Below are 114,138 nucleotides of genomic sequence, written 5' to 3' on the forward strand. Positions count from 1 at the left end.
CTTCTCGTCGACGGGGACGGTCACGGGCGCCCACCGCATCCTGTCGGACACCCGGCAGAACTGCGCGGGCGGGCGGACCCCGTGGAACACCTGGCTGTCCTGCGAGGAGGTCAGCCGGGGCTACGTCTACGAAGCCGATCCCTGGGGGAAGAACCCGGCCGTACGGCGGGACGCGATGGGCCGGTTCAAACACGAGGCCGCCGCTGCCGACCCGGTGCGCAAGGCGGTCTACCTGACCGAGGACGAGTCGAACGGCTGCCTGTACCGGTTCACCCCCACCACCTGGGGTGACCTGTCCTTGGGCAGGCTCCAGGTGCTCACCGCCCCCACCGCCACCTCCGGCCGCTTCGGCTGGGCGGACGTCCCCGACCCGGCCGGCTCGTCGAAGGCGACCCGCAGCCAGGTGCCGGGTGCGAAGAAGTTCGACGGGGGAGAGGGCTGCCACTACGCCGACGACAAGGTGTGGTTCACCACCAAGGGCGACAACCGGGTCTGGCAGCTGAACCTCACCAACGACACGTACGAACTGGCCTACGACGACTCCCTGGTCGACGGGGACGCCCCGCTGACCGGGGTCGACAACATCACCGGCTCCTCCTCCGGTGACCTGTTCGTCGCCGAGGACGGCGGCACCATGGACATCTGCGTGATCACACCGGACGGCGTGGTTGCGCCCTTCCTCCGGATCAAGGGCCAGTCGTCGTCGGAGATCACCGGACCGGCCTTCTCCCCGGACGGTTCCCGGCTGTACTTCTCCAGCCAGCGCGGCACGAGCGGTTCGTCGTCCGGCGGGATCACCTACGAGGTGACCGGTCCCTTCCGCACCTGACCCCGGGGCCGGTCCGCCCACGCGGGGCGTACGGGAGCTACAGGGCGTACGAGAACTACGGGGCGTACGGGAGCTACGGGAACGGTGACCACGCAGCGCCTCCCCGCTCCCGTACGCCTCACGGCCCTTCCCGCGTCACGGCCCTTCCCGGGTCACGGCCCTCGGCGCGGCGGAACCTTCGGCACGGCGGTGGAACCGGACACCCGCTAACGACCCGGGGGCGGGACCACCGGGACCAGTGTGGCCGCCGCCGCTTCATGGGCCAGGGCGGCGGCCTCGTCGCCCCCGGCACGGGCGAGCTTCGCGAGTTCGCCGTACGCCTGGGCCTCACCCGCCGGGTTGTTGACCGCGCGGTGCAGCACCAGCGCGTCGCCGAGGTGGACGGCGGCCTCCTCGGGCCTGCCCGACTCCCGGGCGATCCCGCCCAGCGCGGTCAGCGCGTACGCCTGCCCGAAGCGGTTGCCGGCGCGCTGGTGCAACCCCATGGCCTCACGGAAGTGACGGTCCGCCGCGTCGAGGTCCCCCGCGGCCCGCTCCACGTGGCCGAGGCCCCGCAGCGCGTAGGCCAGGCCGATGCCGTCGTCGGCGCGCCGCTGGACTTCCACCGCGCGGCCGAAATCCCGCCCGGCCGAGGTCAGGTCGCCGCGCACCCGGGCCACGTGGGCCAGGCCGGTCAGCGCGTAGCCCTGCCCGGCCGGGTCGTCCGCGTCACCGGCGCGCGCCAGGGCGGCCCCGAAGTGGGCGACCGCCTCGTCCAGGTCGCCGCGCGCCCGCGCCGTCTCCCCGAGACCGCGCCACGCGTCGGCCTCCGCGGCCGGCTCCCCGAGGCCGGCCAGGACGCGGACGGCCTCCTCGAAGAGGGGGACGGCCGCCTCGAACCGGCGGGCGCTCCGCTCGATGTCACCCAGCGCGGTGAGGGCCAGCGCGCGGGCGCGTTCGTCGCCGGCCCGCCCGGCCGCCGCGAGGACCTCCTCGTACAGGGCCCCGGCCCGTTCGTCGTGCCCTTCCACGTACAGCAGCTTGGCCGTGCGCGCGGCGAGGCCGCCGCCCAGCTCCCAGCTCTCGGTGAGCGCGGCACGGGCCGCCCCGGCCAGTTCCCCGGCGGCGGCCCCCATCCACAGGCGGGCGTGGTCGGGGTTGTCGAAGGGGCCGGTGCCGATGGTGGGCTCGCCCGCCCCGTACACCAGGGCGTGCGCGGTGCCGATGACCCGGTCGAGGTGCCGGTAGAGGCTGGAGCGTCCCGCCGCCACGGTCTCGCGCGGGTCCTGCGCGGCGAGCTGCATGCGCGCGTAGGCGAGGAACAGGTCGTGGAAGACGTACCGGTGCTGGGGCAGCCGGGTCAGCATGCTGCGCTGGAGCAGCCGGACCAACTGCACGGTGGCGAGTTCCGGCGCCATCCCGCCGAGCGCCCCTATGGAGTCGGCGTCGAAGTCCGGGCCGGGATGCCAGACGCACGTGCGCAGCACCCGCTGGAGGTCGGCGCTGAGCGCCTCGTAGGAGACGGCGAACGCTGCCGCCGCCTCGCGGTCGGCGTCGTCGAGCTGCTCCAGGGGCCGGGTCGCGGACCGCATCACGCGCAGCAGGACCCGCGGGTCCAGGTCGGCGAGGAGGGCGCCGACCGGCCGCAGCGCGAGGGGCAGGTACCCGCACAGCCGGGCCAGGTCCGCCAGCTCCCGTTCCCGTCCGGCCGGCTCGCCGGGGCCGTGTCCGGCGACGCGCAGGAGGAGTTCCACCGCGGCCTCGGGCGGGAGCGGGCCGACGCCGACGTGGACGGCGGCGTCCAGGCCGTCGAGCCGGTTGCGGCTGGTCACCAGGACCAGACAGCGCCCGTCGGTCGACGGGGCGGGCAGCAGCGGCTCGACCTGGGCCCGCTCGCGCGCGTTGTCCAGGAGGAGCAGCACCCTCTTGCCGGCCGTCCAGGCCCGCCAGAGCTGCCCCTTGGCGGCCGTGCCGGTGGGGATGTCGGACCCGGTGAACCCGGCGAGCCGCAGGAGTTCGGCGAGGACCTCGCCCGGATCGCGCGGGGCGGTCCCGGGGGTGAAGCCGGCCAGGTCCACTTCGAGCCGGGCGTCGGTGAACTCCCCGGCCAGCCCCGCGGCCAGCGCGCGGGCCAGCGCCGACTTGCCGCAGCCGCCCGGTCCGCGGAACAGGGCGAGCGCGGTGGAGCCGCCCGCGGTGAGCAGGGAGCGGCAGCGCGCCGTCAGCGAGGCGAGGCGCCCGGCGTGGCCGACCAGGATGGACGGGGGCGGCACCAGCGTGCTGAGGACCACACCCGGCCGGGCCGCGCCGGAGGCTCCGTAGAAGTAGTTGTGCTGGACGCCCTGGCCGATCACGGCCTGCTGCGCGTGGCCGTGCGCCTCGGTGTGCAGGGGACCGGCGCCGGTGGGTTCGGTGGGGCTGGTGGGTTGGGTCGGTCCGGTGGGTTGGGTGCCGGTCGGTCCGGTCGGTCCGGTGCCGGGGGGTCCGGGGGCCGGTTCCGTCACCGTGCGGGCCCCGGACCGAAGGTGTTGTACTGCGTCCCCTGCCCCTGCACGGCCTGCTGGGCCTGTTCCGACGCGGTCGCGTGCACGGTGACCGTGCCGATGACGGTGTTCGCCGCGGCGCCCTGCTCGCGGAGGAAGCCGAGCAGTTCGCGCAGGGGCTGCTCGTGGTCCGGGGCGTCCTCCAACAGGTCCTCGAAACGGGTCCCCCACGCCGCCGCCTGCCGGGCCACGGCCCGCTCGCCCTCGTCGCCGCCGCCCGCGACCGCCCCGGTCAGCTCCTCGCGGGCCCGCTCCAGCCGTCCTTCCTGACGTGCCTCCTCCAGCGGGTCCCCCCGGCCGAGCAGCCGCGCCACCCGGTCCCGGCACTGCTGCCACGCGTCCGTCACCATGGCCTGGACCAGCCCGGTCCCGGCCGCCGCGGCCAGGACGACGAGTTCTTCCGCCAGCATGGATGCTCCCCCTGCTCGTCCTGCTCGTCCTGTTCGTTCGGTCCGCTCAACTGGGCGCTGCGGCCCGCCTGTTCGCGCTCCCGAAAAGTTCTCGGACGCTCTCGGACGCTCTCGGAACGCTTTGTGAACCTCTCGGAGGAGATGGTGACACAGCCACCGCCCCGATCCCGAGGGGTGCGAAGGGACCGAGCGCCCGTTGCCGTCAGGTGCGGCCGACGGCCAGGAGGAGAGCGCGGTGCGGCGGCCGGCCGGTCAGCGCAGGCCGGCCGCCACGCCGAGGACGATGGCCGCCTTGGCCAGCCGCCCCACCGCCCCGGTGAACACCGTCGGCCGCATCGAGTCGTCGCCGTGGACGAGCTGCAACAGGCCGTCCCGGCGCCCGAGGCTCAGGCACTGCGCCGTGTAGGTGAAGGCGAACGGCCCCGACTCCTTGCCGCCGAGCCGCCTGCCCACGTAGCCGCCCATCGGTATGGCGGTCGCGCAGCCCGGCCGCAGCGTCCCGGTGCCCGGCACGGTGACGGCGGCGGCGTCGCCGATCACGTACACCTGCGGGTGCGAGACCGAGCGCAGGTACGGGTCCACCACCGCCCGGCCGTCCGGGGCCACGGTCAGCCCGGCTTCGGCGGCCAGCTCGTTCGGCTCCACCGAGGCGGCCCAGGCGACCACCCCGGCCTCGATCGGCCCCTGCGCGGTGTGCAGTCCGTCCGCGTCGACGGCGGTGACCCGGGTGTGCTCGTGCACCCGGACACCGAGCCGTTCCAGTACCCGCAGCACGTGGGCCCGTCCCCGCACGGAGAGCCAGCCACCGACCTCGTCGGCCGCGACCAGCCGGACCTGCCACCGCGGGTACGCCTCGGCGAGCTCGGCCGCCGTCTCGATACCGGTCGCGCCCCCGCCGACCACGGCCAGCGTGCCCGGCCGGGCCGCGTCCGTCAGCCGCCGGCGCAGCTCGGCGGCCCGCTCCGCCGGGTAGGCGTGCTCGGCGGCGCCCGGCACCCCGTGCCAGGCGGTACGGCTGCCCAGGGCGTACACCAGGGTGTCGTAGGCGACGGCCGGACCGCGGTCCACGACGAGCTTGCGGGCCACCGGGTCCAGCCCGGTCACCCGGGCCTGGAGGTGCGTCGCGCGACGGCCTCGCAACAGGTGCGCGAGGGAGGGCCGGTGCTCGGGGTGCCCGGCGGCGGTCTCGTGCTGGCGGATCCTCTGCAGGAACCGGGACTCCGGAGCGATCAGGGTCACCCGGTGGTGGCGGCTCGCGCGGGTGGCCGCGGTCAGGCCCGCGTAGCCCGCGCCGATGACCACGACGTGCTGCTCGTCCCTCTCCGGCCCCGTGCCCATACCCGTACCCGTAGCTGTACCTGTATCCGTACCCATGTCCGTACCCATGCCCATGCCCTCGTCTCCGTGTCGCCCTGCTCCGACGCGATGTCTCGCGGGTTCTCGCGGGTTCTCGCGGTTTCGGGAAGGAGACGGAGCGGACGGCCGGACTGTGACAGTGAGCCGCGTCACACCAGGTGGGAGAGCTTCTCCGGGTTGACCACGATGTGCGCCTCGGTGATCCGGCCGTCCAGGACGGTGAAGGCGAGGACACCGCCGACCCGGTCCGGGGACTCGTACCAGACCATGCCCGGCTCGCCGTTGACCTGGGCGAAGCGCACCGAGGTACGGGCCTGCGTGGTCAGCCACCTGGCGGCCAGACCGGCCACCAGCCGGGCCACCTTCCCGGCACCGTGGACCGGCCGCACCGCGGCGGTGACGATGCCGCCGCCGTCCGAGTGCCAGACCACATCGGGATCGAGCACCGCGAGCAGGCCCGTGAGATCCCCCTGCGTCGCGGCGGTCGCGAAGGCGCTGACGGCCCGGCGGTGCTCGGCCGGGTCGACCGCGCCGCGACGGCCGCCGTCCCGGACCCGGCGACGGGCGCGGGAGGCCAGCTGGCGGGCGGCGTCGGGGGTCCGGCCGAGCGCCGCGGCGATCTCGTCGAAGCCGACCGCGAACAGGTCGTGCAGGACGAAGGCGGTCCGCTCGGCCGGGGTGAGCTGCTCCATCACCGTCAGCACGGCCAGCGACACCGACTCCCCGGTCTCGGCCCGCCCGGCGGGGGAGTCCTCCTCGGAGACCAGCGGCTCGGGCAGCCACTCACCGTAGTACGACTCCCGGCGGGCCCGTGCGGAGCCGAGCAGGTCGTAACAGAGCCGGGTGACCACGGTGGTGAGGTACGGACGGACCTCCGCCACCCGCGACCGGTCGACGGCCTGCCAGCGCAGCCAGGCGTCCTGCATCACGTCCTCGGCGTCGGTGACCGAACCGAGCAGCCGGTACGCGACCGAGCCCAGGTAGCGCCGCTGGGCTTCGAACGCGTCCGCGGAGGGTGAGCCGACATCGATCACCCGGCCCACTGTAGTGGGGGCACGCACGGGGCTTGACCTCAAGCCCGGTCGAGGTCGGAGTATCGCTCCATGGCCACCGACATCGACACCGACATCGACACCGACGGCAACGGCAACGGCAATGACAACGCCGTCCTGCTCTTCCACAACACCATGCGGATCACCGACAACCACCTGGAGGGCTTCCGCGACGCCATCGCCAGGGCGGTGCGGTTCGCCGGGGAGCACGGGCCCCAACTCATGGTCGAGGTCTTCATCGACGAGCCGCGGATGACGGCGCACAGCTTCCAGCTCTTCCGGGACTCGGACGCGGTCCGTACCCACTGGCAGCTCGCGGACCCGTACATCCAGGAGGTGGTGGAACACTGCCGGGTGGAGCGCTTCGAGGTGTTCGGCGAGCCGGACGCCGACGTGACGGCGGGCATCCGGGACGCGATCGGCGAGGCCGCACTCACCTTCTCCCCCCGCACCGCAGGCTTCATCCGCTTCACCACACCGTCACCCCCCACCACCCCCTGACCCCACCTGGCCTCCCCGTGGATGTCCAACGACGGCAACCGGCAACCGACAACCGGCAACTGGTCACGGTGTTTCCGGTGGCCAGACCGGACGGCGGGACCCCGCGCAGTTCAGCGGGGTGCCGGGCCATGGAGGGGCGAGGGGCGAGGGTTCAGTAGGTGACGACGATCCGGCGTGCCGGGCCGTCCACCCGGATGCGTCCTCCGACGGGGACCACGAGTTGTGGGTCGGTGTGACCGAGGTCGACGTCGAACACCACCAGGGTCTCGGGGGCGTACTGCCCAAGAGCCCGGAGGACGGCCTCCCGCTGTTCCCGCCGGAAGCGCGCCTTCTCCCGGGCGTCGAACCGGTTCTGGAACGACCAGCTCTTCGCCCGGCCCATCAGCAGCGCGGGGAACTGCCGCAGCAGTCCGCGTTCGCCCATGTTCCGGAAGATCCGGTAGACCTCTTCGGCGCGCGGCATGTCCTCGGAGGTTTCCAGGAAGAGCACGTTGCCGGTGTAGGCGTCGACCGGTCGCACCGCCCGGTCGGCCATCAGCAGCCAGGAGATGATCTCCAGGTTGCCGCCCCAGCTGATCCCTTCGACCACCCGGTCGGCGTTGTGCCAGGACCAGCCGTCGGCGGGTTCCATCTCCGGTTCGGACGCGAAGGTGTGCGGGTCCTCCCAGGGGCGGTCGACATCGCCGTAGGCACTGGGAGCAGTGAGTTCGTACTCGCCCGAGGTGAACATCGCCGCCCGCAGGGAGTCCGCGGTCAGCGGATGCATCGCACCGGGCCGTCCGAGCTCGACCATGACCGAGCCGCCGTGGTAACTGACGATGCCCAGCTCTCGGAGGAACAGCAGCAGGTTGGTGTTGTCGCTGTAGCCGAAGAACGGCTTGGGGTTGGCACGCAGAAGAGCCCGGTCGAGGTGGGGGAGAACGGTGATCTGGTCGTCGCCGCCGATGCTGGCGATCACCGCCTTGACGTCCGGGTCCGTGAAGGCCGTGTGGATGTCCGCGGCCCGTTCCTCGGGTGTCGCACCCATCTTCCGGGTCGTCGGATACTCCACCGTCTTCAGCCCGAGGTCGTTCTGGAGCCGCCGTATCCCCCACTCGTAGGGCAGCGGGAAGAGACCGGGCAGACCGGACGAGGGGGACAGCACCGCGATCAGGTCTCCGGGGCGGGGCTTGGCGGGATAGAGGGGGTTCGTCATCCGCCGATCGTAGGAGCCGGCGGTTCTGATGGCGCGCGGATTTTCCGGTCACCGATCCAGCGGGACCCGCCACCGCCGGGCGCCGGCCTGCCGGGCCGGGAGCGTCGGTCCTTGTACGATCCGTCGCGTCCATCCCGTCTGTCGCGTCCATCCCGTCTGTCTTGTCCGTCTCGTTCGTCTCGTTCGTCCAGCGGGACCGTTACCGGTGGCGCGGCGGCGGTGGGCGCGGGCAGGCGGATCGAGGCGGGTGGCCGGGAACAGGTGGCCGGGAACAGGTGGTGAGGGCATGGCTGAGGAAGAGTGCGCGGAGCCGGACAGCACGGCGGTACGGGTGGCCCTGTGGCGGGCCCTGCACGTCCAGGCCGATCCGCCGCCCCACGTGTTCGAGGACGAGGTCGGCCTGCGGCTGGCCGACCCGGGTGAAGGCTGGCGCCTGCGCGGGGACATGGACCCGCGCGCGACCAGGTGGTTCCGGGCGGCGGTCGTGGCGCGGGCCCGCTTCATCGAGGACCTGGTCGTCGAACAGGCCGGCCGTGGCGTCGGCCAGTACGTCGTCCTGGGAGCCGGCCTGGACACCTTCGCCCAGCGCAGACCGGAGATCGCCTCCCGCCTGCGGGTGTTCGAGGTCGACCGGCCCGGCCCCCAGGCATGGAAGCGCCGCCGCCTGACCGGGCTCGGCTTCGGCGTCCCGGACTGGCTGCACCTGGTGCCGGTCGATTTCGAGGCGGGCGGGTCGTGGTGGGACCGACTGGCGGCTGCCGGGTTCGACGCGGACCGGCCCGCGGTGGTGGCCTCCGCCGGTGTCGCCATGTACCTCACCAAGGACGCGAACGCGGCCACACTGCGCCGGCTCGCCGCACTCGCCCCGGGCTCCACCCTGGCCATGACGTTCCAGCTGCCGCCGGAGCTCCTCGGAGAGGAGAACCGCGCCGGGCTCCGGGCCGCGGAGCGGGGCGCCCGCGCGGCCGGGACGCCGTTCATCAGTTTCTTCACCCCGCCACAGATGCTGGCACTGGCCCGTGACGCCGGATTCGAGGACGTCCGGCACGTGTCGGCGGCCATGCTCGACCGACGCTACTTCGCGGGCAGGACGGACGGCCTCGGCACATCGAGCGGGGAAGAGCTGCTGGTGGCGACCACCCGGCACAGGACCGGACCGCCGGACACCCGGTGACCGACCCGGTGACCGACCCGGTGACCAGGACGCCCGGGACGACGACCGACCCGTGACCGGGGCTGTGGCCGACCCCGTGACCGGGCAGATCACCGGTCGTTTGATCAGCCTGTGAGTCAGACCTGCTTGTTCCGCCACGACGTGGCACTGGAGCCCGATCCGTATCTGGGCTCCCTGCGACGGGACGAACCCGTCGCGCGGGTCGAGATGCCCTACGGCACCGGCCCGTGCCGGCTGGTGACCCGCTACGCCGACGTACAGCTGGTCACCGCCGACCGCCGGTTCAGCCGGGCCGCGCTGGTCGGCAGGGACTTGCCCCGCATCACCCCGGCCCCGATCGCCCAGAGCGAGGCGATCAACCTGATGGACCCGCCGGTGCTGGGCCGTATCCGCCGCGTGGTCACCCACGCCTTCGGCCCCCGCCAGCTGGACCGGCTGGGCCCCTGGGTGCAGTCCATGGTGGACGCGTCGGTGGCGGCGATGGAGGCCGAGGGGCCGGGGCCTCCTCCGTCACCGGAGGGGGGTGAACTCCTTGCCCAGGGAGCGGAGTTCGCCCTCAGGTTCGTCCGCACGTTCGCCCTCGCGGTCGCCCCCGTGTCCGCTCTCGCGTCCCATCAGGGCCAGCTGGGCCCGGTGGGCGGTCAGCGCGTCGCGCAGCAGTTCCGTCCGTCCGGGCTCCAGTGCGAGCATCCGGCGCGCGGCGGCCACACCCTCGGCCAGCAGGGCCAGCGCGATCTCGGGGCGATGGGCGAACTCCACCCGGCCGTAACTCTCCAGAGCCACCGTCAGCAACGGCAGGTAGGCCAGCGGGCTCACGTCGACGAGGACACGGTAGGCGGCGACCCGCTCCCGGACGGGCAGCGTGCCCGATCCGAGGAGGGCCACCCGGGCTCGCAGGACGGCGTGGTGATTGATGTGCGCTGTGTGCGTCATGAGGGTGATTCTGAAAGCCCCACAGGGTGGCGAACAAGGGCATACCGCTGTGCTGTTCGTCCTACGAAAACGCCCTCTGAGCTGTCATGATGGACACGTGTTCACCCTTGCGCGGTGACGAGAGCCCGCCGGAGCCCCGACCGCCCGCTCCCGGACGCGCTCCCCAGCAGCCGCCTCACCCGCGACGGGACGGCCCTGGCCGCGATCGTCGCCGCCGCCGGTGACGCCGCCGGAGAGGTGGTGCGGACACCGGCGCGGGTGCGCGTCCGTGCCGTCGGTGGTGTCCGTGGCGTCCGTGGGCGCAGGAGTGTTCCGGGGCGGGGGAGTTCGCCGGGGTTTCGACAGGGGTATGTCTTGCTGCTGTCGGATCAGCGAACTGTCCGGGGGGACATGTGTACGAGAGTTCAGGCCAGGCGCCTCGTTCAGCCCGAGGACCGGCTCCGAGTTCCGCGCAGAAGGGGCATCCGTACGGGACCTCTCCCCGTGGCGGCTGGGCGGATGTGCTGTGGGACTGGTCGAAGTCCGGCACACGGCACATGGCCGTCGCGCGCCTGCTGCGCCGCCTGCCCGGCGTCAGCAGGGACGCCGCCTACCGGTTCGGGCTGGTCGAACGGCCCCACTACGCCTACGGCGTCCGCCGTGCCACGGAGTCAGCCGCCCGCCTCGGCCTGCCGGGGGTCACCCTCGTGGAGTTCGGCGTCGCCGGTGGCAGCGGACTGCTCGCACTGGCGGAGCACGCCGGCTACTACGCGAAAGCCACCGGCGTCGAGGTGAGGATCGTGGGCTTCGACGCGGGAGACGGGCTGCCGCCCGGCAGGAGCGTACGGGACCTTCCGTACCTGTTCGGCGCGGGTTTCTACCCGATGGACAAGGCCCGCCTGGTCTCCCGGCTCGGTGGCGCGGCGGACGTGGTGATCGGCGACGTCACCGAGACCGTTCCCCGGTACCTGGAGACGAACGCGCACACCCTGCGTACGCACCCCGTCGGGTTCGTCTCCTTCGACCTGGACTACTACTCGTCCACGGTGTCCGCCCTGAACCTCTTCCGGGGCGGCGACCCCGGCCGGCTGCTGCCCAGGGTGACGTGTTACCTCGACGACCTGCCCGGCACGATCGCGGAGATCGGCGAGGCGGCGGCGATGGCCGAGTTCAACGCCGAACACGACGACCGTGCCATCAGCCGGGTGCTGGGCCTGCGCCCCTTCATCCCGTTCGACCCGCCGTGGGCGGACCAGATCTACGTCCACCACTACTTCAGCCATCCCCACTACCCGGCCCTGGAAGCGGGCGCCACCGGCGACCGGCTCCCCCTGACCGACTGAGCCCGTCGCACGGCTTCCACTGGTGGTGGGTGGTTGGGGACTGGTGGCTGGTGGTGGGTCACCGGTCACCGGTCGCTGGTCGCTGGTCGCTGGTGCCCGAGGTTGCGTCCGGAGTTATAGATGAGATCAATGGCAGATATCGATTCTGCGCCTTGGACACTATAGGTACAGGTCATGCATGGTGGAACACGTCAGGCCCCACGGGGCGGATCTCAGCAGAGGGAGTGACCATGCACGATCTCTCCGACGGTGTCGCGCGTTTCCAGCACGACGTCTTCCCCGGCAAGGCGGGTCTCTTCGCCCACCTGGCCGCGACCCACCGGCCCGCGACGCTGTTCATCGGCTGCTCCGACGCCCGGGTGGTACCGGAACTGATCACCCAGAGCGAGCCGGGCGAGCTGTTCGTGATCCGCACCGCGGGCAACCTCGTCCCCGCCTACACACCCGGCCCGGACGGGGTGACGGCCAGCATCGAGTACGCCGTCGCCGTCCTGGGCGTCACCTCCGTCGTGGTCTGCGGCCACTCCGCCTGCGGCGCGATGACGGCCCTGGCCGAGGGCACCGACCTGCGCACCACCACGGCCGTCGCCGGCTGGCTCCGTCACGCCGACGCCTCACTGGCCCGCCTCCCCGAGACCGGCCCGGACCGGGTCGACACCCTGGTCCGCGAGAACGTCCGCGCCCAGCTCACCAGCCTCGCCACCCACCCCTCGGTCGCCCGCGCCCTGGCCCGGGACACCCTCACCCTCCACGGCTGGGTCTACGACATCGCCTCCGGAACCGTCACCGACATCACCCCCGAAGCACGGACACGCCCCGAGGCGGGCCCTGTGGGGGACCGCCCGGCCGCCGCCCTCACCCACTGACCCCTCCCCACCTCCCTACCTCCCCACGCACGCTCCCTCCCCCCGGCCGCTGTCCGTACGGCGGCACCCCGAAAGGAAACCCTTCCCATGATCCACGCGCAGTTCGACCCCACCGCCCGCCAGAACCTCGCCATCGCCGCCGTCGACGCCAAGACGCGCAAGGACCTGTCCTGGCAGCAGATCGCCGACGTGACCGGCCTGTCCGTGGCCTTCGTCACCGCCGCCGTCCTCGGCCAGCACCCGCTGCCCCGGCCCGCGGCCGAGGCCGTCTCCACGCTCCTGGGCCTGGACGACGACGCGGCGCTCCTCCTGCAGACCATTCCGACCCGTGGCTCGATCCCGGGCACCGTCCCGACCGACCCGACCATCTACCGCTTCCACGAGATGCTCCAGGTCTACGGCACCACCCTCAAGGCCCTGGTCCACGAACAGTTCGGCGACGGCATCATCAGCGCCATCAACTTCACCCTGGACGTCAAGAAGGTCGCCGACCCCGACGGCGGCGAGCGCGCCGTCATCACCCTCAACGGCAAGTACCTCCCCACCAAGCCCTTCTGAACCAGCCCTTCTGACCCGACTCCTGCGACACACCGCGCCCCGGCCGGGCCGGGACCGGCCCGGCCGCTCGGGCCTGCCCGGCCCCTTCGCCGTACCGAGCACGGCATGCCCGGCGCGGACGGGGGAGCGGCCGGGGGTGGACGGGGGGCGTGGCCTCGCGCAGTTCCTCGCGTCCCGGCCGTGGCCGCCCGGCGGCCCCGACCACTGGTCACCGTCCCGAAGCAGTGGTGACCGGATCGGTCCGCTGCCGGACCCGATGCGGCCTGTCGTCGGCCCGCCCGTACGGTCAGGATTGAGGACATGACCCGAGCACTGATCGTCATTGATGTCCAGGAGTCCTTCCGCGCCCGTCCGCTGTGGGAGACCACTTCCGACCTGAAGATCGCCCACCAGGTGAACCGCCTGGTCCAGCTCTCCCGGCAGGCCGGGGAGCTGGTGGTGTGGGTACTGCATTCCGAGCCCGGCAGCGGCGATGTCTTCGACCCGGCCCTGGGGCATGTCCGGCTGATGGAGGAGCTGGAGCGGGCGGACGGGGAGCCGCTGATCCACAAGACCTCGCACAACGCCTTCACCACCACCAACCTGGAGCAACTCCTCACCGCGCGCGGTATCCGCGAACTCACCGTCTGCGGCATCCGCACCGAACAGTGCGTGGAGACGACCGCCCGCGTCGCCAGTGACCTCGGCTACCAGGTCACCTTCGTCATCGACGCGACCGCGACCAATCCCATCCCCCACCGGGACGCTCCCGCCGGCCAGAGCGTCGCCGAGCTGCTGGCCGACCCGCGCACCCTGCCCGCCGAAGAGGTCATCAGGCGCACCGAGTACGCCCTCGCCGGACGCTTCGCGACCATCGCGACGGTCGACCGGCTGGAGGCCGGGGCGGGACATCGGGCATGATGACCGGATCGTGAGCCACATCGTCTTCTTCCTGGTGCCCGGAGTCCACCTGCTGGACCTGGCCGGCCCCGCACAGGTCTTCTCCACGGCCGCCGACTTCGGGCACCCCTACACGCTCTCCTACGTCGCCGAGCAGCCACAGGTCCCCACGGCCCAGGGGCTGCCGCTGGTGGCCGGGTCCGACTGGCCCGAGCTGGGGCCCGAGGACCTGATCGTGGTGCCCGGCTGGCGGACGGGCCCCACGGCCGCCGGACCCGCCATCGGCGCCGCCTCCCTCCAGGTCCTGCGCGACCACCACGCCAGGGGCGGGACGGTGGCCAGCGTCTGCGCCGGGGCCGAGGCACTGGGCCGGGCCGGCCTGCTCGACGGCCGCCGCTGCACCACCCACCACGAGGTGCAGGACGAACTGGCCGAGCGCCACCCCGGGGCGGTGGTCGTCCGCGACGTCCTGTTCACCGCCGACGACCGGGTGATCACCTCGGCCGGCATAGCCAGCGGCATCGATCTGGCCCTGCACCTGGTCGCGTCCCGGCACGGCCCGGCCGTCGCCGCCCGGGTCGCCCGGGAGATGGTCGTCTACGCCCGCCGCAACGGCCACGAACCGCAGTCCAGCGCGATGTTCCGGCACCGCTCCCACCTCGACGACACCGTGCACCGCGCCCAGGACCTCATCGACACCCGCTTCGACCGGCCGCTTCCCCTGCCCGCCCTGTCCTCGGCCGTCGGGGTGAGCGAACGTACCCTCACCCGTCTCTTCAGCCGCGCCACCGGGCTCACCCCCCTGCGCTACCAGCAGACGCTCCGCCTCGAACGCGCCCAGCACCTCATCAGCCACGGCGCGACGATCGACGCCGCCGCCCGCTCGGTCGGTTTCGAGGACCCGCGCATGCTGCGCCGCCTCCGCGCCCGCACGGCCTGACGCGGTCCCCGGGGGTGGGGTCGGGGCCCGGCCACACCCCCGACCGCACCCGTCAGCCGGTTCCGGCCGCGTCCCGCAGGGTAGTCGTGGGGGTGTTCGCCGAGGGGGGCGAGGGGGGCGGGTTCTCACCGGCTGCCGTGCCGCAGAACTCCGCCTCCATGACCTCCGCCATGCCCGCGGAGCTCCAGTCACCGTTGAGGTTGAAGGCGAAGGCGTGGCCGCCGTCCTCGGTGGTCACCGCGTAGGAGAGCGAGCCGATCCAGCCGCCGCCGTGTCCCCACACCTTGGCGCCGCAGCTCGCCGTGAGCTGTTCTATGCCGAGGCCGTAGTTCGAGCCGGGGGCGAGCGTCTTCATCGCCTTGAGCTGCTGGGGAGGGAGCAGTTTCCCGCGCATCAGGGCGCTGTAGAACCGGGTCAGGTCGCCCGCGCTGGAGATCATGTCGCCCTCGGCCCAGGTCTGGGAGGCGTTCTGGGTGGTGACGTCGTGCGTCCTGCCGGCGGGATCGGCCAGCTTCGAGTAGGCCTTGGTGCTCCGCTTCGGCATGAGCGAACTGTTCCCGGGCATGACGGTGGAGCGCAGCCCGAGCGGCTTGATGACGCGCTCGCGGACCTCGTGCTCGTAGCTCCGGCCCGTGACCTTCTCCAGGATCAGTGCGGCCAGGACGTAGTTGGTGTTCGAGTACGCGTGCGCGGTGCCGGGCGCGGAGGTCGGCGGATGTGCCATCGCGGCGTCGATCGCCACCTGCGGCGGCCGGGTGTCGTAGCGGTGTTCGAGGAATCCCGCGTGGAGGTAAGTCCGCTCGTACGCCGGGTCGTTGATGAAGTCGAAGACCCCGCTGGTGTGGTTGAGCAACTGCCGTACGGTGATCGCCCGGCCGTCGTGGCCATGGCCCCGCACCACCCCCGGGAGCCACTTCTCCACCGTGTCGTCGAGCCCGAGCCGCCGCTCGGACTCCAGCTGGAGCATGACGGTCGCCACGAAGGTCTTGGTGATGCTGGCGACGCGGAACCGGTCGTCGGCCCGGCGCGGGGCCCCGGTCGCGAGGTCACCGACGCCCGACGCCGCCTTCCAGACCTCGTCCCCGGTGCGCGCGTGGCCCGAGACGCCGGGGATTCCACCCCGCACGATGGCGTCCATCGCCCGCTGGGTCCCCTCGTGCCCGGTACGGCCGGCGGGGTGTCCGGTACTGCCCGCCGATGCTGATGCTGATGCTGATGCTGATGCTGATGCTGATGCTGATGCCTGGGCCGGCGCCGTGAACGCGGTCGCGGCGACCGCCGCCACCGCGAGTCCCACCACACCCGTGCGCGCGGTACCTCGTCGTGCTGCCATGTGTGCGCTCCCTGTCCTTGCTGTTGCTGTTGCCGTGCCGTTGCTGCGGGCCGTGCGGGACGTGCGGACGTGCGGGGTCACGAGGCCACGGCCCCGGCGGCCCTGGGGGCGGCCGGAAACCGTCGGTCGCAGTCAAGGACCGCGAACAGGGGCCGAAGGTTGACCGTCTGATCGCGGTACCCGGGAGACCGGCCCACCACCCCGGCCGGCGCTGCCCGGCCCGTACCTGCGCACTCCCGCCGGGCACCTGCTTCCCCGGTGTGCGGTTGCCATGCATATGGTCAAAACCTGTGACGGGGAGGCATGACATGTCAGGGGAACTCGGCCAGGTGGGCCTGCGGTTGAACAGTGGACCGGCAGGCCCTTCGGCCCCGGGCGGGTCCGAGGACTTCGGTTCGACACCGGCGGAGAGGAAGGCGGCGGCGGGAACGATCGAGACCGAGCTGGAGCCGAACACCAAGAAGGCCGCCGCCACGAAGACCGACGGGTGGGTCGCGGACGGCAAGTCCTCGGCCACCGGGCCCGGTGCGGGAGCTGTCGTCACCGGCCCCAAGTACGGCAAGGAGGGTACGGCCCGGGCCTTCGCGGACCTCGGCCACGTGACCGCGGAAGGATCGCTGACCAACGGGTCGATGAAGCTGTCCGGTATCGCCGATGCCTACGCGGGGGCCAGAGCCACCGCGAACGTCGGATTCACCGAAAGCGGCCTCAGCGGCAAGGCCGAGGCCTCCGTGGGAGGGCGGTCACTGGCCGAGGGCTGGGCCGGTGCCGGCGCGGAGGCCAATGTGACCTTCGGCAAGGGTGACGACGGGAAGTTCCGCATCGGCGGCGAAGTCGGGCTCGCCCTCGGCCTCGGAGGGAAGGTGGGCGCGGAGTTCACGGTGGACCCGGGCAAGGTCACCGCCGCCGCGGGCGACGCGGCCAACGCGGTAGGAGATGCCGTCGGCTCGGCCAAGGACACCGTCGACGGCTGGTTCGACGGATGTACGTTTCGCTGGAAGGAAGGCGCGAGATGCCCACGACACTGCCACTGCCGATCGAATTCCGCCTGCCGGAGGGCTGGTTCCCGGCCCCGCCGGACGAGGTCGGGGCTCCGGGCGTGGCCTTCGTCGCGCTGCATCCCCGGCCGGATGCCGGATTCACCGCCAACATCACCATCGCCGGTGAGTACCGGCCCGACGGGGCGACGCTGGAGAACATCGCCGACGCTTCGGTGGAGCGCCTGCGCGAGGCCACCGGGTCCGTGGTGGTGGCTCACCGCCGCGAGATCGGCTCCAGGACTTCCTGCGCACGGTCCGCCCCGACACGGCGGCAGGGCCAGGAGCTGGGGCGTAGCGCGTTACACGTCCGCGTTACACGTCCGCGTCCGCGTCCGCAGAAGATCCTGTGCCGGGCAGTACGACTTCCCTAGGCTGACTCGATGGGACTCTTCGACAAGCTGACCGGCACCAGGCACCCCGGCCGCGGTGTCGCGCCACGATCCGCCGGGGAGGTCCGGGCCGCGCTGCTGGCGGTCAACGGGCCGGACGTGCCGTACGTCGTACGCGACGCGACCCCTTCCGAGCAGGCCGACCTGGTGGCGGAGTGGCGCGTCCAGGAGCCCGCCTGGCACACCTTCTTCGTCCGCACCCGGCTGACCCGGACCCTCAAGATCCGGATGCGTCTGGCCCCGGCGGACCACGAAGTACGGAGCGTCGACGAGCAGCGGGAGGTCACCTGGGTCGGGGGCACACCCCGGCTGGCGCTGCCGGCCGAGTCCTCCCGTGGGCAGGCGAGGACGGTCTCCTGGCGCTCGAAGGCCGAACGGGACACCGACGGCAGCGTGCGGAAGGCGGAGGTGTTCCGCTTCGACAGCACGGAGTTGAAGACCCCCTTGCGGGAAGCCGTCCTCGCCGCAGGATGGACCTGGCGCGGCGCACTGTTCAGGCTGTGACCCACGCCGCCGGCGACCCTCCGCACTGTCCTTGGCCCGGCCCCACCCGCTGAGTGGTCTTCTGCTCACCGAATCAGATGTCCCGGTCGCCTCCGCGCCGCAGGATTTCAGCCGCCAGATCGTCGGGCGGCCCCGGGAAGGCCGGGTAGCGGCTCGCGGGGGAGCGTGCCGGGCGGGCGGACCCGGCGGCGTCCGTACGGTCGTCCGGGGGGTCCGGTATCACCGCGCCCAGCAGGGCCATCACCCCGACGGTCGCCGCGATCTTCCCGCTCCTCGGGAGGTGCGGTGGGGTGCGGCGAGGCGCGGTGCGGTGGAGTGCGGCGTGCGGGCGGGCCCCACACGTACGGGTGTGCCCCGCCCCGGCGGGGCGGGGCACACCCGGGAACTCCGGCGGCCGGGACCACCGGGCCGGGTGCCCGGCGGCGGTCAGGTGCTCAAGCGGCCGGGCGGTGAGGTGGCCGAGGTGGCCGAGGTGGTCACGTCGCCCGGGCGGCCAGGGGCCCAGGTCAGGCCAGGGTGTACCCGAGGACACCGCCGTGGATCTGGCCCTCGCAGTTGGCCTGGATGGAGTCGAAGATCTGGCGGTTCTCGTTCCGCAGGCAGCGGAGCAGCTGAACGGTGCCCACCCCGGCCTGCGGGGTGGTGTGGAGCCAGCCGAGACGGGTCACGTACTGCTGGCCCTCGCAGTTGACGTCCGTGCTGGTGAAGTGGTCGCCCCTGACCTGGCAGAGGTACAACGGCGTGGTGCCCGGGGCCGCGTAGGTGTACAGCCCGCCGAGCGGCCCCTGCAACTGGTAACCGTTGGGGTGGTACCAGCTGTTGCTCTGGGTGTCGGAGCTCTTGTGGTAGCGGTTGAGCATGAAGGTCGGACCGGGGGCGTACGGCTCCCCCGAGCAGAGGTACTCGACAGCGACCTGCACGTATCCGTTCGGAAGCTGGTTGACGATGGTGGGGCCCTTGACCAGGGTGCACTGGGAGGGGTCGAAGCCCTTGGCCACGGCGCTGTCCGCCGCGGTGGCGACGGCCGACTGCACGGCGACGTTGTACGGGCCGCTCCCCAGGCCGCCGATGTACAGCTTCACCGGACCGGCCGACGTGACGGCCCGCTCGGCGGGCGCGGCAGGGGCGGGCGCGGCGGAGACCGGGGTGACGAGGGCCAGGGTGAGCGCGGCGACGGCCGCGGCCAATCCGGTGAGACGACTGGCTAAGCGCATGAACAACCTCTTCCTCGGGTCGGTGGAATCCCGCAGGTGATAACGGGGCGATCCATGGGACACAGGGTGAAGAGCGTGATCCGTGGGGATCGCGTTCCACAGCTAACCATGCCCATGCCATGTCGACCAGAGGGGCGGCGTACCGGCCACTGGCCGAGACGCCCCTCCACCGCACGGATGATGCCCGACCCAGGGACATAGGACCGCAGTACCGAAGAGAACTTGGCGCTTCTGGGTGATTCGCTCAACTCCACGACCGGCAAAGGTTGTTCCTGTCCGAGCATCATCGACGGAAGGAACCCGCCGTGCGGGGACGACGCTACGCACCACTGATCGCGGCAACCATCCTGGCGGCCCTGGCTCCCGGCCTCGCGACGGCCGCACCGGCCGCCGCTTCGGCCCAGGCCCCGTCCGCGGCGGAGGCCGGGTCCCTGGACTCCTCCGCGCAGCAGAAACTGAGCTGGAAGCGCTGCGACATCAAACTGTCCGCCTCGCTCCAGTGCGCGACGGTCAAGGTCCCGATGGACTACGGCAACCCCCGGGGCAGGACGCTCGACGTGGAGGTGTCCCGGATCAGGACCAGCCTCCCCGGCGAGCGCCGGGGCGTGCTCCTCTTCAACCCCGGCGGCCCCGGCGGACCGGGCGTGGAAACACCGCTGGAGATGCGCAAGAACCTGCCCGTCTCCGTCCAGGCCACGTACGACCTGATCGGCTTCGACCCCCGGGGCGTCGGCCGCAGCTCCCCGGTCGAGTGCGGGGTGAATCCGGCGGAGAGGGCGTGGCCGCGCCAGTACAAGGACGAGACCTTCGCCGGGGACGTCGCCTGGGCGAAGAGCGTCGCCGACAAGTGCCGGGCCAACGGCGGGGAGAAGCTCGCGCACCTCACCACCCGCAACACCGCCCGGGACATGGACGTGATCCGCGCGGCGCTGGGCGAGAAGAAGATCTCCTACCTCGGGGTCTCCTACGGCACCTACCTCGGCGCCGTCTACACCCAGATGTTCCCGCAGCGCTCCGACCGGTTCGTGCTGGACAGCGCGGTCGACCCGGACCGGGCCTGGCGGGGCATGATGCAGACGTGGGCGGAGGAGGCCGGGCCGGCCTTCGAGCGCTGGACGCGGTGGACGGCGCAGCGCGACGCGACCTACCGGCTCGGCGCCACCCCGGACGAGGTGGGCAGGACGTTCTGGGACATCGTCCGCCAGGCTGACGCCGAGCCCGTCACGATCGGCGACACGCAGTTCACGGGCGCGCAGATCCGGGGCATGGCACGCGCTTCCTTCTTCACCGTCAAGGACGGCGCGGAGCTGGTCGCCATGCTGAGGGAGGCCGCCGCCGGGAAGCCGACCCCGAAGCTTCCGTCCTACGAGGACACCGACAACGGTGCCTCCTCGCTCTGGTCCGTCGTCTGCGGTGACACCCGCTCCTGGCCGAAGGACCCGCAGACCTACCGCGAGGACGCGATCCGTGACGCGGCGAAGCACCCGCTCTACGGTGGCTTCACGTCCAACATCAAGCCCTGTGCCTTCTGGGACGAGGCCGTCGAGCCCGCGACGGTGGTGGACAACAAGGTCCCGGCGCTCATAGTCCAGAACGAATGGGACTCCCAGACCCCGCTGGTCACCGCACAGGCCCTGCACCGCGACCTGAAGGGCTCCCGCCTGGTGACGGTCGACGAGGGCGAGGGGCACGGCGTCTACGGCCTCAACGAGTGCGCGGACAACGTGACCAACACCTACCTCCTGACCGGGAAACTCCCGTCGCGGGACGTGACCTGCCAGGTGACCACGGCCGACGGCAACGCCCGGCAGGACTCCGGCCGCACGACCACGCGGCCCACGGTCCCGCAGCCCACGCCCCACCGTTTCTGATCCATGCATCCCCGGCACCGGGTCCATGACGACCCGCCGGCCGCTCCTCCCGTCCCCGTCCGACGGGAGGAGCGGCCGCCCGGCCCGCGGGCCGGGGAGGTGGCCGCCGGCCGGTGGTGTCAACGGGCCCGGCCGTGGGGTGCGGGCAGGTCGCGGGCCAGGTCGCACAGGTCGGCGGCGGCGCGGTGGGCGGCGTACGGGCGGAGCCGGGCGACCATCGTGCGGACATGCCGCCGGGCACGGGAGCTGTCGATGTCGGGGCAGCCCGCGACGAAGGTCCGCCACGTGTGGCAGGCCAGGTCCAGGTGGCCCAGATCGAGCTGGGCCTCGGCCAGCAGCGCCGTCGCCACGGCGAGCGAGCGCTTCTCGTGGCGCGGGCGGTACCGCAACGACAGGTGCAGCTGCCCGGCCTCCTGCCGGTGGTCGGACCGGGCCCGCGCCACCGAAGCCCGCTGCAACGCGAGGGACCCCTCGTGGAAGGAGCCGATGGGGGTGTCCCCGTCCGTCGCACGCTCCAGGAGCCGCTCCGCCGCGCGCAGGTGACGCGCCGCCGACGACTGGTCCGCACGGTGGGCCTGGGCCACCGCGAGCTGCCCGAGGAGGAACGCGCGCTGGTGCGCCGGAGCGTACGGGAGACCGATACGGACCGCGGCGCCCGCCAGACCGGCCGCCTGCTCGTGGTGTCCGAGCGAGTGCGCCTGGACACTCAGCCCCCGCGCGCACAGCGCGTAGCCCACGCGGTCGCCCGCCTCGCGCAGCAGCGCCGCGCCGATGAGGTAGTACCGCTGGGCGATCCCGTGCAGGCTGGTGTCGTAGTGGGCGAAGGCGCAGAGGTAGCACAGCTGCCCCGCGACGACGAGCAGGCGGCGGCGGGCGGCCGGTGAGGTCCGCTGACGGAGCCAGGCCACGACGCTCGTGGCCAGGTAGGCCCGCAGGACGTCGTGCACCCGGCCGCCGCCGAAAGTGGCGTCGGCCCGCGAGAACAGGTCCAGCAGCTTCTGCGCCGCGAGGACGTCCGGCGGGCCGCAGCCCACGCCCTGGAGCCGCGCCCCCACGCCCTGCGCCGGTGCCGGTGGCTGTGCCTGCGTGTCCCGCGCCCCGGTGGCCGGGGCGCGGGCCCCCTCCCAGCCCGGCAACTCCAGCGCGGACAGCGAGAAGACGACGGTCCGGCCCAGCGCCCGGTTCCCGGCGACCATGCCCAGCCGCTCCAACTGGTCGACGACATCACGGGGGAGCGGCGCGGCCACGACTCCGGAGTACGGCGAACCGGACCGTATGAGGTCCGCCTCCACCGCCGTCACCTCACGGCCCAGGCGGCGCGAGAGGACCTCCGCCACGAGCTGCGGGACGGGCGGCCTCGGCACGGTGCCTTCGAGCCAGTGACCCACCGTGCTGCGGTCGCAGCGCGTCACCAACTGCTGCTCTGCCGCCAGCGCGTTCACCTCGCGCGCGAGCTGGGCCCCGCTCCACCGGGCCTGACCGATCAGGTCCCGCAGCGCCTGGTTGGGGGTACGTGGTGTTCGCACGGGTTCTCCTTCGAGGTGGTGGGTTCCCGGCTGCCCCGGCCCGGTCCCGGCGGCTGCGGCTCACCCGGCCTACGCGGCGGCCACGGTGGTCACGCGGTGGTCACGCGGCGGCCACGACGGACCGGGTTTCGACATCCGCGTTTTTTCGACGTAAGCACCGAGCCGGACGACGGACAGGTGCGCGACCGGACGCGCATTCTTCACAGTGAGGCCGACGCCCTGGCGTACGGCAGGGCTCACAGGCGCAGGCGTGACCGCACCCGGAGAGGAAGAGGCCATGTCGTACACGGTCCATCTGTTCCCCGGACAGGGCGACTTCGCCGTGAGCGCCCTGCTGCGCGCCACGGCGGTGAGCGGCCCGCTGCGCCGGGCCGTCGCCGAGGTGTTCGAAGAGGTCGACGAGGTGGCGCACGAGCGCGGCCTGCGCCCGCTCGGCCCGTGGCTGCTCGGCGACTCCCCGCCCACCACCCGGGCGCTGGCACAGGCGGAGACCGGCACCCAGCAACTGGCCCTGTTCGGAACCTCGGTCGCCGTCCACCGGGCCCTGAGCCGCCGCCGCGGCGCCCCGCCCGACGCGGTCCTGGGCGTGAGCTTCGGCGAGATCGCCGCGCTCACCGCCGCCGGAGCGTTCACCGTGGCCGACGGAGCGGCCGTCGCCCACGACCTCGCCGTCGTACTGACCTCGTGCCCCGGCGGTCTGACCGTCCTGGCCTGCGACGAACCCCGGGCACGCTCGCTCCTGCGGGCCGCGTCCGCCGACGCGGTCGCCGTCGCCTGCGTCAACGACGACACCGAGACCGTCGTCAGCGGCCCGCTCGGCCCACTGGAGGACGTCGAGGAACAGGCCCGCGACGCCGGGATCGGCTGCGCCCGGCTGCGGCTGCCGTTCAGCTCGCACCATCCCGCGCTCACCGTCCAGGCCGGACGGTTCGCGCGCCGCGTACGGGCCTACCCGGTCCGCGCCACGACCTGCCCGGTCCACTCGGCCGTCGCGGGACGGGCCTACGAGGCCCACGACGACCTGGCGCTGGGGCTGGCCGACTGCCTCGTCCGCCCCGCCCGCCTCCCGGACGTCCTGCACCGCCTCGACCTTCCGCACGGCCCGGACGGCCTCGACCTTCCGCACGGCCCGGACGGCGCGGGCGAGGCGCGGTTCTACGAGGCGGGCACCGGCAGGGCCCTCTCGCTCAGCGTCGCCCGCGTGCTCGCCGCGCGGGAACCCACCGTCATCTCCCCCCTCGCCGAAACCGGACACGATCCCGCCCTCCTCACCACCCTCCTCTGAGGCACACCCGTCATACCCGTCACACCCATCACGCCCGTCATCCCGTCATCCCGCCCCGTCACGCCCGCCCGCCATCCCGCCCCGTCCCCCGCGCAGGAGCTGCCCGATGTCCCCCGAACCCGCCGTACCCCCCGACGCGCCCGGCGCGGGCCCGTTGCACCGGCTCGTCCACGGCTCGTGCGCCCCCGACTACCTCCGCTCCCTCCACCACACGCTCGCCCGCCCCGCCCCGCCCCCCGGAACCGGCGCGCCGCCGGACCCCGAACAGGCCGTCACCCGGCGGCTGCGCGCCCTCAGCCGGGCCCTGCCCCCCGCGCGGCGGATACTGCGCGACCCCGACCGGCTCGCCGCGCTCCTGGCCTGGACGGCCGTCGCCGACCCCGCCCTGACCATGGCGATCGTCACCCACACGGTGCTGGGCCTGGGCTCCATGACGCACCTCTCGCCCGACCACGAGGAACTCAAGAGCGAGTTCGACGCCCTGGAGGCGGGCGACACCAGGGGCGGCTACCTGATCACGGAGGCCGGACAGGCCAACAGCCACCTCGACACGCGCACCCGCGCCACCTTCGACCCCGGGCCCAGGGAGTTCGTACTGACCACCCCCGACCCGGCCGCCGCCAAGTTCTGCGGCCTCTCGGTGGACGACGGCCCGCGCACCGTCGTCGTCCTCGCCCGCGCCGTCGTCGGCGGACAGGACCGGGGCGTCTTCCCCTTCCTCGTCGACATCACCCGCGGCCGGGGACCGCTGCCCGGTGTCGCCGTCTCCTCCCGCCTGGAGATCGGCGCCCTCCCGCTCGGCTACGCGCAAGTGGCCTTCGAGGGCGTACGCGTCCCGTACGCGCGCTGGCTGCGCGACAGCGCCTCGATCGACGGGGCGGGCGCCTTCCACGACCCCCTCGGGGCGCCCGGCGCACGCCTCCAGCGGAGCCTGTGCGTCGGGCAGGGGCTGTGGGGAACGCTCCCCTCCGCGGCGGCGGCCGTGTCACGGGTCTCCGCCGTGTCCGCGGTGCGTTACGCGCGGGGCCGCCGGACCCAGGCCCGGGTGGCGCCCGGCCTGCCCCTGCTCGCCTACCGCACCCAGCAGCGCGCCGTCCTGGGCGCGCTCGCCGACTCCTTCGCGCTGACCTGCGCGGCGGCCCGCGCCCGCGCCCTGCTGGCCACGGCCCTCGCACCGGGCCCCAGGAACGGCGCGAACGCCAACGGAACGGACACCGGACGAGCGGAAGACGCCGGAACGGGCGCCGCCGCAACGGACACCGCCGGAACGGGCGCCTCCGGTGTGGAGGCGGGTTTCGCGCCCTGGTCCGTCGTGAGCCGGCCCCTGTCCGCGTACAAGGCCCACGCCGTGCGCGCCGCGCTGCGGATCATCGCCGAGTGCCGGCGCGGCTGCGGCTTCTCGGGGCACCTCGACGTCAACCGGCTGGCCGCCTACCACGGTTTCCACCAGGCGTTCGAACCGGCGGGCGGCGACAGCCAGCTCATCTTCTACGACCTCGGGCGCGCCCTGGCCGCCGATGCCCCCGACCCGGACGCGCACCCGGACGCGCACCCTGGTCCGGGCCCGGACCCGCGTCCGGACGCGCATCCGTACCCGGCGGACCTCGCCCCCGCCGACCCGCGCTGGTGGCCCCGTACGGCCCGCGCCCACCAGAGCGTCCTCACCGCCCGTCTGCGCGCGGCCCGTGACCGGCGCGCGGCCGGTGGCCCCGCGGAGTTCGACCTGTGGAACCCCCTGCTGGCCGCGGCCGGGGAACTCGGCGAGCTCTACGGGGAGGCACTCGCCGCCGAGGACGTCCCCCGGGCCCTGGCCGGCCTCGGCCCGCACGCCGACACCGGCGGCCCGTACCTCGACACCGGCCTGCGCGACGCCCTGGAGGCACTGGCCGCGCTCAGCGGCGTACGGGCCGCGGAACGCTGGTCCGGCTCCCTGCTCACCGCGGGCACCCTGGACGCGGCGGTGTCCGCGTCCCTCCCGGAGACCGCCGATCTGCTGTGCGACCGGATCATGCCGCAACTCCCCCTGCTGGAAGCGGCCTTCGCCTTCCCCCCGGACGTCATGGACACCCCGCTCGCCGACCACGACTACACCCGCTCCCTCGCTTCCCGCCTCACCTGGCGGCACGGAGGTACACCATGAACCCGGCCACGGACGAGCCCCGCCGGCCCATCGGCATCCGCTCCATGGGCACCTACCTGCCCAGCCGTGTCCGAGGGAACCGGGAGGTCGCCCGGGACACCGGGGTGACGCAGGAGTGGATCGTCGAGCGGACCGGGGTCCGTACCCGCCACGCCGCCGCACCGCACGAGGCCGCCTCCGACATGGCGGCGTCCGCGGTGCGGGCCGCGCTCGCCGCGGGCGGCCTGGACGCGGCGGACCTCGGCCTCCTCGTCTGCGCCACCTCGACACCGGACGAGCTCGGCCCCTCCACCGCCTGCCGCGTCCAGCACCTGCTCGGCGCGGACCACGCCGTCGCCCTGGACGTCGGCGCGGCCTGCTCGGGCTGGCTGTTCGCCGTCAAGGTGGCGCACGACTGGCTGGCCGCCGGAGGCCGCGCCCGGTACGCGGCGGTGGTCGGCGTGGAGGCGTACTCCAAGTTCCTCGACCCGCACGACCGGGGCACCTCGGTGCTCTTCGCGGACGGCGCCGCCGCCGCCGTCCTCGCCCCCGTAGGCCCGCACCAGGGCTTCACCGACTTCGAGTTCGGCTCCGACGGCTCCCTCGCGGACAGCGTCCTGATCCCGGGCGGCGGCAGCAGGCACCCGGCCAGCGCCCGGACCCTCGCCGACGGCAGCCACCACATCCGCATGGACGGCCGCACGGTGAGCCGCTTCATCCGCGACGTCTTCCCCCGCCTCGTGCGCGACGCCCTGGCCCGCAACCGGCTGACCCTCGACGACATCGCCTGCGTCATCGCCCACCAGCCCAACCCGGTCCTGCTGCGCCGCCTCAGCCGGCAGCTCGGCATCCCCGACGAACGGTTCGTCGTCGTGGGGGACACGGTGGGCAACATCGGCGCCGCCAGCGCCCCGTACGCCCTGGCCACCGCCGCCGCCCGGCACGCGCTCACCCCCGGGGACCGCGTCCTGATCAGCGTGTTCGGCGCCGGAATGACCTGGGGCAGCGCCCTCCTCACCTGGACCGGAGCACCCGCCGTCCGCATCCGCCCCACATCCCTCCCCGACGAGGCCGACCCACCCGCCTCCCCCTCGCCCACCGCACCCGCATCCACCGCACCCGCACCCCGGACGGAGCAGTACACCCCATGACCACGGACACCCCCACCGGCACTGCCCGCCCCACCGGCACCGGCACCGGCACCGGCACCGGGCCACACCCCACCCTTCCCGCCCCCTACCGTCTCGACGGTTCCCGCGCCCTGGTGACCGGTGCCTCCCGGGGCATCGGCCGGGCCTGCGCCGAGGCCCTCGCCGACGCCGGATGCGACCTGGTGATCAGCGCCCGCTCGACCGCGGCGCTCATCGCGACCCGCACGGCGGTCGAGGCCCGTGGCCGCAAGGCCGTCGCCCTCGCCGCCGACCTCGCCGACCCCACGGCCGCGCCCCGCCTCGTCGCCCAGGCGGTGGCGGCGCTCGGCGGCCTCGACGTGGTCGTCCACAACGCGGGCATCCTGCCCGTCGCCACGGACCACGCCCCCGCCATGGCCCCGTTCCAGGCGTCCGACCACACCCAGTGGGAGACCGTACTGTCCGTCAACCTCAACGCCACCGCCCAGCTGTGCCGCTCCGCCCACCCCCACCTCCTCGCCTCCGGCCGCGCCAGCCTGGTCATCATGTCGTCCGTCGCCGCCCTGATCGGCGCACCGATGATGGAGGCGTACGCCGCGTCCAAGGCCGCGCAGGTCTCGCTCGCCCGCAGCCTCGCCGTGTCCTGGGCGCGCCAGGGCATCCGGGTCAACGCCCTGTGCCCCGGATGGATCAGGACCGGGATGACGGAGTTCGCCAGCGAGACCGCGCCCGTCTCGGACTGGCTCATGAGCCACGTACCGATGGGACGCTGGGGCGAACCGGAGGAAGTCGCCCGCGCCGCGCTCTTCCTCGCCTCTCCCGCCTCCTCCTTCCTGACCGGCCACGCCCTCGTCCTCGACGGAGGCGTCAGCGTGCCGGACGGGGGCCTGGCGGGCATCCCGAAGCCGCCCTCGCCGTTCGCCGCCCCGTGACCGCCCCGCCCCGCCCCGTGGCCGCACGGCCCGCCGTCGGGGCCGCGGGTGCCCTGGGCGTCACAGGCGTCACGGGTGCCACGGGTGCCGTGGGTGCCGTGGGTGTCATCGCCGGCATCGGCGGCTGCCTGCCCGGCCGCAGCCTCGACAACGAGGACGTCATCCGCACCGGCGCCCTGGACACCACCGACGACTGGATTCGCACCCGTACCGGCATCGCCCGCCGACGGCGCGTCACCGCCGGCACCAGCACGGGCGACCTCGCCACCGCCGCCGGGCGCGCGGCCGTCGCGTCCGCCGGTGAACGCCCCGACTTCGTCCTGCTCGCCACCACCACCCCCGACCACCCCTGCCCGGCGACCGCCCCGGCCGTCGCCCACCGGCTGGGCCTCGGCGAGGTCCCGGCCTTCGACCTCGCCGCCGTCTGCTCGGGATTCCTCTACGCACTGATCACCGCGGACGCCCTGCTCCGGTCCGGGCTGTGCCACACCCCGCTGGTGATCGGCGCCGACACCTACTCCACCATCGTCGACCCGCACGACCGGGACACCGCCGCGCTCTTCGGGGACGGCGCGGGCGCCGTGGTCCTGCGTACGGGACACCCCGGCGACCCCGGCGCGATCCTCGCCGCCGACCAGGGATCGGACGGCGCCGGACACGACCTGATCACCGTGCCCGGCGGCGGCTCACGCCACCCCCCGCACCACCCGGACACCGCCCCGGAGGCCCGTTTCTTCCGGATGCGGGGCCGCGCCGTCTACGCCCAGGCCGTGCGCCGCATGACCGGCTCGGCCAGGACCGCGATCGACCGCGCGGGCTGGACCACCCACGACGTGCGGGCCTTCATCGGCCACCAGGCCAACCAGCGCATCCTCGACGCGGTCGCCGACCGCCTCGACATCGCCCCGCACCGCCGCTTCGGCAACATCCGGGAGATCGGCAACACCGCGGCGGCGTCCATCCCCCTCGTCCTCGCGGACCCCACCGTCCACACCTCCCTCACACCCGGGGCACCCACCGTCCTCACCGCCTTCGGCGGCGGCCTCACCTGGGCGTCCGTCGCCCTCACCTGGCCCGAGGCCCCACCACACCACGAGCCCGCCCCCGCCCGGCCCTCCTGACACGGCACACCCCTGCTCCGCACCTCCGCACCTCCGTACCTCCGTACCTCCGTACCTCCGTACCTCCGTACCTCCGTACCTCTGCACCCTCCGTACCGACGACCTGGCGAGGAGCCGGACATGGACGTCCACACCCACACCGTCCACACCCACATCGTGGCCACCTTGACCGAGAAGTTCGAGATCCCCGCCGACCGGCTCGGCCCCACCACCACCCTGGAGGAACTGGGGATGGACTCCCTCGCCGTCGTCGAGCTCTACGTCACCCTCCAGGACCACTGGAACATCCCGCTCGACGACGGCCAGGCGTCCTCCGAGGTGACCGTCGACGAACTGGTGCACACCGTCGTCACGCTCCTCGTGCCCCAGCCCGGCGAACCGGGCCCCGGAGCGGTGTAGTGCCCACCACCGCCACCGCCACCGCCACCACCGCCACCGCCACCACCGTCCCCTCCGCCTCCTCCACCGCCTCCGCCATCTCCGTCACCGGTACCGGACTGGTCACCCCCGGCGGCATCGGCACGGCGGCCACCTGGCAGTACGTGTGCGACGGCCGTTCCGCCGCCCGCCACGACCCCGAACTCGACGGCCTGCCCGCCCCCTTCTCCTGCCGGGTCCCCGGCTTCGGCGCCCACACCTCCGGGATTCCCCAGCCCTGGCGCTACGACCGCAGCACCCACCTGCTGGTCGTGGCCGCCGGGGAGGCGCTGCTCCACGCGGGCCTGGACCCCGGTGACTGGGACCCGGCCCGGGTCGCCGTGGTCGTCGGCTCGGCCACCGGCGGCATCGCCACCCTGGAGGCCGCCCACCGCAGGCTCCTCACGACCGGCCCCGCCTCGCTCTCCCCCCTCGCCCTCACCGGCTACCTGCCCAACCTGTCCGCCGCCGGACACCTCGCCCTCCTGCTCGGTGTGACCGGCCCTTCCCTCCACACCTCCACCGCCTGCGCCTCCGGGGCCACCGCCCTGATCCTCGCCTGCCTGCTCCTCGACTCCGGAGCCTGCGACATCGCCCTCGCCGGAGGCACCGACGCCATGGTCACCCCCCTGTGCTCGGCCGCGTTCGCGAAGATGGGCGCGCTGTCGCGCCGTGCCGGTGAACCCGCCGCCGCCTCCCGCCCCTTCGACCGGGACCGCGACGGATTCGTCCTCGCCGAAGGCGCCGGCCTGCTCGTCCTCGAACGCACCGCCCACGCCCACGCCCGCGGCGCCCGCCCGCTCGCCACCCTCGCGGGCCACGCGACGACCAGCGACGCCCACCACCCCGTGGCACCCGACCCGCGGGGCACGGGACTGCGTACGGCGATCCGGCGCGCGCTGCACCTCGCGGGCGCGGGCGTCGAGGACGTCGGACACATCAACGCCCACGGCACCGGCACCCTCCTCAACGACCGCGCCGAGGCCACCGTCATCCGCGACCTGTTCGGCGCCCGCCCGCCGACCGTCACCTCGGCCAAGGGCGCGCTGGGCCACACCATGGGAGCGGCCGGGGCCGTCGAAGCAGCCCTGACCGTCGCGAGCATCACCCACGGCCAGGCACCCCCGACCGCCAACTTCCTCACCCCGGACCGCGCCACGGAAGCGATCGACGTCGTCCACGGGGCGCCCCGCCGCCAGCGGATACGTCTCGCCCTCAGCCACTCCCTCGGCTTCGGCGGCCACAACACGGTCCTCGCCTTCACCGAACCCGCCCCACCGCCGCTGCCCGCCCCCGGCCCCTGAGGCCCCGGCCCGGCGCCGAACGGGGCCGGCCGGGCTGGTGAGAGTGGCCGCCATGAGCGATCTTCCCGGGCCCCGGGCCGTGTCACCGGTGCTGCTAGTGCTGTGACCGGAAAGGTTCACCGGCCCGCGACGCCCGGCACGGCACCTCGCGATGTTGTCGGGTCGCCCAAGTACGTCCAGTACTACGGGCGCCCCTCCGCCTTGCGATGTACCGCACCGGACGCCGCGGGCTCACCGGCAAACCTTTCCGGTCACAGCACTAGGCGCGGGTGGTGGCGACGGCGACTGGCTGCCCGTCACCACGGGCGAGTCGGACGCCGCCGTCTTCCGCAGCGCGGACGGCGCCCGGTACGCCAAGTGCGTGAGCGCCGCGGACGCCACCGGCCTGAGGGCCGAGCGCGACCGGGTCGCGTTGCTGGGCGAGCAGGGCGTTCCGGGGCCACGGGTGCTCGACTGGCACTCCGGCGATGCGGGCACCTGCCTGGTGACCAGCGCCGTCCGCGGCGTACCGGCCGACCAGGTGTCCGCCGCGGACCTGCGGGCCCGCCTCGTCCCGCAGGTCGCGCGGCGGCGGGACCAGGAGGCCGCCGACACGGTCGTCTGCCACGGAGACCTGTGCCTGCCCAACATCGTCCTCGACCCGCAGACCCTGAAGGTGTCGGGCTTCATCGACCTGGGCCGCCTCGGCCTGGCCGGCCGCCACGCCGACCTGTCACTGCTGCTCACCAATGCCCGCGAGACATGGCCGGACGAGCACCGGGCGCGGTCCGCGGACGCGGCGTTCGCCGAACGGTACGGCCTCACCCTCGACCACGACCGCCTGCGCTTCTCCCTCCACCTCGACCCGCTGACCTGGGGGTAGGCCGTCTCTTTTCGGATCTTGTCTCGCCCGCAAGATCCGAAAAGGGGTTCGGAAGCAGGCACCAAGTGACCGATTCGGATGAATATCCGACAAGTAATCAGTAGGGGGCAACTTCCTGCACGTCACCTGTGTACCGCAGACATGATGCGCTGTCATATTCCTGCCAGATTGCCCCGTTCATCTCGTTGCACCCATCAGGGGAAGGCAGGAAAATGGGCAGGTTCAGGTACGGAACCACGGCGTCGGCCATCGCGCTGGCCGCCTTGGGATCGCTCGCGGTCGCGGGAGGCACGGCTCACGCGGAGGCGGGCCAGGACAGCATCACCATGCTGAAGCAGGAGAAGACCCAGTGGTGCTGGGTCGCCTCCGGGCTGACCATCGCCAAGTTCCACGGCTTCGGCTCCACACAGACGGACTTCTGCGACCGGGCGCAGCCCTACTACGGCTGCAACAACCAGCCCGCCACGCTCGACGACATGGCCAAGGGCTGGAGCAGCCTCGGCATGACCCACACCGGCTCGGGGCTGAGCAGCGCGGCCACGTTCAACCAGGTGTACACCGACGTCAAGGCGGCCCGGCCGATCGGTGCCCGCATCGGGTGGACGTCCGGTGGCGGCCACATGAACGTGGTCTACGGCTTCGACACGACGAAGAACACGATCGCCGTGGCCGACCCGTGGCCGGACACCACCACGTACACGTGGTGGAACTACAACGACTACGTGAGCAACAGCTCGTCCAAGTGGACCCACTCCCGCATCGGTATCTCCCGCTAAGGCAGGCGACATGCGCGACACCAGCAGCACCAACGTCACCAGCGGCACCAGCGGCACCACAACGTCCAGCAAGCGGACGGCCTCTCGCTCCTCCCGTCTGTCCCTCGTCATCGCCATGAGCGCGTCCGCGCTGCTGTGCGTCGTCGCTCCGACGCACGCGGCCCCGGCCAAGGACCCTCTCCCGGTCGACATCCCCGACTACCAGGCCGCCCTCAACGCGGTGAAGTCCATCGACGTCCGCAACACCGTCTGTCGCTTCCTGCGCACCCCGGTGCCCACCGGCGACACCGGCGGGCCGGTCCAGACGATCCCCGAAACGGCCGAGCCCTGCCAGGGCCTCCCGACCTTCACGATCAAGGACCCGGTGGCGCGGAACGAGATCACCCCCGGGTTCGTCGCGGGCACCACCAAGCCACTGCCCACCGAGGCGATCAAGCTGACACAGCTGGTCTCCTCGCTGAGCGCCACCGTCAACGGCCGCACCGCCACCGTCATGCTCGCCCCCAGCCAGGGCGGCGGCTGGCACCTGGCGGCCGTGCGCGACGGCGACAGCGACGCCACATACGCAGGCAAGGCCACCACGGGCACGCTGGTCTTCACCGAGCCGCAGATCCGCGGCTGGTACCAGCTCAAACTCCTCACCGTCGAGCCGCTCAACGACCAGGCCCGGCAAGGACTGGGCGGCCAGGCGTCGGTGTCGCTCGGCGACTACCAGAAACTGGTCAAGGCCCGCTACGCCGACAAGCTGCCCGGCACCGAGTACGCCACCAAGGGCTACTCCAGCGGCTACAGCCTCCCGCGCACGGAGGACGGCGCCCCGTCCTCCACCCTGCTCCTCGCCGGTGGTTCCGGCACGGCACTCGCCCTCGTGGGCGGAGCCGCCGTACTCCGACGGCGCCGGCGCGCAAGCACCCGCTGAACCCCACCCCGTAGACCCCCTCGCTCCGCCCCGGCAGCCGGCCGGGACGGAGCCGACCCCTGCCCCTGGCAGTGCACGGCCGCGCCGCGAACCGGCCCGGCCGTGCGCCAGGGGCACCCTCACGCCCTCCCGGCCGGTGTCGGGGACGGTGTCGGTGGGTGTGAGCCCTGGGCCTCCCGCAGTTCGGTGGCGGCCTGGTCCTGGAGGGGGCTCTTCAGGCGGACGAGTCCCTCGTGGGCGGCGCGCAGGGTCGCGCGGGCCTCGTCGTCGCGTCGCAGACGGCGGAGCAGGACCCCGAGGTCGAGGCGGGCCGACTCGCGCCACGCCGGCATCCTGGACGCCTCGAAGCAGGCGAGCGCCTCGCGCAGCGGCGCTTCGGCCTCCGCCCAGCGGCCCATCGCCGAGAGGTCCTTGCCGATCTCCTGCCGCGCGACCGCGTGGTACTGCGCCACCAGGTCCGGGGGCTGGCCCGCCATACCGGTCCGGCAGAGCTCCGCGCTGCGCCGGTGGAGCGTCAGGGCCTCCTCGACGTCGCCGACGGCGCGCAGCTTCCGGCCGAGGAGGTTCACGACGGACAGTTCGGCCAGGCGGGCCTGGGGCGAGGTGAGCGGGGTCAGGCAGGCGAGCGACTCGCGCAGGTGGGCGATCGAGTCGGCCGCCCGGCCGAGCCGGTGGAGGGCGCCGGCCCGGTAGCCCAGGGCCCACGCCTCCTGCAGCCGGTCCGCGCTGTCACGGGCGGCCTCCAGGGCGCGGCCCGCGGTGGCGAGGGCGGCAGCGTGGTCGTGGATGCCGTAACTGTAGGACCAGGCAAGGTAGTTGAGGTGGACAGCCTCCTCCCGGCGGCTGCCCAGGGCGCGGGCCGCGTCGGCGGAGAGGGTGAAGACCTCGGCCCACTGTTCCCAGTGCTGGTTCAGGTCGGAGAACCAGTGCATGGCCTGCGCCGTGTCGAGGACCTGCCGGTGGCGTCCGGTGCCGTGCGCGTGGCGCAGGGCGGCCATCCACTCGGCGCGTTCGGCCTCCAGCCAGGCGCGGGCCTGCGCCTGGTCGGCCGGCCCGTGGAGCGGGTCGGGGTCGTCGGCGGGCGCGTCCTGGGAGTGGTCGGCGTCGAAGCGCAGGGCGGCCGCGGTGGCCCGGCGCAGCATCCAGTCGGCGGTGCGCGCGCGTGCGGCGAGCAGGTCCGGGGGGCTGTCCTGCTCGGCGGCCCGCTCGGTGGCGAAGAGCCTGAGCAGATCGTGGAAGCGGTAGCGCGCGACGGCGGGGTCGGGCCGCAGGAGTCCGGCATCGGCGAGTTCCTCGGCGTGCCGGGCGGCCTCGCGCAGGGGGACGCCGGCCAGTTGCGCGGCGGTCTCGGGGCTGAAGTCGGGGCCCGCGGCGAGGGAGGCCCGGCGGAACAGGTTCTGGGCGGGCGGGGTCAGCCGCCGGTAGGACAGGGTGAAGGCGGCCCGTATCCGCAGGCCGCCCGCCTGGAGCGTGTCCAGGCGGGTCTCCTCCCGGGCCAGGAGGCCGACCAGTTTGCCCAGTTGCTCGGCGGGTCGGGCCGCGAGGCGCTGGCCGACGATGCGGACCGCCAGGGGAAGGTGGCCGCACAGGTCGGTGAGGTCGCGGGCGGCCTGGGCCTCGCGCTGGACGCGGGGGACCCCGACGATGCGGGTCAGGAGCGTGATGCTCTCCTGGTGCCTCAGTGTGCCCAGGGGCGCGTGGTGGACCGCTTCGAGACCTGCGAGGGCGTGACGGCTGGTGACGATCACCATCGAGGGGCCGCTGCCGGGAAGGAGCGGGCGTATCTGGGACTCGTCGGCGGCATTGTCCAGGACGAGCAGGAGCCGGCGCTCGCGCACTTCGGCGCGGTACAGCAGGGCCCGCTCGGACTCGGTCGCGGGGATCGCGTCCGGGGCGAGGCCCAGGGCCCGGAGCAGGGTGGCCAGGGCGTCGCGGGCGCTGAGCGGCTCGGGGTCCATGCCGCGCAGGTCGAGGACGAACCGGCCGTCGGGGTAGTGCTCCGCCAGCCGGTGGGCCGCGTGCACGGCGAACGCCGTCTTGCCCAGGCCCGGTTGACCGCTGACCACGACGACCGGGGGATGGTCGGCGGTGGCGGTCCGCGCCAGGGTGCGCAGACGGGCGAGGCCCGCCTCGCGGGCGGTGAAGTCCCCGAGGTCGCGGGGCAGGGCGAGCAGGGCCGGTCCGGGCGGGGCGGGCGGGGCGGTGTGCTCACGTGGACGGGGGCGGGGGCGGCCGGCCCGGGCGGCCTGTTCGAGGGACCGTGCCTCGGCGGGGTCCAGCCCCAGCCCCCGGGCGATCGCGCGCACCGTGCGGCGCTGCGGGCCCGTGGACCGTCCGCGTTCGAGGTCCGCGAGCGTACGGACGCCGACCTGGGCGGCCTGGGCCAGACCTTCCTGGCTCAGACCGGCACGCGTGCGCAGAGCGAGCAGCAGTGCCCCGAAGCCGGCCGGCGCCGATGGACCGCTCTCCATGATGGATCTCCCTGAGGGGCGCCGCCCCACCCGATCGGTCGTGACGTACCGGCAGAACTATGGCAGACCGTTACTTCTGCCGGTGGAACCACCTGGTCCGGACCGCTGTCGCAGTGGTGCAATCGGAGTTCTCGGACCCCTCGGGACGGCTTCGTCATGAGCATGAGCCGTCCCCCCGGCCCCCGATCCCCGATCCACCGCCCTACCGACCCGGTTGTCCGGGCCCATCCCTCACGGCGCCGCGTGCCCGACACCCACAGAGAGGTTTCCGTGACAGGTACTCAACAGACTTGTCGGCTCTGGGGCTACGGGGCGCACCTCCCGGGGCGGCGGCCCAATCCCTTCCCCGCCGCCCGCACCGACGTGAGGGCCGCCCGACCCGGACACGGTCCCGCCGCCGCACCACGGCAGCCGGACCCCGCACCGCGCTGTGCCCGTACGGCCACCGCCACGGACGAGCGGCACACCGTCTGAGCGATGCCGGCCGACCGACGGCAGCACACGACGGCAGCACGGCGGCAGTACGACGGGAGACGACGACCACGGCCCCACCGGGCCCGTGCGCGGCTCCCGGGGGAGGGCGCGGGAGAAGAGGGTACGGGGGCGGCCCCGGGGGTGCCGGCCGGCTCGGCCGGGACCCCGTACGGCAGCGGCAGCCCCCCTGAACCGGTCCGTACGGCCGCGCCCCGCCCCGCGTCCCGCCGACCCGCTCCGCCCCCCTTCGTACCGGCCGTCCCCGCCCCGCCCTTCCGGCCGCACCACGCGGCCGGTGGCGACGGGCCGTCCGGGCCGACCGGGCCGACCGGGCCATGAACCCAGCACATCCGCACCACTACAGGAAGTACAGGAACACCCCACATGTCAGACCACGTCCCCCCTCCCCACCAGCACGATCCACCCCCGGCGGCGGCGGCGCCGCGCCCGCGCACGGCGTCACGCACCCGGTGGTACCGGCGCCTCGTGGTCCAGTGCGTCCTGGCGGTCCTCGCCGGCCTCCTCGGCGTCATCAGCCTGCCGTCCACGGCCGAGGCCCTGCCCCCCGGTGACAAGCGGCTGGCCACCTGGAACATGCAGAACAAGCGGGAGAACTTCGACGCGCTCAGGAACCTGGCCCGGGACAACCACGTGGTCGCGCTGCAGGAGTTCCCCTACCAGGGGGCGGCGGGCAACAGGACGCCGTACGTCCCGGGTGGCGCCAGCCTCATACCGCCCGACCCGGGGGCGCCGGCGGAGATCAACGAGTACCTGTGGAACATCGGGACCGACCTCCGCCCGGAGTACCGCTACCTGTACCTGATGCGGCAGAACAGCCGCCAGATCGGGATGGTCACCTCGGAGCCGCTCGAACCCATCGTGGTCGCCGGTAACTACCGTGACGCCCTGGCCCTCTACGACCTGGGCAGCGACACGCTGTACGCCTCGATCCACGCCTCGGCCGACGGCGGCAGCGACGCGGCCAGCCTGGTCCGCAGGGTCCGGGCCGAAGCGGAGGCGAGAGGGACCGACTGGGCCGTCCTCGGTGACTTCAACCGTGACCCGGCGAACCTCCAGAACCAGTTGACGGGCCCCGAGAACATCATCAGCAGCGGCCAGGTCACGCATCCCAACGGGAGGTCCGAACTGGACTACCTGGTCACCAACCTCGCCGTCGCGACATGGCCGGCCGCGGTCATGACCGGCACCGGCACGAGCGACCACTGGCCGGTCGCCTTCGGAGTCCTGGGGGCCGGGGGTCAGAAGGACCAGACCTACCGGTTCCGCTGGTACCTCCACAACCAGGGCATCGGCGTGGCCAACGACCGGACGGACAACGACGCCCTCATCGAGCACACGGAACTGCGCCACAGCCGCAGCCAGGTGTGGAAGGTGCTGGGACTGAACCACTTCGAGGGCACCACCTACACACAGCTCCAGAACCTGGCCTCGGGCAAGTGTCTGGACATGACCGGGAACCCCTCCAGCCCTCGCCTGCGGCAGATCGAGTGCGCCTCCCCCGCCAACCTCGGCCAGCTGTGGTCGTGGGACCCGCAGTTGAGGAACCTGTTCAACGCCGCCGGCGGGCAGCTCCGGCACGCACCCGAGTACGGGCCCAACGCGCTCGGTGTGCACTACGGGCCGCTGCGCGAGACCTCCCACTGGCTGATGGAGCCGGTGAACATGGGGAACTGGGACACCGCCGGTTTCCGCAACACGCCCGGCTACAACACGATCATCACCGACTCGGTCACGAGACACCCCCTGTACCCCCACGGCACCGGAGTCTACGAAGGGTTCCGGCCCGAGAACCCGTTCGCGCCGCTGGAGGAGCAGTGGTACTTCCAGCCCTCAGGTGTGCCGGGAGGCATGCACATCAGGAACGCGTCCACCCATAACTGTATGGACGTGTGGTCGGCCCATGGGCGGGCACAGACGCAGCCGTGCGTCTACGGCGACCGGTCCCAGGCGTGGGAGTACAACAACGGGATGATCCGCAACCTCGAAAGCTATGTGCTGGGGTACGACGAGAGCATCCAGACCGTCGACGCCCTCCTGGGCAACACCGACATCTTCAACCTGGATCTCGCCTTCGGGCATTTCCCCGACTGGGGGGCGACCGTGCCCCGGCTGGCCGTGATGCCGCTGGGCGACTCGATCACCCTGGGCGTCGGCAGCAACACGCGCACCGGATACCGTCCCGCCCTGGCGAGAAGCCTTGCCACCGACGTGCGGACCGTGGAGTTCGTCGGCTCCCAGCAGGACGCCGACGGCACCCGTCACGAGGGCCATTCGGGCTGGCGCATCGACCAGATCCAGGCCAACATCGAGCCCTGGCTGGCCGAGGCGAAACCCAATGTCGTGCTGCTGCACATCGGCACCAACGACATGAACCGCAACTACCAGGTCGCCACCGCCCCGCAGCGGCTCGGCGGGCTCCTCGACCAGATCCACGCCGCTTCCCCCGACACCACCGTCGTGGTCGCCTCCCTGGTGCCCGCCGTCGATCGCGCGGTCCAGGAGCGCGTCGACGCCTACAACAGGGCGATACCGGGGATCGTCGCGGACCGGGCCCAGCGCGGCTACAAGATCTCCCAGGTCAGCATGAGCGCGCTCACCACCAGCGACCTCAACGACCGACTGCACCCCAACAACAGCGGCTACGTGAAGATGGGCAACGCCTTCCGCGGCGGCATCGTCGGAGTCGCCCAGAAGGGCTGGGTCAAGGAGACCGTCGTCGTCAAGCCCGCCCCGCCCCGCCGGGCGACCGGCAACGGTGACTACGACGTCGACATCAACGGCGACGGCCGCGCCGACTACCTCGTCGTGGACGACAACGGCGGGGTCCGCGCCTGGCTCAACACCGGCCCCGGCCAGTGGAGCGACCAGGGGTACATCGCCTCGGGCTCCGCCGACTTCACGGGCAGCCAGATCCGCTTCGCCGACATCGGCGGCGACGCCCGCGCCGACTACCTCATCGTGAACCCCAACGGCGCGGTCCGCGCCTTCGTCAACACCGGCGGCAACGGCCGCGGCGGCTGGCAGGACAAGGGCGTGATCGCCTCCGGTTCCTCGGCCTGGACCGGTGACCAGGTCCGGTTCGCCGACATCGGCGGCGACGCCCGCGCCGACTACGTGGTCGTGTCCGCCAACGGCGCCACCCGCGCCCTGCTGAACACCACCGACGCCACCACCGGCGTCATCAAGTGGGCCGACCAGGGCGTCATCGCCTCCGGTTCCGCCGCTTGGACCGGTGACCAGGTCCGGTTCGCCGACATCGGCGGTGACGCCCGCGCCGACTACCTCGTCGTCGAGGACAACGGCGCCACCCACGGCTTCGTCAACACCGGCGGCAACGGCCGTGGCGGCTGGCAGGACCAGGACTACATCGCCTCCGGTTCCAGCTCTTGGCAGGGCAGCCAGGTCCGGTTCGCCGACATCAACGGTGACGCCCGCGCCGACTACCTCGTCGTCGACGACAACGGCGCCGTCCACGCCTACGCCCACACCGCCGACGCCACGACCGGCGTCATCAAGTGGGCCGACCAGGGCGTCATCGCCAGCGGCGTCGGGGTACCCGGCTACCGCGTCCGTATCTAGGCGCCGCCCACTGGCGGGGCGCCATCCGGACGTCCGTCCACCCGGCCCCGCCCCGGTCCCGTGTCCGCAACCGGCGGACCCGGGACCGGAGCCCCCCCGCACGACCGGATTCCCCGACAGCCTGCGCGCCGTCGGGGAATCCGTCTTTTCGTCCCGGTCCGGTCCGCCCTGGTCCGGACCGTGGGCGCAACCGTGACCGGGGTGCCGTCAGCTCGGCACGGCGCATACCAGCTGCGCGGTGAAGGAGCCGTAGGAGTACTGCCTCAGAAGGAAGATCCTCACCGCCCGTACGGCCTGTACAGGATGCGCGTCCCCGTCTTTCCGTCCGCATGAAAGGGGAATGTCAAGGCCCGCGATCTGGCCACGGGGTGCGGTTTCCTGCCATCCGGTCAGCGGCCTGTTCATCCGAGCCTCGCAATGGTAGGTATGGGCCCTCACTGCACCGCCACCGAGGGAGAGCTGTGAAACCACGTAAGGGGAAAACTGCGGCACTGGCCGCAGGAATCGTCATGGTCATAGGCGCTGCCGCCGCGCCTGCGTCCGCATCCATTTCCGTCGACTCCGCGAACTCCGGACCTTACACCTGGGTGAACAGGAACTCGGGTAAGTGTCTGGAGATCCGGGGTGACTCCACTGCGAATGGCGCTGCTGCCAACCAGTGGGACTGTAATGGCTCCGCCACCCAGAAATGGTACAGCAGCAACCTGACCGGTTGGGGCACACTCACCAACGCGAACTCGGGCAAGTGTCTGGAAATTCGAGGTGATTCCACGGCGAACGGTGCCCGGGCGAATCAGTGGGACTGCAATGGCTCCGCCACCCAGCAATGGTATTGGGCGGCTGACGGAAGTCTCGTGAATATGAATTCGGGTAAGTGTCTGGAGATCCGGGGTGACTCCACCGCGAATGGCGCCGATGCCAACCAGTGGCAATGCAATGGCTCTGCCACCCAACTCTGGCGCTGAGCCGCTGAGCCGCTGAGCCGTCGCAGACAACGCGGCACCGGCCGGTGCGGTCGTCCCGCCCGCCGGAGGTGTGGCAGGCGGGACGGGGGCAGAACGGCGGGGCGGGATCGACGGGTGGTGCCTGCTCTTGGTGGTACCCGTTCCGGCCCGGGCTGTCAGCTCACGCGGTCAGCGGCGAGGCGGGGTGTTGGGCTGGTGCGGGGCGTAGGGGGCGACGAAGGGGCGAACCACGGGCGCGTGTCGGTGGCGGCCTTGTTGAGGAAGGCGAGCGCACGGCCCTTGATCACGTTGGCGGTGCAGCCGGTGAGCGTACGGACCGTGCCCCGGTCGTTGTAGCGGGCGTCCGTGCAGCCGGGCGACCAGCCAGTCGTCGAAGCCGCTGAGCGCCAGCGAGTCCAGTAGGGCCTGCTTCGACGTGACCCGGCCCGGACGCCCGAGGTGCTCGAAGCGGCCCTCGACGCCCCCCCGTCGTCCGTCACGCGTCCGCCACCTGTCCGTCATCCGTCCGAGCAGACAGGATGATGCCTGCCGGCGGCAGTGTCACGGCCGGGGTTTGTCCGCGAACACCCACCGGTTGCCCGCCAGGGCGTCGTTCGGCTCGGGCAGTGGGCCGCGTCCGTGGTGGCGGGTGAAGTCGAAGGGGGTGCGCACCGATGTGGACCAGCCCTTGCCCGCCAGGTCACCGGCGGAGTCGGGCCGCGGCTCCCTGGCGAACAGGTTGAGCAGGTCGATGCCGATCTGGTGCGCCGTCGCGGTGTAGAGCGGGCTGTCGCGGTACTCCAGCAGGTCCTTGTCGAGCTTGACCTCGAACGCCAGCGCGCTTCCTCCCGCGCTCAGCCGGTCCACCGTGTCCATGAGGTGGGTCTCGGCGGCGCTGGGCAGGTAGAACAGCAACCCCTCGGCCAGCCAGACGCTCGGTACGGCCGGGTCGAAGCCGGCGTCGGCCAGCGCGGTGACCCAGTCGGCGCGCAGATCGACCGGGACGGGGACGCGCGCCGCCTTCGGGGCGGCCGACAGCCCGTCGAGCACCTCGTGCTTGAACGCCAGCACGCCTGCCCTGTCGATCTCGAAGACCACACAGCCGGGAGGCCAGTCGAGCCGGAACGCCCGTGAATCCAACCCCGCCCCGAGCAGGACCACCTGACGGGCACCCCCCGTGCGCACCGACCGGAGGAGGAAGTCGTCGAGGACCCTCGTGCGCAGACCGAAGTACCGCGCGAACCGCCCCCACAGCGGGTTCGCGTCCCCGTCCGGAACCTGCTGTATGCGGACCGGCCAGCCGGCGGACGCCGGTGCGGCGAGCACGAAGTGCTCCGCGTAGAGGTCCCGTGCCAGGGCGTCGTGGCGGTGGGCCTCGATCGCCCGTGCCGCGGCGACCAGGAGCGCGGTCACACCCACACCCCCTTCCACACCCTCCACACCCTCCGCACTCTCCATGCCGTCCACACCGGTGCTCCGAGGCGTTGTACCGGCCACGTGTACTCCCTTGGGTGAGTTGAGACCACGAACAGCTTCGAACCCCTCGTTCACCGGTTTACCGGTTGCTTTCCCCCGGAAGCAGGACGGGTTTGACCACGCGCCCCGCCTCGCAGTCGCGTTCGGCCTCGTCGATGTCGGCGAGCGGGTACGTACGGATCAGCTCGTCGAAGGGGAAGCGTCCGGCCCGCCACAGGCCGGTCAGCCGTGGGATCAGCAGCCCGGGTACCGCGTCCCCCTCACAGATGTGGGAGATCCTCCGGCCCCGGTCCAGTGTCCCCGGTTCGAGCGGCAGCGCGGTGTGGAGCCGGGCCACCAGACCGAGGTGGCCCGTCGGGCGCAGGGCCCGGAGCGCGTCGTTGATCAGCCGGGCGGAGGCCGTGGTGTCCAGTGCGTACCGCGCGCCGCCGTCCGTCAGTCGCCGGATGCGGCCGGGCAGGTCGGCCGACGCGGCGTGCAGCGGGATCGCGCCGAACCGCTCGGCGAGGGCCAGCCGTCCGGGGTGCCGGTCGACGGCCACGGTCACCGCCCCGCAGGCGGTGGCCGCCATCACCGCGGCCAGGCCCACCGCCCCCGCGCCGAAGACCGCGACGGTGTCCCCGGGCCCGGCCGCGAAGGAGTGGAAGACGGCTCCGGCGCCGGTGAGGAAGCCGCAGCCGAGCGGCCCGAGCAGTTCGACGGGCAGTGAGGGATCGACCCGGACGGCGTTGCGCGCCGCGACCACCGCGTACTCGGCGAACGAGGACTGGCCGAACCACCGGGGCGCCAGCGCGCCCCCGGCCGCGTCCGTGAAGCGGGCGGCGTTCTCCTCGCGCCCCCCGAAGAGGTTCAGCGAGGCGAAGGAGTCGCAGTAGGCGGGGGCGGCGCCCAGGCAGTTCCGGCAGTGTCCGCAGGAGTCGAAGCTCAGCACGACGTGGTCGCCGTCGCGCAGGCCGGTGTGCGGGCCGCCCGTCGCCACCACGACCCCGGCCCCCTCGTGGCCGAGGACCGCCGGCAGTGGTGAGCGGCCCGCCGAACGCCGGACCGCGAGATCGGTCCGGCACATCCCGCACCCCGCGATCTTGACCAGGACCTCGCCGTCGGCCGGCCCCGCGTGCAGGACCACCTCCTCGACGGAGAACCGGCCCCCGGGCGAGCGCAGCACCGCCGCGCCGAACCTCATCGTCACGACTCCTCCGGGCGGTGCACGACGAACGGCCTGAGGTTCCCGTAGAACCCCCACGGTCCGCCCGCGACGCCGACCCCGCTCTCCTTGGCGCCCGCGAAGGGCTGGGCGAGGGACAGTTCGGCGTGGTGGTTGATCCACGCCGTCCCGCACTCCAGCCGGTCGGCCACCGCCCCGGCCCGGTCGAGGTCGCTCCCCCATACCGAGCCGCCCAGCCCGAAGCCGGTCCCGTTGGCCGCCGCGACGGCCTCGTCGAGGCTCCCGTACGGCAGTACCGGCAGGACGGGGCCGAACTGCTCCCGCGTCACCACCGGGCTGCCGGGCGGGACGTCGGCCAGGATCGTCGGGGCGTGGAAGTACCCCGGCCGGTCCAGCCGGTGGCCACCGGCCGCGGCTCGGGCGCCGTCCGCCAGGGCCCGGGCCGTGCAGTGCTCGACCCGGGCCAGCTGGGGGGCGTTGTTGACCGGGCCCAGCTCCGTGCCCGGATCGAGACCGGCTCCGACGACGACGGTCTTCGCGCGCTGCGCGAGGGCCTCGACGACATCGGCGTAGAGCCGGGCCGGGGCGTAGACGCGTTTGACCGCCATGCAGACCTGCCCGCAGTTGCGGAACGCCGCCCAGAACAGCCGGTCCGCGATCCGCTCCACGTCCACGTCCTCCAGCAGGATCGCGGCGTCGTTGCCCCCCAGCTCCAGGGTGACCCGGGCGAGCGAGGCCGCCGCGCCCCGCGCGACGGCCCGTCCGGTGGGGACCGAACCGGTGAAGGTCACGTGGCGGATGCCCGGATGGGAGGCCAGGCGGGCGCCGAGGGGTTCGTGACCGGTGACGATCGTCAGCACGCCCTCGGGGAGCGCGGTGGACAGGACGGTTCCCAGCAGCCGTGTGGCGAGGGGGGTGAAGGGGGAGGGCTTGAGGACCACGGTGTTGCCCGCCGCGAGCGCGGGCGCGAACTTCGCCGAGGCGAGCTGGAGGGGAAAGTTCCACGGGACGATCGCGGCGACGGGCCCGAGCGGGCGCCAGCGGAGCTCGCTGCGCACCGGCCGGCCGTCCGGGGGGAGCCGGGTCCCGGGGCCGATTCCGGTGTGTCCGGCGGTTTCGGCGTGCTCGGCGAGTCCGGCGAAGTAGCGCAGGCGGGCCGCCGTGCGGGCGGTCTCCGCGTACGACTCGGCCAGGGGTTTGCCCTGCTCGCGGCTGAGCAGCGGCGCGAGGTCCGCCCCGGCGGCCTCCACGGCGTCGGCCGCCGCGCGCAACGCGGTGGCGCGGGCGACGGGGTCGGCCCGCCAGCCGCGCCAGGCCTCGTGGGCCCGGCCGACGACGGCGTCCAACGTGTCCGGCCGCTGGTCGGGGGCCTCCGCGAAGGCCTCGCCCGTCGCCGGATCGAGGACGGTGAAACGCTCGCCGAGGGCTCCGGGCGCGCGCCGGGGCCGATGTGCCGCCATGCCGGCGCTCACCTCGTGGCGGTGACGGCAGCCGCGTGTTCCCGGGCGTGCCGGTCCATCTCCGCCCGGAAGGCGGCCACCAGCCTCGGCTGAATCCTTCCTGCGGTACGGTCGCCCCCCTCGCAGACCGCCCCGCGCACCCCCACGATGTCCGTGCCCATGCGGGTCAGCGCCCCGAGGTCCTCCACCTTCACGCTGCCCGCGAGAGCGGCGAGCAGACCGCCCTCGTGGGCCCGCCGGACGAACTCCGCGCAGACCTCCGGCGGAACGTGGTCGAACAGCCGGGTCCCGTCCTTGACCGCGGTGTCGAGCATGGCCGCGTCGGAGCCGGAGCGCAGGGCGATGTCGGGCAGCGCGAGCGGGTTGACGCAGCCGATCCGGTGGGCGTCCGCGTAGCCCGAGGCGACGACGAACGCGTCCGGCCGGTAGTCCTTCACCGCCCGGACGACCCCCCGCATGACCTCGACGGCCTGCTCGGGCGTCGTGCATCCGTAGAGGCCGACCTTGATGTACGTGGCTCCGGAGACCGCCGCCCCGAGCGCCGCCTGGGCCACCGTGCCGGGTTTGTACGGCACGTCCCCGACGGTGGCGGACACCGGCTTGTCCGCCGGGACCGCGTCGCGGATCTCTCTGATGACCCACGGGAAGTTCGCGCCGAGCGAGCCCTCGTCGGGCTTCTTGACGTCGACGATGTCGAGGTGCTCCGCCGCCTTCGCGCAGTCGCGGGCCTCTTCGACGCTGTCCGGGGAGATGAGGAGCAACATCGTGGACTCCTTTCACCGCACGTCCACCTGGCCGGGGCACAGGTGTGCGGAGTCGTCTGGATCACTTGGGGTCGGCTCATCATCACGGTGGCCCCCGGGCATCGGTAGGGCGCGCGGAGCACGGAAGGGGCGCACTCGGCATACCGAGTGCGCCCCCGTGCGTGCGTTTGAACGGAACGGCAGCCTGCTAGCCGGCGATCTCGATCTTCCCGTCGGCCGGGACGGGGACGGCGGCGGGGACGGCGGAGGAGGGTCCCCGCTCCGGAGCCGTGAGGCCCTTGAGGAGCTGGGCCAGGTCGACGCCGGTGGTGGAGCCGAGGAGCTCCATGCCCTGGGCGACGTTGTCGGCGACCGTGCGGGAGAGCTTGCTCGCGCCGTCGGTGGAGATGACGGTCAACTTGTCGATGGCGGACAGCGGTTCGGCGGCCTTGGCCACGACCTGCGGCAGCGCCTCGACCATCATCTGGACCATCGCCGCGTCGCCGTAGCTCTCGAAGGCGTCCGCCTTCTTCTGCATCGCCTCGGCCTCGGCCGAGCCCCTGGCCAAGATGGCCGCCGCCTCCGCGTCGCCCTCCAGCCGTACCGCTTCGGCGATCGCCGCACGCCGGGCGCGCTCGGCCTCACCCCGCTTGGCACCTTCGATCGCCTCGGCCTCGGCCAGCGCGGACCGGCGCTGCTTCTCGCCCTCACCGGTCAGGCGCGCCCGCTCGGCCTCGCCCTGGGCGGCGGCGATGGCCGCGAGGCGCTCGGCCTCGGCCTGCTTGACCCGGGCCACGCGCTTGGCCTCGGCCTCCTGCTCGGCCTGGTAGCGGCGGGCGTCGGCGGGCTTGCGGACCTCCGTGTCGAGCTGACGGTCGGTCAGAGCCGCCTGGCGCTCGGCGACCTTCTCCTGTTCGGCGAGGATCTGCTGCTGACGGTCGGCCTCGGCGAGCGGTCCGGCGGCATTGGCCCGGGCGGCTGCCGCGTCGGTCTCGGCCTTGATCTCGGCCTGGCGCAGGTACAGGGTGCGCTCCGCGACGGCGATCTCCTCCTCCGCCTTCAGACGGGCCTGCTCGGCGGTCCGGCGGGAGTTGGCCTCGGCGATGTCCGCCTCCTGCCGGGCGCGGGCGGCCTCGGGCCTGCCGAGGTCCTCAAGGTAGGAGCCCTCCGTGGTGATGTCCTGGATCTGGAAGGCGTCCAGGACCAGGCCCTGTCCGGACAGGCTGGCCTCGGCCTCCTCCGCGACCTGTCCGGCGAAGGCCGCGCGGTCACGGATGATGTCCTCGACCGACATCCGGCCCACGATGGCGCGCAGGGCCCCGGAGAGCACTTCCTGGGTGAAGCCGACGATGCCGCCCTGCTGCTGGAGGAAGCGCTGGGCGGCGGCACGGATGGCGTCCTCGTTGCCGCCGACCTTGACGATGGCGACGCCTTCGAGGTTGGCCTTGACGCCGCGCAGGGTGACCGCGCCGCGCACGGCGATCGGGATGTGCCGGCTGGAGAGGTCGAGGGTGTACCGCTGCTGGACGAACGGGACCACGAACACCCCGCCGCCCACGACGACCTTCTGGCCGCTGTTGTCGGTGGTGGTCTGACCCGTGGCCGGGTCGGTGGACTTCTTGCCGCGCCGGCCGGTGATGATGAACGCCTCGCTGGGGCCCGCGACCTTGTAGCGCGTGACGACGACGAGGGCGAGCAGGACGAGGAGCACGAAGACTCCGACGACCGCGGTGACGACTGGACTCATGAGGGAACCCCTCCTGCCCCCGAGGCGGCAGATCGGTGGTGACGGTGGTGATGGTGATGACGGTGGTGTGTGGACGGGCCGACGGAAGGCCGCGTCAGTGTTCTACGGCGCGGACGGCGACCGAGGTCGGGGATGGCGCGGCCGTCACCCAGACCTCCGCGCCACGGGCCAGCGGGCCGTCCGCCGTCGCGGCGTACTTGACGGGCTGCCCGGCCAGCCGGAGCAGGACCTCCCCGTAGCCGCCCGGCGGAACGGCGGTCACCACGGTCCCGGTCGACCCCACGAGGTCGCCGTGGCGGGGCGCCGCCCCGCTGCGGTCCCGCGTCAGGGCCCGGCTCGTCCGGTACGTGGCCCAGCCGGTCCCCGCGCCCGCGAGGGCCCCGGCGGCGGTCGCCGCTCCCGGGCCGAGTTCCGTGGACCCGAGCACGATCGCCCCCGTGAAACCGAGCGCGGAGACGAAGCCCGCGACCACCGGAAGCGACAGCCACCCGTCGAACAGTCCGCCCGGAGCGCCGTCGAAGACGCCCTCCAGGACTCCGTCGAGCACCAGGGAAGCGACCAGCAGCACGATCCCCACCATGCCGAGAACCAGAAACAAGCCCATGAACGCCTCCCCGTGCGACTGGTGTTTGCGCCGATGTGGGGATCGTGCCACCGGGACCCGCGTGTGCACATTGCCTGACCTCGGCAATCTTTACGCGGCTTTAACGCACGTACGTACGCATCACGCACGCGGCTGCGGCTGCTGCCCCGAGGGCCGTGCTCAGGCCCCGGCTTCGCCCGGCCAGCCCAGCAGACGGGCGCCGATCACCGCCGTCTGGAGCGTGTAGCGGTTCGCGGGATCGGCCGGGTCGGCGCCGGTGAGGGTGTGGATTCGCTCCAGCCGGTAGGTCAGCGCCCGCACGCTCAGCGACAGGCGGCGGGCCGCCTCGGTCGCCACGCAGCCGCTGTCGAAGTAGGCGGTGAGCGTGTCGATGAACGGCTGGACGCCCCCGCGCCCTTTCCGGAGCGGGCCCAGCACGCTTTCCACCAGGTCGGCCATGGCCTGCCGGTCCCGGGTCAGGACCGGATAGACCAGCAGGTCGGCGGCGTGCAGCACGGGCCCCTCCAGGGCCATCCGCTCCGCCAGTTCGAGGGCGTTGAGGGCCTCCTCGTACGAGTGGACGACTCCGCCGGCCCCCGGGTGCGAGCGGCCTATGGCGATCCGGCCCCCGCCGGTGGCCGCGTACGCCCGCTTCGCGAAGTACGCCAGGACGTCCGGCTGATCGCCCGGCGCGACACAGATCAGCCGCCCGTCCTTCGTGGTCAGCAGGATCTGCCGGTTGCCGAACCGGGCCAGGACCGTCTCCTCGATCCCCCGGGCCACCGGGTAGCCGTCACCGTACGGTTCGGGGCCCTCGGCGACCGCGACCGCGTGAGCCTGCGACAGCCGCAGCCCGAACCGCTCGGCCCGCTCCGCCAGCCTCCCCAGATCACTGCCCCCGTACAGCAGGTCGTCGATGAACTCCCGGCGCGCGGCCTCCGCTTGGCGGACCGCCTGGTGCTGCGCCCGTTCGTACCCCTCGGCGAAGGCGTCGACGGCCTGTTCGACGGCCGCGAGCAGCAGGCCGGTGGACGGCAGCGGCCGTACGGCCTGGGCCGCGGCCAGGTGGTCACGTATGAGGCCACGCAGCGCGCATCCGGCCTCCGCCGCCCGCTCCCCCTCCGTCCGGCGCGATTCCAGCTCGGTGCGGGTGAGCCGACGGCCTGTGGCGCAGGCGTCGAGGAGGATCTCGGCATACCCCTCCAGATACTTCTCCGGTGCCTCCCGGTCTGCCACGGCCCTCCCCGATCCTGACGCGTCCATGGCGAGTCCATGGCGGTTCCATGGTGCGTCCTTGACGCAGGGACAAGGGTGACACGCGTCGTGGAGCACCTCGCCACCGGCATCAAGGAGGCGTAAAGACTGCCGGTGACCGGCAGTGAAAACGTGGGCGGGGGCCGGGCAGGATCAGGTCACGGGGGAATCCCGCACCGGCCGGATGCCGGGATACGGAAACGGGGGACATCCGGCCGGTGCGGGGACCCGTCACCGCGCGGTGAACGACGTACGCCGAAGGGGCGGGGTGCCCGTCGCACCCCGCCCCTTCGGTATCCGCCCGCGGACCGGTCAGACCTTGTTGTAGGTGCCGGTGTTCCAGAGGGCGCCGCCCTTGCCTTCGCCGCCGCCCTTCTTGTAGACGACGAGGTTGCCGTCGTCCTGGAGCAGGGCGTAGGCGTTGGTGTGGCCGGCGGTGCCGGTGCGCCAGCGGACCGTCTCGTTCTGCCCGTACTCGTGCAGGGTCAGGTCCCCGTTGTCCCCCATCTCCAGGGTCAGGGCCTTGCGGTTGCCGTACGTGCCGCTGCCCCAGATGGCCTTGCCGTCACTCTTGCGGTACATGACGAGGTTGTTGTCCTTCTGGAGGACCAGCCACACGGTGGCGGACTCGGCCCAGAAGCCCGGGCTCCAGGACATGTCGCCCGAGCACACCTTGGCGTTCCACCGCATGGTCTCGGTCCTCCAGGACAGGTTCTCGCCGCGGCCGCTCACGACGAAGTTGCCGTCGTCCCTGATCGAGGCGTTGACGTAGCTGTTGGCCCGGTCGCCGTAGGTCGCGGTGTTCCAGAGGGCGCCGCCCTTGCCTTCTCCGCCGTCCTTCTTGTAGACGACGAAGTTGCCGTCCTCCTGCATGGTGGCGTAGGCGCCCGGGTTGCCGTACGTGCCGCTGCTCCACAGCGCGAGTCTGTACCCGCCCGGGTTGCCGCTCGCGTAGATGACGAGGTTGCCGTCGGGCTGCATGACCAGCTCGGCTTTGCCGGGTGTCGGGATCAGGCTCGCGCCCGACGCGAGGTGCTGGCCGGGCCGCAGGTCCGAGGTGTAGCCGGTCCTACTGATCATGCACTGGTCAGGACCGGCAGCCGACGCCACCGCCGGGACCAGGGCGGTCACGGCGGAGGCGCTGAGCAGGGTGACGAGTGCTCTGTGGAGCGCACGGGTACGCATGGTCGGTTCCCCCCGAGGAATGTGTGTGCTGTCGACCGGATTCGGTCACATGAGCTCTCTTTTTACACTGCTGCGCGACGGTGTGATCAACTCAATACTTTGAGTGCTGAACAGGGGGGGAGAAGCCGCCTCACGACGGCGCTCAGGCTCTGGACCATTTTGTCCTCATCGTCGGATACGGCACGGAGCTGGACGGTAGGGAGTACTGGACGGTGAAGAACGACTACGGGATCACCTGGGGCATGCTGGGCTACATCCGCATGGCCCGTAACGAGGAAAACCAGTGCGGGATCGCCACCCAGGCCGACCAGCCGGTCCTCAACCCGGCCCCCTACACCGCCCCCTCCCAGAACCCCTGGCCGACAACCCCGTAGCCATCCGGGCGGGTGCCGGTTCGAAGCCTTAGGTGTGCCGTGTAGGTGCGCTGTGTACGTGTACTGCGCGTGCGCAGTCCGCGTACACACGGCCGACAAGAAACTGTCACACGGGAGCGGAATGCGGGGCAGGCCGCCGCCCGTTCACCCTGACATGACTGTCGGAGTAGCGCTTCACACGACCGGCCCCGAGAACCAGATCGACGCCACCGTGCGGCTCGCCAGGGAGGCCGCGGACGCGGGGCTGCGGTCCGCCTGGTTCGGGCAGACCTTCGGGGCCGACTCCCCGCAGCTCGCCGCGATCGTCGGGCGCGAGGTACCGGGCCTGCAGGTCGGCACGTCCGCCGTCCCCGTCTTCGGACGCCACCCGCTGATCGTCTCCAGCCAGGCCCAGACCGCACAGGCCGCGACGCACGGCCGCTACCACCTCGGACTCGCCCTCGGCACCAGGCTGTTGACCGAAACCGGCTTCGGCATCCCCTTCGAACGCCCCGTCGCCCGCCTGCGGGAATTCCTCACCGCCCTGCGGCAGCTCACCGAGACCGGCACCGCCGACTTCCACGGCGAGCTGCTCACCGCCACCACACCGATCCCCGCGCGCGTACCGGGAGCCGAGGCCGGCGTGCCGCTGCTCGTCGCCGCGATGGGCCCGCAGGCCCTGCGCGTCAGCGGCGAACTCGCCGACGGCGTACTGCCCTACCTGGCCGGCCCCCGAGCCCTGGCCGAGCACATCGTCCCGGCCGTCACCGCGGCGGCCGAGGCCGCCGGACGCCCCGCACCCCGGATCGTGGCGCTCGTCCACGGCGTGGTCACCGACGACGTGGAGTCCGTACGCGAGAAGGCCACCGCACAGCTCGCCTTCTACGAACAGGTCCCCTCCTACGCCCGGGCCGTGGCACTCTCCGGCGGCCGGCGGGCGTCCGACGTGGCCGTCATCGGTGACGAGAAGACGGTCGCCGCCGAGGTGCGGCGCTACCGGGACGCCGGGGCGACGGAGGTGGTGTTCGCGGGCACCGACCTCGCCGGAGAGGCCGACCGGCTCCGCACCTGGGCACTCCTCGGAGAGCTGGCGAACTGACGCGTCGGCGAGCCGGAGAGCCGATGAGCCGATGAGCCGATCCACCGTCATGAGCGGGCAGCCGGTCATCAGGGAGGGACGGAGGGAGGGGAGAGAGAAGGGGGAAGGGTGGGGGAGGAGAGGAAGGAGGACTGCCACGTCGACGCAGCGGCCCGCGAAGCAGCCCACGACCGAACTCGACGCCCGCTACAGCTGCGCGCACAACCCCCGCCCGGGTGCGGCGGACGTCACCGCCACGGATCGCGGACGGACCGCCGCCGGACCGCCGCGGTCGGCACACCTGCCACCGGGGTCCGGGCCCGCCCGTCGGAAACCCGGTTGCGGGGACCCCGCTCCCTGCTTGATCGTTCCTCCCGGGCGGCTCTTCCGGTGCGGTCCGCCCACCCCGACCGAGGAGGAGACCTTCATGACGACCCCCGGCCCCGATCCCGGCCCCGGCACCCCGGCTTCCCGTGCCCCCGGCCTCGTGCGTCCCGCGACCCCCGCGGACCTTCCCGCCGCGGTCCGTACGCTGGCGAGCGCGTTCGCGGACTACCCGTACACCCGGCACGTGGTGGCCGCCGACGGCCACCAGGAGCGGGTACGGCGGCTCCAGGAGCTGTTCCTCACCCGGGTCGGGATGCCGTACGGCCGGGTGTGGGTCGGCGGGGAGGGCCGTGCCGTCGCCGTGTGGACCACCCCCGAGAAGGACCCGGGCCCCGGGTTCGCCGAGGTGGGTCCGCTGATCGCCGAGCTGGCGGGCGACCGGGCGGCGGCCTACGAGGCGGCGGAGAGCGCGGTGGAACCGTACCGTCCCCAGGAGCCGGTGTGGTTCCTCGGCGCCGTCGCGGTGGACCCCGGGTCGCAGGGCCAGGGGCTGGGAGCCACGGTGATCCGCCCCGGCCTCGCCGCCGCCGACCTGGCCGGGCAGCCGTGCTACCTGGAGACCGCGACCGGGCGGAACGTCCGGCTGTACGAGCGGCTGGGCTTCCGGACCACCGTGGAACTGCCGGGTGTCGACGGCGGCCCCCGGGTGTGGTGCATGCGCCGCGAGCCGGGCGCCGACGGCTGACGGAGGGTCCCGGCGGGGTGGGCCGTCCCACCGGGTGCGCACCGCCGCTGCGCGCCGGACGGTCGAGGGTGGTGGGGCGGGGGCCGATCGGGGATCATGTCGTCGTGTGATCACCATTCATCTGAAGTACGAGATCGATCCCGACCGCATCGAGGACTTCGAGGAGTACGGCCGCCGGTGGGTCGTGCTCGTCAACCGCTTCGGCGGCACCCATCACGGCTACTTCCTCCCCAGCGAGGGCGACAGCGACATCGCGTACGCGCTCTTCTCGTTCCCCGGTTTCGCGCAGTACGAGCGCTACCGGGCGGACAGCGCCACCGACCCCGAGTGCCGGGCCGCGATCGAGCTGGCCCGCCGGACGGGCTGCATCCGGCGCTACGAACGCCGTTTCCTGCGGCCCCTCGACCAGGAGGCGGACAGCGGTTCCTGAGGCTCCGCAGGAGCTCCTCACGGGCTTGAGGAACCGGCCGCCGGGGCCGCCGGGGCAGGCGCCACCGCCTGGTGGTAAGCCTCCCAGATCAGTGGCGGGAAGGCGTTGCCCCGATCGGAGTCGGGGCCGCCCACCCCTTGCATGGGCAGTAGCTGCGGCACGTCGGGCTTCGTGCGGAACATCGCGACCGAGGTGCTCAGTTCCTCCGTCATGCCGATGAACCACGCTGATTTCATACGGTCGTTGGTGCCCGTCTTGCCCGCCCAGGCCGGGAAGGGGGCGTTCTGGGCCTTCGGCGGTCCCAGCGCGGTCCGGCCCACCTGACGGAGGGCCGCGCCGACGATCGAGGCGACCTCGGGGCTCATCGCCTGCCGCTTCTTGGGCCGGTCGAAGCCGTCCACCGCGGTGCCGTCCCGCTCGACCTTGGTCACCGAGTAGGGCTCGGTGGCCCGGCCCTTGTTGATGAAGGTCGTATAGGCGCTGGCCAGCCGGACGGCGCTGGGGGTGGAGGTGCCGATCGCAAAGGTCGGCTCCAGCTTGGCCATGCTTTCCTCACGCAGTCCCGACGCGACCGCCATCTCCTTGATCTTGTTCAGTCCGATCTTCTTGCCGATCTCCACGAACGGCGTGTGGTCCGAGTCGACCAGGGACGAGTAGAGGTTCAGGTACGGGATCGTCGGCGCCCCCTGCGGCCGGGGCCGCAGGGGGCCCGGTTCGGAGCCCTCGATGGCGGGGCGTTCCCCGCTGGTGAGCCCCTGCTCCAGAGCGGCGGCGTACACGAAGGGTTTGAACGCCGAGGCCGCGGGCACGCCCGAGGTGTCCGCGTTGTTGCTGAAGTGCGTGATCGCGTCGGAGCCTCCGTAGACCGCGACGATCGCCCCGTCCGAGGGGCGTACCGAGGCGGCGCCGACCTGTACGTGGTCGTCGTCCGGGCGCGTCTTGGGGTCCAGGCGTTCCGCGCGCACCTTCTCGACGGCCTTGGCCAGCGCGAGCACCTTGGTCTTGTCGAAGGTGGTGTGGACGTGGTAGCCGCCACTGGCGAGATCCTTGTCCGTGAGCCCGCTGCGGCTCTTGACGTACTTGTTGACGATGTCGACGAGATAACCGACCTGCCCGGCCTGGCTGGTCGGTTTGGCGGGCGGCTTCGGCTCGGGGAACTCCGTGTACTTCGCGCGTTCCTCAGCGCTCATCGAACCCGTCTGGACCTGACGGTCCAGAATCCAGCTCCAGCGGTCCTCGGCCCGTTGGCGGTTGCCGTCGCTGCGTGACGGGTCGAAGCTCTCGGCGCCTTTGAGGACGGCGGCCAGCAGAGCGCCCTGGCTGGGGTTCAGTTCCTTCGCGGGGATGCCGTAGTAGGCGTACGAGGCGGCCTGGACGCCGTACGCGTCACGGCCGAACCACGAGGTGTTGAGATACCCCTCGAAGATCTCCGTCTTGGACTGCTGGTTGCTGACCTTCAGGGCGAGGAAGAACTCCTTGACCTTGCGCTGGACGGTCTGGTCCTGGCTCAGGTAGGTGTTCTTCACGTACTGCTGGGTGATCGTGGAACCGCCCTGGGTCTCCTTGCCCTTGACGATGCTGACGGCCGCGCGGGCGATGCCCGTCACCGAGACGCCCGAGTCGCTGTAGAAGTCCGCGTTCTCCGCCGCGATCACGGCGCGCTGGACGGACTCGGGCACCTGGGAGAGCGTGACGTCCTGCCGGTTCACATCACCCACGCTCACCATTCGGCTCCCGTCCGCCCAGTAGTAGACGGTGGCCTGCCGGCGCGCGGAGTCGTGCGCGTCCGGGATCTTCACCTGGAGGTAGACGGCCGTGAAGAGGCCGGTGAGGGCGCCGGTGGAGAGCAGGAACAGGCCGGAGGTCAGCTTCCAGGAGGGCGTCCAGCGCCGCCAGCCCCGCAGACCGCTCCTGGGGAAGTCGATGCGGAGGCGGCGGACCGTCCGGGCAGCTCTCCTGCGGCTCCTCGCTCTGCGCGAAGGGCGGCGGGTGTGCTTCGGACCTTCCGCCCGTTCCGCCCGTTCCGTCCCTCCCGTCCCTCCCGTCCGTTCCGGGCTTCCGGTGCGGTGCGCGCGACGCTTGCGGGGCAGCCTCATGCGGTGTGCGGACCTCCTCGATGGCGAGCCGCCACTCCGGCGAAATGGCGGACTCGGCCGAGAAGATGATCAGACCGCGATCACGGTTGGGTCGTTCACAGGATCTCCATATGTGACGCGGTGGTCATTCCGCTACGTTCCGTTTCCACACGCCGGAAGCCTGTTGGCGCGCTCCGGTTCCCGAGCTTCCATGGCCGGGCGGACCCCGGAATGACGGCGGCCCGTCCACCGGGCGTACCGCGGCGGCCCCCACCGCGCGCGGCGGCCCCGGCGCCGGCGCGGCCCCCACCGGCCTCGCCCCTCGCCACCCCCCTCGTTGCCAGTCGTACCAAAACGCTTCTCGCGGGGCCCGGCCCCGTTAGCCTGTCTGTCATGCAGGCGTTCGAATTATGCGTCTGGTGTGCGGTTGCCCCCCTGTCAACTGGGTTCCGTGGAAGTCGGGTTCGGCCGACAGCCGTTCCTGGCCGAAATCTGATGCGTGTTCCGGCGCGACCGACATCTCTGGACCAGGGGGAACATGAGTCCCGTTCGCACACGTCACCGGATCGGCACGCTGGCGGTCGCGGTACTGGCCGTCGCGGGGTCCGCCACCTTGGCACCGCCGGGCAAGGCGGTGGCCGCGTCCGGGCCCACCGACCACGTCATCTTCTGGAACAAGGTCCTGCTCGACGCGTACCGGCAGACCCGCAATACCGGACCCGGGCCCTTGGCGCACGCGGGAGCCGTGATGCACACGGCGATCTGGGACGCGGTGAACTCCGTCCTGCCCGCCGCCGACCGCCGGTTCCGTCCGTACCTGACGGTGGTTCCGGCTCCCGGCACCGCGTCGGTCGAGGCGGCGATCGACCAGGCCGCGCACGACACCCTGACCGGGCTCTTCCCCGGCTTCAACCCCGGCCACGACTTCGCCGCCGACTTCCGCCGGGCCCTGGCCACGGCACGGGCCACCATCCCGGCCTCCGTCACCGAGACGGCCCGCGGCCAGGGAGCCGCCGTCGGGAGCGAGGTGGCCCGGGTCGCGGTCGAGAGCCGGCCCAGCACCACACCCGCCTGGGACCCGTCCTACACCCTGGACAACGTGCCTGGCGCCTGGCGGCCCACCGACCCCGGGCAGTCGGCCCCGGCCAACCCCCACTGGGGCCGGCTCGCCCCCTTCGCCATGACCTCCGGCGCGCAGTTCCGTCCCCGGCCTCCCGCCCAGGCCACCTCCTACGCGGCGCTGCTGGCCGACCCCGCCTACGCCACGCAGGTCAACGAGGTCAAGTCCCTGGGCTCGGTCACCTCCACCACCCGCACCGCCGACCAGACCGGACAGGCGTTCTTCTGGGCCAACGACGCCGACGGCACCTACAAGCCGCCCGGCCAGCTGTTCGACATCACGCAGACGGTCGTCCAGCAGAAGGGGCTGACCCAGACGGAGAACGCCAGGCTGTTCGCCCTGGTCGCGGTCGCCCTGGCCGACGCCTCGATCGTCGCCTGGGACGCCAAGTACACGACCGGCATCGACCTGTGGCGTCCACAGAGCGCGATCCAGCTCGCGGACCCGGGCACCAGCCCGGCCATCATCCCGGACCCGGCCTGGCAGCCCCTGTCCGTCAACCCGGCGGGCAAGCGCTTCAGCCCGCCCTTCCCCGCCTACATCTCGGGACACGCCACCTTCGGCGCGGCCTGGGCCGGGGTGATGCGCGGCGTCTTCGGCGACCAGGTCACCTTCACCGCCACCACCGACGACCCCCAAGCCGTAGGAGCCACCCGTACCTTCACCACCTTCACCGCCGCGGCCAGGGAGAACGCCCTGAGCCGCATCTACCTCGGCGTGCACTACCGCTGGGACGCCGATGCCGGAACAGCGGCGGGCAACTCCCTGGGCGCCTACGTCCGCGGCAACGTTCTCACCTCGGCACCCGCCTACGTTCCCGGCGCCGGATGGACCTTCGCGGGAACCGCCGACTACGACGGCGACGGTTACTCCGACACCATCGCCCGGGACGATGCCAGCGGCAACCTCTACCTCTTCCCCGGGGCCGGGGACGGCTACAGCAGCCGGGCACGCGCCCTGATCGGTACCGGCTGGGGGAACTTCACGTTCGCGGGTGTCGCGGACTACACCGGTGACGGGAACCCCGATGTCATCTCCCGCAACGAGGGGAACGGCAACCTGTACGTCTACCCCGGCACCGGTGGGACGGGCCGCCTGGCCGGAGGCGTCGAGATCGGTATCGGCTGGGGGAACTTCACGTTCGCGGGCGTTGCGGATTACACGGGTGACGGGAAGCCCGATGTCGTGACCCGTAACGACGGGAACGGCAATCTGTGGGTCTATCCCGGGACCGGTGGTACCGGGTATGTGAGCGGGGGTGTCCAGATCGGTATCGGCTGGGGGAACTTCACGTTCGTGGGTGTCGCGGATTACACGGGTGACGGAAAACCCGATGTCGTCACCCGTAACGACGGGAACGGCAACGTGTGGGTCTATCCCGGCACTGGCGGTACCGGGTATGTGAGCGGGGGTGTCCAGATCGGTATCGGCTGGGGGAACTTCACGTTCGTGGGTGTAGCGGATTACACGGGTGACGGGAAGCCCGATGTCGTCACCCGCAACAACGGGAACGGCAACCTGTACGTCTACCCCGGCACCGGCGGCACCGACTACCTCAGTGCGGGCCGCGAGATAGGCAACGGCTGGTGACCCGCTGAGCCGGCCCGGGGCGCAGCGCCGGGATCTCCCCGTCGCCCTCGTCCGGGCCGCCGATCGGTAGGCCCAGCGGCCACGCTCCGAGCCCCGTACGGCACCATCCGTACGGGGCTCGTCTCGTCCTCGGTCAGCGCGACTGGCCGTGGTCGTGACCGTGGGTGTCGTGGGGGTGGGCTTCGGCGGCGGACTTCAGGTCGCGCAGCCATGCTTCGAGGCCCTCGCGGAGAATCCCGGTCGCGAGGGGAACGTCCGCCTCGACCTGGGGGCCGGTGTGGGTCTCCTCGGTGCTCACGAGGACACCACCGCCCTTGACCTCGGTGAAGTTCCATACGTGGACGCCGTCGATGCGCAGTCCTTCGCCGATCGCGGGGCCGGTCCAGCGGATGCACGCGCCGCGCTCGATCTGCCGGACGGTCGAGGTGATCTCCAGGCTGGTGGCGGGAGTCGCGGGGTTGGGGGGCACCGGAACCGTCCACCGGAATGCCGAACCCTTGCGGAAGGGGCCGTGGCCGAGGCGTTCCACGGTCTCGACGGGGGTCTGCCAGGACGGCCAGTTCTCCACGTCGGTCTGTAGCTTCCAGACGGTGCGCAGCGGGGCGTCGATCACGATCCCGGTCCGGTGGCGGACGAGGGCGTCGGGATCGACGCCCTTCCCGCGGCAGGTGAGGGAGTTGCCGGGGTGGGAGGCGGGGGAGCCGGTGGCCCCGGCGGGCGCGGCGGCTGTGCCGAGGAGGCCGAGGACGAGCGGGACGGTGAACAGAGCGGCGCGGACACCGGTGTCGCGGATGCTGCGGATGCTGTCGGACATGGAGTTCTCCTCCGTCGGCGATAGATGCTCATGCGTTCGTTAGAAGTTATAACGTCATGCGGGAGGATGGGTCAATGGGGTGCGTGATAGCTTCTCGCCAACACTTGAGGATGTAGCCAGAGGGATGGGGGCGGTGGCGGGCCATGGCGACGACAGGTGCGGGTACCCCGCGGGAGCGCTATCGGGCCCAGGTGCGGGCGGAGATCACGGAACGCGCCTGGGAGCAGATCGCCACGGCGGGCGCGTCCGCGCTCTCCCTCAACGCGATCGCCAAGCAGATGGGCATGAGCGGACCGGCGCTCTACCGCTACTTCGCCAGCCGCGACGACCTGATCACCGAACTCGTCCGGGAGGCGTACCGAAGCCTCGCCGGGACCCTCCGCACGGCCTCCGCCGCCGGCGGCGACCTGGCCGGGCTGGCACACGCCCTGCGCGGCTGGGCCCTGGCGGACCCTCAGCGGTACTTCCTCGTCTACGGAACCCCCGTACCCGGCTACCACGCGCCCCCGGACATCACCGCCATCTCCTCCGAGATCATGACGACCCTGCTCGACGCGTGCGCGGCACTCACCCCGGGCAGCGCCGCCGCGACCCCCTTCGGGGCCTACCTGGAGGACCACCGGGACTGGGCCGCCGGCCACCCCGCCCCGCCCGGGGCCCTCCACCGGTTCCTGACCTTCTGGACCCGCCTGCACGGCGTCCTGTCGCTGGAACTCGCCGGCCACTTCACCGGCATGGACCTCGACCCCGCCCTGCTCTTCGCGGCCGAACTGGACGACCTGCTGGCACCCCGGACCCGTACCCGGACCCGGGGCTGAGACCGGACACGGCCGCGGTGAGGGACACCGCGAACAGCGCGGCGGCGGCGCAGGCGCTGAGGACCACGCCCGGTACCAGGCCGGGAGGGCGGTAGGAGCACGCGACGCTGCGGGCGGCGGTCATCCGGACGGCGATCAGTCCCGCGAGGGTGGCCGGTGGCCGGGGTGCGCCGCCGTCGACCGCGCACTCCCACCCCTCCACCGCGGGGACGGAGACGACCGCGACCGCCGTGCGGGGTCCGTGGAAGTCGGCCCTGATGGAATGTCCCGCGGCGCTCACCCGGGCGGGAGCACCGGCCGTCAGTTCGGCGACCGCCCGCTCCAGTTTCCGGTGGTCGAGACAGCCGACCACCGCACCCGCGACCGACCGGTCCGGCCCGGGAGCCGGCCCTGGAGCCAGCCCGACCGGGAAGTCACCGCCCCGGGTGACGCGCCCCAGCCGGACCAGGCCGCCCCGGGTCATCGGGGCCTCCCCCCACGTCCGTGTGACGGTGCCGAGGGCGGTGACGGAACCGGAGTACCAGGGCGCGTGGAGGTAGGCGTCGGTTCCGGCGGGGCACCTGGCCGTCAGGACCCGGGACCGGCCCGGCGGCAACCGGCCCGGCCCGGTGTCCGGTGTGCTCACCGGCGCGGTCCCCGGCGCGGGGCGCAGCCCGGCAACGGTGTACACCGCCGTCCCCAGCGCCCGGTTGCGGCGGTCGAAGACGGACGCGTCGGCGCGGCCCTCACCGTCCAGCCCGGTGCCCGGGGCCCGCAGGGTCACCACCGGTGGTACGGAGCCGGTGTGCTGCGTGAACTGGCCGAAGGCCGCGGGGGCCGGTTCGAGGTGACTGGTGACCCCCATGAGGACCCGGCCCACCGGATCGTCGAAGGAGACCAGGTGACGGCCTCCCATGTACCAGCCGGCCCCGAGCGCGGACAGCGCCGCCGCGCTCCTGGCGGGGACGTAGCTGCTGTAGTAGGAACCACCCTCGCCGTCCAGCAGCAGGGGGTCGTTGTCGGCGAACTCGTGCGGCCCGGGATCACTGCGCCCCTGCGGCCACGAGGCATGGGAGCGCACCGCCAGGTACGCGGCCAGCGACCGGGCGTCGAAGGTGCGCTTGGGGCGCCACCAGTCGCTGCGGTCACGGATCACCGTCACACCCAGGGTGGCACCCGCCGCGCCCGCGAACACCATGACCGTGAGCCCCGTCGCGACCAGGCGCCGTCGGCGCGCACCCCCGGCGCGCGGAAGGAGCCACAGCAGCGCCAGCGTGAGCGCGCCCCCCACGACCGTCAGCGCCCACGTGGCCCGTGACACGTACCCGCCACCGGCGGCCAGGGCGAGCACCAGCGCCAGCACCGATGCCCCCGCCGCCAGCTCACGGGGTCGCGGGCGGTAGGTCAGCGCGAGCCAGGCGGTCACCACCGAGACCGCGGTGAGGGCGATGGACGCCCGGTACGGCCCGCCGTTGGGCAGCGCGCCCCCGTGCCACAGCAGGAGCGTGGGCCTCCACACGAAGGAGAGCGCGACGGCCACGACGAGCGCGCTCCACAGCACCCGCTCCCGGACCGGCGCGCGCCCGAGGAAGGGAAAGGTGAGCAGGAGCAGCAGGGCCAGGACACCGACCGCCGCCTGCGGGGCGCCCGCGCCGTAACCGGCGGGCAGCAGGTGCGCCAGGTAGGCGCGGAAGGACGGGGCCCCCGCGTAGGCGGCGTCGGGCGCGGGCTGGGCGAGCCGGGCGGCCTTCCACGAGACGGTGAGGACCGGTGCCGCGAGCAGGACACCGACGGCGGCCATCGACAGGGCGCGCAGTGCCGAGCGGCCCCGCTCGCGCACCGGCCGGGAGTCGAGGGCCAGCCGTACCGCCAGAACGAGCCCCGCGCACAGGGTCGCCATCGCCGCCGTGTAGAAGTTGCCCGCCCAGCAGACGGCCACCAGGAGCGCCCCCGCCGTCCAGTGCCGCCTCCTCACGCACCAGTCCCCGGCGATCCCCAGGAGGGGGAAGGACACCAGACCCCACATCCACATGGGGTCCGCCCAGCCCACCCCCGTGGTCCAGGAGCTGACGCCGTACCCGACCGCGAGGAGGGCGGCCTGCCAGGGGACGCCGTCGCGCATCCGCAGGAGGAGGACGGTCATCAGGGCCGTGCCGCAGCCGATGCACAGCAGCGTCACCAGGAAGACCGGAAGCTCGATCATGCTGCGGGGGAAGACCCCGACGAGCCATGAGAACGGGTTCATCAGGTAGGCGAAGAGATCGGCGAGGAAGGGGACCCCGTAACCGCTTCCCCAGTTGAAGAAGAGGTCCCCGGTGGTGGTGCCGTGCATCAGGTCCCACAGCCGGGCGTGGAAGGGCACGAACTGGTTTCCGAGATCGTTGACCGCCCGGGACCGGGAACCGAACGGGTACGTCCCGTGCACGGCCATGGCCAGGCAGTACGCGCCCATCGCGAGGACGGCGGCCAGGCCCGCGGCGCGGCGCGGGGAACCCGCGCGGACCGCCGTTCCCCGGACGCTCACCCGGGGTGTCCCGCCGGAGCCCGGACGGGTTCCGCCGCTCCACGCCCGTGGTCCGCGCCCGGGCCGCGCCGTACGGACTTCACGATGCTGGCCTCCCGTCCCGACGGCTTGCCCTCCCCGTGCCCGCCCCGACCTGGGTGGCGGCAGGAGTCGACGCTATCCACGGCCGGGGCGGGCGGCGACCCCGGCGCACCTCCGTTCCCGCCCCGGACAGCCCGCCCACCGACCGCCCCCGCTCCGGGCCCCGGTGCGCCGACGCGACGGTCCCGCCGTGCGCGCGCTGAGCCGAAAGGGGCACGCACCCCGCCTCCTGCGGCCCGGCCCGGCGGCCTCGCCGCCCCTGCCGGGGTGCGCGCCCGGAAGGGGTGGCGTAGTAGTGGTCGCAGGCCGCCCGCTGCCGAGGGGGCCGGGCGCACGGTCACGCACGGGCCTGACGAGGAGCGCGGGAGCGGTCATGAAGCGGTACGGACGCACGCGCGCGGCGCTCGCGGCGCTCTCGGCCGTGGCGCTCTGCACGGCCCTCGCCGTCCCGTCCGTCCCGTCCGTCCCGCCCGCGTCGGCGGTGCCTCCACCGCCCGGCACCGGCACCGGCAGCGCCCCCGAGCCCCCCGGGTGCAGACGGACCCTCGTCGGAGTGGCCCACCCCGACGACGACCTCTTCTTCATCAACCCGGAGATCATGCGGACCGTCCGGGCCGGATGCTTCGTCTCCACGGTCTACCTCACGGCGGGGGACGGAGGGGAAGAAGTCCCGCACGAGGCGAAGAACTATGCGATGAACAGGGAGAACGGCATCCGCAAGGCGTACGCGGAGATGGCCGGCGCCCCCGGCCTCTGGCAGCGGGACGACGTGCGCGCCGGCGGCCGGCTCGTGCGCTCGTTCCGGCTCTTCGGCGGGGGGAACCGTCCCGACCTGCGGCTCACCTTCCTCGACCTCCACGACGGGAAGCCCCGTGGACAGGAACCGGAGAGCCTTCTGCGGCTGTTCGAGGGAACCAAGAGGTCGATCACACCGCTCCGAGGAAGGCCCGCGTACACCGAGAAGCAGCTGTTGTCCGTGCTGGCCGCACTGACCAGAGGGGCCCGGGCGGAGCGGATACTGACGCTGGACCCCGACAGCGCCTCGTTCACGACCGGGGTCGACGGACGGGTGGACCACAGCGATCACGGCATCACGGCACGGTACTTCCGGGAGACCGCCTACCGGACGGGCCTTCCGTCGGCCTTCTACCTCGGGTACACGGTGTTCCCCCTCCCGGGCAACCTCTCCCCGGCCCAGGCGGCCGGGAAGGAAGCGGTCGTCCGGTGGTACATGGCGCACAGCCGATGCCCGCGGGAAAGTGTCTGCACCGTCAGCGGCCCCTACGCGGGAGTGCTTTCCCACCCCTACCGCCGCTGGGTGGACAGGCAGTACCGGCGGACCCACAGGAAACCGGGGCCGGGCGAGATCCTCGGGACCATCGGCAGGGTGACGGAGTCCGGAGGACCGCACCCGGAGCAGTGCCTCGGCGCGGACGCGCAGGAAGGCCCGCCGAAGCCCGCGACGGTCGCCATCCTCCCGTGCGACGGCTCCGCCGGACAGAAGTGGCAGGTGAGGGCCGACGGGTCCATCAGGAGCCTGCTGAAGGGGGACCGCTGCCTGGCGGCAGTGGCCGGCCGCGCCGTGCTGAGGCCGTGCCGGCCGTCGGAAGCGGAGCAGAAGTGGAAACCCGTGGCATGGCACGGCGCCGACCGGAGGACGCCCTCCTGGAAGCTCATGGGCGCCGGGAACGCATGTCTTTACCAGAACGACCGCTCGTTCGCCCGATGGAACCGGAACGGACAGCCAAGTCCCCGTCTCGACCTGGTCAACTGCGACCGGCCGGTTCAGCCGGAGCTGCTCTGGAACTGGACCTGACGCCCCCCGGGGCGCCCCCGGCCCGCACCGGCGGCGCCCACACCGGGCCGGGGTTCGGCGTCGACCCGCCGGGCCCACTGCCTCGCCACCGGCCGCCCCGTCGTACCCCGGGTCCCGTTCGGCCTGGCGAAGGGCCTGACCGTGGTGGTCGTACCGCGACCGGCTGCCTCACGTTCCCGCTGTGGGCCCTCGGCTCATTCGGTCGTGTGTGCGCTGCCTTCGTGCTCTGGGGAGGGCCGGGCCTCACCGCGTACCGTGGCCGGCACGGAGGCCGCAGGCCGGCCCGCTGCCGTGGCAGGCGGGCTGTCAGGGACCAGAGGTGTGGAGGGCAGCGCGGTGAGCGATACGCCGGACAGGTGGACCACGGTGGTTCATGACCAGGAGGTCGGGCTGCCGTCCACGATCGAGGACGTCCGCGCCGCGCTTCCCCCAGCACAGCGCGCGTCCTTCGACGTGGAGATCGGCACCACCTCGGGCCCGGAACTCCCGCTCCGCCTGGCGATGTGGGCCCTGCGTACGGTTCCGGGCGCGGTGGAGGAGATGGACGGCCAGGTGGACCGGCTGCGCGCCGGTGACTACACCGGCGTCACCTTTCCCGACGACGGCCGGACCGTCTGACCCATGGCCTACCGCATCGCCTACGCCGCCCAGGCCGACACCGCCCGCCGCAGGCTTCCTGCCCAGCGCCGCGGCGTCCTGGACAAAGCCATGAAGGCCACGATCGGGAACAACCCGTACGGTCACGGCTCGGTGGAGGCCAAACCCGGCGAACGTGACTACCGCGAGGCCACCCTTGCCGGCGCGGACGCGATCGTCGTCCACTACGTCAGCACCCCCGACGTCCTCACCGTCACCGCCGTCAAACTCATCACCTTCTGAACAGCCTGCCTGCCCGCCTGCCCGCCGAGTGCGCTGCGCCACCGTTCTCCCCCGGGCGCCACGGGAGTGGCGTCACGGCGGCGCGCGGCGGTCCCTTCCGGTTCCGGAGGCCGTCGGTGATGGGCCGGCAGGGGTGACCTCGGGGCCGGTCAGGGTTTCGTCGGCGCGCCGGGCCGGGAAGCGGCGCGGGGGCTTATAGCAATACCCCCGTGCCTTCTGTCCTCTTTGTCGTGACCGTCGATGGCAGCGGGCCGCTGTCCGGGGCCGCATGGCAGCGCTGATCCTCTGCCACTTCCTGCTCGCCGCCTGCGCGGGACCACTCGTCGGCCGGTTCGGCCCCCGGGCCTTCGTCGTGCTGGCGCTGCCGCCCGCCGCCACCGTGGCATGGGCCGCCGCCCACTGGGGCCGGGCCGCGTCCGGCGGGTCGGTGCGGTGGTCGCTGGCGTGGCTCCCGGACTACGGGGTCCGGCTCGCGCTGCGCCTGGACGCGCTGTCCCTGCTGATGGTGCTCCTCGCGGCCGGGGTGGGCGCGCTGGTGCTGCTGTACTGCGTACGGTACTTCGCCGACGGCACCCCGCTGCTGGGGCGGTTCGCGGGCAATCTGCTGGCGTTCGCCGGGGCCATGCTGGGACTGGTCCTCGCCGACGACCTCGTCCTGCTCTACGTGTTCTGGGAGCTGACCACGGTCTTCTCCTACCTGCTGATCGGCCACGGCAGCGAGCACAAGCAGAACCGCCGCTCGGCGCTCCAGGCGCTGACCGTGACCACCTTCGGCGGACTGGCGATGCTCGTCGGCTTCCTGATGCTGGGGAACGCGGCGGGCACCTACCGGATCTCCGCCCTGGTCGCCGACCCGCCCGCGCCCTCCACGACCGTGTCGGTGGCCGTGGTGCTGGTCCTGCTGGGAGCACTGTCGAAGTCCGCGATCTGGCCGTTCAGCCTCTGGCTGCCCAACGCGATGGCCGCGCCCACACCGGTGAGCGCCTACCTGCACGCCGCCGCCATGGTGAAGGCGGGCGTCTACCTCGTCGCCCGGCTGGCCCCCGCGTTCGCCGACACCCCGCCGTGGCGTCCCCTGCTGCTGGTCCTCGGCGCGCTGACCATGGTGCTGGGCGGCTGGCGGGCGCTACGGCTCAACGACCTGAAACTCGTCCTCGCCTACGGCACCGTCAGCCAGCTCGGTTTCCTCACCGTGCTGGCCGGGGCCGGTCACCGCGACACCGCGCTGGCCGCCGGGGCGATGATCCTCGCCCACGCCCTCTTCAAGGCACCGCTCTTCCTGGTCACCGGGATCGTCGACCACGCCACCGGCAGCCGTGACCTGCGTGAACTCTCCGGCGTGGGACGGGCGCTGCCCCTGGTCGCCGTGGTCGCCACCCTCGCCGGGGCGTCGATGGCGGGCCTGCCGCCGCTGCTCGGCTTCGCCGCCAAGGAGGCGGCGTTCACCGCGCTGGAGCAGGGGAGCGCGGCCGAGCGGTGGACACTGGGCGTCTGCGTCGCCGGGTCCGCGCTGACCACCGCGTACACCCTGCGGTTCCTGTGGGGGGCGTTCGCCCGCAAACCCGGCCTCGCGGACACCCCCGCACGCCGCGTCGGCCCGGCGTTCCTCGGCCCGCCCGCGGTGCTCGCGGCGGGCTGTGTGCTGCTGGGCCCCGGCGTGGGGTGGCTGAACGGGCTGCTGGGGGCGTACGCCGACGTCTTCCCGGCCCCCGCGCACCCGTACAGCCTCTCGCTCCGGCACGGACCCGGCATCGCGCTGCTGCTCTCGGGAGCCGCGTGGGCGGGCGGACTCGCGCTCTTCCTGGCGCGCGGCCCGGTGGTACGGCTGTCCCGGCGGGTGGCGTGGCCGACCGCCGACCGGATCTTCGGCCTGGGGCTGCTGGGACTGGAGCGGCTCGCGCTCCAGGTGACCGGTTTCTTCCAGCGCGGGTCGCTCCCCGTCTACCTGGCCACCGTCCTGCTGGTGCTGCTCGCCGGGCAGCTCACCGTGCTGTGCGTGGACCGGCCGTGGCGCGGCGCCGCCCCGCCCCGGCTGTGGGACTCGCCCACCCAGGGCGCGATCGCCCTGCTGACCTGCCTGGCGGCGCTGCTCTGCCTCCAGGTGCACCGCCGGATGAAGGCCGTGGTGATGGCGGGGCTGACCGGATACGGCACGGCCCTGCTCTTCGTGGTGCAGGGCGCACCCGATCTGGCGCTCACCCAGTTCTGTGTCGAGACGGTCTCGCTCCTGGTGTTCGTGCTGGTCATGCGCCGGATGCCGGTGTACTTCCAGGAGACCATCAGCCGCTGGCGGCTGATGGTCCGGGTGCCGCTGGCGCTGGCCGCGGCGGCGACCGTCTCGGTCGTGCTGTGGGTGGTGGCCGCGGCCCGGCGCGCCGACCCGGCGGGCCGGGCGCTGGTGTACGAGACCGCCCACCACGGGGTGAAGGACGTGGTGGCGACGACCCTCGTGGAGTACCGGGCCTGGGACACCCTCGGCGAGTCGGCCGTCCTCGCCGTCGCCGCCGTGGGCGTGACCAGCCTGATCTACTTCCACCGCCGGACCGGCTCCCCGGACGACTTCGCGTACGGGACCGCCCACCCGGCCGCCTCGGTGCCCGGCCCGCAGGCCGGGCGCACCGCCTGGTCGTTCGGGTCCGGCACGGTCACCCCCGTACCCGCCCCCGAAGACAACGCGCCCGAGCGCACCTGGCTCGCCGCCGGCCGCACCCTCGCCCCCGAGTACCGCTCGGTGGTCTTCGAGGTGGTGGCCCGGCTGGTCTTCCACCCCATCCTCGTCCTCTCCGTCTACCTGCTGTTCTGCGCGGAGAACCTGCCGGGCGGCGGCTTCGTCGGCGGCCTGGTCGCGGGCGTGGCGATGACGGTGCGCTACCTCGCGGGCGGCCGGTACGAACTGGGCGAGGCCGCCCCCGGCCACCCCGGCCTCTTCACCGGGCTCGGCCTCTTCCTCTCCACGGGGGTGGCGCTGCTCGGGCTCGTCGACGGGACCGTGCTGCACGCCCTCTCGTACGAGGGACACTGGCCGGTCTTCGGCGACTTCCGCCTCGGCACGCCCCTCGTCTTCGACGCGGGGGTGTACCTGCTGGTGCTCGGCGTGGTGCTGGACATCGTGCGGGCGCTCGGCGCCCGGGTGGACCGCCAGATCGAGCGGGAGGCGGCGGCCCGCGAGGTTGCCGGGCGGGGGGCGGGCCGGTGACCGTCAGCCTCAGCCTGCTGGTGACCGCCGGGGTGCTGTGCGCCGTGGGCGGGGTGCTGCTGCTGATGCGGGCGCTCAGCCGGGTCCTGATCGGCGCGGTGGTCCTGGGCAACGGCATCAACCTGCTGATGCTGAGCGCGGGCGGCGCCGCCGGGCTCGCGCCGCTGCTCCACCCGGGCGTCGAGCTGTCCCGGGTGACCGATCCGCTGCCCCAGGCGATCGCGCTCACCGCCGTCGTCATCACCCTCGCCACCACGGCGTTCCTGCTGGCGATGGCGTACCGCAGCCAGCGCGTCAGCGGCACGGACGAGGTCCAGGACGACATCGAGGACCGCAGGGTCGCGCTGCGCGCCGAGGTCCAGGAGCAGCGGGCCGCCCTGCGCGAACGCCACGGACCCCGCGGGCGCGGGCCCGAGGGGGACCGGAGCGCGTACCGCTTCGAACGCCGGAGGCTGCGCGCGGTGCTCCGCGAGGACCGCGCCCTCCAGGCACGGGCCCGTGACGCGTCGGGCGACCTGTGGAACGACATCCTGGGGGAGGACCCGGAGGACCGCGAGAACCCGTGGGACCCGTGGGACCCGTGGGACCGCGACGGCCCGGGCGCCGGGTCGGGCGGGTCCGGCGGAGGTCACGGGGGTACCGGCGCCGGCTCCGGTCGAGGTCCCGGCGGTGGTGCCGGTTCCGGTGGGCGGGACGGACGGCCCCACCCCGAGGAAGGCCCCGGATGAACGCTCTCGTACCGCTGCCCGTGCTGCTGCCCCTCCTGGCGACCGGCTTCGGACTGGCCCTGGGCACCCGCTTCCCGCGCGGTCAGCGGGTCGTCAGCGTGGTCGTGCTCTCCGCCGTCCTGGCGCTGTCGGTGACCCTGCTGATCGCCGCCGACACCCGGGGCCCGCTCGCCGTCCACCTCGGGGACTTCGCGCCGCCGCTCGGGATCACCCTGGTCGCGGACCGGCTCTCCGGGCTGATGCTGACCGTGTCGTCGGCGGTGACCCTGTGCGTACTGGTCTACTCCCTCGGGCAGGGCATGGCCGACCGGGACGACCGCACCCCGCTCGCCGTCTTCCACCCGGCCTATCTGGTCCTGGTCTCCGGGGTGTCCTGCATCTTCCTCGCCGGCGACCTGGTCAACCTCTACGTCGGCTTCGAGATCATGCTGGTGTCGAGCTTCGTCCTGCTGACGCTCGGCGGCACGGCGTCCCGCCTGCGGGCCGGTTCCACCTACGTCGTCGTCTCCCTGATCTCGTCCATGGTGTTCTTCACCGCCGTCGCCCTGACCTACGCGGCGGCGGGCACCGTCAACCTCGCCCAGCTCGCGGTGCGGCTGGCGGAACTCCCCCTCGGGGTGCGGACCCTCCTGGAGGCCACGCTGCTGACGGTGTTCGCGGTGAAGGCGGCCGTGTTCCCGCTGGCGGCCTGGCTGCCCGACTCGTACCCCACCGCGCCCGCCCCGGTCACGGCCGTCTTCGCCGGGCTGCTCACCAAGGTCGGCGTGTACTGCATGCTCCGCACGGAGACCCTGCTCTTCCCCGGCAACCGGCTGGGGCACCTGCTGATGGCCGCCGCCTTCGCCTCGCTGCTGATCGGGGTGCTCGGCGCGGTGGCCCAGACCGATCTCAAGCGGGTGCTGTCCTTCGTCCTGATCAGCCACATCGGCTACATGGTCTTCGGCATCGGCCTCGGTTCCCGCGCCGGGATCGGCGGCGCGATCGTCTACGTCGTCCATCACATCACCGTGCAGACCGCCCTCTTCCTGGTCGCCGGGCTGATCGAGCGGCGCGCCGGGACCACGGAACTGACCCGGGTCGGCGGTTTGGCGCGGGCCGCCCCGGCGCTCGCCGTGCTCTTCTTCCTCCCCGCGCTGAACCTGGCCGGAATCCCGCCGATGTCGGGCTTCATCGGGAAGCTGCAACTGCTGCGGGCCGGCGTCGCCGAAGCCGACGGCTGGTCGTACACCCTGGTCGCCGCGGCCTCCCTCACCAGCCTGATCACGCTGTACGTCATGGCCAAGGTCTGGAACCTCGCCTTCTGGCGGACCGCGCCACCGGACCGGCCCGCGCGCGGCACGGTCCTGGAGGAGCGGGACAGCCACGACGACTGCGGCGACGGCTCCGCGGACATGGACCCGGAGGGCGGTCGGCGCACCGGCCCGTCCCCGGGGCGTACCGGCCCGTCCCGGGGGCGGCCCGCCGGACAGGCCGTGACCGCCACCCTCTTCGGCGGGACCATCACGACCACCACCGACCGGCTGCCGCCCACCATGACCGGGGCGACGGCGGCCCTGGTGCTGCTCTCGCTCGCGTACACGGTGCTGGGCGGTCCGTTCACCTCGCTCACCGACCGGGCGGCATCCGAACTCCTGGAACGTTCCCCCTACATCGAGGCGGTGCTCGGCCGGTGACGCCCCCATGATCTCCCTGAAGTTCCGCGATCCGGACCTGCCGCCGTACAGCTGTGCGGTGGTGGGCCGCAGGCGCCGGGTACTGGATCTGCCGCTGATCGCCTGGCTCACCGTCATCTGGACCCTGCTGTGGGGTACTGCGAGCTGGGCCAATGTCGTCAACGGGGTCGTGGTGGCCGTGGTCCTGTGCCTGGCCTTCCCGCTGCCGGCGGTCGATCTCCGGCTCCGGCTCCACCCGCTGGGCATCGCACGGCTGGTGGTCCATCTGCTCCGGGACATGTACACCTCCGGGGTGAAGGTGGCCCGGCAGATGTTCGACAGCAGGCCCTACCGGGCGGCCGTGCTCGCGGTACCGCTGCGCTGCCGCAGCGACCTGATGCTCACCGCGACGGCGGTCGCCGTCTCCAACGTCCCCGACGGTTCGGTGGTGGAGGTGCGCCGCGCCAACGCCACCCTCTTCGTCCACATCCTGGAGGCCGACGACCCGGCCGCGGCGGACCGCGCCCGGCGGTCGGTGTGGCGGATGGAGGAGCTGACCGTACGCGCCTTCGGCGACCGTGACGAGATCGCCCGCGTCCGCCGGGAACCGCCCCCCGGGGAGAGCGGACGGTGAGGACGGCCCGGGCCGTGGACGAGGCGCTGCTGACGGCCGCCGCGGTGATGATCCTCGTCGCCGGGGCGCTGGTGGTCTACCGGCTCTGGCGGGGCCCCTCGATGCTGGACCGGGCGATGGCCCTCGACGTCCTCGCCGCGCTCATGGTCGCGGGGATCGGGGTGCGGTCCGCCGTGGCCCGGGACGCCCACTACTTTCCGATCATGCTGGTGGTGGCCTTCCTCGGGTTCACCGGCTCGGTCGGCATCGCCCGCTTCATCGCGGTCCGCGACCGCGTGCCGGACAGCCCGGGACCCCGTACCGGAGCCGGGACCGGGACCGGGACCGGTACGGGGTCCCGGGCGGGGGAGGAGGGCGGGTGAGCGGCTGGGCGCAGACGGCCGACACCACCGGCGCGGTCCTGCTCTTCCTCGGCGCGGCCGTCAGCCTGCTGGGCGCGATCGGCATGCTGCGGCTGCCCGACGTGCTCTCCCGCGGCCATGCCGCGACCAACCCCCAGTCGCTCGGCATGCTGCTGGTCCTCTTCGGGGTCGCGCTGAGGCTCCGCAGCGGCATCGACCTCGGCACGCTCGGGCTCATCGGCTTCTTCCAGCTGCTGACCGGCCCGGTCGCCGCCCACCTGGTGGCCCGGGTGGCGTACCGCACCGGCCACGTCGGGCGGGAGGGGCTGCTCTTCGACGAGCTGGACGAGCAGCTCAGCGGCAGTCCCGAGGGGGACGGCCCGCACCCCCCGGGACCGCCTCCCCGGGAGCGGTGAGACGGCCACGGCCACGGTCACGGGGGTGTACGGGGGTGTACGGGGCGGATCGGGAATAGCTGTTCGGGGTCCCGGGTTGTAGGGTTCGGATTCAGTTTAAAGTTCAACCAATCTGGGATCTGAGGTGGGCAGGATGCAGTTCGGGATCTTCTCGGTGGGCGATGTCACGACCGACCCGACGAACGGCCGGACGCCGGGCGAGCACGAGCGGATCAAGGCCATGGTCGCCATCGCGCTCAAGGCCGAAGAGGTCGGACTCGACGTCTTCGCGACCGGCGAGCACCACAACACACCGTTCGTGCCGTCGTCCCCCACCACGATGCTGGGCCACATCGCCGCCCGTACCGAACGCATCACGCTGTCCACGTCCACGACCCTGATCACCACCAACGACCCGGTGAAGATCGCCGAGGACTACGCCATGCTCCAGCACCTCGCCGACGGCCGCGTCGACCTGATGATGGGCCGTGGCAACACCGGACCCGTCTACCCGTGGTTCGGCCAGGACATCCGCCAGGGCATACCGCTCGCCGTCGAGAACTACGCGCTGCTGCACAAGCTGTGGCAGGAGGACGTCGTCGACTGGGCGGGCAGGTTCCGTACGCCCCTCGAAGGCTTCACCTCCACCCCGCGCCCGCTGGACGGCGTGCCGCCGTTCGTCTGGCACGGCTCCATCCGCTCCCCCGAGATCGCCGAACAGGCCGCCTACTACGGGGACGGCTTCTTCGCCAACCACATCTTCTGGCCCAAGGAGCACTTCCAGAAGCTGATCGACCTCTACCGGCGGCGCTACGCCCACTACGGACACGGCACCCCCGAACAGGCCGTCGTCGGCCTCGGCGGCCAGGTGTTCCTGCGGAAGAACTCGCAGGACGCGGTACGGGAGTTCCGCCCGTACTTCGACAACGCGCCCGTCTACGGCCACGGGCCCTCGCTGGAGGAGTTCAGCGAGCAGACCCCGCTCACCGTCGGCAGCCCCCAGGAGGTCATCGAGAAGACCCTCACCTTCCGTGAGACCTTCGGCGACTACCAGCGCCAGCTGTTCCTGGTCGACCACGCCGGGCTTCCCCTGAAGACCGTCCTGGAACAGCTCGACCTGCTCGGCGAAGAGGTCGTCCCCGTCCTGCGGAAGGAATTCGCCCGGCTCCGCCCGGCCGGAGTACCCGCCGCGCCGCCCACCCACCCCGCCGTCCTGCGGAAGGAGAGCTGACCCCCATGGCACACACCCCCGCCCCGCTGAAGCTCGTCGCCGTGACGGCCGGTCTCGGCCGGCCGTCCTCGACCCGGCTCCTCACCGACCGGCTCACCGAGGCCACCCGACGGCACCTGGGCGCCACGACGGACCCCGGAACACCCCTCGCCGCGACACCCCTGGCCGAGGTGGGCGCCGTCGGACCGCGCGCCGTCGAACTACGTGTCGTCGAACTGCGCGACCTCGCGGTCGACATCGCCCACCACCTCGTCACCGGCTTCCCGCCGCCCGCGCTGCGCGAGGCCCTCGACGCGGTGACGGAGGCCGACGGCGTCATCGCGGTCAGCCCCGTGTTCACCGCCTCCTACAGCGGCCTGTTCAAGTCCTTCGTCGACCTGATCGACCCCGACGCGCTCACCGGCACCCCGGTGCTGATCGCCGCCACCGGCGGCACGGCCCGCCACTCACTGGTGCTGGAGCACGCCATGCGGCCCCTCTTCTCGTACCTGCGGGCCGTGGTCGTCCCGACCGCGGTGTTCGCGGCGACCGAGGACTGGGGCGGCACCGAGGGCCCGGCGGCCCGTGTCGACCGGGCGGCGGGAGAACTGGCCGCGCTGATGACCGGCCGCGCCGCGCTCCGGCTCCCCGGACAGCAGCCGGAGGTCGTCCCGTTCGCGGAACAGCTCGCGGCGCTCCGTACCGGCTGACCCGACGAGGCGTCTCATCACGATCCGCGCCAACTCGCATACAGTGAGTGACATCACCGTGCGTGGCCGATCAGGTCGGGCAACCGGTGCCGCCGGCCGAGCGGTCCGGCGTACCCGCAAGGAACGGAGCAGAGTTCGTGATCTCTCTCAGCAGGGGCCTCATCCGTACGGCGGCCGTCACGACGGCGTCGCTGACCTGTGTCGGCGCGTTCGCGTCGACGGTCGCCGCAGCGCCCGCAAGCACCGGTGGGGCGGGCGGCCGGCTGGCGTCCGGGGTGTGCCTGGACGTCGGCAACACCCGCGCCAACGACGCCAAGGTGAGGATCTGGGAGTGCCTCGACCACCCCAACCAGGAGTTCGTCATCGACGCCGGACGCGTCAAGGTCGCCGACACCGTGGGCACGGCCAAGGAGATGTGCCTGGACACGGGCAACACCCGCAACAACGGTGACAGGGTGAGGATCTGGGAGTGTCTGCGCAGCTCGGGCGGGGTCGCCAACCAGAGCTGGGTGGTGCGCGGCGGAGCGCTGGTGGTCGAGAACACGATCGGCGCCGGACGCGAGATGTGCGCGGACGTCGGCAACACCCGCCGCAACGGTGACAGCGTCACCCTCTACCAGTGCGCCTCCACCAACACCAACCAGAAGTTCGTCGTCCAGCGCGGCTACATCAAGGTCAAGGACACGCTCTGAGATGACCCACCGCCTGCCCTCCACCCGAAGGCGTGAAGGGCAGGCCGGTCCGGGGGGTGGGCCGGGGCCGGCCCGGGGGCGCCGCGTTCGCGTTCGTCGCGCGGGCCCCGGAGCCGGAGCCCGGGAGGCTGACCGGGGCCGGGTCAGGGTCTGAGCACGATCTTCCCGGCGAGCCGTCCGGCTTCGCTGTCGGCCTGGGCACGGGCCGCCACCACCCGCAGCCGCACCTGCCCGGGCCCGGGCCGCGGCAGCTCGACCTCGGTCGGCCGCAGGACCTCCGGCCCGCCGAACTCCTCGAACACGATGGCCTTCATGACCGTCTCCCTCTCCTGGCACCGACCGGACCACAGGGCCGCCGACCGCACGACCCCGGGCCCGCGACTTCCCCGTCGACCCGCCACGCTAGTGCTGTGACCGGAAAGGTTCACCGGCCCTCGACGCCCGGCACGGCGCCTCGCCGCGTTGTCGGACCACGCAAGTACGTCCAGTACAAGCCGTGACCCTCCGCCTTGCGATGCGCTCGGCATCCGAAGGATCAAGGCAAGAGCCGAGACGAAGTGAGCGCAGCGAACGCAGTCGCACCGGACGCCGCGGGCCTACCGGCAAACCTTTCCGGTCACAGCACCAGGCCGAACCCGCGCCCCCGCCCCTCGGCACACCCCGGACGAACCGCTCCGACACCCGAACGCGCGCCGGTGCCCCCTCTCACCGCGCCAGGTGATCTGATCCCCGGTCCGGCGGCCCGGGGCGACGTGGAACCCCGGCGACCCGGCGTTCACGCCTCGGGGCGCCGCGCGGTGACCGTGTAGTAGTCGAGGGTTCCTTCGTGGAAGGCCCGCAGGAAGTTGCGGGGCCAGGTGGACGGTTCCCACATGCCCGCCAGCCAGCGGTCCCAGCCGGGCCACACCGATGCTCCGATCGAGGTGACCCGCACATCGGCCAGGCCGGCCCGTTCGAGGCCGCCGACCAGGGAGGGGACGGTGTGCGCGACGTCCAGGCCGTCGGCGAAGGTGTCGAGCAGTTCGGCCAGGCGCCCGGCCGCGGCCGGATCGGTGCCGGGGACGAAGAAGCCGGCGATGACGGCGCGGCCACCGGGCCGCAGGACGCGGGCGGTCTGGTGGGCGAACGCGTCGAGGTCACGGAAGTGCTGGGCGGCTTCGATGCTGTACAGGCAGTCGAACCCGCCCTCGCCGAACGGCATGTCCTCGGCCGCGCCGCGCACAAAACGCAGCCGCTCGGGACGGCGGGCCAGCAGGCCGGTGTTGGCCCGCCCGGCGCGTTCGAGCTGCTGCGGATGGATGTCCATGCCGGTGACGTGCGCGAAGCCGTACTCCTCGATCGCCAGCGCGGCGCCGGCCCCCAGGCCGCAGCCGGCCTCCAGGGCCCGCAGTCCGCCGGTCGGCGCCAGGGTACCGAGCACGTGGCGGTACAGGGCCCGCTGACTGCTGATCCGGTCGTGCCCGGTCAGCGGGCGGTCGAGGTCGATGCCCTGCCAGTAGCCGAAGTTGATGAACCCCCCGCCGAACAGCGGCTTCGAACCGAGATCGGCCGGACCGTACGCTTCCCGGACCTCGGGCGGGATCGGGTCCTTCGCCGCGTCGGAACATTGCGTCATCTGCGCCACCTCCGTGGTGAAGAGCGTTCCCCCGCCCGGCGGACCGCGCACTCCGGGCAGGGACGGTGCCGTCGAGGTCGGGCCGGGCCAGGTCGCCCAGGTCAGGCCGGGTCAGGTCAGGTCGGCCGGGTCAGGCGAGTTCCGCCGCCAGCAGTGCGGCGGTCCGGGCGATCAGGGGGTGGTCGCCCGGTGCGTCCCGCTGCCGCTTGGTCGTCAGGACGGACAGTACGACCGGAGTCCGGTCCTCGGTCCAGGCGATGCCCACGTCGTTGTTGGTCCCGTACTGCCCGCCCCCGGTCTTGTCCGCGAGGGCCCACCCGGCGGGGAGCCCCTTGCGGAAACGCTCCGTGCTGGTGGTGTTGGCCAGCATCCAGCCCGTCAGCAGGTCCCTGTCCCCGGGGGCGAGGAGGTTCCCGAGAACGAGACCCTCGTACGTCCGCCCGATGGCGGCGGGAGTGGTCGTGTCGGTCTCGCGCCCCGGCTCGGCCGTGTTCAACTCGGGCTCCCACCGGTCGAGCCGGGTCGTCCGGTCCCCGGTGGAGCGGCAGAAGCGGGTGACGGCGGCCGGTCCCCCCAGCTCGCGCAGGAGCAGGTTCGCCGCGGTGTTGTCGCTGTAGCTGATCGTGGCGGAACACAGCGCGGCCACGGTCATGCCGTGGGCGAGGTTGCCGGCGTCCCCCGTGACGGGGGAGTGGCCGGCCTTCTCCACGTCGTCGGCGGTGTACCGGACGACCCGGGCGAGGAACGTGCCGTCGTGGTCCAGGTCCCGCAGAACGGCCGCGGCGGCGAGCGTCTTGAACACCGAGCACATCGGGAAGGGTTCGTCCGCCCGGTACCGCACCGTCTCGCCCGTGACGGTGTTGCGGGCGAACACCCCCAGCCGGGCATCGTGCTTGCGCTCCAGCTCACGCAAGTGCCGGACGATCCCCGACCGGCCGGGAGCCTGCGCCCGGGGCCCGGCGTCCACGGGCGCGGCCACCGCGCTCCCCGCGCCGACGGCCAGCGCCGTGCCGACGCCGAAGGCGAGCACCGTGCGACGGGTGGGGCGTCCTCCTGAACTCACGCTCATCATGATGCTGCTGCCTCTCTCTGCCTCTCTCTGCCTCTCCGCGGTCATGACACCGGTCAGGACGCCCCACCCGTTCCACCGGTTCCCCACGTTCCCACCCGTTCCACCGGTCCTCCCCGTCATCCTTCCTCGCCCAGCGCGGCCTTCAGCTCGGCCCGCCGCCGTATCCCCAGCTTGCGGTAGCTGTGCGTGAGGTGGGTCTCCACCGTGCGGCGTGCCAGGTGCAGGAGCGCCGATATCTCCGCGTTCGTACGCCCCTCCGCGGCCAGCCGGGCGATCCGGTGCTCGCTGCCGGTCAGCGCGTCCCTGCCGGTGCGGGCCGCGGCCCGCCGGCCGCCGCTCTTGCGCAGCGCCGCCTCGGCGAGCGCCAGCAGCCGCAGCGCGCCGAGGCCTTCGGCACGTTCGGCGGCTTCCCGCAGGCCCTTCCGGGCGTGGGCCGCGTTACCGGCGGCGGCCGACTGGCGGCTCAGCGAGATCAACGCCGACACCAGCTCCGTACCGGTCGGCGCGGTGCGCAGCAGCCGTACCGCGTCCTCGGCCAGTTCCAGTCCGCGCCGGCCACCGGTCGCGGCGGCGAGGACGCCCAGGGCGCGGCCCACCGTGCGCGGGGTGCCCCAGACGCGGGCCAGTTCCAGTTCGCGTTCCGCGAGCGCGAGCGCCTCTCGGGGGAGGCCGAGCGCGAGCCGGCACTCCGCGGCGGCCGACCGCCACGGGGTGACCAGCGGGCCGACCACCTCGTGGGCCGACTGGCGGCGACCGCACTCCAGGAAGTCGTGCAGCGCCCCGGCCGGATCACCGGCGGCCAGCCGCTGGGCGCCCCGGGCATACAGGAACCGGTGCACCTCCCAGGAGTCCGGCGCCTCCCGCAGGTCGAAACCCGCCGCGAGCGCGGCGGCCTCCGGGCCGCGACCGGTCTCCACCAGCGCGATCAACACGTGGGCCCGCGCGTCACGGGGGCCGCCGCCCCCCACCGGCGGGACCGGGGCGGCCAGCAGCGACGCGTAGTCGGCGCGGGCGGCGGCCGTGCCGGCGCGGATGTCGAGGAGCATCTGGCGCATCGGGTCCAGCAGGCCGGGACGCTGGTGGGCCAGCGCGCGTTCGGCCAGCCGCTCGGCCTCGTCGAGCTCGTCGGCCCACTGGGCGAGGGCGGCGGCCGTGCCCACCAGGAACGGATAGGTGAGCGGGTCGGCCGGTCCGGCGAGCAGCGCGCGGACGCGGTCCGTCGCTTCACGGGCCGAGAGCAGACCGGCGGCGGCGGCGTGCCGCACCAGCAGCGCGCGGCCCGCCGCACCGACCCGTTCGGGGGAGTGCCGGGCCGTGTGCGACAGCCGCTGGTACACCTCCTGCCGCACCTCCCCGTCGTGGTCGGCGAGGAGCGCGGACGCGGTCCACAGGGCGGGGACCAGATCGGGGCGGTCGCCGAGTTCCCCGCCGACCGCGCGCAGCAGCTCGACCGCCGTCCGGGTGCGACCCCGGCCGGTGAGCGCGGTGCTGAGGGCGAGGGCCGCCCGGACCCGGTCCTGCGGCGCGCCGCGCAGCCGCAGCGCCTCGGTGAGGCGGGGTATCCCGGCGGAGTCGTGCCGTCCCGCGTACTCCAGCGAGCCGAGTTCGGTCAGCAGGCGCTGCCGGAGGCCTTCGGACAGCGGTTCGTCCAGGGCCCGGCGCAGGAACGCGACCGTGTCCCCGGCGCGGCCCTCGTGCAGCGCCGCCGTCGCCGCGTCCTGGAGCAGCAACGGCGCCCACGGCGCTCCGACGGGGTCCGCCGACAGCAACTGCCGTGCCACCGCGTCCGTGGCCGCGCCGCGCCGCAGCATCGCCTCGGCGGCGCCCCGGTGCGCCGCGCGCCGCCGGGCCGCCGGCACACAGGTGAGGACGGCGTCCCGCAGCAGCGGATGCGCGTAACGGGGGCGCCCGGTGGGCGAGGTCCGCAGCAGCCCGAGCCCGGTGGCCGCGGTGAGCCATCCGGCCACGCGGGCCAGATCGGTTCCGGAGAGGTCGGCGAGCAGCCCGGCCAGCTCCTCGGCGCGATCGAGCGAGTGGGCCGCGCGGGCCGCGCGGGCCTCACGGGCCGGGCGGTCCATGAGGGTGCGTGCCCGAGCGGTGCACCCGTCCCCGGCGAGGCCCCCGTCCCGCGGGCGGCTCCGCTCCCGGGCCCACCCTTCCTCCAGCACCGCCAGGGCGCGGGCCACCTCCGTCGTGGCCGGGCCGGCGCTCTCCAGCCACCAGGCGACGGCCTCCGGGTACGTCCCCGGATACAGCGCCGCCGACGTGTCCGGTACGGCGCTGTGGTCGCCCTTCGCGAGGTCGTCGAGGAGGGCCCGCAACAGCAGCGGGCTGCCCGCGCCGGCCCGTACGCAGTCCTCGACCCAGGCGTCGGCCGCCCCCGGGAACGCGTCCAGCACCCACCGCGCCGCCGCCGCCGGGGCGAGCGGGACGAGGGTGTGGGTGCGCACCAGGGCGGGGGCCAGGGTGTGGGCGAGGCCGCGCGTCGCCGGGTCGACGTCGTACTGGCTGCGCTCGGTGACCACCAGCAGGACCGGCAGCCGGTCCAGTTGCCGGGCGGACTCCACCAGCCAGCGGTGCGAGGCCGGGTCGGCCAGGTGGGCGTCGTCCACGGCGATCAGCAGCGGCCGTTTCCCGGCACAGGTGCGCAGCTTCCGCCACAGCCGTGCCGCGGTGGCCCGCTCGTCGCCGTCCACCGTGACATCGATGTCGTGCGGGAGCGGATCGAGGAGTTGCAGCACGGCGGCGAACGGGACCGTCGCGTCGGCCGGGGAGCAGCGGGCGCGCAGCACCCGCGTCCCCTGCTCGGCCGCGGCGTGCGCGGCGGCCTCCAGGACCGTGGTGCGGCCGGTTCCGGTGGCGCCGCGCAGCAGCACCAGCCGGCCCTTGCCGGACCGGGCCCGGGACGCCTCCCGCGCCAGCAGCGCCAGGGCGTGCCGGAGGTCAGGGGCCGGTCGGGACATGGCCTGCCTCCTTGAACGGACATGGAGCCGGCGGTGCCGGACCGGTGGCGTCGTGGTGGTCGTCCAGGATCTGGTGGCCGTCCACCGGAGCCCGTGGCCGTCCACCGGATCTCGTGGTGTGTGTCGTGGTGCTCCACGATTGTCCCGGTCCCGCGCGGCACGGGAGCGTGTTCCGGACATGCCGGTCATCGAATCGCCGGGCCTCTCGGCGCTGGCGGGCTCGTCAACGCCGGTGACGGGCTCGTGGACATGGGGGAACGGTTGCCCAGCACATTGCGGACCACGCACTCCGGTGCGGCCGACGCCCCGGCTACCGCCGGACGGATACCGGTGGTGGTGCACGCCCCGGACCCGATCTCCCGGGAGGGCGCGCTCAGCCAGCTCCGCCGCCACCCGGAGATCACCCTCCGCGAGGAGAGCGACACCGGGCCCGGCACGGTGGCCCTGCTCATCAGCGACACCCTCGACGACCTCACCCTCACCCGGCTGCGCCGACTGGTGCGCAGCGAGGGCGCCCGGGCCGTGCTGGTGGTGACGCTGCTACGGGGGAACGAGCTGCTCGACGCCATCGAATGCGGGGTGGGCGCGATCGTGTGGCGGCACGAGGCCACCGAACACAAACTGGTGCAGGCCGTGCTCGCCTCCGCGCGCGGGGACGGCGACCTCCCCGCCGATCTGCTGGGACGGCTCATCGACCAGGTGGGGACCCTGCACCGCAGCGCCACCGGCGGCGCCGGCACCCCCGCCCAGGGGCTGACCCAGCGCGAGGTGGACGTGTTGCGGCTGGTGGCCGAGGGCCTGGACACCGGTGAGATCGCCGGCAAGCTCTCCTACTCCGAACGCACCGTCAAGAACGTGATGCACGGGCTGACCACCCGGCTCCACCTGCGCAACCGGGCGCACGCCGTGGCCCATGCCTTGCGGGAAGGCTACATCTGACCGGACGGGCACCGTCACCGTCACCGGGGGCAGCGCGGTCTGCCCCGGCGGGACTGTGGACGGCGCGCCGCGGCGAGGCAGGATGACGGACGACCGCGGGACGACGACGGACGACCGCTGGGCGACCGCGGGACGGCATGACGACCGCAGGCGCCGAGAAGCCGGTCGCGGGTCAGAAGCCGGTCGCGGGTCCCAGGGAGTGAGCACGGAAGTGATCCACGAAGTGGACCAGGTGGTGAAGGGACTGCTCAGCGGCGGTGCGCTGGCCGGGTCGGGCATAGACGTCTCCTTCGAGGCCCCGACCCGCGACTGGGCGGCCCGCCGCAACGGGCCCGTGATCAACGCCTATCTGTACGACATCCGGGAGGACGTCAACCGGCGCCAGCGCGGGCACGTCGCGGTGCGGGACGAGCGGGACGTGGTCGTCAAGCGCCGCCAGCCGCCGCGCTGGTTCCGGCTCTCCTATCTGGTGACCTCGTGGACGACCCGCCCCGAGGACGAACATCGGCTGATTTCTGCCGTGCTGGCGACGCTCATCCCCCGTGAACTCCTCACCCCCCGCGAACTCCCCGGATCACTGCGGGCCCTGGGGCTGTCGGTGCCGATCTCGGTGGCAGGCGTGCAGACCGAGGCCCGTTCGCTGGCGGAGATCTGGTCCGCGCTCGGCGGCGAACTCAAACCGTCCCTCGACGTCGCGGTGACCGCGCCCTTCCCGGCCTACCCCGAGTACGACGCCGGACCGCCGGTCACCGAGGGGGCCGTGGTCCGCACCCGGAGCATCGACGACCCGCACCGCACCGACCAGGAACGCGCCCACCGGCCGCACCAGGTGACAGCGGCCAAGGAGGCGCGCCGCCGGGGCCCGCACCACGGCGGATGACGACGAACGACCTGCCGCATGACGACGAACGGCCCCACAGATGACCCCGGACGACTCCACGGCCGACTCCACGGCCGACGACGAACGGCCCGCGCCCGGCACGACCGGGCACACCCGCACCACCCCCCTCCTCACCCTCCTCGCCCGCCTCCGCGACCGCGCCGCCGAACTCGTCGAGCGGCGGTCCACGGAGGACCCCACCGCCGACGACCCGCTCCGGGGCCTGCACCTCTCGCAGGAGGCCGTCCGGCACCTGCTCGGGCGGGACACGGGCGCCACGAGCGGCGGGGAGACGGCCGGAGCGGGCGCCGGTGTCGTGGCCGAGGCGGGCGGCGGGGCCGGTCGCCTCACCGAGCTGGCCGGCCGGTTCGGGCTCACCCCCCTCGACGTCACCTTCCTGCTCATCGCCCTCGCCCCCGACCTCGACCGCACCTTCGAGCCGCTGTACGGATACCTCAACGACGACGTCGGCCGACGCCGCGCCACCGTCGGGCTCGCCCTCGACCTGTGCGGGCGCCCGGCCCACCACGCAGAGGCCCGCGCCCGGTTCCATCCCGCCGCCCCGCTGGGCGCGCTCGGCCTGCTCACCGTCGAGGAACCCGAACACCCCTTCCTCAGCCGGTCGCTGCGGGTCCCGGACCGGATCGTCGCCCATCTGCTGGGCGACGACACCCCGGCCCCGTCCCTCGCCGGGCACCTGCGCGAGCCGACCGACGGGGAGAGCGACGACCACGGCGGCGAGGCGTCCGACGAGCACACGGGAGACGAGCACGCGGGAGACGAGCACACCGGATTCGTCGCACGCCTCGCCGCGCGGATCACGGACGGCCCACCGCACCACATCTACCTCCGTGAACGCAGGGAGGGCGACGGCGCCGCCTGCGTTGCGTCCGCGCTGCGCACCGCAGGCATGGGCGCCCTGTACTTCGCGGGCCCCGACGAGCTCGTACCGGACCTCCTGCGCGAGGCCAGGCTCGACGGCCGCGCGGTGGTCGTGACCGCGCTGCCGGACCGCCCCGCGGCGCTCGTGCGCTCGTTGACCACCGCCACGGACGTCACCGTGCTGATCACCGCACCCCGCCCCTACGATCCGCACTGGTGCGACACCGATCCGCTGGTCCTGGAAGCGCCCGCGCGACGTGCCGGGTCGGTGGCCACCTGGGCGCACGCCCTCTCCACGCCCGCTGCCCCGCCCGTGTCCCCCGCTCCCTCTGTTTCTCCTGTTCCCTCGCTCCCGGTGCCCGAGGGTCCTCCCGGCTTCGACCTCGCCGCCACCGTCGCCCCGTACCACCTCGGCGGCGAGCGCATCACCCGCGCGGCCCGGGCCGCGAGAGCACTCGCGGCCTTCGACGGCGCCCCGCTGACCGCCGCCCATCTGCGGCTCGGCGCCCGCCAGCAGTCCGCGTCGGGCCTGGAGCAGCACACCCGACGTATCCGCCCGGCGGTGGACTGGCGGGACCTGGTGCTGCCCGAACGGCCCCTGACCCAGTTGCACGAACTGGCCCTGCGCGCCCGTCACCGCGACCGCGTCCTCGGGGAGTGGCGGCTGAGCGCCGGCGGCGGCCGGGGCCGGGGCGTGATCGGCCTCTTCGCCGGCGAGTCCGGCACCGGCAAAACGCTGGCCGCCGAGGTCGTCGCCGCCGAACTCGGCCTGGACCTGTACGTGGTGCAGCTGTCGTCCGTCGTGGACAAGTACGTCGGCGAGACCGAGAAGAACCTGGAACGGATCTTCTCCGAGGCCGACCGCACCGATGCCGTGCTGCTCTTCGACGAGGCCGACGCCGTCTTCGGCCGACGCTCCGAGGTGAAGGACGCCCACGACCGGTACGCCAACCTGGAGAGCGCCTACCTCCTCCAGCGCCTGGAGACGTTCGACGGCATCGCCCTGCTCACCACCAACCTGCGGGCCAACATCGACGAGGCGTTCACCCGCCGCCTCGACCTCGTCGTCGACTTCCCGTTCCCGGACGCAGGGCAGCGGCTCGCACTGTGGCGGCACGGACTGGCCCACGTTCCGAGCGACGGAGGAACCGGAGACGACGGGCGCGACGGGGGCGACGGAACGGGCGGAGGCGCGGGCGGCACGGGAATCGGACTGGAGCCGCTGGCCGACCAGTTCGAGCTGGCCGGCGGCGCCATCCGCAGCGCCGTCGTGACCGCCGCCTACCTCGCCGCCGGACGTGACGGCCTGGTCACGGCGGCGGACCTGCTGGAAGGCGCCCGGCGCGAGTACCGCAAGGCGGGACGCCTGGTGCCGGGAGAGGGCGCCTGGTAGCCGACGGCGCCCGGACCGTCCCGCCTCCGGGGCGGTCCGGGCGGGCGCCCGGTCAGCCCGCCCCCGGGTGGACGATCAGCCACTCCTGGTCGTCGTCGTTGACGCAGTCGAAGAGGGTGAGCCGGGTGCCGTTGGTGCCGGTGCGCGAGCCGAACACGTCCAGGCACTTGTTGTTGCTGGCGTAGTTGCGGATCCAGTAGGCGCCGCTGTCCTGCCGGTCGAGCCACCACAGTTGGTTGTCGGCGGTCGTACCGTCGCACGTGTACTCGGCGATCTCGGTCCGGGGCGGCTGCGCCCCGTAGTCGGGCAGGTCCAGGCAGAGCTGGTCCTTGACGTTGCGGATCTGGAAGAGGGGCTGCCCGCCCGGCCCCTGCTTCGGGTACCGCACCTCCAGGTCCCACAGCTGGTTGTCGCGGGAGGTGCCGTCGCAGGTGTACTGCTCGATGGGGCCGGCGAGCTTGCCCTTGTCGTAGTAGGGGATGTCGACGCACTTCTTCGTGACGAGGTTGCGCAACAGCACGTTGCGTGCCGGGACGACGGCCTCGGGCTCCGCCGGGGCGCCGCTCTTGTCCGGGGTGCCGCCTTTGCCCTGGCCGGTGTTGCCGGAGCCCGCCGGTGGTTGCGGGGAGGCGCTCGGCCCGGGTGCCGGGGTGGACGGGGCCGGGGGAGGGAGGGAGGGGCTGGGGGCGATGGCGCCCACTTCGGCCTTCTGTATCTGTTCGGTCGCGGCGGTACGGACCTGGGGTTTGTAGGCGAGCCAGAGCATGACGAAGACGACGGCGAGGGCGACGAGGGTGCCGAAGAGGGTGGCGAGCCACCCGGGCAGGAAGCCGCGCTGGACGTACGTCCCCTCGACGGACAGCGGCTCGACGCCGGAGCGCTGGACGGAGAGGGTGTAGGGGTGGCGCTCCGCCGATCCGAACCAGATGGTCCGGCGGGGTGTGAGGGTCGCCTCGACGAAGGCGGCCCGCCCCGGCTCGATCTGGACGTTGCGGGGGGTCAGGTCGTAGCTCACCTGGTCCCCGTCGTCGCCGCTGTGGATGGAGGCGGTGAGTTTGGTGTTGCCGAGGTTGTCGACGGCGAGGCGGGGCCGCCCCCGGAAGCGGCCGGCGACGGTGGGCGGCACCAGCTCGGCCCGTACCTCGGTGAAGGGGGTGACGGTGAGGTTGCCCTCCGGGACGGTGACGGCCTGCGGGTGTTCGGTGGGTGTGATGCGGACGGCGTAGGGGTTGGGGCCCGCGGTGGCGTCCGGGGTGCGGGGCGGGGCGAAGGTCAGCTCGACCGTGCCGGTGGTGCCGGGGTAGAGCCGCAGGGTCTGCGGCTCCACCGTCGTCCAGGGCGCGACCGGCCCCACGGGTTCGAACCGGTAGGCGTCGACGACGTCACCGGTGTTGCGCAGGCGTAGCCGCACACGGGTCGAACCACCGGGGTCGACGGTGGCGGACGAGGGTTCCAGGGAGGTCCACAGGCTCACGTCGTGACGTTAACGGTGCCCGGAGCGGCGGGGGAGGCAACGGCGGGCAGCGCACGACGGGACGGGGGCACGGAAGGAGGGCCCGGCGGGGCAGGGACGCTGCCCCCGGGTACCCCGTCCGCCCGCCCCCTGCCGGTGTCCTCCCCGCCCTCTCCCCGTCCTCTCCCCGTCCTCTCCCCGTCCTCTCCCCGCCCTCTCCCTGTCCTCTTCCCGCTCCCTCCCTGCCCCTTCCGGTTGCCGCCTCCGCCGCTCCCCCCTCCGCGACGGCGGCCGGCTGCCCCTGAGGGCAGGGGGAGTGCCCCCGTACAGGTACGGGGGGACGTTTCGGCGCGTACGACTCGGGCGTGAGGGTGGAGGCGTCCCTGTTCCGCACTTGAGGAGAGCCGCGCATGCCGTCCTACCTGTCGCCCGGCGTCTACGTCGAGGAGGTGGCCAGCGGCTCCCGCCCCATCGAAGGGGTGGGCACCTCGGTGGCGGCCTTCGTGGGCCTGGCCCCGCGCGGCCCCCTGAACGAGCCGACCCTGGTGACCAACTGGACGCAGTACGTCGCGGCCTTCGGCGAGTTCACCGACGGGTACTACCTCGCGCACTCCGTCTACGGCTTCTTCAACAACGGCGGCACGGCCGCGTACGTGGTCCGGGTCGGCGGCGCCGCAACGATCGGCGCCGGAACCACAGGCTCCGGAACCATCGGCTCCGCGACGGCCGGGTCCGTCACGGCCGGGTCCCCCTCCGGCGCCTCCGCTTCCGTGCCGGGTGCTCCGCAGGCGCGGGCCGCGCTCCCCACGGGAGAGCCGCGGCAGCTCGGCGCGTTCGCGGTGAGCGCCCTGGCCCCCGCCGAGCCGCTCGCCGGGGAGCTGAGCGTCGAGGTGGCCGACCCGGAGGGCGAGGGCCCGGCGGAGCGGTTCCGGCTGCTCGTCAAGGACGACGGCCGGACCGTCGAGACCTTCGACGTGACCGCGAAGAAGGGCAGCCGCAACTACGTGGTCACCCGGGTCAAGGAGGGCTCCACGCGCATCTCGGTGACCGAGGTGGCGCCCGCCGCCCCACTGGCCCGCCCCGACAACCAGACCGTCGCGCTCGCCGTGCCGCCCACCGCGCCGGCCGGGGGGCCGGGCGCGCCGGACGGCCCGCCCGCGCCGGTCGGGGAGAGGGACACGCACCCCGGCCCCGCCCAGTACCTCGGCGACTCCGCCGACCGCACCGGTTTCGGCGGCCTGGAGGCCGTCGACGAGGTGTCCATGGTGATGGTGCCCGACCTGATGGCCGCCTACCAGCACGGCGCGATCGACCTGGAGGCCGTCAAGGCCGTCCAGCTCGGTCTGATCGCCCACTGCGAGCTGATGGGCGACCGGGTCGCCATCATCGACCCGCCGCCCGGCCTGTCCGCCCGCCAGGTACGGGTCTGGAGGCAGGAGACGGCCGGCTACGACTCCAAGTTCGCGGCCCTGTACTACCCGTGGATCAAGACCTTCGACCCGGCGTCCGGCCGCTCCCGGCTGATTCCGCCGTCCGGCCACGTGGCCGGTGTCTGGGCCCGCAACGACGCCGAACGCGGGGTCCACAAGGCCCCCGCCAACGAGGTCGTCCGCGGCGCGGTCGACCTGGAACTCCAGATCACCCGGGGCGAGCAGGACCTCCTCAACCCGATCGGCGTGAACTGCATCCGCGCCTTCCCCGGCCGCGGCATCCGCGTCTGGGGCGCCCGCACCCTCTCCTCCGACCCGGCGTGGCGCTACCTCAACATCCGCCGGTACTTCAACTACCTGGAGGAGTCGATCCTGATCGGCACCCAGTGGGTCGTCTTCGAACCGAACGACCACAACCTCTGGGCCCGCATCCGCCGCAACATCTCGGCGTTCCTGGTCAACGAGTGGCGCGGCGGCGCCCTGTTCGGCCAGCGGCCCGAGGAGGCGTACTACGTCAAGTGCGACGAGGAGACCAACCCGCCGGAGTCGGTGGACGTCGGCCGTGTCGTCTGCGAGATCGGCATCGCGCCGGTCAAGCCCGCCGAGTTCGTGATCTTCCGGCTGGCCCAGTTCTCCAGCGGCACCGGTGAGCTACAGGAATGACCGGCGCGTTCCGGCGCTTCGCCCCCCGCCGCCCCGGCGCTTCGCCCCCCGCCGCCCCGCCGCCCCGCCGCCCCGCCGCCCCGCCGCCCCGCCGCACCCCGTCGACAGCACGCCACCGTGAGAAGGACAGGTAGGAGCAGCACATGAGTCTTCAGCAGGGTGACGCCCTCACCTCACACAATTTCGGCCTCCAGATCGACGGCGTGATGATCGAGTACCTCGCCGAGGTCACCGGCCTCACCATGGAGCAGGACGTCATCACCTACCAGCAGAACACCCCGGACGGGAAGAACCACGTACGCAACCTGCCGGGCGTGAAGAAGAACGGCACCTGCACGGTCATCCGGGGCATGACCCAGTCCGCGTCGTTCACGGAGTGGATCAACGAGTCGATCAACGGCCAGATGGCCACCGCCCGCAAGAACGCCACCATCATCATGATGGACTTCGAGAACAACCCGGTGAAGCGGTACAACCTGCGCAGCGCCTGGTGCAGCAAGGTCGACGCCAGCACGTTGAAGGCGGGCGAGGCGTCCGCGCTGACCGAGACGGTGACCATCACCTTCGAAGAACTGGTCATCGAGTGAGGCGTCGCTCGGCCGCGTCGCCCCTCGTACGGCAGCAGGAACAGCCGCAGGGTCAGCAGTGGGACCAACAGCGGGACCAGGCCCCGTCCGGTCCGTTCCCCCCGGACCGGACGGACGCGGCCCCGGCCCCCGTCCCGCAACCACCCCCGCAGCAGCGGCAGTTGCGTACGGAGTTCGACTTCCAGCTACCGCGCGGGTACGTCGACGGTCAGGGCGTCGTCCACCAGGACGGCACCATGCGGCTGTCGACCGCCCGCGACGAGCTGATCCCGCTGCGGGACGTCCGGGTGCAGGAGAACCCGGCGTACCTGTCGGTGGTCCTGCTGGGCCGGGTCATCACACGACTGGGCACGCTGCCGAGCGTCCACGACGGGATCGTGGAGCACATGTTCGCCTCCGACCTGGCGTTCCTCCAGGACTTCTACCGCCAGATCAACGCGGAGGGCCACACCCGGGCGGCGGTGTCCTGCCCGCACTGCTCGGAGCCCTTCGAGGTGGAGCTCGGCGGGAGCCGCCTGGGGGAATCGTGACGTACGCGACCGACCGGCTGCACGAGGAGATCGCGTACGTCGCCTACCACTTCCACTGGAGCCTGGAGGAGATCCTGGACCTGGAACACGCCGACCGGCGCCGCTGCACGACCGAGATCGCGTCCTTGGTGACGCGGGCCGCGGAGGGCTGACGGATGGGCTTCTGGGACCGGATGCGAAGGCGCCGGGGCGACGTGACGACGCCTTTGACGGCGGGTACGAAGGGTACGGGTACGAAGGGTACGGGTACGGCGGGTACGGGTACGGCGGAGGTGGCAGGGGTGGCGGCGGTGGCGGCCCCCTCGGGGACCGCTGCGCCCTCGGCGCCGGTGGCCGCCGCGGCCTGGCCGGGGCTGCCGCCGATCCAGCGTGCCGTGGGGGAGAGCGGGGCGCCGGTCGCCGACGCGTCCTTCTCGCGTCGCCTGCCGACCTGGCAGAACCCGTCGTTCACGGCCGCACGCGCGCACACGGTCCTGGACGGCCCGTCGAGCGCCTCCCTGGCCGGGACCGCGCCGGCCTCGGGCGCGGGCGGTGCGTTCTCCGGTCTGGAGCACCCGCTCAACGCCCTGCCGGTCGCAGGAGCGACGGCCGGCCGGCTGCCGGTGGTGCCGCTGCGGTCACGGGGCCCGGAGACGGGCATGGGGACGGGCATGAGCATGGGCATGGGCCCGGGTGTCGCATCAGGTTCGGGTACGGCCCCCGGGGCGCGGCCCGGTTCGGTGACGGTGTCCCGTGCGACGGTGCCCGTACAGCGATTGGCCCTGTCCGGTACGGGCGGGCCGGTGGCTCGGGGTGCCGGAAGCCGGGGTGCCGGAAGCGGGAGCGTACGGGGGAACGGGCCCGGCGGCGTGGCCGGGGCGCGAGGCGCGGTGGGGGCAGGCCCGGTGAGGCGCACCCTGAAGCCGGTACCCGCGCCCGTGCAGGCGTCCCCGCGCGGGGACACGTCGGCGCCCGTGCCCGGAGTCGCAACGGGGCCCTGGCTGACGGCTCGGGCCGTGCCCCCGACGGACACGAAGCCCCCGACGGGCGCGAACGAGCGAACTCCACTGCTCCGGACCACCCGGCCGATCCACCCCGTCCAGCGCGCCCAGCCGGTCCAACGGGCGGCTGAGCCCGGGGCCGCGGCATCGGCCCCGACCCCGGCGCCGTCCGCGCCCTCAACGGTCCCGGCACCGTCGTCTGCCTCTGCCTCTGCCTCTGCCTCTGTCCCTGTTCCTGTTCCTGCCTCTACGTCTACGTCTGTCTCGGGTCCGGGTCCTGGTCCGGAGCGGTCGGGCGCGGCGGACCGGCCGCGTCCCTCGTCGGGCCCGGCGGAGGACACGCTTCCCCCTGCTTCGGTGCGTTCGGGAGCGAAGGCGCCCGGCGCGGCACCATCAGCTGCGGCCTCGACTGTGTCCCCAGCCGCGCCTGTGGCCATGGCGCCGTCCCCGTCACGTCCGTCGACGGGGACGGAACCGGCGGCAGAAGCATCCCCCGTACCCATGTCGTCCCCGCGTGGGCAGATCCCACCGGTTCAGCGGGCGGCGAGGCCGTCGCAGGGGGCCGCGTCGGCGACAGGTGCACCGGCCCGACCCGTTCAGCGGGCGGTCGAGCCGCCCGAGGACACGGCACCCCGTACGACCGCCGTCCCTCCGACGGCTCCACGGCGCGCCGCGTCCGTCGAACCGCAGGTTCCGTCCGTGCGACGCGCCGTCGAGCCACAGACCGTGACCCGGGCCACAGATCTCGCCGAGCCCCCCGCCGTCTCCGTGCTTCCCGTTTCCTTGCCCCCTGCCTCCGTGGCTTCACCTCCTTCACCGTCTTCGCTTCCTTCACCTCCTTCGCCCGCGAACCCGTCGGCCCCCCGTACGAAGCCGGGCCCCGAGACCTCCTCGGTCCAGCGGGCGACGACCACGTCACCCGTGAAACCCTCTCCGCCGTCCGCGCGTCCCGCCCCGGCTCCCGCCCCGCTTCCCGCGCCGGGTATCCGCGTCACCCCCGTGGCCCCCGCGCCTCCTGCCACCCGGCGGAGTCCGCTGACCAGGGCCCCGGAGATCACCTCGTCCTCCCCGGCCGTCCAGCGGCGGACCCTGCCGGTCGCCCCGCGCACCCCCGCGCCACCGGCCCCGGTCGCCCGGGGCACGCAGACGGGCGGCCCGTCAGCGGAGCACTCCGCCCCCTCGGCGTCATCCGGCGCTCCCCGATCGGCGAACGGTACGGCGACACCGGCATCGGCATTGACGACGGTGACATCACCGTCGATGCCGCCGCCCACGGCACCGGCGGTCACGACAGCGCCGCCGTCCGCGTCCGCAACGCAGCCGGTCCAGCGCGCGGCCCTCCAGCACACCAGCACCAGCACCAGCAGCACCACCCCGACCACCGGCCTCCCTGGCCTCCCCAGCGACCCCCAGCCTCCCGTCCAGCAACGGACACCGGCGCCCGGGGTGACCGTGAAGCCCGGGGTGACCGTGCCGGCCGGGGGTACCCGTCCCACGCCCGCGTCGCCGCCCCCGCGTCCCCGCCGCGTCGGCCTGGGCGCGCCCCTCGTCTCCGGTCCGGTTCCGCCCCCCGGACCGGCCGCCCCTCGTCCCGCCCCGCCCGTCCAGCGGGCCGCCGCCAGGGGCCGCACCTCCCTGGGTGCTCCCGTCACCGCACCCCCGGCCGGCACCGCCCCCCTGCGGGCCCCTGCCACCGGTACCCCCGACGCCCGGCTCGTCGCCCTCCACCGTCCGGCCTCCCGCCCGGCCCTCCCCGTCGCCCCCCTCACCCTCCCCGCGGCCCCCACCCCCACGCCCCTCCCGGTCTCCGCCCCCGTCACCGTCCAGCGGGACGCCGCCGTCCCCACCGGCCCACCCCCGTCCCCGTTCCCGGCCCCGGTCCTCTCGGCCTCCCGATCCCCCTCGGGACCCGAACCCGGTCCGGGTCCCGGTGAACTCCCCGCCAACACCAACGAAGAGGCCGTGGGCACCTCGAACTCCACCGATCCCCCCAGCTACGAGGAATCGGTCCCCGACGGCGGGTTCGACCCCGGAAAGCTCACCGAATACCAGATCGACGGCCTGGTGCACCGGATCATCGACCGCGTCACCCGGCACGTCCGTACCGAACTCCGCCGCGACCGCGAACGCGTGGGCAAGCTGCGCGACTCCCGGTACTGACTGACTGACTGGCTGACAGAAAGAAAGAAGGCCCCCGATGGAGCGCAAGGACCCGGGCAGCACCATCTGGTTCACGCTGTCCATCGACGGCGAGAGCCTCGGCTACTTCAACGGGTGCGAGGGCCTGTCGTCCCAGGTGGAGATCGAGCACCGCCAGGAGGGCGGGAACAACGGCTTTGTGTGGCAGCTACCGACCCGCGTCACGTTCTCCACGATCCGGCTGACCCGCCCGCTCACCCCCGACACCACGAAGGTCGCGAAGTGGATCTCCTCCGTGCAGACGGGGATCAAGCGTCCCACCGCGCAGATCACCGCGCTGCGCGCGGACGGCTCGGAAGTGGCCCGGTGGGGACTGCTCGACGTGCTGCCGGTCAGCTGGCAGGGGCCGTCCCTGGACCCGGGGAACCCCTCCGTGGCCACCGAGGTCCTGGAGATCACCCACCACGGATTCACGGACTGACCACGCGACGGCGGACCGTGACACCGATCGGCGGACCGGACCCACCAAGTCAGCAAGTCAGCAAGGCACGGATCAGGAAGGCACCGACCAGGATGCACGGACTCGAAGTGAAGGGCACGGCGGAGCAGAGCCATGGCAGGTCGTAGCAGCGGGGCCGGCAAGAGTCTTGTCCGTGCCACCCTCGCCATCCACCAACCCCCCGTCGGCACCAGCACCACCCCGGGCGGTCTCATCAAGACGTTCTCCTTCGACTTCAACCCGGCCGAGCTGTCGATCGGCCGCAGCGCCCAGTGGAAGTACTCCGCCGCGCCCGTCGAACGCGACGGCCCGCTACCGGAGTTCCTCGGCAGCGAACCGCGCCGGCTCGGCCTGGAGGTCTTCCTGGACTCCTCCGCCAGGCCCACCAGCACCTCCGTGCTGAAGAAAGTCGAATCCCTCCTGTCCTGCTGCCAGGTGACCGCCAAGAGCATCGCCGCCAAGCAGCCGTCGCCGCCCTGGGTGGTCTTCCAGTGGGGATCGTTCTCGACGGCCCGCTTCACCGCGTACGTGAGCTCCGTGGACGTCTCCTACACCCTCTTCGGGACCAGCGGCGTGCCCATCCGCGCCACCTGCCGGCTCCAGCTCAACGAGATACCCAGCAAGACCGCCCGGCAGAACCCGACCTCGGGCGCACTGACCGCGCAGCGCGTGCACCGGGTGGTCGCCGGGGACTCGCTCCCTTCGCTGGCCTGGCGGGAGTACGGCGACGCGACCGCCTGGCGGGCGATCGCCCGGGCCAACGGGATCGACGACCCCGGACGGCTGCGCGCCGGCACGGAACTGCTGCTCCCGGCCCCCGAGGAGGTGCGCCCGTAATGGTCCAGTTCTCCTTCTCCAACGTCCTCAAGGTGACCATCGGCGGCACGGACCTGACGGCCGAGTCCGAGTTCGGCCCGTACCTCGTCGGCACCCACATCGACCAGGGCCTCGGCGCGCCCGCCGCCTTCGAGCTGGTCTTCCGCGACCCCTCCCGGTTCCTCCTCGGCAAGCTGGGGATCTCGTTCGGCACCACGGTCGTCCTCGCTCCCGTCGCGGACGGCCAGGGCGCCGCCGATCCGCTGCTGACCGGCGAGGTCACCGCGATGGAGGCCGAGTACGACGGCACCGGCAGCTACGCCGTGGTCCGCGGCTACGACTACGGCTTCCGGCTGATGCGACAGCGCCGGGTCGCCGCCTACCGCGACCAGACCGCCTCCGACATCGCCCGTGACCTCGCCGTGCTCGACGGCGTGCCCCTCGGGCGCGTCCAGCCCACCAAGACCGTCTACGAGTTCATCAGCCAGGCCAACATCACCGACTGGGACTTCCTGGCCCGGCTCGCCGACGACAACGAGATGGTCATGTCCGTCGACGCGGACGGACGGTTCCAGTTCGTGAAGGCGAAGGACGCCTCCGGAGCGCCGTCGCCCCGCACGGACGGTGACCACAGCACGTTCGTGCTCCAGGCCGGCCACGACATCCTGCGGCTGCGCACCGCGGTCACCGCCGCCGACCAGGTGCGCACGGTCGAGTCACGCGGATGGGACGTCCAGAAGAAGCGGACGCTCACCGCCACCGCCACCGCCGCCACCAACCCCGGGTTCAGCATCGGCTCCACCCCGGGCGCCGCGGCCGGCGAGTTCAAGAAGTCCACGCTGGTCGAGACGGGGACGCCGTACGACCGGCAGGCCCAGGTGAAGCACGCGGCCGACGCGCTCGCCGACGACGTCACCTCCGCCTTCGCCGAAGTGGAGGTCGTGGTGCGCGGCAAACCGAAGCTGCGGCCGGGGGTACCGGTGGCGCTCTCCGGCGTCGGACACCCCTTCGAAGGGAAGTACACGGTCACCTCCGTGCGGCACGTCTTCGCCGAGTCCAGGGTCTACGAGACCTTGGTGACGGTCAGCGGCCGGCAGTGGCGGTCGCTGTACGGGGTGGCCTCCGGCGGCGGCGCGGGCGGCGCCGGAGACCGCCAGCTCAGTGTGGCCCCGGCGCTCGTCACCGAGGTCCAGGACCCGCTCCAGCAGGGGCGGGTGAAACTGCGGTTCCCGTGGCTGGACGACACCTACGTGAGCGACTGGACCCGGACCGTCCAAGGGGGCGGGGTGCGCGGCGGCGGAGTGTTCCCCATGGACGTGAACGACGAGGTCCTCGTCGCCTTCGACCGGGGGGCGCTCGACCACGCCTACGTCATCGGCGGGCTCTACAACGGCAAGGACAGGCCGACGAAGGTCAAGGAACCCCTGCACGACGGCCTCCGCGGCCGGGCCACCCGGCGCACCGTCTCCGACCGGGCCGGCAACCGCATGGACCTGCTCGACCAGCGGGGCCGTTCCGAGGGCGTCCGACTGGCCAGCGGCGACGGCAAACTCACCGTCCACCTCGACCGGGCGAACACCAGGATCACCGTGGACAGCGGAGGGGAGGTCACCATCACCGGGAGCCGTTCGGTGTCGGTGGAGGCGGGTACCGACCTGTCGCTCAGCGCCCGGCGCCGCCTCACCCTCAAGAGCGGCGGACCGCTGACCATCCAGGGGCAGGGCGTCGTCAACATCACCTCCCTGACCGGAGCGGTCTCCCTGCGCGCGGCGGCCGCGCTGCACATGAAGGCGGGCGGCCTGGCCTCCCTCCACTCCGATGGCCTCGCCTCCCTCACCGCGGGCGGCAGCGTCCAGATCAACGCCGCGGTCAACGTGGGGCTGCGCGCGAGCACCTACATGCTCATGGGCAAGGGCAACGCCAACGGCGTTACCCTCCCCCCTCCCTTCTAGCCCCCTTTCCCTCCCCTCCCCACATCCCTCCCCCATCCCCTCCCAGCTCCCTCCCCGTTCTTTTCCCTCCCCCCTCCCAGCTCCTTTCCGGTTCTCCTCCAGGCGGTGGACGACAGATGGCCGAACAATTCGTCGGATCAGGGTGGGCGTTCCCCCTGCGCATCGGGCCGACCGGCGGGATCGCGCTGGTCAGCGGGGAGAAGGAGGTCGAGGAGGCGATCCGGCTGGTGCTGTCCACCGCGCCGGGCGAGCGCCCGATGCGGCCCGAGTTCGGCTGCGCCATCCACGACCTGGTCTTCGCGCCCGTCAACGAACAGACGGCGGGCCGCATCCGGCACGAGGTGTACATCAGCCTCGACCGCTGGGAGCCCCGCATCGAGGTCGAGGACGTCGAGGTGTCGACGGGCACCGACCAGAGCGTGCTCCACATCGACGTCCGCTACTCGATCCGCGGCGCCAACAACCCGCGCAGCCTGGTCTTCCCCTTCTACGTCATCCCGTCCCACGACGAGCCGGACGCCTCACTCCCGCCTCTGGAAAGCGACCGCTGATCACCGATGGCCCTGCCCTCGCCCCACCTCGACGACCGTCGTTTCCAGCAGTTCGTCGACGACGCCAAGCGCTACATCCAGCAACGCGCCCCGGAATGGACCGACCACAACGTCTCCGACCCGGGCGTCACCCTCGTGGAGACGGTCGCGCACATGGCCGACCAGATCGTCTACCGCCTCAACCGGGTCCCGGACAAGAACCACCTGGCCTTCCTCGACCTCGTCGGCATCACCCTCTTCCCGCCCACCGCGGCCCGCACCGACGTCACCTTCTGGCTCTCCGCCCCGCAGGAGGAGCCGCTGACCATCGAGACGGGCACCGAGGCGGCGACCCTGCGGACCGAGGCCCAGGAAGCCGTGGTCTTCGCGACCGAACACGACCTGGTGCTCGTCCCCAGCGAGCTGCGGCACCTCATGGTGCAGCACCAGGGTGGACCCGTCGTCGACCGCACCCACGAACTCGCCGAGGGCAACGACCTGTTGTGCTTCGACGAGTCGCCCGCCCCCCACGACTGCCTGCTGTTCGGTCTGAGCGCGGCCGTCCCGCACTGCGCCGTCGCCCTCGAACTCGACAGCCGGGTCGACGGCGTCGGTGTCGACCCGCGCACGCCACCGCTCGCCTGGGAGGCGTGGACCGAGGACGGCTGGCAGCCCTGCGAGGTCGACCGCGACGGCACCGGCGGTCTCAACCGGCCCGGCACGGTCGTCCTGCACGTCCCCGCCGGGCACGTGCTGTCCCGCAACGCGGGCCGGGAGGCGGGCTGGCTGCGCTGCCGGGTCACCCCGCCCCGTCCCGGCCAGCCCTTCTACACCACCTCCCCGACGGTACGGGCCGCCGACGCCTGCACCATCGGCGGCACCACCGCCGTCGTCCACGCCGAGACCGTGCACGACGAGCCGCTCGGCGAATCCACCGGCCTCCCCGGCCAACGCCTGCACCTCGCCCGTACGCCCGTCGTCGGCGACGACCCGCCGCTGCTCCTCCAGAGCGCCGAGCACGACGGCTGGGAGGACTGGCGGGTCGTCCCGCACTTCGCCGCCTCCGGACCCGAGGACCGCCACCTCACCCTCGACGCCACGACCGGCGAGATCGCCTTCGGACCCGCGGTGCGCGAGGAGGACGGCACGCTGCGCCAGTACGGCAAGGCCGCGCCGAAGGGCGCCGTCATCCGCGCCCGCCGCTACCGCACCGGCGGCGGCCGGGCCGGAAACGTCGCCCGGGGCGCCGTGCGGGTCCTGCGCACCTCCATCCCGTACGTCGCCGAGGTCGTCAACCGGGAGGCCGCGCGCGGCGGGGTCGACGGCGAGACCGTCGAGGAGGCCAAACTCCGCGCACCGGTCACCCTGCGCGCCCAGGACCGCGCGGTCACCCTGCGGGACTACGAGGAGCTGGCCCGCCGGGCCGCCCCGGAGACCGCCCGCATCACCTGCCTGGAGGGCGAGGAGAGCGAGCACGGCGCGTACGCGGTGCGGGTACTGGTGGTGCCGCAGGCCGTCCCGGACCCCGGCGGCAGGCTCCGCTTCGAACAACTCGTGCCCGGTGACGCCCTGCTGGAGCGCATCACCCGGTACCTCGACGAACGTCGTCTGATCGGGACCCGGCTGGCCGTCGGGCCGCCGTTCTACCAGGGCGTCACCGTCGTCGCCACGGTCCATGCCTTCCGCGGCGTCGACACCGACCGGGTGCGCCGCCGGGCCCACGACGCCCTCTACCGCCACCTCGACCCGCTCACCGGCGGCGCGGACGGCACGGGCTGGCCCTTCGGACGCCCGGTGCAGGCGGGTGAGGTCTTCGCCGTCCTCCAGCGCGTGCCCGGCGTCGAACTCGTCGACGAGATCGTCCTTCACCCCGCCGACCCGCTCACCGGGCAGCGCGGCGACCCGACCGCCCGCATCGACCTGAAAGCCCCGTCGCTCGTCTTCTCCTACGACCACCGGGTCCGGGTGATGGGCGCGTGAAGACCCTGCCGCCGGACCCGACGGCCTCCGCGCCCTTGACGACGACCCTGCCGGTCCCGCCGGGCGGGGGCGGGCGGTGAGGGGCTCCGTCGACGGGCTGGGCTCCTCGCTCCCCCTCGGCCCGATGCTGCCGGCCGTCTTCGCCGACGACGACCTGGCCCAGCGCTTCGTGGCCGGGATCGACGAGGCGCTGGCACCGATCCCGAACGTCCTCGACTGCCTGCCCGCCTACTTCGACCCGGCCCTCGCGCCGCTCGACTTCACCCGCTGGCTCGCCACCTGGGTGGGCGCCGAGACCGACGGCACCGAACCCGAACACCTGCTGCGCGCGGCCGTCGCCGCCGCCGCGCGCCTGCACCGCGTCCGCGGAACCCGGCGGGGGCTCGCGGAGACGGTCCGGCTGGCGTTCGGCGTCGCGCCGGAGATCACCGAGAGCGGGGCCGCGGGGTGGAGCGCCCACCCGCTCGGCCCGGTCCCCGGCGAGCGCCGCCCCCGCCTCCACGTCCACCTACGGCTCCCGGACCCCACCCTCGCGGACGAGGTCCGCCTGGAAACCCTGGTGGCCGCGACCCGCCCCGCCCACATGCCGTACACGGTCCAGGTGACCGCCGCGGAACCCCCCGAAAGGACCCTGGAACCATGACGACGATCCCCCGCTGTGCCGAGTGCGGAGTCCGCGCGGAACCGGGCCAGTCGTTCTGTGACGCGTGCGGCGCGGTGCTCAGCTGGACGGAACGGGCCGCCGCCGCGGGTACGGGGGGCGGGCCGGGGGCCGGGGCTCCCGCCGCTGCCGGGGCCGGCGGCGCCGAGGGCGAGGGGCCCGGCGCGCCACCCGCCCCGGTCCCCGCGGGCGCCGCGGGCGGGACGGCCCCCACCGAGCCCCCGGCCACCACCACCCGGGACCCCGTCGCGAAGACGCCGGACCAGCCGCCCGCACCCGAACCCGCCACCTCGGGCACCCCCGCCACCTCGGGCACCCCCGCCCCCGACACCACTCCCACCCCGGCCCCCGTCCCGGCCCCGGCCACCGCCCCGGCCCCCGAGGCGCTCTCCGACCGTGCCCGGCACCTCCTCGTCCCCGTACCCGCGTCCGACGCGCCGCCCCCTTCCGTCGACCCCGTCCTGCCGGGGCGGCCCCTGCCGCAGCCCCCGCAGTCCGTCCGGGAACCCGGACCGGAGCAGGGCGTCCACGGCGGGGCGCCGTGCCCGTGGTGCGCCACCCCCAACCACCCCGACCGCCACTTCTGCGTCCGCTGCGCGATGCCCACGGCCGGCCCCGAGGCCCCGCCGGGCCGCCGCCCGTGGTGGCGGCGCCTGCCGTCCTCCCGGCACCGCGAGACACCCTGGGCCGGCGACCGCCCCCGTCTGCGCCGCACCTTCGGCCGCGTCCTGACGTGGCTGACCGTGGCCCTCGTCCTGACGGCGCTGACCGTGCTGGCGTTCACCGCCCCCCGCGGCGTCCAGGCCACCCGCGACCACTTCGCCAAGCGCGCCCAGGTCTCCCCGGTCGGGTTCGCCGCCTCCCGTTCCTACCCCGGCCACCAACCGGACCTGGCCTTCGACAAGCTGAACAACACCTGGTGGGGCCCCGGGGTCTCGCAGTCCGGCGAAGGCGAGTGGATCGAGGCCCGCTTCGAGCAGCCGACCCGTCTGCTGGACGTGATCATCACACCGGGCGTCTCGCCCCGCGCCGACCAGATCGACCGGTCCGCCCTGCCGCACCACCTCAAGGTGACGATCCGCACGGAGAAGGGCACGACCGAGACCCGTCGGCTCACCCTTGACCAGGGCCTGGGCCCGCAACGCCGTGCGTTGCGGGTCGGCACGGTCATCTCCGTCCGCTTCACGGTCGAGTCGGCCTACCGGGCGGCGCCGGACAAGCAGGTCTCCCTGGCGGAGATCGAGTTCTTCGGCCCGTCCAGTACGAGCCTCTTCTGAGCACCACGCCGGACATCGCCCGCCGGGGAGGGCCGGGGAGGGCCGGGGAGGGCCGGGGAGAGGCCGGCTTCTGCGGCCCGGACGGCGGCACCGTCGTCCGGGAGGCGGTCACCGCGCTGCCGGACGGGCCCGCGCACGGCATCGCCTGGCCGGTCGGCGGCAAGTTCATGCAGCATGCGCTCGCCCAGCAGGGCGGCGTGCTCACCGACGCGGACAACGGCCACTCGGGCCGGTCCGGCCGTGCCCTTCTCACCTCGCCGGAACTGCTGGCCCATGTGACGTGGTGGCAGAGGCTGCACCGGAACGGCCACTACCTGCACACCGGGGTCCTGGAGGACCGGGCGGGCACCTTCAAGTCGGTCGCGCTGCTGGAACAGGAGGGCTGGTTCGACGAACACCCGCACCACCGGGCCCCGTTGGAGCAGCTGGCCCTGCGCGTCGGGCCCGCGCACGTGCACGGCCCGCTGGCCGGCGGGCTGCACGGCGTCCAGATGGTCATGATGGAAGCGATGCTGGACGCGCTGACCGGCGGAGTGCCGGTCGCCGAACGGTTCGCGCGGGCCGAGCCCGAGGCCCAGCGCGTCCTCGACGCGTACAACGCCTACGCGACCGGGACAGGCCCGCGCGGGGCAGCCGCCCGGCGCGGGCGGCTGCCCCGCACCCGCACCCGTACCCGCCCGCACCCGGGTCCGGTGGTCGATGACGGTACGTGCGGCGGAGGAGCCGGAGCCCGACAGGCCGGGCTCCGGCTCCTCAGCTCCTCCGTCGCACGGAGGCGGGACGGTCAGGAAGGGCTGATGACTGTCCCGGTGTGCGCGGGTAACTCACCGGCGAGCAGGGCGTCCAAGGCGTCCAGGAGCCCGTCGGGGCCCTCCAGACGCCGGACGGAGAGCCACGAGGCGGAGTCCTTCACGTACCGTTCCTCGGCGGTCGCGTACCGGCGCAGGTAGCTCTCGGCGCCCTCGGCCGCGATGGCCTGTTCCTCCTCGGGCGGGGTGAAGAAGATCTCCTGCACCGGGTCGGTCAGCCCTTGCGGCGGTGCGATCCGCGCGCCCGGGTGCGTGTATCCGACCAGCAGGGTCTGTGTCAGGTCCCCCGCGAAGTGGTCGTAGACCTGGAGCAGCCGCTCCGGCTGCCCGGTGAAGTCGACCAGGGTGGCGGGCCCTTCGACCGGGGCCGAGGCGAGGCGGTCGTACTGGTCGTCGTGTCGTGACCAAGGTGGCGAGGCGTCGTCCCCGGAGTCCGCGACGGCCTCGTGGAGCACGGTCGCCTCCGCGACCTCGGAGGCGAAGCAGGCAGAATGGGATTCTTTTCCGCTGTTCCCGAAGAGAAACCGAAAGCGATGGCCATGACCCAGCTCCCCGCGGACCCGACGGTGCTCCATCCCTTTCCCGATCAGCCGCGCGTGGTGCTCCTGAAGCCGCTGGTGACCTCACCGCTGATCGAGGTCGGGGAGTACTCCTACTACGACGACCCGGAAGATCCGACCGCGTTCGAGACCCGTAACGTCCTCCACCACTACGGGCCGGAGAAACTGGTCATCGGGAAGTTCTGCGCGCTGGGCACCGGGGTGCGGTTCCTCATGAACGGCGCCAACCACCGCATGGACGGCCCCTCCACCTTCCCCTTCCCCCTCATGGGCGGCTCCTGGGCCGAGCACTTCGACCTGCTCGCCGGCCTGCCGGGCCGGGGAGACACCGTCGTCGGCAACGACGTCTGGTTCGGCCACAACACCATGATCATGCCCGGGGTACGCATCGGGCACGGCGCGATCATCGCCTCCGGCGCCGTCGTCGTCGCCGACGTCCCCGACTACGCGATCGTCGGCGGCAACCCGGCCGAACTCATCCGCACCCGCTACGCCGCCGCCGACATCACCCGCCTCCTCGACCTCGCCTGGTGGGACTGGCCCGCAGAACACCTCACCGCACACATCCGGGTCGTCATGTCCGGCACCGTCGACGCCCTCGAAGACATCGCACCACGCGCCTGAGCCACCCCGCAGGAACCCCGCACCACACCGGAACAGGCCCAACGCCTGGACGGCCGGACGCTCTCCCGCGCCCGAAGGAAGCAGCCGCGCCTGTACGGGACCCGGTGGCCCGGCCCGTCCTCGTCGAGAGCGTCTACGTCAGGATCTGCGGCTATCGTGCTGTCGTGACTGGTTCTGTGCAGTGGCCGCTGCTGTTCCTTGATGTCGACGGACCACTCATCCCTTTCGGTGCCGCACCCCAGCCGTATCCGACCTACGAGACAGGTACCGAACCGCTGGGCGCGGACGCGAATCCGCTGCTGACCAGGATCGATCCCGGGCACGGGGCCCGGCTGGCGAACCTCCCGTGCGAGGTGGTCTGGGCCACGACCTGGAAGAACGCACCGAGCTTGCACCTTGTTCCCGACCTGCGGAAATGAGCTGAGCTGCAAGGTGCCACAACCTCGTGGTGGCCCCTACCCGTGCGCCACGGGGGACGACACACGGGCAGGGTGCTCGGGCCCGCTACGTGATCGGGTGGTCCCGGCTGTCGAGCCAGACGGCCTGTTCGCCGTCGGGGGTCACGGTGATCCCGAAACGGGTCAGCTCGGGCCTGCCCTCCTCCAGCCACCAGAGCCGGGCCCTGGTGATCTCGTCCCAGAGCCGACGCGGCCCGGCCTGGTGCACCGCGCCCTCGTCGTCCCAGTCCTTGTACCGGACGGACGCCCAGGAACCCCGGCCGTCGGTCAGCTGCATCCGGTACGTCAGCGCCGGGTCCTGCTCGTCCCAGGTGTGCATGTAGCGCGCCCCTGGCACTCGCAGCCCGATGGCGAACGCGGCGTGCACGCTCTCGCTGGCAAGTTCCGGGTCCATCCGGGACGGGCCCCGCGAGTCCGGGGCCGTCCCGGGACGGTCCGCCTCCTGCGGGCGCTGAGCACGCACCCACATGAAGCTGACGTTGTCCACGAACCGGCCGTACGACGGCCCGCCCGCCTCGCCGACCTCCAGCCGCAGCAGCCCCGCATTGGCGTACGGCGTGCCCCATGGCGTGACGATCACCCCGCCGGGCCGGGTCTGCTCGATCCACGCGCGCGGCACCCGCTGCACGGCGGCCGTCGAGTGGATGCGGTCGAACGGCGCGGACAGCGCCCACCCATCCAAGCCGTCCCCGATGACGCTCACGGGCTTGAACCCGGCCGCTGCAAGGCTCCTCCGGGCCGCGTGGCCCACAGCGGGGTCCAGCTCGACCGTCGTCACGTTCTCATCACCGAGCCGTGCACAGAGCAAGGCGGCCGTCCACCCCGTCCCGGTGCCCACCTCCATGACCCGGTGGCCGTCCCCCACGTCCAGGTGACCGAGCATCCGTGCGACCAGCGCGGGCAGGGAAGCCGAAGACGTGGGCACCCCGGGGCCGTCCGGCTTCCCGTCGTCCAGCTGGGTGACCACGACGCTGTTGGCGCCTGCCAACTCCTCCCAGCGGTCCGGCTCATCGGCCCGACGCAGCCGCCGGAACCCGCTCGGGCTGTCCTCGTCCGGGGCCCACACCACATCGGGGACGAAGGCAGAGCGCGGGGCGCGCTCGAACGCGCCCCGCCACTCCTCGCCCAGGTCGCCGGCCTCGGTCAGCCCCGCGAGCAACTGTGCGTAGTCGTTCATCAGTTGCAGCCGCTCACTTGCTCGGGGCCGGGGGGATCGGCTTGCTCCACTGGCCGTCCGACTCCTTCGGGCTCTGCCCCTTGTCCCCGCTCGAACCGCCCTTGCCGTCTCCGTGCTTACCCATGACTGGGGTCTCCTCTCCGTCGATGGTGCAGATCAGTTGGTGTGCTTCTGGGCCCGCGCACAGGGGCGCCCCGGGCCGGAGGCCGCGCCGGGCGGCATCGGCCCCGGGCCCGGGGGCCTGTTGGGTCCGGGCGTCGGAGTGCTCATACTGGTGTCTCCTCACACTGAGGCGGAGCCGGGCACTGGTTGGTGCCCGGGTCGTTCGGTGGTGCGGAACCCGCTCCGACCGTTCGAGCTGTCCAAGGTCCGCCGGTCGGGGCGGGAGTCTGGATGGGCCGTTCCCGGCCTACATCCGCCAGGCGGGCCGCGAGTTGATCAGCCTCGTGCCCGCCCGAAGCCGGGTCATCGCCGCCGACTCGGCAGGCTCCAACTCGGTCTGCTCGGCAGGGGGGTTCAGCTCCCTGTCGGCCCAGTCCCGGGCCTCCGCGAAACCGGAGAACCAGACCGGCCGCCCGGCCCGCCCCTCGGCCCACGTCGGCGGCCCGCCGTCGCGGTAGTCCAGGACGCCGTACCCCTCCAAGCCGACAGGGCCGGTGCGCGGACAGGGGCGCAGCTCGGCGTGCTCGGGGTCACCGCTCCGGACGTCAGCCCTCGACACCGGGCAGTCCCTTCGCGTGCACGTGGCAGGCACAGTAGGGACGCACGGGCCGGAGCTTGCCCGCCTTCCGCAGGGCCTCGGCCGTCCGGTACTCGTCCAGAATGGCGGCCATCTCCTGCGGGGTGGCCCGTCGGTCGTCCCGGTTGCGCCGTCGCTGCCGCGTACCCGTCGTCATCGCTTGCACGCTCCCTACGTCCGCTGCTGCGACTGCATCTGCAATCCCGTCAGCAAGACGGTAGGGAGCAAGCAGGCCGAGCCGCGAGCACATTGCACGGCATTGCAGAACGTCATCCCAGGGCGGCAATGGCCTCGGTGATCAGCGCCCGCGCATGCGCGCCGTAGACGGCCATCCGGGACATGTCCTGAAACGCCTTGGCGTACGTGCTGATCTCACCAGGGGCCGTCACAACCACACGAGCCGACAACAGCTCTACCTGCACCCGTGTGTCATCGAAGATCGAAAAGGACTCGACGGGCCACATCTTCCGGCGGCCCTTGAACGGCACCACGCCGAGAGAGACGTTGGGGAGGGACATCACGGTCAGCAGGTAGCCGAGCTGTCCGGCCATCCCCTCATCGTCGGCAAGCTGATGCCGCAACACGTCTTCCTCGACCAGCAAGGCGAACCGGTGGTTCCCCTCGCGGATCACGTTCGACCGCGCCATGCGGGCCGCTACAGCCTCCGGCACGTCGTTGGGGATGCCCCGGAACTCCGTGATGGCTTCGAGTAGCCCCGTGGCGTAGGCGGGCGTCTGGAGCAGGCCGGGGACCACGGCGGAGCAGTAGACGCGCATGTGGCGTGTTCGCTCGAACAGCGGGGTGATCGCTTCCTGAGTCTGCCTCATCCCCGTGCGGTGAATACGCTTCCACTCGGTGTACATCGAGTCAGCCGACCGAGAGGCAGCGATCAGGTCGGCAGCCCGCTCAGGAACTCCACAAGCCTCGCACCATGCCCGGATATCGGTATCCGACGGCATGGTGCGGGCATTCTCGATCCGAGAGGACTTGGACGCGTGCCAGCCGCAGCGCTGAGCAAGTTCAAGGCCGGTCAGCTCAGCATCCCTGCGAATGCCTCCCAGCCGGTCAGCAATGGCCTTCCGTGCCTCCTGGGCACTGGAGAGCGGCGAAGCGGGCATCAGCGGTGCTCTCAGGGCCTCTCAGACCGCGTAATCGGCGTGCGGGGTGCCACGCTCCCAGACGGCCTCGAACGCAGAGGCGCACAGCTCTGCAACGGCAGGGTCCTCGGTGTACTCGGGTGCGGCCGACGCACCCTCACCGGTGAAGTGATTGAAGCGCACCAACTGGCCGTTGAACAGCCAGAAGTCGTTACCCGGCAGAGCCAGCGAGGACGCCAACCGGCGGGGCATCCAACGAACTTGCTCACCAGCGCCCACGATCACCGAGGTACCAGCATGCTCGTACCGGATGTACTCCGAGACGGGCTCGGACACCACCCGGGCACGGCGGACGACCACGCCCCGGCGAGTCGCGTCCTGGATCAGCTCCACCCACGATCGCCAGTGGTCCGACTCGGGGTCCACGTTCCGGGCGCCGGTCTCCCGCCATGCCCTGAGCGCTTCCGACTCGCGGGTGATCCCGTAGCTGTCCCTCAGCTCAAGATGTACCGCTGACGTCTTCGCCACCCTGAGCAAGTCGGCGACGGTGGGCACGCTCTGCGACATCACAAGCCTCTCGGATCATCGGCACCATGCGGAACGGGACACGGAAGATGCCCTCACCTTCGGGGCATCCGGACGAGTGGCCGGGGATGTGTGTCTCAGCGCACGTGGCAACGGTCTCGGCATCGGCCACGTACGACTGAAACACCAGGTCTTCGGCCTCCTCGTCCACCCACACGGTAGGGCTCTCGTCCGTGTCCGTGTTGGGATCAATGCCGACGAACGTTAGCTCCATGGTCCCCACCCCTGTCGAGTCAGTTGCACTGGCGTGCGCGACCATCACCCGAGAGCGTGACATGCGTCAAGGGTGCCAGTGAAGTCTCACCCCCGACGAAGCCCCTGCGACATGACGCCCCGCCAGAATCACACAGCGTCCACCGCCGGCCGAGCGGAGAGTAACCGGCCCAGAACGCACGAAAGGCCCCGGCTGCCCAGTTCGTTGGGCGGCCGGGGCCGGGGTGCTCAGGCGGTCAGATGCGGTTGCCCCAGCGGTGGGCGGCGAGGCTGCGGGCGGCGCTGGAGCGGCCCACCGGGGGCTCGTCGGCGGGGAGGCGGACGCGGGCGATGAGGCGGCCCGCTTCGGCGCGGAGCTGGCGGGCCTCGGCGATGAGCGGGTGGGCGACCATGACGCCGTGGCGGGTGCCTCCGGCGATCAGGCGGCCGTCCGCGCGGACCTGTTCGTCGCAGTGCACGGCGTCGCGTAGGTGGTGTTCGGCGAGGCGAAGTGCGGCGTCCTCCTGGGGGTCCAACTCGACCTCCAGGGCGGAGAATCCGGCGCGCAGGTCGGTGATGATCTCGTTCAGGGAGACCCCTTTCACTACTCTCGGTGTATGGATGTGACGCTGTGCGCATGAGGGTTGGTTCATGCCTATGCGCATCGGTGCTGGGCTGCTATGACGCCCCGGAGAAGAAGAAGGCGCAGGGAGGAGTCACCCCCCGGGTGACGTGATTGGCGTCACGCGCCGACGCGCGCCGAAGCCTCGCGTTCGATGACGTCTCGCGCGCTTCGAGTCGGCGAACGACGACGCCAACTCAGCTTTGCGAAAGGCTGGTTCGGCGTCGCGATGTGCTTGACGCTGCGTGTGGCCGTATGCCTATGAGCGTCGGCTGTCCTTCGGTGTGACCCGCGCAGCGTCACCGGCAGGAGCGAATTGGTGGACAGGCTGTCCACCAACCAACCGTCCGGCCGGAGCCGCCCCGCGACGGTCCTGTGCGTCCGCCTCGCGGCCTCGCAGGCAGCTCGAAGGGTAGACCTCCGGCAAGGCCCTGATCGGCCGTCGCGCGGGGGCTTGTGGCCTCCGCCCTCTGGCCCTGGCTTTGGAGGGACAGGCTGTCGCTCCAAAGCCCCCAACCGCGCAAAAATGCGCAGTTGCGACCCTGGGCTAACTGCGGAAATTTCCGCAGTTAGCGGCGGTCACCACGCCCGGCGAATCAGTCGCTCTGCGATCGCCTGGTGGTCGGTCTTGGCGGGGGCGTTCGGGGTCAGCCCGCCGACCCCGAACAGTGGGCGCGGGATGGTCGCCTCGGCCAGGTTGCGACACAGCGCGTCCAGGTCCACGAAGGGGGCGGCGGCGCGGGCCGCGTCGGCGGCGAACGTCGGCAGCGAGTATCCGGCGATGACCTGTTCCGCTTCGGCTCGGCGGGCGTCCTCGGCGGCCTGGCCGCGTAGCTCGTCGGCCTCGACGGATGCGCCGCTGTGCTCCTCGCGGACGTGGGCCAACTCGGCTTCCAGGTCAGCGATTCGGGCGTCTCGCGGGTCGGGCTCGGGCTCCGGCCGGCCGGAGGGGTCAGCCTCGGCGGCGGAGGTCGGCATGGGGTCGGCGGGCGTGGGGGTGTCGGGGTGGGCGACACCCCCGGGGATGACCTCGGCGGGCGTTGGCATGGGTTCTCCGGTCTGGCGGCGGGACGGGGCTGGGGGCGGCCAGGTGTCAAAATTGACACCTGGCCGGGCGCGTCTCGGGCGGCGCGGGACTGGTCCGTTTGAGCCGGTTAGGCGGGACGGCCCCAATGTCAGTCTTGACATTGAGCCCTGGGTGCTCAAATTCCATTTGGAGTTTGAGCACCCGGCGGGGTGGCGGGAACCTTGGTTATTTCTTTCCAAGGTCCCAACCCGGAGGGGTCACACCTTGGCGGGTGGGGTGACCGTGAAGGCGATGGCGCGGGCCGGGTCGATGGTGGCCACGCCGCACAGGGTGTCCACGATGGACACCTCGGACTTCACGGACGGGTCGAAGTCCATGGTCACGCGCAGCGCGTATTGGTTGTCGGCGGCGGAGACCGAGCGGGCTCCGCCCTGCACCTCGCTGGGCGCGCACCGCGAGGGCGAACGCGGTCTTGTGGAAGGCGACCGCGCCGTCCAGGTGCGGGGAGACGACCACGCGGAAGCCGAACAGCTCGCCCATGGTCGCGTTGCGCAGCGCGTGGGAGTCTCCGGCCTCGTTGACCTTCTGGAGCTGTTCGACATCCAGCAGGATGTTCTGCACGTCCGGGCCGATGGCGAGGAATCGATCGGTGGCGGGGATCTCGCGGCGGGTGAAGTCAGCGGCTGCGGCGGTCAGCATCTTCACGACGTGACCAGCCTCGCCCGGCTTGGCGTCGGCCTTGATGACGCGGGCTCCGGCGGCCTTGCTGGCGGCGTTGAGCAGGGCGGCGGCGGACTTCTCGACGTAGGTGGAGACGGCGTCCAACTGGGCTTGAGGACCTGCTGGCCGAAGCTCTCTATGTTGAGGGTCATGTCCTTGGTGGTGAAGGCGGCGGCGTCGGTCGGCTCGTCGGTCAGCTTCACCTGGACGTGGCCCTCCTCCACCTTGGTGTAGACGGTGGTGCCGTTGAAGTTCTGGGCGACGCGGCGCTTGGGGGTGCGCACCCGCACCGAGTCGCCCCGGCCGCCGGTGAACGCGGCCTCGGCGTCGCGCATCACGCACTCGCCAAGGACGGAGTTGGAGCGCATCAGGGCCAGGCTCACGGCCACGACGTCGGTGATCTCGAAGGTGTTGCCAGTCATACGGGGTGGCGCCTTTCCTCGGGGTTCCCGCCGCTGCGGCGGGAACGGGAAAGCCCCGGCCATCTGCGGCACGGGGCTGGGTAGTTCGGGTGTCGGGGCGGTCAGCCGGCCGAAACGGCGGGGGCCTCGGCGAACAGCTCGGCGGCGGTTGGCGGCTGGTAGCCGTCGGGGGCGCGGAACAGCTTCGCTTCACCGCTCATGAAGTACTGGTCCCCCGTGCGGCGCAGGGTGAGCAGGGCGGACAGGAACGTGAACTCGGCGTCCGGGTTGGCCTCCCACGCTTCGTGGTTGACCACGTCCCGGTAGGTCAGCCCGAGCGCGTTGCACCACGTGAGGTAGTGCGCGGGGGTCGGGGTCTTGTCCTCGGCCTCCCAGGCGTAGACGGTGGCGAGGTGGACGCCGACGCGGTCGGCGACCTCGGCGACCGTCAGGTCCAGGGCCTTGCGGCGGGCGGCGAGGGAGAACGGGTGGATCACGGTGACGGGTCCTTCAGTCGGTCGGTGGCGGGGTTCATGATCACCAGGGGGTTCGGGGTGAAACGGCACGCTGACGGCCTCACTCGCCCCGAATCTGGTGATCATGGTCGGGGGTCGGGGGTCGGGGGTCGGGGGTCGGGAGGCGGCTCGGCCCGCTCTGGCAAGGGGCTCGGCGGGTGCGGTTCGGGGTGCGGCCCCCTCCCTGGGGTCAGGGGGTCGGGGGGTTTGCGCACGTCACGACATCCCCCCGAATCTGAGGTGGGGTCAGGCGTTCGCGCGGGGAGATCCACTCGGACGCCAGCATGTCGCCCTTGTCGGTGTTGCAGTCCCGGCAGGCCCAGCGGAGATTGGCGATCTCCGTGAGCCCTCCGCGCGCCACCGGCCGGACGTGGTCCAGGACTTCACCCGGCGTGGCCAGTGCGGACGGGCAGTACGCGCAGTGGCCGCCGAACCGCTGCGAGACGTTGCGGCGGATCGACTCCCGGCGGTCCTTGAGGCGGCGGCGCTGCTCGGCCTGGCAGGCGCGGCAGACGCCGTCCGGGAACTGCATCACCTCCTTGCGGAAGCGGCAGCGTCGGCACGGGCGGGGCTTCTCTCCGGGGTCTCTACCGGCCTGGCGGGCCTTGCGGCGGGCGTGCTCGGCGGCGCGGGAGCACTTCTCGGAGCAGTAGCGCCTGCGGGGGTCGGCCACCGCGTCCACGCTGCCCGTGCACCGGGGGTTGTGGCACGGCCGGGGGCCCTGTGCAGTGCGCTCCAGTAGTTCGGCGCGGCGGGTGTCCTCACGGCGGCGCGCCCTGCGGTCGTCCGCGCACGGCTCGCAGTAGGTGACCTGCCCGGCGAGGGCGGGCCGCCTGCCCGACGGCTCGCCGCACTCACCGCACAGCGCGGGGTCCGCAAGCTCTCTCAGCGCCGCGCGCTGGGACTCCTGCGCCAGGGCGAACGCCCTGCGGCAGCGGTCGTCCGCACAGACCGCCTGCGGGCCGTCCCGGGCCCGGGGCCGCACCCCGCACACCCGGCACCGGGCCGTGGTGGTCTCCATGTCCGGCACTCCTCCCCCCGACGAAACGCGGTGATCATGAACAGGTGCAGGCGCAACCGCCCCGCTCGCCTGCGGACGAATCCCGGAGCAAATGAGAGAGACCCCGGCGCAGTGCCGGGGTCTCCCGCGAAGCCGCCGCGCACGTTCGAGTGCGCGCATCTGTCCACTTGTATTGAGGGGAAGCGGTTAACACCGAGCCCTCAACTCCCCACGAGAGAAAGTCTCATAGGTATTAAGCCGGGCCGGTTAACGGCTCCCCTCCCCGGCCGCCGGCTTCGGGGGCTTCCACCCACGCGGCTTCTTCCACACGATGTCCAGCCGGTCCGCCTTGAGTCGTGCCCCCGAGTAGGGGGCCTTCTTCAGATACACCCGCTCGATCGCCAGCCGCAGCAGCTGACCCCGGTAGTGGCTGTCACCGGACTCCCACAGCTTCAGGCAGCGCTCGGGATCTCTCAGCGCCGAGATGTCCGCTATCGGCTTGGCCACCGCCTCCCAGTCCTTGCGGGCGCTCTCCACGTCCTCCACCGCCGCCCGTCGCAGCTTGATGAACGTCTCCTCGCCGTCACGGCCGGTGTAGGCCCCGCCCGCGTTCAGCCGGTCCAGGCGGGCCACGGCCTCCTCCGCCAGCTTGATCTGGCCCCGGGCCTTCGGACTCCCTCTGGCTCTCCTCCGGCTGCGAGAGGGCCACCCAGCCCTCTGCGACGGCCAGCATGACGGGGTCCAGCGGGCTGGCGGTGGTCAGCTTCTTGTGCCACTCCTGGGCGAGGACTCGTTCCACCGAGGCCCGCATGCCGGTAACCGGGTCGGGGCACGTGGTGATACCGAGGCAGAGCGGGCCGCAGCGGAACGACTGGCCATGGATCGTCGCCGTGTGGCCCTTCTTCGGGTCACGGCCACCGCCGTCGCACCAGATGAGGCCCGAGGCGGGCGAGCGCTCGACAGGCTTCCCCTGTTCCTCCACGGTCGGCAGGTTCTTGCGCCGGTCGATCCCGGCCGCGATCCGGCGGTGCTTGTCGAACGTCTCCTGTGGGATGGTCTCCGCCCCCTTGGCGAACACCCGCACCGGCTTGCCCTTGGCGTTCAGGTAGAGGTGGTGGTGCCCCTTCACGGTGAAGACCTGCCATCCGAGGTACACCGGATTACGCAAGATCTTGCCGACGGTGTTCGACCGGACGGGGCCGCCCCGAGACGAGCGGTACCCGTCGGCGGTCAGCCCCAGCGCGATCTTCCGGCTCGAAGCGCCTTCGGCGGCCTCGTTGTGGATACGCACGATCATCGGCCAAAGCTTGCCAGGCTTCAGCTTGCGCTTCTTCGTGACCTTGCACCCGATCGGCGCACCCGACAGCCACTTGCCCTCCTCGCGCTGCTGGGCCTTGGTGTCGCGGACCTTCTCCGACAGGACACGGCTGTACTCGCGGGCGTCCTCCGCCTTGCCCACGATGCGGGAGCGGTCGGCGGGGATGTCGGTGTCCAGTCGGTCCAGGTCGAACACCAGGCGCTTGCCCGGGACGTCCAGGATCTTCAGCACGTCGCCCGCACCCTGCCGGGAGTAACGGGAGGAGTCGTACACCCACAGGCAGTCCGAGTCACCTTCAAGCAGAGCGTGCACCGCCGCGTCGAACTCCGGGCGCTTCACGCCCTTCTTGTAAGCGCTCAGGTTCTCGCGGAAGATCCGCCGGATCTCGTACCCGTTGTCCTTCGCCCACGCCCGGCCCCGCACCTCCTGAGCCTTCAGAGACAGGATGTCCCGGGCAGCCGTACCCCTCACGACCTGGGACTTCCTGAGAAGCAGGTCGAGATAGCGCACCGGTCCGGCAGGCTTGCGAGCCATGGTTCCACTCTCCAGTCAGCGGCACGGGCCTGCATCCTGGAGGTGCAAGGGCGACCCGTCGCTCTGGATGGCTGACGCGAACGAGTGCATCGCTCCGCGGATCGGTCTGCCACCGCTGGCGGTGGTGATCTGGCCGGAACCCTCCGACACCGATGACCAGGACGAGCGGGACGGACTGCACTGGAAGACCCGGGCCCTTGTCGAATGGGCGGCGGGACGCCCGTTCGCCTGGGCCGACGACGAGATCACCGGTACCGACCGGGCCTGGGTCACCGCCCACCACCGAGGACACGCCCTGCTCCACCGCGTCGATCCCCGCCATGGTCTGACCGACGACGACTGCACGGTTCTCGATTCGTGGCTGCGTCGGCCGTCCTGACACCCGGCCGACGCAGCCACGAGGACAGACCCACCACCCGCGAAGGCAGGGGGGGAGGAGAACGGCGTCGCCGGAAGGGAGTCCGTGTGCGGTCCCGTCCCGGGTGATGTCGGTCCGGGTGGGAAAGGTGTTGCGGCCCCGCAGTCGTGCCGACATCCTGTCCGCATGTTGATCAGGGAAGCCGTCACCGAGGACTGGCCCGCCGTCTGGCCCTTCTTCCACAAGATCGTTGCCGCGGGGGAGGCCTTCACCTACCCCGTCGGCCTCACCGAGGAGCAGGGCCGGGACTGGTGGTTGCTGCCCGCCCCGAACCGTACGGTCGTCGCCGTCGACGACAACGGGACCGTGCTGGGCACGGCGAAGATGAACAACAACCACATGGGTAACGCCTCGCACATCGCGAGCGCCAGTTACATGGTCGACCCGGCGCACTCCGGGCAGGGCGTGGGCCGCGCGCTGTGTGCGTACACGCTGGAGTGGGCGCGCGCGGCGGGGTTCCGGGCCATGCAGTTCAACGCGGTCGTCGAGACGAACACGCACGCGGTGAAGCTGTACCGGTCCCTGGGCTTCGAGGTGCTGGGCACCGTCCCGGAGGGCTTCCGGCACCCGGCGGAGGGCTATGTCGGGCTGCACGTCATGCACCGCGCCCTCTGAGCGGCGGCGAAGAACCGGGACAGCCGGGCCGTGAACCGGGCACCCCGTCGGGCGGCCGGTTCACGGCGCGCGAGCGTACGGGCCTCCGGCCCGCCGGGCGTCAGACGTGGTCGCGGCGCGGCGGGGAGACGTGGAAGACGAACGACAGGGCCTCCACCCGGGAACGGGCGGCCGCGAGGGCTTCGTCCGCGGTCGGGCCCGTGCCCCTCGCGCGGGCGATACGGGCGAAGGAGCCGGCGAGGTCCGTCAGTTCCGAGCCCTCCGCCAGCAGCACGGTGACGTCCGGGTCGGTCAGCCCCGGGTCCCCGTCCGCCAGGCCCATGAAGGTCCCGCCGACTTCCGGGGCCGTGAACCAGATGGCCTCGCACCGCGGGGCGCGGTCCTCGTCCAGGACGGCGCGGATGTCCGGCAGGACCTTGGCGCCGCACGCCTGCCGGGTCTGGAGCTCGATCATGTCGACGCCCGTGGCGTCCTTGACCAGGTTGAAGATCTCGTCACCGCCCACCCGCAAGTGGGTCTCGATGACGCGCGGGCCCTCGGCCGTGAGGACGATCTCGGTGTGCGTCGGCCCGAACTCCACGCCGAGGGCGTCCAGTACGCGGGCCACATGGGCGCCGACGGCCTCCTGGGCCCCGGCGTCCAGCGGGGCGGGCACGACGTGGCCGAGCTCGACCATGTCCCGCGGGTCCGAGTACTTGCGGGTGATCGCGACCACCACGTGCTCGGCGGCCTCCGAGAACGCCTCCACGCTGTACTGCGGCCCCGTGTGGTACTCCTCCGCGAGGACGCCGAGCCGGGCGATCCCCGGGAAGTCGCCGGCCGCCGCGAGGTAGGCGGCCGACGCCTCCTGAGGGGAGTGCACGAGGGTGACCCCGAAACTGGCCGTGCCCGCCGTCGGCTTGACGATGAACGGGTAGC

At 72.8% G+C, this 114,138-nt stretch carries 101 protein-coding genes and 2 pseudogenes (2 of these 103 cut by a window edge); 60 read left to right on the forward strand and 43 right to left on the reverse strand.

All coding sequences use genetic code 11. The features are described from left to right. Positions 1-829, forward strand: partial view of an alkaline phosphatase PhoX gene (locus ACIA5F_RS09395; protein ID WP_399350910.1) — the 3' portion only. It extends 329 nt beyond the left edge of the window; 829 of the gene's 1,158 nt are visible here — the last part of the coding sequence; its start codon lies beyond the left edge, outside the window; the stop codon is at positions 827-829. A 206-nt stretch (positions 830-1,035) separates the two neighbouring features. Here the strand turns inward: ACIA5F_RS09395 and ACIA5F_RS09400 are convergent, their stop codons facing one another. The 4 genes from ACIA5F_RS09400 to sigJ all read right to left on the reverse strand — a co-directional run bounded on the left by ACIA5F_RS09400 (position 1,036) and on the right by sigJ (position 6,151). After that, complete coding sequence (locus ACIA5F_RS09400) at positions 1,036-3,312, reverse strand: tetratricopeptide repeat protein (protein WP_399350912.1); 2,277 nt, start codon at positions 3,310-3,312, stop codon at positions 1,036-1,038. Then, entirely contained in the window at positions 3,309-3,761 is a 453-nt protein-coding gene (locus ACIA5F_RS09405) for a hypothetical protein (RefSeq protein WP_399350914.1), read from the reverse strand. Before ACIA5F_RS09405 ends, ACIA5F_RS09400 begins: the two co-directional genes overlap by 4 nt. Before the next feature lie 252 nt (positions 3,762-4,013). Then, positions 4,014-5,099 carry an NAD(P)/FAD-dependent oxidoreductase gene (locus ACIA5F_RS09410; protein WP_399350916.1) on the reverse strand — a complete coding sequence of 362 codons (1,086 nt, stop codon included), beginning with the start codon at positions 5,097-5,099 and terminating at the stop codon, positions 4,014-4,016. A gap of 167 nt (positions 5,100-5,266) precedes the next feature. Beyond that, positions 5,267-6,151, reverse strand: coding sequence for an RNA polymerase sigma factor SigJ (sigJ, locus tag ACIA5F_RS09415; RefSeq protein ID WP_399350918.1), 885 nt, complete (start codon positions 6,149-6,151; stop codon positions 5,267-5,269). A 69-nt stretch (positions 6,152-6,220) separates the two neighbouring features. Here sigJ and ACIA5F_RS09420 point away from each other — a divergent pair, with 69 nt between their 5' ends. Further along, entirely contained in the window at positions 6,221-6,670 is a 450-nt protein-coding gene (locus ACIA5F_RS09420; RefSeq protein ID WP_399350921.1) for a hypothetical protein, read from the forward strand. Positions 6,671-6,821: 151 nt separating this feature from the next. On the opposite strand, the gene ACIA5F_RS09425 is transcribed toward ACIA5F_RS09420, so the two are convergent. Next, the gene (locus tag ACIA5F_RS09425; protein WP_399350923.1) at positions 6,822-7,865 is read right to left on the reverse strand and encodes a S66 peptidase family protein; all 1,044 of its coding nucleotides are present in this window, start codon (positions 7,863-7,865) and stop codon (positions 6,822-6,824) included. Between the two features lie 286 nt (positions 7,866-8,151). Here ACIA5F_RS09425 and ACIA5F_RS09430 point away from each other — a divergent pair, with 286 nt between their 5' ends. Continuing rightward, positions 8,152-9,039, forward strand: coding sequence for a class I SAM-dependent methyltransferase (locus ACIA5F_RS09430; RefSeq protein ID WP_399350924.1), 888 nt, complete (start codon positions 8,152-8,154; stop codon positions 9,037-9,039). A 245-nt stretch (positions 9,040-9,284) separates the two neighbouring features. On the opposite strand, the gene ACIA5F_RS09435 is transcribed toward ACIA5F_RS09430, so the two are convergent. Beyond that, positions 9,285-9,497: a hypothetical protein gene (locus ACIA5F_RS09435; protein WP_399350926.1), complete on the reverse strand. Its 213-nt coding sequence runs from the start codon at positions 9,495-9,497 to the stop codon at positions 9,285-9,287. A gap of 52 nt (positions 9,498-9,549) precedes the next feature. Further along, entirely contained in the window at positions 9,550-9,972 is a 423-nt protein-coding gene (locus ACIA5F_RS09440; protein ID WP_399350928.1) for a hypothetical protein, read from the reverse strand. A gap of 536 nt (positions 9,973-10,508) precedes the next feature. Here ACIA5F_RS09440 and ACIA5F_RS09445 point away from each other — a divergent pair. From ACIA5F_RS09445 to ACIA5F_RS09465, 5 genes are all read left to right on the forward strand, one after another. Then, positions 10,509-11,294, forward strand: coding sequence for a hypothetical protein (locus ACIA5F_RS09445; protein ID WP_399350931.1), 786 nt, complete (start codon positions 10,509-10,511; stop codon positions 11,292-11,294). Positions 11,295-11,524: 230 nt separating this feature from the next. Continuing rightward, positions 11,525-12,160, forward strand: coding sequence for a carbonic anhydrase (locus tag ACIA5F_RS09450; protein WP_399350933.1), 636 nt, complete (start codon positions 11,525-11,527; stop codon positions 12,158-12,160). Positions 12,161-12,247: 87 nt separating this feature from the next. Continuing rightward, positions 12,248-12,718, forward strand: coding sequence for a cyanase (gene cynS, locus ACIA5F_RS09455; RefSeq protein ID WP_399350935.1), 471 nt, complete (start codon positions 12,248-12,250; stop codon positions 12,716-12,718). A gap of 300 nt (positions 12,719-13,018) precedes the next feature. Next, positions 13,019-13,618 (forward strand): isochorismatase family protein, encoded by a 600-nt coding sequence (locus tag ACIA5F_RS09460; RefSeq protein WP_399350937.1) that lies wholly within the window; start codon positions 13,019-13,021, stop codon positions 13,616-13,618. 10 nt (positions 13,619-13,628) lie between these two features. Continuing rightward, positions 13,629-14,537 carry a GlxA family transcriptional regulator gene (locus tag ACIA5F_RS09465; protein ID WP_399350939.1) on the forward strand — a complete coding sequence of 303 codons (909 nt, stop codon included), beginning with the start codon at positions 13,629-13,631 and terminating at the stop codon, positions 14,535-14,537. A gap of 52 nt (positions 14,538-14,589) precedes the next feature. Here ACIA5F_RS09465 and ACIA5F_RS09470 read toward each other — a convergent pair whose 3' ends face one another. Next, entirely contained in the window at positions 14,590-15,675 is a 1,086-nt protein-coding gene (locus ACIA5F_RS09470) for a serine hydrolase domain-containing protein (protein ID WP_399350941.1), read from the reverse strand. 1,207 nt (positions 15,676-16,882) lie between these two features. On the opposite strand from ACIA5F_RS09470, the gene ACIA5F_RS09475 reads away from it, so the two are divergent. After that, positions 16,883-17,281 carry a hypothetical protein gene (locus ACIA5F_RS09475; protein ID WP_399350943.1) on the forward strand — a complete coding sequence of 133 codons (399 nt, stop codon included), beginning with the start codon at positions 16,883-16,885 and terminating at the stop codon, positions 17,279-17,281. Between the two features lie 9 nt (positions 17,282-17,290). Then, the gene (locus ACIA5F_RS09480; protein ID WP_399350945.1) at positions 17,291-17,803 is read left to right on the forward strand and encodes a hypothetical protein; all 513 of its coding nucleotides are present in this window, start codon (positions 17,291-17,293) and stop codon (positions 17,801-17,803) included. Between the two features lie 73 nt (positions 17,804-17,876). On the opposite strand, the gene ACIA5F_RS09485 is transcribed toward ACIA5F_RS09480, so the two are convergent. Together ACIA5F_RS09485 and ACIA5F_RS09490 are read right to left on the reverse strand one after the other, a co-directional pair. Next, positions 17,877-18,044, reverse strand: a complete 168-nt coding sequence (locus ACIA5F_RS09485; RefSeq protein WP_399350947.1) for a hypothetical protein — start codon at positions 18,042-18,044, stop codon at positions 17,877-17,879. Positions 18,045-18,309: 265 nt separating this feature from the next. Continuing rightward, on the reverse strand, positions 18,310-19,017 hold the full coding sequence (locus ACIA5F_RS09490; protein WP_399350949.1) for a hypothetical protein: 708 nt from the start codon (positions 19,015-19,017) through the stop codon (positions 18,310-18,312). Positions 19,018-19,322: 305 nt separating this feature from the next. Between ACIA5F_RS09490 and ACIA5F_RS09495 the strand changes: the two genes are divergently transcribed. Further along, a complete protein-coding gene (locus ACIA5F_RS09495; protein ID WP_399350951.1) occupies positions 19,323-20,888 on the forward strand; it encodes an alpha/beta hydrolase in 1,566 nt (521 codons plus the stop codon). A 119-nt stretch (positions 20,889-21,007) separates the two neighbouring features. Here the strand turns inward: ACIA5F_RS09495 and ACIA5F_RS09500 are convergent, their stop codons facing one another. Next, complete coding sequence (locus ACIA5F_RS09500; RefSeq protein ID WP_399350953.1) at positions 21,008-22,414, reverse strand: hypothetical protein; 1,407 nt, start codon at positions 22,412-22,414, stop codon at positions 21,008-21,010. A gap of 250 nt (positions 22,415-22,664) precedes the next feature. On the opposite strand from ACIA5F_RS09500, the gene ACIA5F_RS09505 reads away from it, so the two are divergent. From ACIA5F_RS09505 to ACIA5F_RS09550, 10 genes are all read left to right on the forward strand, one after another. Then, on the forward strand, positions 22,665-23,699 hold the full coding sequence (locus tag ACIA5F_RS09505; protein ID WP_399350955.1) for an acyltransferase domain-containing protein: 1,035 nt from the start codon (positions 22,665-22,667) through the stop codon (positions 23,697-23,699). Between the two features lie 106 nt (positions 23,700-23,805). Further along, the gene (locus ACIA5F_RS09510; protein ID WP_399350957.1) at positions 23,806-25,839 is read left to right on the forward strand and encodes an acyl-CoA oxidase; all 2,034 of its coding nucleotides are present in this window, start codon (positions 23,806-23,808) and stop codon (positions 25,837-25,839) included. Then, on the forward strand, positions 25,836-26,969 hold the full coding sequence (locus ACIA5F_RS09515; protein WP_399350959.1) for a 3-oxoacyl-ACP synthase III family protein: 1,134 nt from the start codon (positions 25,836-25,838) through the stop codon (positions 26,967-26,969). The genes ACIA5F_RS09510 and ACIA5F_RS09515 overlap by 4 nt, the downstream gene beginning before the upstream one ends. Next, on the forward strand, positions 26,966-27,880 hold the full coding sequence (locus tag ACIA5F_RS09520) for an SDR family NAD(P)-dependent oxidoreductase (RefSeq protein ID WP_399350961.1): 915 nt from the start codon (positions 26,966-26,968) through the stop codon (positions 27,878-27,880). Before ACIA5F_RS09515 ends, ACIA5F_RS09520 begins: the two co-directional genes overlap by 4 nt. A gap of 98 nt (positions 27,881-27,978) precedes the next feature. Beyond that, complete coding sequence (locus ACIA5F_RS09525; RefSeq protein WP_399350963.1) at positions 27,979-29,001, forward strand: beta-ketoacyl-ACP synthase III; 1,023 nt, start codon at positions 27,979-27,981, stop codon at positions 28,999-29,001. A gap of 120 nt (positions 29,002-29,121) precedes the next feature. Then, complete coding sequence (locus ACIA5F_RS09530) at positions 29,122-29,400, forward strand: acyl carrier protein (RefSeq protein WP_399350965.1); 279 nt, start codon at positions 29,122-29,124, stop codon at positions 29,398-29,400. A 77-nt stretch (positions 29,401-29,477) separates the two neighbouring features. Further along, positions 29,478-30,722, forward strand: coding sequence for a beta-ketoacyl-[acyl-carrier-protein] synthase family protein (locus ACIA5F_RS09535; RefSeq protein ID WP_399351312.1), 1,245 nt, complete (start codon positions 29,478-29,480; stop codon positions 30,720-30,722). 289 nt (positions 30,723-31,011) lie between these two features. Continuing rightward, the gene (locus ACIA5F_RS09540; protein WP_399351314.1) at positions 31,012-31,584 is read left to right on the forward strand and encodes a phosphotransferase; all 573 of its coding nucleotides are present in this window, start codon (positions 31,012-31,014) and stop codon (positions 31,582-31,584) included. A 212-nt stretch (positions 31,585-31,796) separates the two neighbouring features. After that, positions 31,797-32,360 (forward strand): papain-like cysteine protease family protein, encoded by a 564-nt coding sequence (locus tag ACIA5F_RS09545; RefSeq protein WP_399350967.1) that lies wholly within the window; start codon positions 31,797-31,799, stop codon positions 32,358-32,360. Positions 32,361-32,370: 10 nt separating this feature from the next. Further along, entirely contained in the window at positions 32,371-33,279 is a 909-nt protein-coding gene (locus ACIA5F_RS09550; RefSeq protein WP_399350969.1) for a hypothetical protein, read from the forward strand. A 119-nt stretch (positions 33,280-33,398) separates the two neighbouring features. Here the strand turns inward: ACIA5F_RS09550 and ACIA5F_RS09555 are convergent, their stop codons facing one another. After that, positions 33,399-35,750 carry an ATP-binding protein gene (locus ACIA5F_RS09555; protein WP_399350971.1) on the reverse strand — a complete coding sequence of 784 codons (2,352 nt, stop codon included), beginning with the start codon at positions 35,748-35,750 and terminating at the stop codon, positions 33,399-33,401. Between the two features lie 858 nt (positions 35,751-36,608). Here ACIA5F_RS09555 and ACIA5F_RS09560 point away from each other — a divergent pair. Next, positions 36,609-39,824: a GDSL-type esterase/lipase family protein gene (locus ACIA5F_RS09560; protein ID WP_399350973.1), complete on the forward strand. Its 3,216-nt coding sequence runs from the start codon at positions 36,609-36,611 to the stop codon at positions 39,822-39,824. Between the two features lie 461 nt (positions 39,825-40,285). Then, on the forward strand, positions 40,286-40,789 hold the full coding sequence (locus ACIA5F_RS09565; RefSeq protein ID WP_399350975.1) for an RICIN domain-containing protein: 504 nt from the start codon (positions 40,286-40,288) through the stop codon (positions 40,787-40,789). 540 nt (positions 40,790-41,329) lie between these two features. On the opposite strand, the gene ACIA5F_RS09570 is transcribed toward ACIA5F_RS09565, so the two are convergent. From ACIA5F_RS09570 to ACIA5F_RS09605, 8 genes are all read right to left on the reverse strand, one after another. Further along, positions 41,330-42,226: a class I SAM-dependent methyltransferase gene (locus tag ACIA5F_RS09570; protein WP_399350977.1), complete on the reverse strand. Its 897-nt coding sequence runs from the start codon at positions 42,224-42,226 to the stop codon at positions 41,330-41,332. Positions 42,227-42,323: 97 nt separating this feature from the next. Beyond that, positions 42,324-43,427 carry an NAD(P)-dependent alcohol dehydrogenase gene (locus ACIA5F_RS09575; RefSeq protein WP_399351316.1) on the reverse strand — a complete coding sequence of 368 codons (1,104 nt, stop codon included), beginning with the start codon at positions 43,425-43,427 and terminating at the stop codon, positions 42,324-42,326. A gap of 2 nt (positions 43,428-43,429) precedes the next feature. After that, the gene (locus ACIA5F_RS09580; protein WP_399350979.1) at positions 43,430-44,869 is read right to left on the reverse strand and encodes an aldehyde dehydrogenase family protein; all 1,440 of its coding nucleotides are present in this window, start codon (positions 44,867-44,869) and stop codon (positions 43,430-43,432) included. A gap of 8 nt (positions 44,870-44,877) precedes the next feature. Then, entirely contained in the window at positions 44,878-45,633 is a 756-nt protein-coding gene (locus ACIA5F_RS09585) for a (5-formylfuran-3-yl)methyl phosphate synthase (RefSeq protein WP_399350981.1), read from the reverse strand. Positions 45,634-45,820: 187 nt separating this feature from the next. After that, positions 45,821-47,359 (reverse strand): flotillin family protein, encoded by a 1,539-nt coding sequence (locus ACIA5F_RS09590; protein ID WP_399350983.1) that lies wholly within the window; start codon positions 47,357-47,359, stop codon positions 45,821-45,823. A gap of 94 nt (positions 47,360-47,453) precedes the next feature. Further along, a complete protein-coding gene (locus tag ACIA5F_RS09595) occupies positions 47,454-47,963 on the reverse strand; it encodes a hypothetical protein (RefSeq protein ID WP_399350985.1) in 510 nt (169 codons plus the stop codon). Positions 47,964-48,122: 159 nt separating this feature from the next. Next, positions 48,123-49,178 carry a PucR family transcriptional regulator gene (locus ACIA5F_RS09600; RefSeq protein WP_399350987.1) on the reverse strand — a complete coding sequence of 352 codons (1,056 nt, stop codon included), beginning with the start codon at positions 49,176-49,178 and terminating at the stop codon, positions 48,123-48,125. Between the two features lie 330 nt (positions 49,179-49,508). Beyond that, positions 49,509-50,381: a hypothetical protein gene (locus tag ACIA5F_RS09605; RefSeq protein WP_399350989.1), complete on the reverse strand. Its 873-nt coding sequence runs from the start codon at positions 50,379-50,381 to the stop codon at positions 49,509-49,511. A gap of 149 nt (positions 50,382-50,530) precedes the next feature. On the opposite strand from ACIA5F_RS09605, the gene ACIA5F_RS09610 reads away from it, so the two are divergent. The 4 genes from ACIA5F_RS09610 (at position 50,531) to ACIA5F_RS09625 (ending at position 53,314) form a co-directional block, all read left to right on the forward strand. Then, complete coding sequence (locus ACIA5F_RS09610; RefSeq protein ID WP_399351318.1) at positions 50,531-50,755, forward strand: C1 family peptidase; 225 nt, start codon at positions 50,531-50,533, stop codon at positions 50,753-50,755. 154 nt (positions 50,756-50,909) lie between these two features. Further along, positions 50,910-51,833 (forward strand): LLM class F420-dependent oxidoreductase, encoded by a 924-nt coding sequence (locus ACIA5F_RS09615; protein WP_399350991.1) that lies wholly within the window; start codon positions 50,910-50,912, stop codon positions 51,831-51,833. A gap of 406 nt (positions 51,834-52,239) precedes the next feature. After that, positions 52,240-52,884 carry a GNAT family N-acetyltransferase gene (locus ACIA5F_RS09620; protein ID WP_399350993.1) on the forward strand — a complete coding sequence of 215 codons (645 nt, stop codon included), beginning with the start codon at positions 52,240-52,242 and terminating at the stop codon, positions 52,882-52,884. Positions 52,885-52,990: 106 nt separating this feature from the next. Next, positions 52,991-53,314 (forward strand): NIPSNAP family protein, encoded by a 324-nt coding sequence (locus tag ACIA5F_RS09625; RefSeq protein WP_399350995.1) that lies wholly within the window; start codon positions 52,991-52,993, stop codon positions 53,312-53,314. Positions 53,315-53,331: 17 nt separating this feature from the next. Here ACIA5F_RS09625 and ACIA5F_RS09630 read toward each other — a convergent pair whose 3' ends face one another. Next, complete coding sequence (locus ACIA5F_RS09630; RefSeq protein WP_399350997.1) at positions 53,332-55,410, reverse strand: transglycosylase domain-containing protein; 2,079 nt, start codon at positions 55,408-55,410, stop codon at positions 53,332-53,334. A 517-nt stretch (positions 55,411-55,927) separates the two neighbouring features. Here ACIA5F_RS09630 and ACIA5F_RS09635 point away from each other — a divergent pair. Further along, on the forward strand, positions 55,928-58,099 hold the full coding sequence (locus ACIA5F_RS09635) for an FG-GAP-like repeat-containing protein (protein WP_399350999.1): 2,172 nt from the start codon (positions 55,928-55,930) through the stop codon (positions 58,097-58,099). A 133-nt stretch (positions 58,100-58,232) separates the two neighbouring features. Here the strand turns inward: ACIA5F_RS09635 and ACIA5F_RS09640 are convergent, their stop codons facing one another. After that, positions 58,233-58,913: an SRPBCC family protein gene (locus ACIA5F_RS09640; RefSeq protein ID WP_399351001.1), complete on the reverse strand. Its 681-nt coding sequence runs from the start codon at positions 58,911-58,913 to the stop codon at positions 58,233-58,235. Between the two features lie 143 nt (positions 58,914-59,056). Between ACIA5F_RS09640 and ACIA5F_RS09645 the strand changes: the two genes are divergently transcribed. Further along, the gene (locus tag ACIA5F_RS09645) at positions 59,057-59,731 is read left to right on the forward strand and encodes a TetR/AcrR family transcriptional regulator (protein WP_399351003.1); all 675 of its coding nucleotides are present in this window, start codon (positions 59,057-59,059) and stop codon (positions 59,729-59,731) included. On the opposite strand, the gene ACIA5F_RS09650 is transcribed toward ACIA5F_RS09645, so the two are convergent. Continuing rightward, on the reverse strand, positions 59,640-62,234 hold the full coding sequence (locus ACIA5F_RS09650) for a YfhO family protein (RefSeq protein WP_399351005.1): 2,595 nt from the start codon (positions 62,232-62,234) through the stop codon (positions 59,640-59,642). The two genes, ACIA5F_RS09645 and ACIA5F_RS09650, sit on opposite strands and share 92 nt — an antisense overlap. A gap of 454 nt (positions 62,235-62,688) precedes the next feature. Between ACIA5F_RS09650 and ACIA5F_RS09655 the strand changes: the two genes are divergently transcribed. From ACIA5F_RS09655 to ACIA5F_RS09710, 12 genes are all read left to right on the forward strand, one after another. Beyond that, on the forward strand, positions 62,689-64,131 hold the full coding sequence (locus tag ACIA5F_RS09655; protein ID WP_399351007.1) for a PIG-L family deacetylase: 1,443 nt from the start codon (positions 62,689-62,691) through the stop codon (positions 64,129-64,131). 366 nt (positions 64,132-64,497) lie between these two features. Next, on the forward strand, positions 64,498-64,749 hold the full coding sequence (locus ACIA5F_RS09660; protein ID WP_399351009.1) for a hypothetical protein: 252 nt from the start codon (positions 64,498-64,500) through the stop codon (positions 64,747-64,749). A gap of 3 nt (positions 64,750-64,752) precedes the next feature. Then, the gene (locus tag ACIA5F_RS09665; RefSeq protein WP_399351011.1) at positions 64,753-65,010 is read left to right on the forward strand and encodes a hypothetical protein; all 258 of its coding nucleotides are present in this window, start codon (positions 64,753-64,755) and stop codon (positions 65,008-65,010) included. 268 nt (positions 65,011-65,278) lie between these two features. Further along, positions 65,279-68,206, forward strand: coding sequence for a Na+/H+ antiporter subunit A (locus ACIA5F_RS09670; protein ID WP_399351013.1), 2,928 nt, complete (start codon positions 65,279-65,281; stop codon positions 68,204-68,206). Then, a complete protein-coding gene (locus tag ACIA5F_RS09675; RefSeq protein WP_399351015.1) occupies positions 68,203-68,934 on the forward strand; it encodes a Na(+)/H(+) antiporter subunit C in 732 nt (243 codons plus the stop codon). Before ACIA5F_RS09670 ends, ACIA5F_RS09675 begins: the two co-directional genes overlap by 4 nt. Further along, the gene (locus ACIA5F_RS09680) at positions 68,931-70,607 is read left to right on the forward strand and encodes a Na+/H+ antiporter subunit D (protein ID WP_399351017.1); all 1,677 of its coding nucleotides are present in this window, start codon (positions 68,931-68,933) and stop codon (positions 70,605-70,607) included. Before ACIA5F_RS09675 ends, ACIA5F_RS09680 begins: the two co-directional genes overlap by 4 nt. A gap of 7 nt (positions 70,608-70,614) precedes the next feature. After that, complete coding sequence (locus tag ACIA5F_RS09685; protein ID WP_399351019.1) at positions 70,615-71,220, forward strand: Na+/H+ antiporter subunit E; 606 nt, start codon at positions 70,615-70,617, stop codon at positions 71,218-71,220. Continuing rightward, positions 71,217-71,582, forward strand: coding sequence for a monovalent cation/H+ antiporter complex subunit F (locus ACIA5F_RS09690; RefSeq protein ID WP_399351021.1), 366 nt, complete (start codon positions 71,217-71,219; stop codon positions 71,580-71,582). Before ACIA5F_RS09685 ends, ACIA5F_RS09690 begins: the two co-directional genes overlap by 4 nt. Beyond that, positions 71,579-71,977, forward strand: a complete 399-nt coding sequence (gene mnhG / locus ACIA5F_RS09695; protein ID WP_399351023.1) for a monovalent cation/H(+) antiporter subunit G — start codon at positions 71,579-71,581, stop codon at positions 71,975-71,977. The genes ACIA5F_RS09690 and mnhG overlap by 4 nt, the downstream gene beginning before the upstream one ends. A gap of 133 nt (positions 71,978-72,110) precedes the next feature. Beyond that, positions 72,111-73,187 (forward strand): LLM class flavin-dependent oxidoreductase, encoded by a 1,077-nt coding sequence (locus ACIA5F_RS09700; protein WP_399351025.1) that lies wholly within the window; start codon positions 72,111-72,113, stop codon positions 73,185-73,187. A gap of 5 nt (positions 73,188-73,192) precedes the next feature. After that, a complete protein-coding gene (locus tag ACIA5F_RS09705; RefSeq protein WP_399351027.1) occupies positions 73,193-73,876 on the forward strand; it encodes an FMN reductase in 684 nt (227 codons plus the stop codon). 137 nt (positions 73,877-74,013) lie between these two features. Then, positions 74,014-74,568, forward strand: coding sequence for an RICIN domain-containing protein (locus tag ACIA5F_RS09710; RefSeq protein WP_399351029.1), 555 nt, complete (start codon positions 74,014-74,016; stop codon positions 74,566-74,568). A 143-nt stretch (positions 74,569-74,711) separates the two neighbouring features. On the opposite strand, the gene ACIA5F_RS09715 is transcribed toward ACIA5F_RS09710, so the two are convergent. The 4 genes from ACIA5F_RS09715 to ACIA5F_RS09730 form a co-directional block, all read right to left on the reverse strand. Next, positions 74,712-74,882, reverse strand: a complete 171-nt coding sequence (locus ACIA5F_RS09715) for a hypothetical protein (RefSeq protein WP_399351031.1) — start codon at positions 74,880-74,882, stop codon at positions 74,712-74,714. A 461-nt stretch (positions 74,883-75,343) separates the two neighbouring features. Continuing rightward, the gene (locus ACIA5F_RS09720) at positions 75,344-76,183 is read right to left on the reverse strand and encodes a class I SAM-dependent methyltransferase (RefSeq protein WP_399351032.1); all 840 of its coding nucleotides are present in this window, start codon (positions 76,181-76,183) and stop codon (positions 75,344-75,346) included. Positions 76,184-76,313: 130 nt separating this feature from the next. Beyond that, positions 76,314-77,252 (reverse strand): class A beta-lactamase, encoded by a 939-nt coding sequence (bla, locus tag ACIA5F_RS09725; RefSeq protein ID WP_399351320.1) that lies wholly within the window; start codon positions 77,250-77,252, stop codon positions 76,314-76,316. 119 nt (positions 77,253-77,371) lie between these two features. Beyond that, positions 77,372-80,218 (reverse strand): AAA family ATPase, encoded by a 2,847-nt coding sequence (locus tag ACIA5F_RS09730; protein WP_399351034.1) that lies wholly within the window; start codon positions 80,216-80,218, stop codon positions 77,372-77,374. Positions 80,219-80,479: 261 nt separating this feature from the next. Here ACIA5F_RS09730 and ACIA5F_RS09735 point away from each other — a divergent pair, with 261 nt between their 5' ends. The 3 genes from ACIA5F_RS09735 (at position 80,480) to ACIA5F_RS09745 (ending at position 84,312) form a co-directional block, all read left to right on the forward strand. After that, entirely contained in the window at positions 80,480-81,157 is a 678-nt protein-coding gene (locus tag ACIA5F_RS09735) for a LuxR C-terminal-related transcriptional regulator (protein WP_399351036.1), read from the forward strand. Positions 81,158-81,368: 211 nt separating this feature from the next. Continuing rightward, positions 81,369-82,037, forward strand: a complete 669-nt coding sequence (locus ACIA5F_RS09740; protein ID WP_399351038.1) for a DUF4255 domain-containing protein — start codon at positions 81,369-81,371, stop codon at positions 82,035-82,037. 40 nt (positions 82,038-82,077) lie between these two features. Next, positions 82,078-84,312, forward strand: coding sequence for an ATP-binding protein (locus ACIA5F_RS09745; protein ID WP_399351040.1), 2,235 nt, complete (start codon positions 82,078-82,080; stop codon positions 84,310-84,312). Between the two features lie 52 nt (positions 84,313-84,364). Here ACIA5F_RS09745 and ACIA5F_RS09750 read toward each other — a convergent pair whose 3' ends face one another. Beyond that, a complete protein-coding gene (locus tag ACIA5F_RS09750) occupies positions 84,365-85,786 on the reverse strand; it encodes an RICIN domain-containing protein (RefSeq protein ID WP_399351042.1) in 1,422 nt (473 codons plus the stop codon). A gap of 389 nt (positions 85,787-86,175) precedes the next feature. On the opposite strand from ACIA5F_RS09750, the gene ACIA5F_RS09755 reads away from it, so the two are divergent. From ACIA5F_RS09755 to ACIA5F_RS09810, 12 genes are all read left to right on the forward strand, one after another. Beyond that, positions 86,176-87,858 (forward strand): phage tail sheath subtilisin-like domain-containing protein, encoded by a 1,683-nt coding sequence (locus tag ACIA5F_RS09755; protein WP_399351044.1) that lies wholly within the window; start codon positions 86,176-86,178, stop codon positions 87,856-87,858. A gap of 143 nt (positions 87,859-88,001) precedes the next feature. Next, on the forward strand, positions 88,002-88,445 hold the full coding sequence (locus ACIA5F_RS09760) for a phage tail protein (RefSeq protein WP_399351046.1): 444 nt from the start codon (positions 88,002-88,004) through the stop codon (positions 88,443-88,445). Next, positions 88,442-88,975 (forward strand): hypothetical protein, encoded by a 534-nt coding sequence (locus ACIA5F_RS09765; RefSeq protein WP_399351048.1) that lies wholly within the window; start codon positions 88,442-88,444, stop codon positions 88,973-88,975. The genes ACIA5F_RS09760 and ACIA5F_RS09765 overlap by 4 nt, the downstream gene beginning before the upstream one ends. Further along, positions 88,972-89,127 carry a DUF6760 family protein gene (locus ACIA5F_RS09770; protein ID WP_399351050.1) on the forward strand — a complete coding sequence of 52 codons (156 nt, stop codon included), beginning with the start codon at positions 88,972-88,974 and terminating at the stop codon, positions 89,125-89,127. Before ACIA5F_RS09765 ends, ACIA5F_RS09770 begins: the two co-directional genes overlap by 4 nt. A gap of 2,088 nt (positions 89,128-91,215) precedes the next feature. Continuing rightward, complete coding sequence (locus ACIA5F_RS09775; protein ID WP_399351052.1) at positions 91,216-92,115, forward strand: hypothetical protein; 900 nt, start codon at positions 91,216-91,218, stop codon at positions 92,113-92,115. 37 nt (positions 92,116-92,152) lie between these two features. Next, on the forward strand, positions 92,153-92,575 hold the full coding sequence (locus ACIA5F_RS09780; protein WP_399351054.1) for a phage tail protein: 423 nt from the start codon (positions 92,153-92,155) through the stop codon (positions 92,573-92,575). A gap of 132 nt (positions 92,576-92,707) precedes the next feature. Continuing rightward, positions 92,708-93,430 carry a LysM peptidoglycan-binding domain-containing protein gene (locus tag ACIA5F_RS09785; protein ID WP_399351056.1) on the forward strand — a complete coding sequence of 241 codons (723 nt, stop codon included), beginning with the start codon at positions 92,708-92,710 and terminating at the stop codon, positions 93,428-93,430. Next, on the forward strand, positions 93,430-95,361 hold the full coding sequence (locus tag ACIA5F_RS09790) for a VgrG-related protein (protein ID WP_399351058.1): 1,932 nt from the start codon (positions 93,430-93,432) through the stop codon (positions 95,359-95,361). The genes ACIA5F_RS09785 and ACIA5F_RS09790 overlap by 1 nt, the downstream gene beginning before the upstream one ends. A 116-nt stretch (positions 95,362-95,477) precedes the next feature. Then, positions 95,478-95,912 (forward strand): GPW/gp25 family protein, encoded by a 435-nt coding sequence (locus ACIA5F_RS09795; protein WP_399351060.1) that lies wholly within the window; start codon positions 95,478-95,480, stop codon positions 95,910-95,912. A gap of 6 nt (positions 95,913-95,918) precedes the next feature. Further along, positions 95,919-97,871, forward strand: a complete 1,953-nt coding sequence (locus ACIA5F_RS09800; RefSeq protein WP_399351062.1) for a putative baseplate assembly protein — start codon at positions 95,919-95,921, stop codon at positions 97,869-97,871. Positions 97,872-97,947: 76 nt separating this feature from the next. Then, positions 97,948-98,514, forward strand: coding sequence for a phage tail protein (locus tag ACIA5F_RS09805; RefSeq protein WP_399351065.1), 567 nt, complete (start codon positions 97,948-97,950; stop codon positions 98,512-98,514). After that, positions 98,511-99,809: an NADase-type glycan-binding domain-containing protein gene (locus ACIA5F_RS09810; protein WP_399351066.1), complete on the forward strand. Its 1,299-nt coding sequence runs from the start codon at positions 98,511-98,513 to the stop codon at positions 99,807-99,809. The genes ACIA5F_RS09805 and ACIA5F_RS09810 overlap by 4 nt, the downstream gene beginning before the upstream one ends. Positions 99,810-100,593: 784 nt before the next feature. Here ACIA5F_RS09810 and ACIA5F_RS09815 read toward each other — a convergent pair. Then, on the reverse strand, positions 100,594-101,073 hold the full coding sequence (locus ACIA5F_RS09815) for a DUF2855 family protein (protein ID WP_399351068.1): 480 nt from the start codon (positions 101,071-101,073) through the stop codon (positions 100,594-100,596). 84 nt (positions 101,074-101,157) lie between these two features. Between ACIA5F_RS09815 and ACIA5F_RS09820 the strand changes: the two genes are divergently transcribed. Both ACIA5F_RS09820 and ACIA5F_RS09825 read left to right on the forward strand, forming a co-directional pair. Beyond that, positions 101,158-101,802, forward strand: coding sequence for a CatB-related O-acetyltransferase (locus ACIA5F_RS09820; RefSeq protein WP_399351070.1), 645 nt, complete (start codon positions 101,158-101,160; stop codon positions 101,800-101,802). Between the two features lie 164 nt (positions 101,803-101,966). After that, positions 101,967-102,176: pseudogene (locus ACIA5F_RS09825) on the forward strand (hypothetical protein); the annotation flags it as partial. Between the two features lie 130 nt (positions 102,177-102,306). Here ACIA5F_RS09825 and ACIA5F_RS09830 read toward each other — a convergent pair. The 13 genes from ACIA5F_RS09830 to ACIA5F_RS09890 form a co-directional block, all read right to left on the reverse strand. Next, positions 102,307-103,437, reverse strand: a complete 1,131-nt coding sequence (locus ACIA5F_RS09830) for a methyltransferase domain-containing protein (RefSeq protein WP_399351072.1) — start codon at positions 103,435-103,437, stop codon at positions 102,307-102,309. A gap of 409 nt (positions 103,438-103,846) precedes the next feature. Further along, positions 103,847-104,158, reverse strand: coding sequence for a hypothetical protein (locus ACIA5F_RS09835; RefSeq protein ID WP_399351074.1), 312 nt, complete (start codon positions 104,156-104,158; stop codon positions 103,847-103,849). After that, positions 104,145-104,333, reverse strand: coding sequence for a hypothetical protein (locus ACIA5F_RS09840; RefSeq protein ID WP_399351076.1), 189 nt, complete (start codon positions 104,331-104,333; stop codon positions 104,145-104,147). Before ACIA5F_RS09840 ends, ACIA5F_RS09835 begins: the two co-directional genes overlap by 14 nt. Positions 104,334-104,445: 112 nt before the next feature. Further along, complete coding sequence (locus tag ACIA5F_RS09845; RefSeq protein WP_399351078.1) at positions 104,446-105,294, reverse strand: helix-turn-helix domain-containing protein; 849 nt, start codon at positions 105,292-105,294, stop codon at positions 104,446-104,448. Between the two features lie 21 nt (positions 105,295-105,315). Then, positions 105,316-105,840, reverse strand: coding sequence for a DUF6879 family protein (locus tag ACIA5F_RS09850; protein ID WP_399351080.1), 525 nt, complete (start codon positions 105,838-105,840; stop codon positions 105,316-105,318). A 467-nt stretch (positions 105,841-106,307) separates the two neighbouring features. Next, complete coding sequence (locus ACIA5F_RS09855; protein ID WP_399351081.1) at positions 106,308-106,655, reverse strand: hypothetical protein; 348 nt, start codon at positions 106,653-106,655, stop codon at positions 106,308-106,310. Positions 106,656-107,251: 596 nt separating this feature from the next. Continuing rightward, the gene (locus ACIA5F_RS09860) at positions 107,252-107,719 is read right to left on the reverse strand and encodes a hypothetical protein (RefSeq protein WP_399351083.1); all 468 of its coding nucleotides are present in this window, start codon (positions 107,717-107,719) and stop codon (positions 107,252-107,254) included. A gap of 237 nt (positions 107,720-107,956) precedes the next feature. Beyond that, on the reverse strand, positions 107,957-108,136 hold the full coding sequence (locus tag ACIA5F_RS09865; protein ID WP_399351085.1) for a hypothetical protein: 180 nt from the start codon (positions 108,134-108,136) through the stop codon (positions 107,957-107,959). A gap of 264 nt (positions 108,137-108,400) precedes the next feature. Further along, positions 108,401-108,841, reverse strand: a complete 441-nt coding sequence (locus tag ACIA5F_RS09870) for a hypothetical protein (RefSeq protein WP_399351087.1) — start codon at positions 108,839-108,841, stop codon at positions 108,401-108,403. Positions 108,842-108,942: 101 nt separating this feature from the next. Beyond that, positions 108,943-109,317 (reverse strand): helix-turn-helix transcriptional regulator, encoded by a 375-nt coding sequence (locus ACIA5F_RS09875; protein WP_399351089.1) that lies wholly within the window; start codon positions 109,315-109,317, stop codon positions 108,943-108,945. 208 nt (positions 109,318-109,525) lie between these two features. After that, the gene (locus ACIA5F_RS09880) at positions 109,526-110,356 is read right to left on the reverse strand and encodes an HNH endonuclease (RefSeq protein ID WP_399351091.1); all 831 of its coding nucleotides are present in this window, start codon (positions 110,354-110,356) and stop codon (positions 109,526-109,528) included. Positions 110,357-110,602: 246 nt separating this feature from the next. After that, the gene (locus ACIA5F_RS09885) at positions 110,603-110,968 is read right to left on the reverse strand and encodes a hypothetical protein (protein ID WP_399351093.1); all 366 of its coding nucleotides are present in this window, start codon (positions 110,966-110,968) and stop codon (positions 110,603-110,605) included. Further along, on the reverse strand, positions 110,919-112,187 hold the full coding sequence (locus ACIA5F_RS09890) for a recombinase family protein (RefSeq protein ID WP_399351095.1): 1,269 nt from the start codon (positions 112,185-112,187) through the stop codon (positions 110,919-110,921). Before ACIA5F_RS09890 ends, ACIA5F_RS09885 begins: the two co-directional genes overlap by 50 nt. A gap of 64 nt (positions 112,188-112,251) precedes the next feature. Between ACIA5F_RS09890 and ACIA5F_RS09895 the strand changes: the two are divergent. Both ACIA5F_RS09895 and ACIA5F_RS09900 read left to right on the forward strand, forming a co-directional pair. Then, a pseudogene (locus ACIA5F_RS09895) lies at positions 112,252-112,566 on the forward strand (hypothetical protein); the annotation flags it as partial. A 165-nt stretch (positions 112,567-112,731) separates the two neighbouring features. Next, positions 112,732-113,220 carry a GNAT family N-acetyltransferase gene (locus ACIA5F_RS09900; protein ID WP_399351097.1) on the forward strand — a complete coding sequence of 163 codons (489 nt, stop codon included), beginning with the start codon at positions 112,732-112,734 and terminating at the stop codon, positions 113,218-113,220. Positions 113,221-113,320: 100 nt separating this feature from the next. On the opposite strand, the gene ACIA5F_RS09905 is transcribed toward ACIA5F_RS09900, so the two are convergent. Continuing rightward, positions 113,321-114,138: the 3' portion of an acetyl-CoA carboxylase biotin carboxylase subunit family protein gene (locus ACIA5F_RS09905; protein ID WP_399351099.1), read on the reverse strand. 475 nt of this gene lie beyond the right edge of the window; the window shows 818 of its 1,293 coding nt (coding positions 476-1,293); the start codon falls outside the window, past its right edge; it ends in the stop codon at positions 113,321-113,323.

Source organism: Streptomyces sp. NPDC051567 (assembly GCF_044454165.1).
GTDB lineage: Bacteria > Actinomycetota > Actinomycetes > Streptomycetales > Streptomycetaceae > Streptomyces.

What these genes read in the sequence shown, in the direction of transcription:
- ACIA5F_RS09405 (WP_399350914.1), bottom strand. Translation starts at nt 3,761, where the DNA reads ATGCTGGCGGAAGAACTCGTCGTCCTGGCCGCGGCGGCCGGGACCGGG.
- ACIA5F_RS09410 (WP_399350916.1), bottom strand. Translation starts at nt 5,099, where the DNA reads ATGGGCACGGGGCCGGAGAGGGACGAGCAGCACGTCGTGGTCATCGGC.
- ACIA5F_RS09420 (WP_399350921.1), top strand. Translation starts at nt 6,221, where the DNA reads ATGGCCACCGACATCGACACCGACATCGACACCGACGGCAACGGCAAC.
- ACIA5F_RS09425 (WP_399350923.1), bottom strand. Translation starts at nt 7,865, where the DNA reads ATGACGAACCCCCTCTATCCCGCCAAGCCCCGCCCCGGAGACCTGATC.
- ACIA5F_RS09430 (WP_399350924.1), top strand. Translation starts at nt 8,152, where the DNA reads ATGGCTGAGGAAGAGTGCGCGGAGCCGGACAGCACGGCGGTACGGGTG.
- ACIA5F_RS09435 (WP_399350926.1), bottom strand. Translation starts at nt 9,497, where the DNA reads ATGGACTGCACCCAGGGGCCCAGCCGGTCCAGCTGGCGGGGGCCGAAG.
- ACIA5F_RS09440 (WP_399350928.1), bottom strand. Translation starts at nt 9,972, where the DNA reads ATGACGCACACAGCGCACATCAATCACCACGCCGTCCTGCGAGCCCGG.
- ACIA5F_RS09445 (WP_399350931.1), top strand. Translation starts at nt 10,509, where the DNA reads ATGGCCGTCGCGCGCCTGCTGCGCCGCCTGCCCGGCGTCAGCAGGGAC.
- ACIA5F_RS09450 (WP_399350933.1), top strand. Translation starts at nt 11,525, where the DNA reads ATGCACGATCTCTCCGACGGTGTCGCGCGTTTCCAGCACGACGTCTTC.
- cynS (WP_399350935.1), top strand. Translation starts at nt 12,248, where the DNA reads ATGATCCACGCGCAGTTCGACCCCACCGCCCGCCAGAACCTCGCCATC.
- ACIA5F_RS09460 (WP_399350937.1), top strand. Translation starts at nt 13,019, where the DNA reads ATGACCCGAGCACTGATCGTCATTGATGTCCAGGAGTCCTTCCGCGCC.
- ACIA5F_RS09470 (WP_399350941.1), bottom strand. Translation starts at nt 15,675, where the DNA reads ATGGACGCCATCGTGCGGGGTGGAATCCCCGGCGTCTCGGGCCACGCG.
- ACIA5F_RS09475 (WP_399350943.1), top strand. Translation starts at nt 16,883, where the DNA reads ATGCCCACGACACTGCCACTGCCGATCGAATTCCGCCTGCCGGAGGGC.
- ACIA5F_RS09480 (WP_399350945.1), top strand. Translation starts at nt 17,291, where the DNA reads ATGGGACTCTTCGACAAGCTGACCGGCACCAGGCACCCCGGCCGCGGT.
- ACIA5F_RS09485 (WP_399350947.1), bottom strand. Translation starts at nt 18,044, where the DNA reads ATGGCCCTGCTGGGCGCGGTGATACCGGACCCCCCGGACGACCGTACG.
- ACIA5F_RS09490 (WP_399350949.1), bottom strand. Translation starts at nt 19,017, where the DNA reads ATGCGCTTAGCCAGTCGTCTCACCGGATTGGCCGCGGCCGTCGCCGCG.
- ACIA5F_RS09510 (WP_399350957.1), top strand. Translation starts at nt 23,806, where the DNA reads ATGTCCCCCGAACCCGCCGTACCCCCCGACGCGCCCGGCGCGGGCCCG.
- ACIA5F_RS09515 (WP_399350959.1), top strand. Translation starts at nt 25,836, where the DNA reads ATGAACCCGGCCACGGACGAGCCCCGCCGGCCCATCGGCATCCGCTCC.
- ACIA5F_RS09520 (WP_399350961.1), top strand. Translation starts at nt 26,966, where the DNA reads ATGACCACGGACACCCCCACCGGCACTGCCCGCCCCACCGGCACCGGC.
- ACIA5F_RS09530 (WP_399350965.1), top strand. Translation starts at nt 29,122, where the DNA reads ATGGACGTCCACACCCACACCGTCCACACCCACATCGTGGCCACCTTG.
- ACIA5F_RS09545 (WP_399350967.1), top strand. Translation starts at nt 31,797, where the DNA reads ATGGGCAGGTTCAGGTACGGAACCACGGCGTCGGCCATCGCGCTGGCC.
- ACIA5F_RS09550 (WP_399350969.1), top strand. Translation starts at nt 32,371, where the DNA reads ATGCGCGACACCAGCAGCACCAACGTCACCAGCGGCACCAGCGGCACC.
- ACIA5F_RS09555 (WP_399350971.1), bottom strand. Translation starts at nt 35,750, where the DNA reads ATGGAGAGCGGTCCATCGGCGCCGGCCGGCTTCGGGGCACTGCTGCTC.
- ACIA5F_RS09560 (WP_399350973.1), top strand. Translation starts at nt 36,609, where the DNA reads ATGTCAGACCACGTCCCCCCTCCCCACCAGCACGATCCACCCCCGGCG.
- ACIA5F_RS09570 (WP_399350977.1), bottom strand. Translation starts at nt 42,226, where the DNA reads ATGGAGAGTGCGGAGGGTGTGGAGGGTGTGGAAGGGGGTGTGGGTGTG.
- ACIA5F_RS09575 (WP_399351316.1), bottom strand. Translation starts at nt 43,427, where the DNA reads ATGAGGTTCGGCGCGGCGGTGCTGCGCTCGCCCGGGGGCCGGTTCTCC.
- ACIA5F_RS09580 (WP_399350979.1), bottom strand. Translation starts at nt 44,869, where the DNA reads ATGGCGGCACATCGGCCCCGGCGCGCGCCCGGAGCCCTCGGCGAGCGT.
- ACIA5F_RS09585 (WP_399350981.1), bottom strand. Translation starts at nt 45,633, where the DNA reads ATGTTGCTCCTCATCTCCCCGGACAGCGTCGAAGAGGCCCGCGACTGC.
- ACIA5F_RS09590 (WP_399350983.1), bottom strand. Translation starts at nt 47,359, where the DNA reads ATGAGTCCAGTCGTCACCGCGGTCGTCGGAGTCTTCGTGCTCCTCGTC.
- ACIA5F_RS09595 (WP_399350985.1), bottom strand. Translation starts at nt 47,963, where the DNA reads ATGGGCTTGTTTCTGGTTCTCGGCATGGTGGGGATCGTGCTGCTGGTC.
- ACIA5F_RS09605 (WP_399350989.1), bottom strand. Translation starts at nt 50,381, where the DNA reads ATGCGTACCCGTGCGCTCCACAGAGCACTCGTCACCCTGCTCAGCGCC.
- ACIA5F_RS09615 (WP_399350991.1), top strand. Translation starts at nt 50,910, where the DNA reads ATGACTGTCGGAGTAGCGCTTCACACGACCGGCCCCGAGAACCAGATC.
- ACIA5F_RS09620 (WP_399350993.1), top strand. Translation starts at nt 52,240, where the DNA reads ATGACGACCCCCGGCCCCGATCCCGGCCCCGGCACCCCGGCTTCCCGT.
- ACIA5F_RS09630 (WP_399350997.1), bottom strand. Translation starts at nt 55,410, where the DNA reads ATGAGGCTGCCCCGCAAGCGTCGCGCGCACCGCACCGGAAGCCCGGAA.
- ACIA5F_RS09635 (WP_399350999.1), top strand. Translation starts at nt 55,928, where the DNA reads ATGAGTCCCGTTCGCACACGTCACCGGATCGGCACGCTGGCGGTCGCG.
- ACIA5F_RS09640 (WP_399351001.1), bottom strand. Translation starts at nt 58,913, where the DNA reads ATGTCCGACAGCATCCGCAGCATCCGCGACACCGGTGTCCGCGCCGCT.
- ACIA5F_RS09645 (WP_399351003.1), top strand. Translation starts at nt 59,057, where the DNA reads ATGGCGACGACAGGTGCGGGTACCCCGCGGGAGCGCTATCGGGCCCAG.
- ACIA5F_RS09655 (WP_399351007.1), top strand. Translation starts at nt 62,689, where the DNA reads ATGAAGCGGTACGGACGCACGCGCGCGGCGCTCGCGGCGCTCTCGGCC.
- ACIA5F_RS09665 (WP_399351011.1), top strand. Translation starts at nt 64,753, where the DNA reads ATGGCCTACCGCATCGCCTACGCCGCCCAGGCCGACACCGCCCGCCGC.
- ACIA5F_RS09670 (WP_399351013.1), top strand. Translation starts at nt 65,279, where the DNA reads ATGGCAGCGCTGATCCTCTGCCACTTCCTGCTCGCCGCCTGCGCGGGA.
- ACIA5F_RS09680 (WP_399351017.1), top strand. Translation starts at nt 68,931, where the DNA reads ATGAACGCTCTCGTACCGCTGCCCGTGCTGCTGCCCCTCCTGGCGACC.
- ACIA5F_RS09685 (WP_399351019.1), top strand. Translation starts at nt 70,615, where the DNA reads ATGATCTCCCTGAAGTTCCGCGATCCGGACCTGCCGCCGTACAGCTGT.
- ACIA5F_RS09700 (WP_399351025.1), top strand. Translation starts at nt 72,111, where the DNA reads ATGCAGTTCGGGATCTTCTCGGTGGGCGATGTCACGACCGACCCGACG.
- ACIA5F_RS09705 (WP_399351027.1), top strand. Translation starts at nt 73,193, where the DNA reads ATGGCACACACCCCCGCCCCGCTGAAGCTCGTCGCCGTGACGGCCGGT.
- ACIA5F_RS09715 (WP_399351031.1), bottom strand. Translation starts at nt 74,882, where the DNA reads ATGAAGGCCATCGTGTTCGAGGAGTTCGGCGGGCCGGAGGTCCTGCGG.
- ACIA5F_RS09720 (WP_399351032.1), bottom strand. Translation starts at nt 76,183, where the DNA reads ATGACGCAATGTTCCGACGCGGCGAAGGACCCGATCCCGCCCGAGGTC.
- bla (WP_399351320.1), bottom strand. Translation starts at nt 77,252, where the DNA reads ATGAGCGTGAGTTCAGGAGGACGCCCCACCCGTCGCACGGTGCTCGCC.
- ACIA5F_RS09730 (WP_399351034.1), bottom strand. Translation starts at nt 80,218, where the DNA reads ATGTCCCGACCGGCCCCTGACCTCCGGCACGCCCTGGCGCTGCTGGCG.
- ACIA5F_RS09745 (WP_399351040.1), top strand. Translation starts at nt 82,078, where the DNA reads ATGACCCCGGACGACTCCACGGCCGACTCCACGGCCGACGACGAACGG.
- ACIA5F_RS09755 (WP_399351044.1), top strand. Translation starts at nt 86,176, where the DNA reads ATGCCGTCCTACCTGTCGCCCGGCGTCTACGTCGAGGAGGTGGCCAGC.
- ACIA5F_RS09760 (WP_399351046.1), top strand. Translation starts at nt 88,002, where the DNA reads ATGAGTCTTCAGCAGGGTGACGCCCTCACCTCACACAATTTCGGCCTC.
- ACIA5F_RS09775 (WP_399351052.1), top strand. Translation starts at nt 91,216, where the DNA reads ATGCCGCCGCCCACGGCACCGGCGGTCACGACAGCGCCGCCGTCCGCG.
- ACIA5F_RS09780 (WP_399351054.1), top strand. Translation starts at nt 92,153, where the DNA reads ATGGAGCGCAAGGACCCGGGCAGCACCATCTGGTTCACGCTGTCCATC.
- ACIA5F_RS09785 (WP_399351056.1), top strand. Translation starts at nt 92,708, where the DNA reads ATGGCAGGTCGTAGCAGCGGGGCCGGCAAGAGTCTTGTCCGTGCCACC.
- ACIA5F_RS09790 (WP_399351058.1), top strand. Translation starts at nt 93,430, where the DNA reads ATGGTCCAGTTCTCCTTCTCCAACGTCCTCAAGGTGACCATCGGCGGC.
- ACIA5F_RS09795 (WP_399351060.1), top strand. Translation starts at nt 95,478, where the DNA reads ATGGCCGAACAATTCGTCGGATCAGGGTGGGCGTTCCCCCTGCGCATC.
- ACIA5F_RS09800 (WP_399351062.1), top strand. Translation starts at nt 95,919, where the DNA reads ATGGCCCTGCCCTCGCCCCACCTCGACGACCGTCGTTTCCAGCAGTTC.
- ACIA5F_RS09810 (WP_399351066.1), top strand. Translation starts at nt 98,511, where the DNA reads ATGACGACGATCCCCCGCTGTGCCGAGTGCGGAGTCCGCGCGGAACCG.
- ACIA5F_RS09820 (WP_399351070.1), top strand. Translation starts at nt 101,158, where the DNA reads ATGACCCAGCTCCCCGCGGACCCGACGGTGCTCCATCCCTTTCCCGAT.
- ACIA5F_RS09830 (WP_399351072.1), bottom strand. Translation starts at nt 103,437, where the DNA reads ATGAACGACTACGCACAGTTGCTCGCGGGGCTGACCGAGGCCGGCGAC.
- ACIA5F_RS09840 (WP_399351076.1), bottom strand. Translation starts at nt 104,333, where the DNA reads ATGACGACGGGTACGCGGCAGCGACGGCGCAACCGGGACGACCGACGG.
- ACIA5F_RS09845 (WP_399351078.1), bottom strand. Translation starts at nt 105,294, where the DNA reads ATGCCCGCTTCGCCGCTCTCCAGTGCCCAGGAGGCACGGAAGGCCATT.
- ACIA5F_RS09850 (WP_399351080.1), bottom strand. Translation starts at nt 105,840, where the DNA reads ATGTCGCAGAGCGTGCCCACCGTCGCCGACTTGCTCAGGGTGGCGAAG.
- ACIA5F_RS09860 (WP_399351083.1), bottom strand. Translation starts at nt 107,719, where the DNA reads ATGCCAACGCCCGCCGAGGTCATCCCCGGGGGTGTCGCCCACCCCGAC.
- ACIA5F_RS09870 (WP_399351087.1), bottom strand. Translation starts at nt 108,841, where the DNA reads ATGACTGGCAACACCTTCGAGATCACCGACGTCGTGGCCGTGAGCCTG.
- ACIA5F_RS09880 (WP_399351091.1), bottom strand. Translation starts at nt 110,356, where the DNA reads ATGGAGACCACCACGGCCCGGTGCCGGGTGTGCGGGGTGCGGCCCCGG.
- ACIA5F_RS09890 (WP_399351095.1), bottom strand. Translation starts at nt 112,187, where the DNA reads ATGGCTCGCAAGCCTGCCGGACCGGTGCGCTATCTCGACCTGCTTCTC.
- ACIA5F_RS09900 (WP_399351097.1), top strand. Translation starts at nt 112,732, where the DNA reads ATGTTGATCAGGGAAGCCGTCACCGAGGACTGGCCCGCCGTCTGGCCC.